This is a genomic window from Pseudomonas sp. CP4, from assembly GCF_047758505.1.
GTDB lineage: Bacteria > Pseudomonadota > Gammaproteobacteria > Pseudomonadales > Pseudomonadaceae > Aquipseudomonas > Aquipseudomonas fluorescens_AO.
On the sequence record NZ_CP180489.1, the window covers coordinates 1,320,517 to 1,434,078 of the forward strand.

The window sequence follows — 113,562 nt, forward strand, 5'->3', positions numbered from 1 at the left end:
CCGCCGTCGCCAGACCGGTGATCGGCAGCGTCGAGGTATTGGAAGCAATGACCGCTTCGCCGCCCACGACCTGTTGCGCGGCGGCGGACACCCTGGCTTTGAGTTGGCGATCTTCGAACACCGCTTCGATGATCAGATCGCAACCGGCCAGATCGGCATCGCTTTCGCTCGCAACGATCCGCGCCAGCACCGCTTCGCGCTGTTCGGCAGTCATTTGGCCACGGGCAACTTTCTTGTCCAGCAGCGCTGCGGAATGCGCTTTGCCCTTCTCGGCAGCGGCAAGGTTGATGTCCTTGAGCACGACGTCGATACCGGCCGAGGCGCTGACAAACGCGATGCCTGCGCCCATCATTCCGGCGCCGAGCACACCGACTTTGCGGGTTTTATAGGGTGCAAAACCTTGCGGCCTGGAACCGCCGGCGTTGATCTCGTTCAGTTGAAACCAGAACGTACCGATCAGATTTTTCGAGATCTGCCCGGTCGTCAGCTCGGTGAAGTAGCGGGTTTCGATCAGGTGCGCGGTGTCGAAATCGACCTGAGCGCCCTCCACCGCCGCGCATAGAATCTTCTCTGGCGCTGGCAACGTGCCTTGGGTTTTCGTGCGCAGGATCGATGGCGCGATCGCCAGCATCTGCGCCACTTTCGGGTTGGATGGCGTGCCGCCAGGAATCTGGTACCCCTTGACGTCCCAGCGTTGCACTGCCGCCGGATTGGCCATAATCCAAGCGCGCGCCTTGGCCAACAATTCGTCTGGATCCGCTGCCAACTCATCGATCAGCCCGGCCTGCAACGCCTGTTGCGGGCGCACCTTCTTGCCTTCAAGCAAGTACGGCAGGGCTTTTTCGATGCCGAGCATGCGCACCATGCGCACCACCCCGCCGCCGCCCGGCAAAAGGCCCAGGGTCACTTCCGGAAGACCGAGTTGCACCGAGGCGTCATTAACAGCAATGCGGTGGTGACAGGCCAGACAGATTTCCCAGCCGCCGCCCAGCGCAGCGCCGTTGATCGCCGCGACCACCGGTTTACCGAGGGTTTCCAGGCTGCGCAATTGCGCCTTGAGGGTCAGCACCATGTCGTAGAAGGCTTTGGCTTCGGGTTTGCCGACCTTGATCAGCTCGTTGAGATCGCCGCCGGCGAAAAAGGTCTTCTTCGCCGAAGTGATGATCACTCCGGCAATGCTGTCTTTCTCGGCCAGCAAGCGGGCGACGCAAGCGGCCATGGACTCGCGGTACACGGCGTTCATGGTGTTGGCGCTCTGGCCCGGCATGTCCATGGTCAGCACGACGACGCCGTCCTGGCCTTTTTCGTAACGAATGGCTTCGCTCATAACAAGATTCCTTGAAGTCGGGGCTCAGAGGCGTTCGATGATGGTGGCGATGCCCATGCCGCCGCCGACACACAGCGTCGCCAGGCCGTAGCGCAGATGCCGCGCCTCCAGTTCATCAAGCAGGGTGCCGAGTATCGCGCAACCGGTGGCGCCCAGCGGGTGACCCATGGCGATCGAGCCGCCGTTGACGTTGACCTTGTCCGGGTCAACCGCCATGTCCTTGATGAACTTCAATACCACCGAGGCGAACGCTTCGTTGACCTCGAACAAATCGATGTCCTCAACACGCAGTCCGGCCTTGGCCAGCGCTTTGCGGGTCGCCGGTGCCGGGCCGGTGAGCATGATGGTCGGGTCGGTACTGGTGACGGCCGTGGCGACGATGCGCGCCCGTGGCTGCAGGCCCAGCGCGCGCCCCTTGGCTTCGGAGCCGATGAGCATCAGCGCCGCACCGTCGACAATGCCGGAACTGTTGCCCGGCGTGTGCACATGGTTGATACGCTCGACGTGGCTGTAAACCCGCAACGCCGTGGCGTCGAAGCCCATCTGGCCGATCATTTCGAAGCTCGGTTTAAGTTTGCCCAAGCCTTCGAGAGTCGATTCGGCGCGGATGAACTCATCGTGATCAAGCAGGATGATGCCGTTCTGATCCTGCACCGGCACCAGCGACTTGTTGAACGAGCCGTCGGCCCGCGCTCGTGCGGCTTTTTGCTGCGAGTGCAGCGCGTAGGCATCGACATCCTGGCGACTGAAGCCTTCGAGGGTGGCGATCAGGTCAGCGCCGACGCCTTGCGGGGTGAAGTGGCTGTGCAGGTTGGTCTGCGGGTCCAGCGCCCAGGCGCCGCCATCGCTACCCATCGGCACCCTCGACATCGATTCGACGCCGCCAACCACCACCAGATCCTCGAAGCCTGAGCGCACTTTCATCGCGCCAAGATTCACGGCTTCCAGACCCGAAGCGCAGAAACGGTTGATCTGTACGCCGGCGACGCTGACATCCCAATCGGCTACTTGCACCGCCGTCTTAGCGATGTCGGAACCTTGATCGCCGATCGGCGTGACGCAGCCGAGGACGACATCATCGACCTGACTGGTATCCAGCGCGGTGCGCACCTGCAAGGCGCTGAGCAAACCCGCCACCAGGTTGACCGGCTTCACGCTGTGCAGCGCGCCATCGGCCTTGCCTTTGCCACGCGGGGTGCGCAACGCATCGAAAATCAACGCTTCAGTCATGACGTCCTCGAACCTGATTTATTGTCACTTCACTTTCGCCCTGCGCCGACTGGCAAGCAATGACCACATTGCTCAAAGCGCTTGACGCACACGCTCAGACGGACGGTCATCCGGCATGAGGTGAACCGGTTCAGGTCGTCGAGTTGTCTAGCCAGCGGGCGGCAAAGAAGCTGGCAATACGCCTCATGCTTTTTTTAAAGCTTTTCTCAAGCTCTCCATATGAAATGGATCTAAGCCAAGACTGACGTGGGCCCTAAGGTGAACATGTACGCTATCGTCGTCGGGTTTTGCCGAGACGGGCGTTCTTCAACAGGAAGTGCAACGCGTGCCGTCATGGATATGCAGTCAGGCATGCATCAGGAAATAACAATAAAGGCGGTCAAGCCATGTTCAAACAACCGAAAGTACGTCAAGCGGGACTCATTCTTTTTGCCACGACGCTGTTGTTGATCTTGCCGAATCTGACCAAGGTCATCGGCTGATTCAAACGTCGCGTGCTGTACATCGCCACCTAAAATGTGACTGGCCCGCTACCCGGGCCAGCGTGGTTGTGCCAACCTTTGCGCACTCCCACGACATGGACGGCGATCATTTGAAAACGCTCATTGCGCTCGGTGCCTTGCTGCTGAGCTTGCCCTTGTCCGCCGCACAACTGGATCTGCAGTTGGGCGCAAACAGCCGCACCTGGCAGACCGAAGAGCTGCTCAAGCATCCTCAGCTGCAAATTCTCACGATCAACAATGATGTTTCCTACAAGAAGGACATGACCTATCAAGCCGTGCCGCTGGCCGCATTGCTGACGGGGGTCAAGCGGGAGGATCACTTGCAGGCGGTGGCGCTGGATGGCTTTGCCGCAGAGTTGGCCGCCGCGCCCTTGCTGAACAAGGACGGCGCACGCGCATGGCTCGCAATCGAGGACCCGGCGCGGCCGTGGCCGCCGCTGTCTGCCGGCAAGCACAGCGCCGGGCCGTTCTATCTGGTCTGGACCGATCCGCAGGCCGGCAATATCAGCCCCGAACAGTGGCCGTTCGAAGTCGCCAGCATCAAGTTGATGGCGCCGGTGGCCGAACGCTTCCCTGCCCTGCTGCCCGATCCCGCCTTGAAGGCCGATGATCCGGTGAACAAGGGTTTTGCCCTGTTTCAGAAGAACTGCCTGGCCTGTCATCGATTGAATGGTGCTGGCGATGCGCAGTTCGGGCCGGATCTGAATATTCCGTATAGCCCGACCGAGTATTTTGGGGCGGATTTCTTGAAGCGTTACATCCGCGATCCGCAGAGTTTGCGCCAATGGCCGCAGGCGAAGATGCCCGGGTTTTCGGCGCAGGTGTTGCCGGATGGAGACCTTGAAATGCTTGTGGGCTATCTCAAGCACATGGCCGGCCGCAAAGTTAAGCCGTAAGCCCTAGGGTGTTATTACTGGCCTCTTCGCTGGCAAGCCAGCTCCCACAGGGTGTGCGCAGAGTTCGAATCAGCGGTCATCCTGTGGGAGCTGGCTTGCCAGCGATAGCGGTATCCCGAATCTATTGTTGCTGCACGGAAATAACCGGCGTCGGCGAGACGAACACCTTCGCATGCATCTGCTCGCAGCCGCCGCCCCGGCGCATGCCGCGTACCGGGCAGGCATCGAGATAATCCAGACCCACCGCCAGCTTCAGATGTCGCTCCGGGCGCGCCAGTTGGTTGGTCACGTCGAAGCTGTACCACGCGTCGTCCAGCCACGCTTCTGCCCAGGCATGACTGGCCAGATGCTCGCAATCTTCGCTGTACAGATAACCCGACACGTAACGCGACGGCACGCCAAGGCTGCGCGCGCAGGCAAGAAAAGCATGCGTATGGTCCTGACAGACGCCGGCGCGACCGGCGAAAGCTTCGGCGGCGCTGGTGTCTACCTCGGTCGAGCCGGGCGTGTAGGTCATGTGCTGATTCAGACCGTGCATCAAGTCGATCAGCGCGGTGCGATCACGCCGTTGCTTGCAGTTCTTCCCGGCAAACTCGCGCAAGGCCTCATCGGCTTCGGTCAGGCGCGTGAAGCGCAGGAACGGCAGCGCCGACTGACTTTCATGTTCAGCTTCGCGCAGTTCATCGATATCGACCTGACCACGGGCGCCAATGATGATCGCTTCGTGCGGCTCGTCCATGGTCAGCACATGCAGGATGTTGCCGAACGGATCGAGCTGCGCACGCACAGGACGCGGTAGGTCGAGTTGCCAACTGAGCACATGCTGGCGCTCGCTGTCGTGGGGCGTCAGGCGCAGGTACTGGATGCTCGCGCGCACCTGATCTTCATAGTGATAGGTGGTCTCGTGGCTTATGGAAAGTCTCATGCAGCCTCCAGGTAGGAACTGTGAATGGCGTTGCCCAACTGGCGCACCAGCGGGATGAATTCGGTCAGCCAGGCGTGCAGGCCTTCTTCGAGGATTTCGTTGATGCCGGTGTAGCGCAGGCGCGCGTCCATTTCCGCCGCCAGGCGTTGTGCCGGTCGGCCGTTGGCGCCGGGCAGTTGCGCGAGGATCTGGTCGATCTCTTCGGTACAGGCACGCAGCGAACGCGGCACATCGGCGCGCAACAGCAGCAGTTCGGCCACATGCCGGGCGCCGGGCGCGTCGCGATAGATTTCCGTGTAGGCCTCGAACGAAGACAAGGCGCGCAGCAGCGCACTCCACTGGTAATAGGCATGCGCGGTGCCATCGCTCACCGCTTCGGCCTGATCGCCGGCCATTTCGTAGCGGGCATCAAGCAGGCGCAGCGTGTTGTCCGCGCGTTCGATGAACGTGCCCAGACGGATAAAACGAAACGCGTCGTTGCGCATGATCGTGCCGTAGGACGCGCCACGGAACAGGTGCGAGCGCTCCTTGATCCATTCGCAGAAACGGCTCATGCCGTAGCGGCTCAGACCCTGTTCGGCGATGCCGCGAATTTCCAGCCAGGTGGCGTTGATGTTTTCCCACATGTCGGCGGTGATCCGCCCGCGCACGGCATGGGCACTGGCTCGCGCCGAGCCGAGGCAGCTGTAAATGCTCGCCGGGTTGGCCGCGTCCAGCGCAAAGAAATGCAGCAGACGCTCGGCGTGCAGATCACCGTGGCGTTCAAGGTAATCATCAAGGGTGCCGGTAATGAGCAACGGCATGGCGAGTTCGTGCAGCCCGTCGCCGCGCCCGTCCTGCGGCATCAGCGACAGCGAATAACTGATGTCGAGCATGCGCGCGAGATTCTCCGCACGCTCCAGGTAACGCGACATCCAGTACAGATCCGAGGCAGTTCTACTTAACATGGCAAGCTTCCTTCAATCCTCGACTACCCAGGTGTCCTTGGTGCCGCCGCCCTGGGAGGAATTCACCACCAGGGAGCCTTCACGCAACGCGACCCGGGTCAAACCGCCAGGCACCACCCGGGTTTCGCGCCCGGACAACACGAACGGACGCAAATCGATATGGCGCGGTGCAATGCCGTTCTCGACAAAGGTCGGACAGGTCGACAGCGACAGCGTCGGCTGCGCGATGTAAGCATGGGGTTTGGCTTTGATGCGCTCACGGAACGCATCGATTTCCGCCGTCGTCGAGGCCGGCCCGACCAGCATGCCGTAACCGCCGGAGCCCTGGGTTTCCTTGACCACCAGTTCCGGAAGATTGGCCAGCACGTGGGACAGCTCGGACGGGTTGCGGCATTGCCAGGTCGGCACGTTTTTCAGAATCGGCTCTTCGTCGAGGTAGAAACGGATCATGTCGGTGACAAACGGATACACCGATTTATCGTCCGCCACGCCGGTGCCGATGGCGTTGGCCAGTACCACGTTGCCGGAACGATAGGACGACAGCAGCCCCGGCACGCCGAGCATCGAGTCCGGGTTGAATGCCAGCGGATCGAGGAAGGCATCGTCGAGGCGGCGATAGATCACGTCCACCGCTTTCGGGCCATCGGTGGTGCGCATGAATACCTTGTCGTCGCGCACGAACAGATCCGCACCTTCGACCAGTTCCACGCCCATTTCCCGCGCCAGAAAGGCATGTTCGAAGAACGCGCTGTTGAAGCGTCCCGGCGTCAGCACCACCACGCTGGGATTGTCGATCGGGCTTGAGCTCTTGAGAGTGTCGAGCAGCAGATTGGGGTAGTGATCGATCGGGGCGATGCGCTGGGCGGAGAACAGTTCGGGAAACAGGCGCATCATCATTTTGCGGTCTTCGAGCATGTAGCTGACGCCGCTGGGTGTGCGCAGGTTGTCCTCGAGGACGTAATAAGTGCCATCGCCGTCGCGCACCAGATCGACGCCGGAGATGTGCGAGTAGATGTCGCGGTGCAGATCCAGGCCCTGCATCGCCAACTGGTATTGCTCGTTGGCCAGCACCTGTTCGGCGGGAATGATCCCGGCCTTGATGATGCGCTGCTCGTGATAGAGGTCGGCGAGAAACATGTTCAACGCCTTGACCCGCTGAATACAGCCGCGCTCGACAATCCGCCATTCACTGGCGGGGATGCTGCGGGGAATGGTATCGAACGGAATCAGGCGCTCGGTGCCCTGCTCGTCGCCATAGAGCGTAAAGGTGATCCCGGCACGGTGGAACAGCAGATCGGCCTCGCGGCGGCGCTGCGCGAGCAGCTCGTCGGGCGTCTCGGCCAGCCAGCGGGCAAATTCCCGGTAATGCGGGCGGACCAGGCCGCCGGCATCGTACATCTCGTCAAAATAGGTGCGGATCATGCCGTACTCCTTGTCACTCCGGACATACAGGCCTTCGCAAGGCCCGTGCCATCGGCATAAACGCTTTTAATTCAATCGGTTGTAGATCTATGCCACAGACCGCGCACCATTCCTGTGCGGCAAATGCCCCGGCCCGATTGCCCCCGCTTCATTGCGACGCACTGCATCGCCTATCACCAGCATAGTCAGAGTTGATTTCACTGCCCGGCCGCGACTGCGGATAATCCGCGCATTCGCTGCAGAACTTCCCCGGCACGCCGCCGCGAAGTAGCCAGCTCAACTGATCTGAACTGCCTTGGCAGCCCCGTCCCGACAGGACTTTATCGCGTACCCGTCTTCCCTTTTAGCCACCCTCTCCGGTGGCTTTTTTTTGCCCGGGATTCTTGTTTCAGGGTTTTGCCACTGCGATGTGCAGAAGCCAGAAACGACAACGGCCGACCCGAAGGTCAGCCGTTGCCCGATACAAAATGCTCAATATCAATTCAGGCGGTAACGATTGCGCACCTCCTGCTTCACGCCCCAACCCTCGATAATGCCGCCCAGCGGTTCGACCACGGCAGAAAAGCCTTGCTCGAAATCGCCGATGTCGTCATAGGTTGCGTACATCACTTTGCTCAATTCCAGCGACCAGGCGCCGTCGTCGCGCGCACTGACCTGGGCATTGATGGATTCACCGCGAAATTTGCCTGCTGCCCTGCGCGCCCGCTCCTCGTCCGGGAAAATCGCGTAGAACTCGATGGGATGGAACCGGGAAAAATCGAAACCGCCTTCTTTCATGCGGCGCAGAACGTTGCTGCTGATGTCTTCTTGATAGGCTGTGCTCATGAATCGTCCCCCTCGATTGATGGATAGACTTTCCGTATTCCCGCCCCGGGCCTTTTGGCCTAAGTACTACGGCAACGTGGTTGCGAGCGGGAAACAAGCATGTAGCTGACAAGACCAGACCTTAGCGATCCATTCGCTGATCTCGCTTGCAGAGTAGCCCCAAGAGAGCGCCGCTGCCAAGGCCTGGTTTACGAGATGACAGGAAGTGTTCAGACAGGTGTGATGCTGCGGATTTCGATGCCGTTCTGGGTCTTGAGGTTTTTCACCTCGGCATCGGTGGTGCGCCCTTGCAGGTCGTTGAGATCCAGCTTGGCGGCAACCGGAAGAAGCCGCTCCTTGATCAGCCGAGCGGCTTCATCATCGGACGGGCATTCCTCACGTTCGAAGACTTCATCAATAATTACGCCGTGATCATCCACGAAAGTGACTTTCCACTTTTGCATCAGTGCCTCCTCGATCAACCCGTAGATGGGCTTACCTCTATCTCGACTTTTTTCCGCGATAGTTGGTTCAAAAGGATTACAGCCGACAACGGTGAAAATAACCATCCGATCGATAGGGCGGACTCTGTGGCGAGGGGATTTATCCCCGTCCGGCTGCGCAGCAGTCGTAATACCATCCATTGCGGTTTAATGGAGACACCGCGCAGGCCGGTTCAGGGATGCTGCGCATCCCAACCGGTAAATCCCCTCGCCACAAAAGCTTTCTTGCAGAGCGACGTCAGGGTGATCAGTCGTTGCTCGGCTTGTTGACCGCTTGCAGCACGTATTGCGGCAAGGCAAACGCGCCGATGTGGATTTCCGGATTGTAGTAACGGGTGACGATGCCGCTGCCGATGAAGCGCTGTTGCAGGGTTTCACGACTGAGCTTGCGGTAGGCCGGGTTGGTCGAGCCCCAAGCGAAGGTCATCGAACCGCCGATGTAGGTCGGCACAGCGGCCTGGTAGAAGTGCCAGTCCGGGAACAGGCTGCGCAGACGACCGGCGGTGGTTTTGACTTCGTCGATCTGCATGAACGGCGTGCCGTTCTGGGTAACGAGAATGCCGCCGTCGTTCAGGCAACGGTGGCAAGCCTGGTAGAAGTTCTCCGAGAACAGCACTTCACCCGGGCCGATCGGGTCGGTGGAGTCGGAGATGATCACGTCGAATTTTTCAGTGGTGGTGGCGACGAAACGCATGCCGTCGTCGATCACCAGGTTCAGGCGCGGATCGTCGTAGGCACCGGCGGAATGGTTCGGCAGGAATTCCTTGCACATGTCGACCACAGTGCCGTCGATTTCAACCATGGTGATGTGCTCGACGCCGGCGTGCTTGGTCACTTCGCGCAGCATGCCGCCGTCACCACCGCCGATGATCAGCACGCGCTTGGCAGTGCCGTGGGCAAGGATCGGCACGTGGGTGAGCATCTCGTGGTAGATGAATTCGTCGGCTTCGGTGGTCTGGATCACGCCGTCCAACGCCATGACCCGGCCCATGCGCGGGTTCTGGAAGATCACCAGATGCTGGTGTTCGGTGCGCACTTCGTGCAGCAGTTTTTCCATGCGAAAGCGCTGGCCGTAGCCTTCGTAGAGGGTTTCCAGGTACTCACTGGTCTTGGTGACGGTCATGGTCAAGTGCTCCGATAAATGCGCGGGCGCCATCGTGGGGACGATAGCCCGGGAAAGGCGCGCATTCTACGTTGCCGAAGATGACAGGTCGAACCTCAGCTTATTTTTTACCAGCGCAAACCAATGTGGGAGCAAGCCTGCTCGCGAAAGCGCAGCACCAGTTGCCGGTGATGGCGACTGACACAACGTCTTCGCGAGCAGGCTCGCTCCCACAGGGATAACAGTGTGATCGAAAATCAGCTCAGATCCGGACGTTGCCCCGTGGCCCGGCAATCGCCCAGATGATCAGGCCCAGCACTGGCAGGAGGATGATCAGCAGCACCCAGACGATTTTCATCCCGGTTGAGGTACCGCTTTTCAGTACGTTGATGATGGCCCAGATGTCGAGGGCAAGGATGATCAGGCCAATCAGACCGTTGAACGTGGAACCCATGGTGTCGCTCCAGAATAGTGGCATGCACTTTTAGGATAGACGGTCGCGCGCAGGGTTCCCTTTTATTGCGTTCAGACGTGAACGGCGACCTTCAAGGCTTCCAGTGCCGGCGCCGCGGCGATGCCGATCTCGGCGCACAACTTCAGCACCCGCGGCACGTCGTTGCCGTAGACCAGGACCATTTGCAGTTCATCGTCGAGCAACTGGCTGAAGTTCATCAACGTGTAACCGCCGTTTTCCTTGTTCAGGCTGCTCATCTGCACCTGAATGCGGTTGAGTGCGGTGAGCGCTTCAGTTTTGGCCAGTTGCTTGGGCTTGAGATTGAAATCCACCCCCGGGCCAAACGAGGCAACGATTTGTGCGAACAGATCGACGTAGGTATCGGCCTGGAACAGCACAGTTTCCGGCAGGCTGCCGACCACTACCCACTCACCCAGCGGAATCGGGAAAGTGTCGTCGTAGTTGATGTCCGGATTGGCTGCCAGAAAAGCATCGGCATCGGCGTAGGCCTGAGCGGCTTCGTCAGCCACTTTCAGAATCTCATCCTCGCCCATGCAGCCGGAGCTGATTTTGCTGATGAGTTCGACGAGTGCGGCTTTCATGAGGGCGGATCCTGTGGCGGAGGTGAATTTTCAGGGCGCGAAGGATAGCGCATTCTGCCCTTCGCCACAGTCCGTGGACTTTACGCCAGCAATTTTTCCAACTGCGCGGTGGTATCGACTGCGCCCATGGTCCGCGCCGCATCCAGCGCGGTCACACCATTGGCGTCCTTGGCCTTCGGATCTGCGCCCTGGCCGATCAGGTAATCGACGATTTCAACGCGGTTGAACATTGCCGCCATCATCAACGCGGTACGGCCGTCGAAGGAAGAACCTTCAATTTCGGCGCCCGCCTCGACCAGCGCTTTGACCACCGCCAGATCGCCCTTGAACGCAGCGCCGGCAATCGGGCTCTGGCCGTTACCGTTGCGCATTTCCGGATCGGCTTTGTGTTTAAGCAGAACCTTCACCGCATCAACATGGCCGTAGTAGCTGGCGAGCATCAACAAGGTGTCGCCCTTGCTGTTTTTCAGGTTCACCGGCAGCCCGGCGGTGACCAGGCGATCGAGCATCTCGGCATCACCGTCGCGCGCCTTGTTGAAAACCTGCTCGGTGAATTCGGCAGCTTCTTCAGGGGTCATCTGGCGGCTTTGGTCGGACATGGGGCACTCCATTTCGGTCTATCGGAAAGCCGACAGTTTCCCGAGCGCGACGGTAGCTGTCACTCGGTTTTTTCCGAGCGCCCCGATAGCCACACTCAATATCGATGTTTGCCCTGTTGAATTTCAGCGAGGATTTGCTCACTGACATGCACATAGGTTTCGCTGCCCGGCAGCCAGGCGAAGATCGGGTCATCGCCCGTGAGCCCGGGGTCAAAGCCTTCCGTTTTCAAGCGGGTCTTCTGGTATTTGAAGGTCCCGGTGGTTTCCATTTTCACTTTCACCCGCAGGAACAACGGCACGGCATAGGCCGGCATGCGTTGCCGGGCGAAACTCAGCAGTTCGGCGAAATCCAGCGTGGCCAAGGATTCGGCGGGAGTGATCGCGGCCATGCCTGCACGACCGTTGGTGTTGGGGATTTCAACGCCGTAGGCCACGGCTTCAGAAATCAGCGGGTGCTGCAGCAACAGGTTCTCGACTTCGGTGGTCGACACGTTTTCGCCCTTCCAGCGGTAAGTGTCGCCGAGGCGATCGACAAATTGCGCATGGCCGAAACCGATGTTGCGCAGCAGGTCGCCGGTGTTGAAAAAGCGATCCCCCTTGTTGAACACATCGTGCAGTACGACGCGGGCGGTTTTCTGCGGATCGGTGTAACCGTCAAGCGGCGCCTTGTCGTCGATCCGCGCCAGCAGCAGACCCTGTTCGCCCTTGCCGACCTTGCGCATGAAACCATCCTCGCCACGCAGCGGCTCGCCACTGTCGTGATCGTAGGCAACCAACTCCCAGGCCATCAGCGAAAAGCCGACGGTGTTATCGAAATTGAGGATGTTGGTGAAACCGATGTTGCCGTCGCTCGCCGCGTACAGCTCACAAATGTGCTCGACGGCAAAACGCGTCTTGAACTCGGCCCAGGCGCCGGGTCGCAAACCATTGCCGATCATCTTGCTGACATTGTGGCGACTGTCATCGGCGCTCGCTGGTTGCTCGACCAGATAGCGGCATAATTCACCGACATAGCCGATGGTGGTCGCGCGATATCGGCGCACATCACCCCAGAACTGGCTGGCGCTGAACTTGCGGCGGATGGCGAAACCCGAGGCGCCATTGATTGCCGATCCCCAGCACACGCACAGACCTGTGGCGTGATACAGCGGCAAGGTGCAGTAAACAACATCATCCGGACACATATCGAGGGCGATCATGCCGAAGCTCGCCGAGCTGCGCATCCAGCGCCCATGCTTGAAGACCCCGGCCTTGGGCAGGCCGGTGGTGCCCGAGGTATAGATGTAGAAACACGGATCGTCGAAGAAGATTTGCGCGCTGCTCGGCGGGTTATCGCTGCTGGCGTCGGCACTGGCGCTGATCAGATTCACGTAACCCTCGGGCGCGATGCCCGGATGGCTGCAAGTGTCCTGATCAGCGACGAACCATGTCCGCGGTGCAGCGATGGAAACCTGATCACGCACGCCGGCATAAGCGGCGGTCAACTCTTCGCCGACCACGATGGCCACAGGCGCAACCAGATTGATGCTGTGGATAAGCGTGTCGCGCATCAGCGAGGTGTTGAGCAGCGCACTGACCGCGCCGAGCTTGGCCAGCGCCAGGATTGTTACGAGCAATTCCGCACGGTTCTCGATGAACACCGCGACCACATCGCCCTTGCCGATGCCTTGCTCGCTCAAATAATGCGCGATGCGATTGGCCCATTGGTTGACCTGCGTGTAAGTCAACGCCACGTCGCCCTGCAGCAACGCCACACCGTCCGGATTGCGCAGCGTCGCTTGCTCGAAGGTCCAGCCGAGGCCACACGTCTGGGTCGGATCCGTGACATTGGCTACCTTCATGCCTTTCACCACCCGCGGGATGGCTTTGGCAATCATCGGCAGTTTGCGGAGCATCATGCCCCAGGTAATCGTGTCGCTTGGTGCATGACGCATGAAAGCTCCCCGTTCGACCCTGACGCGTGGATCGCTATTCTTGTTATCGGGTAATGGCTGCGACCGCCGGGTTGATGTCGGAGGTCGAGAGGGAAAGTACGTCAGCGCTCGCGGGGCTGTACACGCGGTTTTTGCAATGATTTGTATCCCGTCGCGCCGCCGTGCCGAGCGCTGATTCTGGTACGGACGTTTGGTTCCGTTGTCAGGAAAAAATCACGCAAAATGCAGGATGCACGATGGCCATTCATGCAGTTTGCACGACGCCTGCAAAATGCAACGATTTTAACTGTTTGATTTTTAAAGGAATTTAATTCGCATCAATACTGGCACAAACGCTGCAACTACCTCCGCATGCTTGCCATTCAAGTACATACGGAGCTGATGACATGAGCCTGATTCAAGAAAAATTTACATCGCTGTTCTCCAACTACGAAGTCAGCACTGCCCCACGTCCTGACGGTGGCATCCTGCTCACTCTGCGTAGCAGCGACGGCAAAGTGTTCAAACGCGCACTCTCGTATCAGCAATTGCACGCCGGTGACCAACTGTCCTGGGCGATCAGCGCGATCCGCCGTGACCTGGCCGAACAAGCCAGCGAGCTGCCGCAAATTGCAATGCTGCAGAGCCAGCAGCGTTTCGCTCTGCCGACCTATCACTCGCTGTAATTTGCTCAAACAAAAACAGGCCGTGGAGCATGCGCTTCACGGCCTGTTTTTTTGTTCGCATGATTTTTGTAGGAGCTGCGGCACGCTGCGATCTTTTGATCTTGATTTCATGCCTGAATCGAAAGATCGCAGCCTCGTTTCACTCGACAGCTCCTACAGGGATTTGTGCAATGGTCAGAACGCTTCCGGTTCGATTGCGGTAAAGCTGTCTACCGTCACGTGCCCCGCCAACTCCCCGCCTTCACGCGCCAGGCCACAAGTCTTCATGCCGGCCGACTGGGCAGCGTCGAGCTCTTCGACGATGTCTGACAGGAACAGGATTTCATCGGCTCCAACACCGACCGCCTGCTGAATGTTGCGGTAGGACTGTGCCTCGCGCTTCGGCCCTGATGTGGTGTCGAAATAGCCGCTGAACAGCGGCGTCAGATCCCCCGCCTCCGAGCAACCGAAAATCAGTTTCTGCGCCTGGATCGAGCCGGACGAGTAAACAAACAGTTGATAACCTGCCGCATGCCAACGTTGTAGCGCTTCAACGGCATCCGGATAAACATGTCCTTTCAACTGCCCTGCCTGATAGCCCTGCGCCCAGACCATGCCTTGCAACGCCTTCAGCGGCGTGGCTTTGCGGTCTTCGGCGATCCAGCTCAAGAGGATTTCAACAACCCGTTCAACATCGGCCTGCGCCTCGTTGCTCTCCCGGCGCACGGCATCGAGTTGTTCCGCTACGTCAGCCCGGGATGCATTCTCGCGCACGAAATCAGGCAAGTGTTTGGCGGCAAAGGGAAACAACACGTCGAAGACGAAGCTCACCGCGCTGGTGGTGCCTTCAATGTCGGTGAGGATGGCTTTGATCGACACGGTTTCAGTCCTCCAGACGCGGGAAGCGGCCGGCGATGTCTTCGCCGGTGAAATTGGCAACCCAGCCTTCCGGGTTGTTGAACAGACGGATCGCCACGAAGTGCGGATGTTCGCCCATGTCGAACCAGTGCTTGGTGCCGGCCGGAACCGAGATCAGGTCGTTCTTTTCACAGAGCACGGCATAGACGTAATCGTCGATGTGTAGGGTAAACAAGCCACGCCCAGCGACGAAAAATCGTACTTCGTCTTCGCCATGGCGGTGTTCTTCAAGAAACTTGGCGCGCAGTTCGGCTTTTTGCGGATGGTCGCTGTTGAGGCTGATCACGTCGACGGTGATGTAGCCGCGCTCGGTCATCAGTTTGTCGATCTGCTCTTTATAAGCACTGATGACTTCTTCCTGAGTGGCACCAGGCTGGATCTTCACCGCGGCTTGCCAGCGGTCGAAACGCACGCCCTGCTCGGCCAGCGTCGAGGCGATGTCTTCGAAATGGGTCAGCACCTTGTTGGGAATCTCAGGGCTGGAAACGTGATAAACGGACAGGCTGCTCATGGGCAATTCCTCGGTAGCGGCGGCGCCGTCCGGCTCTTCAAGACCGGTCGGGCGCAGCGTGTCATCAGGCAAACGGGCTGTTTCTGGTGAACTCAGCCTTGGCGGTTCATGACGCTGCGGGTTTTCAACTCGCATTCAAACAGGAATTCGAAGGCCTCGATCTGTCGCAGCGCGTCGCTCATCTGCGCGCCCCAGGTATACAGGCCATGGCCGCGAATCAGGTAACCGACGCAGTCGGGATGGGCGTCGAGCCAAGGCTGCACCTTGGCGGCGAGGCGCGCAATGTCCTGATCATTGTCAAAAATCGGCACGCGCACCCGCGATTCGTGGGTGGAAATGCCGCTGAAGGCTTTTTGCAGTTCGTAGTCTTCGAACTCGATGAAGTCTTGCGGAGTCAGACGCGACAACACCGTGGCATTCACCGAATGAGTGTGCAGCACCGCGCCGATTTCCGCGCGCCAGCTGTAGAGCTGGGTGTGCAGTAAGGTTTCGGCGGAAGGTTTCTTGCCCGGTTCCAGGCTATTGCCAGACAGATCGGTGGCGAGTACGTCATCCAGACTCAACTGGCCCTTGTGCTTGCCCGACACCGTCAACAACGCTTCGCTTGGCGACAGGCGTGTCGAATAATTGCTGCTGGTGGCTGGCGACCAGCCCCGGCCATATAAAAAACGCCCGGCGTCAACGATCTGCTGGGCGAGCTGTTCACGGCTAAGGCTCATGGCCTGTCCTCTTGCATACGTGTGGCAATGATAACGGCAGCGGCAAGCGCTGCGAGACTGGCAATACTAAAGGTCAGTGTCGGGCCGAGGGCATTCCAGCTGTAACCGGAATACAGCGCGCCGAGCGCCCCGCCGGTGCCGGCCAGTGCCGCATACAGCGCCTGGCCCTGACCTTGCTGGCGGGCGCCGAAACTACGTTGCACGAATGCGATGGCAGCCGCGTGAAAGCTGCCGAACGTCGCTGCATGCAGCACCTGGGCGAACAGCAGCACCCAGAGAAATTCCGCAAACGAACCGAGCAGCACCCAGCGCAACGCCGCCAGCAGGAAACTTGCCAGCAGCACTCGACGCAAGGAAAAGCGCGCCAGGATGCGGCTCATGGCCATGAACATCAGCACTTCCGCCACCACCCCCACGGCCCAGAGCATGCCGATGACGCCACGGCTGTAACCGAGGCGTTCAAGGTGCAAAGTCAGAAAGGTGTAATACGGCCCGTGGCTCACCTGCATCAGCGCGACGCAGGCATAAAACGCCAACACGCCGGGATGGCGCAATTGCTTGAGAAAGCCCTCGCCCGCCGGCCGATTGCCTTGCGCCGGCTGCGCATTCGGCACCCACAGGCTGCTGAGAACGATGCCGGCCATGATCAGCACCAGCGCCGCCGGGTAGATGTCCAGGCTCAGCCATTCGAACAGCCGCCCCAGCACCACCACGGTAATGATGAAGCCGATCGAACCCCACAGGCGAATCTGGCTGTAGCGCGACGTCTGCCCTTGCAGATGCGCGAGAGTGATGACTTCGAACTGCGGCAATACCGCGTGCCAGAAGAACGCATGCAGGGCCATGACCATCGCCAGCCAGGCGTAAGTCTGACTGACGAAAATCAGCGAAAAGGTCAGCAACGTGCACACCGCGCCAAAACGCACGATGGCCAGACGCCTGCCGGTGTAATCGCCGAGCCAGCCCCAGATGTTCGGCGCCACGCAGCGCATCAGCATCGGAATCGCCACCAGTTCGCCAATGCGTGCGGCGCTGAAGCCGAGGTGATCGAAGTACAGCGCCAGAAACGGCGCTGTCGAACCGAGCAAGGCGAAATAGAACAGATAGAAACTGGACAGCCGCCAGTAAGGAAGCGCCGCCACGCCGGTTATGCCGCGACGGCTTTGAGCGCAGCCATCAGAGCTGGCCCAGCACCGGCGTGCTCACGCGCACATCGGCGTTCTGCCCACGGTGGCGCAGCAGATGATCCATCAGCACGATGGCCATCATCGCTTCGGCGATCGGCGTCGCGCGGATGCCGACGCACGGGTCGTGACGGCCCTTGGTGATCACGTCGACCGGGTTGCCATTCACATCAATCGAACGCCCTGGGGTGGTAATGCTAGACGTCGGTTTCAACGCCAGATGCGCAACGATTGGCTGACCGGACGAGATGCCGCCGAGGATGCCGCCGGCGTTGTTGCTGAGGAAACCCTCCGGCGTCAGTTCATCGCGGTGTTCGGTGCCGCGCTGGGCGACACAGGCGAAACCGGCGCCGATCTCGACACCTTTGACCGCATTGATGCTCATCAGCGCGTGGGCCAGCTCGGCGTCGAGGCGATCGAAAATCGGCTCGCCAAGGCCCGGCATCACGCCTTCGGCGACCACGGTGATCTTCGCCCCGACCGAGTCCTGATCGCGGCGCAACTGGTCCATGTAGGCTTCGAGCTCTGGAACCTTGTCCGGGTCAGGGCTGAAGAAGGCGTTTTCTTCGACCGAATCCCAGGTCTTGAACGGAATTTCAATCGGGCCGAGCTGGCTCATGTAGCCGCGAATGACGATGCCCTGACTGGCCAGATACTTCTTCGCGATCGCCCCGGCCGCCACACGCATGGCGGTTTCCCGCGCCGAACTGCGGCCACCGCCGCGATAATCGCGCTCGCCGTACTTGTGGTGGTAGGTGTAGTCGGCGTGGGCCGGGCGGAACAGGTCCTTGATCGCCGAGTAGTCCTTGGACTTCTGGTCGGTGTTGCGAATCAGCAGGCCGATCGCGCAACCGGTCGTGCGCCCCTCGAACACGCCGGAGAGGATTTCGACTTCATCGGCTTCCTGGCGCTGAGTGGTGTGGCGGCTGGTGCCAGGCTTGCGGCGATCGAGGTCACGCTGCAGATCTTCCAGGGAAATCTCCAGACCCGGCGGGCAGCCGTCGACAATGGCGACCAACGCCGGACCATGGCTCTCGCCAGCGGTGGTGACAGTGAACAACTTGCCATAGGTATTGCCGGACATGCAGGACGCTCCGTGAAATCAAACCCGAATTCTTGATGCGCGCCAGTATACGCAGGCTAACCGAGTAGTTCATCCTCGAACCTTAGTGGTGCTGGCGAGTCCAACCGGCACCTTGACCAATGATGGCGTGATGATGCTGCGAGTTCTGATCTTGAGTCTTACCCTCTTTACCGGCTTTGCCCAGGCGACAGTCCTACAACGCCCGATCACTCTGGACACTGGCAAAGGCGAACTTTTCGGTTCGTTGTTGCTGCCCAAGTCCGACAGCCCGGTGCCGATTGTTCTGATGATTTCTGGCTCAGGTCCTACCGATCGCGACGGAAATAACCCGGACGGCGGACGCAATGACAGCCTCAAGCGCTTGGCGTGGGTGCTGGCCAAACACAACATTGCCAGCGTGCGCTACGACAAACGCGGGGTCGCAGCGAGTCTGGCGGCCGCTCCCGATGAACGTGATCTGTCGGTAGAAGGCTATGCAGCAGACGCGGTGGCGTGGGGGCAGAAGCTCAAGGCCGATCCGCGTTTCGGCAAACTGATTCTGCTCGGCCACAGCGAAGGCGCGCTGATTGCCAGTCTGGCTGCGCCAAAGCTGGACGCAGCGGCGGTGATCTCGCTGTCCGGCAGCGCGCGCCCCGTCGATCAGGTAATCCGCGAACAGCTGGCGCGCAGCCTGCCGCCGCCATTGATGCTGCGCAGCAACGAACTGCTCGACAGCCTCAAGGCCGGCCATACCGATGACAACGTGCCGCAACCGTTGCAGGTGATCTTCCGCCCAAGCGTGCAGCCCTACCTGATTTCGCTGTTCCGTCAGGACCCGGCGCAAGCCTTTGCCCAACTGAAAATGCCGGCACTGATCGTTCAAGGCAGCAACGACATTCAGGTCGGCACCGAGGACGCGAAGCTGCTCAAGGCGGCGAAACCGGACGCGCAACTGACGGTGATCGATGGCATGAACCATGTGCTGCGCATCGTCCATAACGACATGAAACGGCAACTGGCCTCCTACAAGGACCCGAATTTGCCCTTGGCCGCCGAACTCGGCGCTGCTGTCATCGAATTTATTGACGGAATTCGTGCAAGTTAACTGCGTTTTACCCTCCAGCCTCACAGAAAACGGCCGATAAGCCTTTGTCGCCAGCGCAACGTCTGGCGGCAAGCAGGGCTTGGACAGGATCTCGCCGTTATGACTGACACCCAGACTTCACCCGACACCAGCGCTGAAAAAGACGCACCGCCAGCGGTCGAACTGCCGTGGGCGGACGTTCAGGCCGAGCACCACAAGATGCTTCGCCTGGCGCCACTGCAGACCGACCGCAACACCGGCGGCCGGCCGTTGCGTTTTGTCGAATTCGGTTACGCCGAGCGCAACAGCAAAGAGCGCAGCCTGATGCGCATGGCGATCAAGCTGCCCAACCAGCGCGTGCGCAAAGAGCAGAATCATCTTGATGTGTGGGTCGACCACGCAAGCAAACGTGTGAGCTTCGGTCCCGACAGTGGCTTGCAGATCGAACCACTGAATCGCGGTATCGGCCGCTTCATGGCCGCGCAAGCCATCAATTGGGCTAAGAAGCGCTGGCCGGGATACACCGTTGACGGCATGGACCTGAACAACAAGGACGCACTCAACGAAGACACTCGCTTGCGTCGTGATCACTTTCTACGCGTGCACGGTTTCGATGTGGCTTACGCCGACGCCCAGCATTTGAAAGGCAGCATCAAGGCGGTGCAGGTCGGTGATCTGCTGGGTGACTGGAACAGCGAAAAGCTGCAGATCGTTGAAATTCTTGAAGCCGCACAGATGCTGCAGCAGGCCGAGCAGAATCTGGCTGAGCAGGAAGTGAAGCTGAAAAAGCAGGAAGAGAAAGTCAGCAAGTTCAAGCGCGAAGACGCCGGGCTGCGCTTCACCATTACGTGCCTGGTGGCGTTTGCGGTGTTTCAGGCGGGGTTGTTGATCTGGATTGCTACCCACCGGTAGATCTTTTTGTTTTGATCGTTCCCACGCTCTGCGTGGGAATGCAGCCCGGGACGCTCCGCGTCCCTTCCGAAAGCTGGAACGCGGAGCGTCCCTAGAGGCATTCCCACGCAGAGCGTGGGAACAATCAGCATTTCCCTGTGGGAGCGAGCCTGCTCCGGGCGGCGTTCCGACGAAGCTTTTAACCGGTCAGACGCGTGAGGCAAACAGTGCCTGATGCGCGCGGCACTGCTCGGCTGTCAGCATGAACACGCCATGCCCGCCGCGCTGGAAATCCAGCCAGGCGAAATCGACTTCCGGGTACAACGCCTCGACGTGCACCTGGCTGTTGCCCACCTCGACAATCAGCAAACCTTTCTCGGTCAGGTGATCTGCGGCTTCGGCGAGCATGCGCCGGACCAGATTCAGACCATCATCCCCGCAGGCCAGACCGAGTTCCGGCTCGTGCTGATATTCGTCCGGCATGTCGGCGAAATCTTCCGCGTCGACGTAGGGCGGGTTCGATACGATCAGATCGAAACGCTGCCCCGGCAGGCCCTCGAAGCCATCACCCTGCACCGTGTAGACACGCTCATCGACGCCATGGCGCTCGATGTTCTGATTGGCCACTTCCAACGCCTCGAACGACAGATCCGCGAGCACCACTTCGGCGTTCTGAAATTCGTAGGCGCAGGCGATGCCGATGCAACCGGAGCCGGTGCACAGGTCAAGAATCCGCGCCGGCTCATCACCGATCCACGGTGCGAAGCGGTTTTCGATCAGCTCACCGATCGGTGAACGCGGGATCAGTACGCGCGGGTCGACAATGAACGACATGCCACAGAACCACGCCTCGCCGAGCAGATAGGCGGTGGGAACGCGATCTTCGATGCGGCGCTTGAGCAGGCGCTGCAGGTTGACCAGTTCATCGTCCTCCAGCGCGCAATCGAGATAGCTGTCGGCGATTTCCCAAGGCAGGTGCAAAGCGCCCAGTACCAATTGGCGCGCCTCGTCCCAGGCGTTGTCGGTGCCATGGCCGAAAAACAGATCCTCCCCATGGAAGCGGCTGACGGCCCAACGGATATGGTCGCGCAGGGTACGAAGTCGGGAAGTGATCACGGCATAGAACTCCAAAAAAAACGACTGGCGATTCTAGCAGCCAAAACGCCCGCCGACGACGCAGGAAAAACCGCGCGGCAACGGTAGGAGATTTCTTTTTTTTGCATCAGGCATTGAACGGAACGTGTAACTTGACAAGGCTGCAGGCCAAGAACGACGGCGCCTACGATGGTAGCGATTCACAGAACCGCTCAGCCAGAGGACAATGTCGCAAAAGCCCCACCCCGAGGAGCCCCAGAATGTCCGTTCCAAAAACGATGTTTCAACTCAGCGGTCGCGGTTACGCAGCGGCCACACTGAGCCATGCCACCGTGGTCATCATCGATGCCCAGAAGGAATACCTCAGTGGCCCGCTCGCCCTGAGCGGCATGGACGCGGCCGTCGCGAACATCAAACAAGTGGTTGCCGCAGCCCGTGCCGCCGGTCGGCCGATCGTGCACGTGCGTCATCTCGGCACCGTTGGTGGCCTGTTCGACCCGCAGGGCGAACGTGGCGAATTCATCCCTGGCCTCGAACCGCAAGGTGATGAAACCATTATCGGCAAATTGCTGCCGAGCGCATTCCATGGCACCGAGCTGCTCGAACGCCTGCAAAACCTCGGCTCACTGGACCTGATCGTTTGCGGTTTCATGAGCCACTCCAGCGTCAGCACCACCGTGCGCGCGGCGAAGAACCTCGGTTTCCGCTGCACGCTGGTCGAAGACGCCTGCGCGACCCGCGACCTGCCATTCAAGGGCGGCGTGCTCAGCGCCGAACGCGTGCAGGAAGCGGAAATGGCGATCATGGCCGACAACTTCGCCACGCTGGCCAAGACTCAGGACTTGATCTGATCCTGCCCTTGTGAGCGGCGCATTGGCGCCGCTCATCCGCTATATCCGCTGATTTGCCGCAAATGCCATAGCCTCAGGAACAACCCGGTCAACTCCCGGTCGAAGGGCCGATACCATTGAGGAAGGTCGGAATGAAGTTATCCGATGGATTTGACGCACGCCGTTTGCGGCCCAAAGGCCAAAGCAACTGGCGTTTTCGATTTGGCGCGGCGATCTCGGCCATTCTGGCGACGTTCGGCGTGCTGCTGGCGATGGCCGGCGCCGCCAGCCTGCTCGGCCGCCCGCCGGCGCTGGGTGACCTGAACGCATCACCGCTGGGCTCGGCCATCATGCTCGCCGTCGGTTTGCTGTTTCTGTATTTCGGCGTTGCCCTGTGGCGCCGCTGCCGCCGTCGCGCACGGCAATCGCGGGAACTGAACATGTCCCCGCATCTGATGAAAAAACACGACTGACCTAACGGCCTGGCTTTTTGCCGGGCCGTTTTGTGTCGACTTGGGTAAACTGGCCGCCCTTCGCGGAGGCTGACATGCAAGACGACGATTTTTCTCTGTTCAAAAGTGCGATCCAGGGCGTCAAGCCGATCAAGCACGACCGCGCCGACACCGGCAAACCCAAGGCTGACCGCGCGCAGATCGCCAAGCTGCGTCAGTCCGCCACCGTGCGCAGCGACACCACCATCATTGACGGTCTTTCCGACCAGTTCGTGATCGACGTCGGCCCGGAAGACGAGCTGATGTGGTCCCGCGACGGTGTGCAGGAAAGCCAGATGCGCAAGCTCAAGGTCGGGCAGATCCCCTTCGAAGGCAGCCTCGACCTGCACGGCATGAGCGTGGAAAAGGCCCGGGAAACACTTTGGGCCTTTCTCGCCGAAGCGACCAAATTCGAAATCCGCTGCGTGCGCGTGACTCACGGCAAGGCTGTGCGCCTGGATGGCAAGCGGCCGATGATCAAAAGCCACGTCAACACCTGGTTGCGCCAGCATGCCCAAGTGCTGGGTTTCTGCTCGTGCCAGGCCAGACACGGCGGTGCCGGCGCGGTTTATGTGATGCTCAAACGCACCATGATGGAAGGCCGCAACGAATAATCCCGTCACACCGAACTTGCAGGGTTGTGTCCGCCACCGTACCCTTGCCCTTTGCGAAAATCCCCACAGGTAGTTTCATGTCCCTGGAACAGAATTACACCGCGATGCTCAAGGGTGGGCGCCAAGGTGGTTGAACCAATGGAATCAAGAGCTTAGCTCGCAGAACGACCTGTAATAACCCTCGAAAACGTTGCCAATGGTACGGAAATTGGTACGAGATTCCAGATCAAATCTGGGAGCCCTCGCCTCGACGATTTCTAGTGCGTGCAACGAGGTGATTTTCCATTCCCCATACACCTTAAACTCGAGGGAGATGACTGAGATGGCTGAGGCCAAGGAAGCTCAAGCACGAATTAAAATAAATAGATTATTGGAGCGATCCGGTTGGCGATTTTTTGCTGACTCAAAAGGCAAAGCCAACATTTCACTTGAGCTCAATGTCAAACTGACAAAAGCTGACATAAACGATTTAGGTGAGGATTTTGAATCTTCTGCTAACGGTTTCGTAGATTTCCTTCTCTTAGACGAGCACGGTTATCCGCTCGTTGTGCTTGAAGCCAAATCCGAGGACAAAAACCCACTCATAGGTAAGGAGCAGGCTAGGAAATACGCAAAATCGCTCAACTGTCGCTTCGTCATTTTGTCAAATGGTAACTTGCACTATTTTTGGGATTTGCTGCAAGGTAATCCTCACCTCATCACTAGTTATCCAGCTCCAGATTCTCTCAAAAGCTATCGTAAGTTCGAGCCTGATCAAAACAGATTTATTATTGAAAATATAGGGCACGATTATATAGCTCAAACTCAATTACCGGGATATGAGAAGGAAGCTGGCTGGCTAAATTTGGATGAGCGCCCGGAGTTTATTGAGAAAAATAAACTGCGTTTCCTACGCGATTACCAAAAGAAAGCGCTGAGCTCAATTCAGGACGCGGTTGCTGATGGAAATACGCGATTCCTGTTTGAAATGGCGACTGGAACGGGTAAAACGCTGACCTCAGCTGCAGTGATCAAGCTCTTTTTACGAACCGGAAATGCGCGACGTGTATTGTTCTTGGTTGACCGACTCGAACTAGAAGATCAAGCACACAAGGCATTCACTGCTTATTTGAAAAACGATTACAGCACCGTCATTTATAAGGAACGGCGCGGTGACTGGCGAAAGGCGGAGATCGTTGTAACCACGGTTCAGTCACTATTATTCAATAACAAATATCAGCGTTTATTTTCCCCGACCGATTTCGACCTGGTAATTTCGGACGAAGCACATCGCTCTATCGGCGGCAATGCCCGCGCCGTGTTCGAGTATTTTGTTGGCTACAAGTTAGGGCTTACCGCTACGCCCCGCGACTATCTAAAAAACTTTGATATTGCGAAGCCTACGACGAGAGATCCCAGAGAAAAAGAACGGCGGCTATTGCTCGATACATATCGCACTTTTGGTTGTGAATCTGGTGAGCCTACGTACCGCTACTCGCTACTTAGCGGTGTTAAAGATGGCTTTTTGATTAACCCTTTAGTCGTTGATGCGCGCACCGATATAACTACTCGCCTATTGTCTGAGAAAGGTTACGCAGTCGTAGCGCCGATTGATAGCAGTGGTGAACAGGAACAGAATTTCGTTTCAAAGGACTTTGAAAAGAAATTCTTCTCTGAATCTACCAATCGTATTTTTTGCGAAACATTTGTAAAAAATGGTCTTCGGGACGCTATCAGTGGCGAATTCGGTAAAGGGATTGTCTTTGCCGTAAGCCAGAACCATGCGGCCAAGCTCACGCAAATTCTCAACGAAATAGCACATATACTTTGGCCGGGAAAATATCAGTCCGATTTTGCGGTGCAGGTCACCTCAAATATTCCTGAGGCCCAACAACACACGATCAATTTCGCCCACAACAATTTGTTAGGATCCGGAAATTTTCTTGAGCTTTACAAAACAAGCAAGGCGCGAGTTTGCGTAACAGTCGGCATGATGACAACCGGATATGACTGCCCCGACTTATTAAATTTGGCATTGATGCGCCCTATTTACTCGCCTTCGGATTTTGTACAAATAAAAGGCCGCGGCACTCGAAAACACAATTTTTTTGAGCAGTTATTCGATGAGAAAATGAAGTCGCTGATAGCGTCTTCAGACAAGCCGCGATACAAACTTTTCGATTATTTTGCTAATTGTGAATATTTTGAAGAAAAATTTGATTACGACGAAATTCTAAAATTGCCGATTAACGGAATTTCCGAAGGCGAGCAGGTAGCTGAACCGTCAGCAGTCAACGCCTTATACGATCATCAGGGCGAGGACAGGGTTAATTTGGTAGCTGAGCTACAGATCGGCCCTAACGGAATGAAAATCGACCGGATGTTTTTCGAGAGATTTGAAAATCAGGTTAAGGCAGATTTAACACTACAGAAAAAAGTTAAATGCGAGCAATGGCAGCAGGCGATCGATTACGTTGTAACACAGTTATTCGAGAAGCCTAATGATTACTTTAATTTAGAAAAATTGCGACTCGCTGCTGGCGTGGATCGGCGTCTGACTCTAAAAGAAATTCTTCAGAAAATATTCGGAATAATACCTTATTTCAAATCTAGAGATGAACTATTAGAAGACGAATATCAAGAGTTCCTTCTTGCCAATCAAGGCCGAATCACTGAAGAACAGGGAGCAGCCATCGTCGCGATGAAATATTTTTTCAAAGCCTACGCAACTGATGCAAAATTGCGCGCAATCATCGAAGAAAAGCATTACACGAGCCTGAACGTTTATCCAGCATTTGGTATTACTGACTTCAAGGCCGTGCCTAGCGAGTGGCGTGACCGTATACCCGAATATGTCAAAGACTACGTACCTCTCAACCAATTTATGTAACACATTTAGAGACCGTTTCTAATGCTGGACGCCACTACTAAACGACGCATTGATGCATGCCGTGACATCCTGGTTGGTAAAGTTCCTGACCCCAAATCTCAAGTAGAACAGATTACCATCGCTCTGATCTACAAATTCATGGACGACATGGATGCAGAAGCTGAGGAGCTAGGTGGAAAGCGTAGTTTTTTCGTCAATGGCTTCGAGAAATATAGCTGGACCAAACTACTCGCGCCCAACATGGGCGGCCAAGACACGCTAAATTTATACTCTGAAGCAATAGGAAAGATGACCGAGAACACGCATCTTCCTACTCTGTTCCGTGATATTTTCAAGAATGCCTATTTACCGTACAGAGATCCAGAAACGCTACGCAGTTTTCTAAAAGAAATCGACGTATTCGACTACGATCACTCTGAAAAGCTAGGTGATGCCTTCGAATATCTGCTCTCTGTGCTCGGCAGCCAAGGAGATGCAGGGCAGTTTCGTACCCCACGGCATATTATCGACTTTATTGTCGAAGTTATTAAACCGCTTAAGCATGATCGTATTATCGACCCAGCGTGCGGGACCGCTGGATTTCTTATCTCCGCATGGAAACATATACTCGAAACCAACCAAAAAGACCGCCCAGGTGACTTGCTTACCCCGGATGAGCGCAACAAGCTTTCTACGAATATACGCGGGTATGACATCTCCCCCGACATGGTACGGTTATCACTAGTCAATCTTTATCTCCACGGTTTTCCAAATCCACAGATAGACGAGTACGATACTTTAACAAGCGAAGAACGCTGGAACGAATATGCGGATGTCATACTAGCCAACCCACCATTTATGTCTCCAAAGGGTGGAATCAAACCCCATAAGCGCTTTACTATTCAGGCCACTCGATCCGAAGTATTGTTTGTTGACTACATTGCTGAGCACTTATCCCCAAATGGACGCGCTGGTATAATCGTACCAGAGGGAATCATATTCCAGAGCGGAACTGCTTATAAAAATCTGCGGGAAATGCTGGTAAAGAAATCTTTGGTTGCTGTTATTTCATTGCCCGCCGGAGTTTTTAACCCTTATAGTGGTGTTAAAACATCAATTCTCATCCTCGACAAACGCCTTGCAAAAAAAGCAACGAAAGTAGTTTTTGTCAAAATTGAGAATGATGGCTTTAGCTTAAACGCTCAACGGCGGGCTAGCAAAAAGAATGATTTACCAGAGGCTCAACGCGCACTCGATCTTTTTTTCTCCGATCCGGACAACTTTGAGGCAACTGAGTTAACGCATGCTGTGGACCGAACTATTTTATTAGCCAACGCCGATTGCAGCTTCACTGGCGAACGGTATAAAGAAATCGTTGCAATCGCAAGTTCATTCCCCGCGATTGCTATTGGTGACGTAGTAAAAACCATTACCCCGCCTGCCAAGCTACAAAAGCAAGATTGGTCGTCTACAGGACGTCACCCAATTATTGATCAGTCTCAGGATGATATAGCTGGGTGGACAGACGACGAGCGGTTCTTAGTACATTCTCAAAAAAATCTTGTGGTTTTCGGTGATCACACATGTGCGGTGAAACTGGTCTCGCCTCCATTCGCGCAAGGTGCTGATGGCATCAAAATTATTGAAACATCGGACAACCTGCTTCCAGAGTTCTTATATCACTTCCTCAAAGTATACCCACTCGAGGTCGATGGTTATAAGCGGCATTTTGGTGATCTTAAAAGGAAGATAATTCCTTTACCCCCTATTAGTATCCAGCAAGAAATTTTAGCCGAAATAAACGAGTACAAAGTCATAGTCGATGGTGCGCGCCGGGTTGTAGATAATTATCAGCCTCGTATTGACGTGAAAGCTGACTGGCCGATAGAGCAACTAAGCAATGTTACTTTTTTCCAAGAAGGGCCAGGAATACTAGCAAAAGATTTCCACGAATCAGGTGTTCCGCTCATTCGATTGGCTGGCTTGGGCGGGGAGAAAGTATCGCTTACAGGATGCAATTTTCTAGATCCCAAACTTGTAGAAAAAAAATGGTCTCACTTTAAACTGGAAATAGGGGACATTCTCATTCTAACCAGCGCTTCTTTCGGCAGACCAACTGTCGTCGACGAGGCAGCCGAGGGCGCAATTGCTTATACAGGAATCATCCGTTTCAAATCGACAACTCCACGGTTGGAGACGTCGTTTCTTAAGCTATTTCTAGCCTCGCCAAATTTTCTGCAGCAGGCTGCCTCTTTTGCATCCGGCGCGGTTATCAAACATTTTGGCCCAACTCATCTTAAGCAAATGACTATAGTTCTGCCTCCAGTCGACGCCCAGAAACAGATTGTCGCCGAAGTTGAAGCCGAGCAAAACTTAGTTCGCGCCAATGCTGAATTGATTAGCCGCTTCGAGAAAAAGATTAAATTAGCAGTCGACAGAGTTTGGGGTAGCTAATGCGATTTGATGAGTTTGATCAATACTCCGAAGACATGCTTATGGCACAACATGATATTTCAAATATCATCACTCACGAGCTTATGAAGGGTGAGATAAGAGAGGACTTTCTTCTCGAAACCCTTCGAGCGTGTTCCGATCCTGCGCCTGTAATTGTGAAAGGCACCGTCTCCGATGGCACCACTGATGCCGGACAGCTGGATTTAATTCTTTTGAAGCCTTACTCCCATCCAAGGAAGCTAGGCACCCAGTGCTTCGTCGAAAAACGAGATGCTCTGTGCATTATTGAAGTCAAAGGAAATTGTACCGGCAAAGATTTGCGCCTAGCAGAAAAAAAAGCTCAGGTAATTCAGCAGCTCAATGGAGCTAATAAGCCTCTGTATGGTGTGGTTTGCTACCGCGCTATGCTCGAAGAAAAAACGATATTAAACCGATTTGGATTTCAGTACGACCGTGAAACATTCACGTATTTCGACAACTCTTTGATTCCTCACGAGCAAGAAGCAGATTGGCAGACAATCCATTATCCTAATCTAGACTTCTTCGTTTGCTTTGAGGATGAAAAAAAAACATTCCTGCGCAAATACAACTCAGCGCCTGGCATATACCGCTTTCACCGGAGCGTTGAATACCCTCTAATAAAAAACCTGTTCAGTATGATTAGGAGCCTATGGGAGCAATCAAATAAAACGTCCACCTGATGGATTTTATTGTTTTATACTAGCTCAAGCCAAAATTGCCAAACATTAGATTAATCGTCGATTACTGATAGATAGTTATAGTCGTCAATGGTAATTCGATATGTCGACCGCTAATATAAAACTGCTCATTTATCTCAAGGATGAAGACTGTGTCAAAACATCAAGATTACAAGATTGCTACAGCAGATGCTCTGACATTGCTGCTGCACAACCAGCATGCACTAGGTGCGTCGATTGAAGAGATCACCCACTGGATATCCGAATCTGGCGCTGGCAATGTTGCCGATAACGCCGTTGCAGCTTTGGAAACGCTCGACCGGAATGCACAAGCGATCACTGGGGCGATCATGCGATTGAGAAATTTATAAGCGGCCTAACGATGGTCACAACGCCGTTTATGTTCAATCGGCCTCCACACCTGGGTCAGTCGTGGGGCCCTTTTTTTAGGCCATGCGGCAACCGGCCCCGCACAGGCTGGTCTACCATTCACAGACCCTCTGGTTTTCCCTCGACGTCTAATGACTCGCTTAGGAACCCGACTCATGTCTCACGTCTTTGAAGGCTTGGCCACCGTTGCCGTAATTGCGCGGTACGCCGGGCAGCCACCGGCAGAGCTGACGACTCTCGAATGTCCAGTCCGTTTGAAAACGGGCGGCCCGGATCTTACCCGCGTGGAGCTGGCGCGCTACTTGGAAGGCCCCAAGGACGCCAACATGCTGCGGGTGATCCTGCCCGACGGCCAGTTGGTGCAAGGTCCGATCGTAGATGGCTGCAATGCCCCCCTGGGCGGATGGTTGCTGATCGATGTCAAACCCGGCGATCTGGAGTTTGCGCCGCCGGTGGCCGTCGCCGATTCGCAAGAGGACAGCCCGGAGAAAGCATTGGCCGCGCTAGACCTGCCGCATCCGGTGGAGAGAGAAGCCCTGAGACTGCTGCGCCAAGTTGCCCAAGCGCACACGGCGGACGATCTGGTTCGCGCCAGTGACCGCGCCGAGGGTTTTGTCTTGGGCCTAGAAACGGTCAAAGTGCTGAACGAGGCGAGTATTCAAGGCCTGCACAACGCCTTCACCGCAGCGGTCACGGCGCGGCGTCAGGAGCACGAACAGTGATCGGCGAAGGCATTCACGAAGAGGTGTTGCGCGCCCTGGTTGAACAACACGCCGTGCGCGACTGCCTGGTGGCCAGGGTCGATGGCGGCTCCGACTGGGGCCTGTCGATCCGCCTGGGCGGCAGCGGCGCACGATGGGTGCCGGTGCGCTCGCGGCGTGAGCGGCTGCGCACCTGGGCCAGCTTGACGGCGGTGGGCCGTTTCGCCGACAGCATCGGTCTCAAGGGTTTCACCGTGGAGTTATGAGCGGTTTTTGGCTGTGTGAATCGGCCAATCGGTGGCGTGGTGCCAAGTCGGACACCGAGAGCCACAGGCATTAGAACTTCGTCTGTCGACCGCAGACTGACTGCGGCCTTGCTCATCAAGAACACGCGTATGTGTACTACCGATGGCGTGAGTGATCGTCAGACAATTTCTCTGAATTTTCTTCAGCGCGCAAAATCACTTATTCATGAGCAATAGGAGGTCTCATGAAGCAAGCGGATTTGTACGTCATCGATTATCAACTCCACGGCGAGCCGAAGAGCTTCGTCATCAGAACGAAGCTGATGAACAACGCCGAGGCTTGGCAGTGGGCAAGCTGTGACGCCGGCCTTACGCCCATACCCAAGCCGGGCCGTCCTCCACTGAAGCGCTTTTCCAAACCGATGGCTGAACGTTTCGGCGTGACCGACGTGAAATGGCGGGAGTCGGTCTCAGTGGTTTGGGAGGAAGACCACGCATAACAGTCGATACCGAAACTTTACTCGGCAGTGGGGTTGTCCCCGCTTGCCGCTCGGCCGTCGAGCACAGGCATCGGGTCGATTTGAATACCCGTTAGGATGGAAACCCACGCTGCATAGGCTTGCTTCTGACGGGCGACCGCCCCTTCCCACCGACTGCCACTGACTTCGTGTGAGACGACCAGCATCATTAGGTGATTAGTGGTTGCGTCAAGGTCGAGCAACAGGTGGTGGGCATTGAAACGAAAATCATCAGTCGAGGGCATGAGGTCATACTTCGTGGCGTGAGTGGGCAAAGCGCATCCCTGCTACCCGTATGACATCATTATGACAGCACCCAAAGGGCATAGTCGTTCGGTCAGACGATCGGCTATCAGGGTAGTTGACTATCAATCCAGCATTCAGCGGCCGCCATCGCCTCAGCCAGTGCACTGGGATAATCCGGCCATGGGCCTGGCAGTTCCGCAACCGTATCAGCGAGCCCGTGCACCCTGCTCTCTGCCAGCACGTGTGCCGCCGTGGGCGATGGATCGTTGGGCCTGTCCCAATCAAACTTCAAGACCAGCCTATGACCGCGATATTCGTGAACGATGGGAACGTCTAAGCCGTGAGACATGTATCGAACCTACCGCCGCGAATGAATGCCTTCGAGTTTTAACGCAATTGAGCCTGCAGCACTATCGTGGCGCTTCGCTATCGGAGTGGACTGCGCAACCCCGCTCCGGACGGAGTAAGTAAGTCCGAGATTCCTCAAAACAAGCCGCCCAACGATTCTGGCGCCCAGTTCATGATCACCAGCTCACCGCTCACCTCGGCTTTGCCTTGCCGCTGGTTGGATGTGGTGTAGCGGATGTCCAGTGTCTCGAAGTGGAAGCCTTCGAACACACGGCGGATGTCCGGATGGTCATTGATGCTGACCATCACCTTGCCTTTGCAGCGGCGCATGAAGTCGGCCATCCGCTCGTAGTTCTCGAACGGAAAGTCCACCCCATAACCCGCGGTCTGCCAGTAAGGCGGATCCATGTAGTGGAAGGTGTGAGCGCGGTCATAGCGTTCTGCGCATTCAAGCCAGGGGAGGTTTTCGACGTAGGTGCCGGACAAGCGCTGCCACGCAGCCGAGAGGTTTTCCTCGATGCGCAGCAGGTTGATGGCCGGGGCAGTGGTCGCCGTGCCGAATGTTTGACCCGAGACCTTGCCAGCAAAGGCATGGTGCTGCAGGTAAAAGAATCGGGCGGCGCGCTGGATGTCGGTAAGGGTTTCAGGGCGGGTCATTTTCTGCCATTCGAACACCTGTCGCGAACTGAGCGCCCATTTGAACTGGCGCACGAATTCTTCCAGGTGGTTCTGCACGACGCGGTAAAGCGTGACCAAGTCGCCGTTGATGTCGTTGAGGACTTCGACCGGCGATGGCTGGGGCTTCATGACGTAGAGCGCGGCACCGCCGGCAAAGACTTCCACGTAGCATTCGTGTGGCGGAAAAAGCGGAATGAGGCGGTCGGCCAGGCGGCGTTTGCCGCCCATCCAAGGGATGATGGGTGTAGACATTGAGAGCAAGACCTTTACTGTATGGATAAACAGGTGCTAGGCTCGCCGCGCTTTGTGCACGGAGCAAGAGCCTTGGCTGGACTTGCAGGGATCATCTGCAGGGACGGCGGTCGATCCGGATGTTGACGCATCTGGACCGGCCGCTCTTTTTCACTTCGGTGTTGAGACTTCTTTGGCGTATGCCTGACAGGCCGCGAGGGCAATCAGCCCCCGGTCGCCGTCATTGGTGACGCCGATAATTCGTTGAGCATGCGCTGGGTCAAGTTCGGCTCTTTTGGGGCCATGAACCATGCCGCCGGTGGCGGTGGTGGCTGACAGCGATCCGTTGCCGGCGCCGGTGGTGGCGTCGAGTAGGACTGACAGGCGCAGATCAGCAGTGGCAAGACGGTCGCGCAAGCGACCTTGATCACGTTGGGCATCACTCAAGGCTCGGTAATGGGTTTGTTCACTGGTTGCCAGGCGCTGCTCGAGCGCGAGGCGTTTGTCCTGTTCGGCACGCTGCTGCGCAACCGTGGCCAAGGCCAACTGGTTGAGCGTTTCGGTGTGGAGTCGGGCCTGCTCTGCGAGCTGTTTGCCGAAGCGCCAATCCTGGACTTGCCAAGTAATGGCCGTGGAACCACCGACTAAGACGACCAGCAGCACTCCTTTTGCCAGCAGCCGATACGGCGCCGGGATCAGTTCGCCGAGATGCATAGCACCGCCCTCGCCCGCCCCCACAACTCCAGCCGATCCTGCAGGCCATTGAGGCCACCGTTGATCCTGCGGGTGATTGTGTTGAATTCATTTTGATCGGCCAGCGCGTTCAGCCCATTCACTGACCAGAACCACGCGGCCGACTCGGCAGCCCACTGCGGCAGCTCCAGCAGTTCAGGCGTGCGCAGCAATCGCTCGTCACCGAACAGCGCCAAGCTGCAGCGCCGGTAGTTGTCGTGGCCAGTGACCTGGATCAGGCCGCGACCGCGATAGCGCTGGCCATCACCATCCGCTGCCGGCGTGTTGCCCAGTTTCGCAGCCAGGTTGCCGGTGTCGTATTTGCTCAGGTACTGGTCGCCGCCCAGCTCCCGGACGTACTGCAGCTGACCCGACTCGTGACCGACTTGCGCCAGAAACGCGGCTTGGCGTTTCGGCGTGTTGATCTGCCGGTGGGCCATGGCTGCGTTGAGCGCGGATACAAAAACGCCCGCTTGGCGGCGGGCGTTGGGCATGATGCTTTGCAGCTGCTGTTCAGTGATGGACATACAAACTCCAGACGTAAAAAAACCGCACTCAGGCGGCGATGGGATGCGGCTATTGCTTCTCGATGTTCACTACCTTGAGGGGTGGTTTCGGCCCTTTCTTTTTCTTGCCCTTGGATTTACCGGCTTTGCCGGCATTGCATTCGACCGTGGTGGACCAGCCGGACTGGGTGAATACCTGCTCAACCGAATCCGCCAGGTATTCACCATCAAGCCCGACCTTGAAACCCTGAGCAATGATCGGACGCTCGGCGAAGATGTCGGTGCGGCCGGGCATTTCAAGCCGCACATCGGCGGTCGAGCGGTTGAACGCCGACAGACGTGCCTTGGCCGCCGCTTCAGCAGCGCCCTTGTCTGGGTAGATATGGCGGTCGGTATGCACTGCCGGCAATCCGTCTGGCGCGCCATCGTTGTCGATGGTAACCACCGCCAGCTTGCCGTTCTTTTTGTCCTGATGCTTGGTGGCCACCGCCTTGTGCGAATTGCGATCGCCGAGACTGAATTGCCAGCGGCTGAGGTCGCGTCGAGTCAGGGTAATGGCGCCGAACGTCTTCCCGCTGGCCGTCTGGCCACCTTGGCGCGGCATCACCAACAGCTTGCCATCCGCCACCTTGGCCGTGCAGTCGTATTGCTTGGCCAGACGGGTGATGAAATTAAAATCGGACTCGTTGAGCTGGTCGACCCGGGCGACCTTGGTCGACACCGGACACACCGGCGTCCAGCCATTGCGCGCGGCCACGTCGGCCACGATCTTCGACAACGGCACGCCTTCCCAGCTTCCGCTACGGATGGTTTTGCCACTGCCACGCACGTCGCTGGCCTTACCCTTGATCACGATCGTGTCCGGCGGGCCTGACACCTCGACCGTGTCGACGGTGTAACTGCCCATACGCGTCAAGGACGTTTCGGCATAGCCCAGGTAGATCTCGATTGAGCTGCCACGCCGTGGCAATTGCACTTGCCCATCACGGTCGTCGATACGCAACTCAAACTCGTCGGACTCCATGCCCGGCTTGTCAGAGGTACGCAGCAACAACAGCCGATCATTGATCTTGGCCGTGACGTCGGCCCCATCGGCGACGATTCGAAACATCGGTGTCATGGATTTTTTCCATTAAAAAACCCACACAAGGCGGGTCAGAAACACAACGTGTTGTTACGCCTAGGCCGTCTGTGCAGCGGCGCGAGCAGCCTGGGTCAATCCCACAAGCTGACGCCCTCACTGGTCGGGCTCGGCAGATCCGGCAGGACGATAATCACGCCAGACCGGAATGGCTGAGGCTCATCGGCCAGCCCCTGATTCGCATCAAGCACGGCCTCGACGCTGCCATTGAGATGGCCGTAAACGTTGTTGCAAATCACATCGAGCATGTCGCCATCAGACGTCCTGCATATCGTCGCCATAGCGCTCAAACTCCAAAGTAAAACCCTGTTTGCGGGCAATCCCGCCGTGCAGCAGTGCGGACTGTTCCTCGTTGATGTTTTTCAGGCACCACGTCCCGATCACCTCGCCATAGCCCGTGGTCAGGGTCAGCGGCTGCAGCCTGGCCCCGATGGAACGCAGCGTATCGAGCTGCTTTAAACCGCCTTTGAAGCCCGGATAGATGGTGCCCTTGAGCGTCAACTTTTCATCGCCCATACCGATGGCCTGCTTCGCCGGCCGGCGCGTCAGCCGCTCCTGCGAAGCCCAGCGGAATTCGGTCGAACGGCTCAGCTCGTCGAAGGCTGCCGTGTCCAGATTGAAGTAATAAGGCTCAATCTTCGGATCGCGTGGCTGAATGATCATCAGATGCGGGAACGGCTTCACCGCCTCCGGCGCCGGCGTGGCCTCCACGGCAAAGGAACTGGTGGGCACGATATTGGCCAGCGACGGACTGACCTTGCCGGCAACGTTGTTGATCGCCGTGGCCGCCTTGCCCGCCTGCTCCTTCAATGTGCCCAGCCGCTCCTGCACTTCGGCCGCCGCTCGGGTGGCGCGGCCGTACACCGCCGCCACCTGACCGACCTTGGCCTGAGCCGCGTCGACGCCGCGCATCACCCGCTGAAGCTTGGCGCCGATGGCCGGCCCGACGAACGGGATGTTTTCCAGCTCGGACGCGGCGCCGGTCAGTTCGCGGATCGCGCCATTGACCGGGGACAGCATGCCCTCCGCGCCACGCCGCCCGGTTTCCGCTGCATCCACCAGATACTTCAGACTTGATTGCATCTGCTCCATGTAAGCCATGAAACCTCCTTACAGGTGGGGTTCGTCGTACAGCTTGGCGGCGTTACTCTTCGCCGCGTCCGCCATCATTCGCTGCATGTGCGGCATCAGGTCCTGCGCCAAGGCCTGCGGATCCTTGACGTCGCCCTGCACGGTCACCGGCATGCTCAGTGAATACTGAAACTGCTGATCCACCTTCGCAGGCACCGGCTTTTCCGCCTCCTTGGGCTGGATAGCCAGCGCCGCCGACTTGAGCGGCGCCGTCACCGCCATCGAGCGCGCGACATCCCCCAACACCGGGCCTTGCTGCGCCGCTGACGCCATCATGAGCGGCGTGGTCGGCACCGGCGCCTTTGCCGTTTGCTCGGGCTTTTCATCCTCACCGCCGAACAGCGACTTACCCAACGACCCGCCCAGCGCCGCACCGCCCTGACTGCCAAGGTAAGCACCGATCAAGCCGCCGATGGCCGTGCCGATAATGGGCACCACCGAACCAATGGCGGCACCAGCTGCTGCACCGGCCATGGTGCCGGCCAGGTTGCCAGCGGCCGCACCGTAGCCCTCGGCTTTTTCATCCTTGGTTTTAGCGTTTTGAAAGGTTTCAAAAGCCATCGCGCCGGACTCCAGCAGCGTGCCGCCAGGAATTACCTTTGCCGCCTTGCCGACTTTACCAATGGCTCCTGCGACGACGCCGAGCTTGGACAATGCCCCACTTTGAACGGAAGGGACTGATGGCGATGGGATCGAAACAGGTGGCCGTGAAACCGGAACAGGTGGACGAGGCACAGACGGACGAGGAGCTCTCGAACTCGGCAATGACCGGCGCCGAGCGCTGCCCCTTGACCCACGCCCACGTCGGCGCGATTCGCCCGACGCATCCACACCGCCGCCCATAGCGCCGGCATTGACGACGAAAACCTTCTGTACGCCGTCGTGACCTGCATCATTTGCAGCACCAAGGCCACCGCCTGTTGCCGCATCCTTGACCCGCGAAACAACATCCAGGCCAGTCGCTACCAGATCAAGCTCTCCGGGGTTTTTATTTGGGGCTTCGTTCCCATTCCTGCCACCGCGCGACCCACGCGCAAGATTTAGCACCCCCTTGCTGATCTTGATCGTGCTGAAGATACCTTTTAAAGCGATCAGCCCCGCCCCGACCGTGGCGATACCGGCAACTACCCCGGGTGCGCTATCAGTCAGCGACGTAATGCCTTTAGTTACCTTGGTCAACGACTCGGCCACGGTGTCCGTCACCGGGCGCAGCGCATCGCCGATGCTGCGCATGGCGTCATCCATCGACTGGGCCATTTCCGCCCATTTCTGCGATGACGACTCGCGCCGTTCGGCGAGGTTCTTGTCAAGGATCCCGGTGGCGTCACGCGAATCGTTTTTGAGCTGGCTGTACAGCGCCTTGTTCTGCATGTAGGCCGACAGTGCGGCCTTGACTTGCATGTCGGCGAACAGGTCACCGGTGCGCAAGGATTCTTCCAGCGAGGCCATCATGGCCTTGGCCTTTTCAGGATCGGCTTGCTCGCTGATTTTTGCCGTGGCCTCGGCCATTTTCGCCGCACGCGCCGGATCGGTCGCCTGAATGTATTTCTGAGCCAGCGCCATACTGGTTTCGAGCGTCGACATGCCGTTTTGCAAACCGGTCTGCATCGATCCCTTGTAATCAATCCCGGCTTTTTCGTAAGCCTTGACCGTATCGGTCGAACCGATTTTGCCCATCCAGTTTTTCAGGTTGTTGGCCGCTTCGTCCGAACTGCCGGCCTGCTTCATCTGCACCTGCAACATGGCGCCCAATTGCGTCACCGCATCCAAGCCGGTGATGCCGTTGCTGGCCATGTTGGCCAGCAGCTCGGGAAACCACTTGGCCATGTCGGCCGCTTCAAAGCTGCCCGCCTGCCCTTGGTAAGCGATCGCCTCCAGCGCCTGCTGCATCTGCTTGGGATCGGTGATCTTGGCGTTCTGCCCCAGAGCGTTGATCATCTTCGCCGTGTCGACGCCGCTGGATCCCTGCCCCACGACAAACTTGGCTGCGACAGGCGCGTATTCCAGCGCCTTGCTCAGGTCCATACCGGCACCAACCAACTGATTGACCACGTCGGCTACATCGTTGCGCGCCATGCCGGTGTCGCGTGAGGTGTCGATGATCTTGCGCGACATCTCCTGCTCTTGCGGCTTGTTGGCAATGCCGGCCTTGATCGCGATATCCCGCACAATCGCGCCAAAATCAGCGCTGACCTTGGTCGGTACCGCCATGGCGCCGACACCGATCACCGCCGCACCGACGGTGCCCTTCATGCCCTTTACACCAGAATCAATCTGCTGATGCCCTTTGGCTTTCAGCTCGGCTTTGTTGGCCATCTGCCCCATCGAGCGATAGGCTTTTTCCAGCCGGCCGACCTCGACCCCCTGCTTTTTCAAGCTGTCGAGGTTCGAGTTCAGACGGTTGAGCAATTTGGACGCGCCGGCAGCGCCGGTTTCGTGAGCCTTTTTCCATTCTTCGCGCAGGCGGATGGTGTCGCCAATCGTGCGCTGCAGCACGCGCGCTTTGTTGCCTTCTGCCTCGAGGCGCTTGATGCGCCCGGTCACATCCTTGAACGCGGTGCCGACCGTGGAACTGACGGCACCGCCGATCACCAGCCCGAGGGCGATTTTGTTTGCCATGTCATGGACCTCATGTGCCCAGCACTACCGGTGGCGGCTCAATCCGTGAGCCACCACACCATATCCGCGAACGGCATCGACTGGATCTCGGCGGCGGAAAATCCTGTTTCCGCCGCCAGACGTTTCGCCGCCGACTTGATCACGCAGGGGTTAAAGCCCGTCGTCATTGTCCATGCGAAAATAGCCGGCCTGTAAGCGGTTAAAATCCACCAGCTTCAGCCCCTCCAGATCCGCGACAGGCGCACCGGACAACGCAGCAAACAACACCAGCTCGCGCTGCTCATCATCGCCACCCACCTCACGGTTGGCCGCTCGCACGTCGCCCACGGTCGGTGAGCGCAAGACCAACTTGTCGACGGTCACGCCGTTGATTTCGCTCGGGCACGACAGCGTTACCAGCACCTGATCGGTGGTCAGCGACAGCCATGCCGGCATCGAGTCCGAATAATCGGTTTTCGGTACCAGGTGCGAATACGCCGTTTGCACGCGGCGATAATCCGTCAGCTTGAGGCCTTCCAGATCCTTCAGTCCGACTTCGGCGAGACCGGCGAACAGCATCAGTTCGCGCTGTTCATCATCGCCGTTGGCAGCACGATCAGCCGCGCGCACTTCACGCACGGTCGGGTTACGCAGGTTCAGCGTCTCGACGTCGATGCTGTTGGCTTGGCTTGGGCGGGTCAGCGTTACGACGGCACCGACTGCACTGAGCGACAGCCAGGCCGGCAGGTTTTTAGCGATTGCTTGAGTCATCTGAATATATCCTTACAGGCCGAGCGCGTTGCGCACTTCGAGGAGTTGGTCTTTGCCGTCGATCACCTGAATGCCGGCGACCATGTCGATCTCGTACATCAGGCGCCCGTCGATTTCGAGCTTGTAGTACGTGACCGCAACGGCGTGTTTGATCTCGGCCGCATCACCGGCTTTCCAGTCACCGAGATCGACCTCTTTGAGCCGGCCGCGCAGGGTGGCAACGACTGCTGTTACCGCGCCCTTTTGGCCCTTGAAGGCACCACGGAACGTGGCGTTGAACGCCGTGCCGTCAGCCAGACCGAAGTATTTGAGCGACTCGCGGCGCACGCCCTTGGTGACAAATGAGGCTTCCATTTTTTCCAGTCCCTGATCCATCTCGATGGGACCGGCCATGCCGCCTCCACGATATTCGTCGGTCTTGGTGGTCAGCTTGGGCAGCGTCAGGCTCGGCACGTCGCCGGAGAAGTTCACGCCGTCGACGAACAGGTTGGTGTTGAACAAAGTCTGAGGAATCATTTGCTACGCCCCCTTAGGCTGCTTCAAGCACTTCAGTCATCCACTGATCGGTGACTTCAAAAAGGAAATTCGGGTTCTCTGCCGGCGGCACGTCGGTGAAACGGATGCGCCAATACACCTTGCCCTGGGCGATCTGGCTGGCCGTGTTCAGTTCGGTGTCGGGGAACACTTCAAAGTTGATGATTGCGCCCTCGGCTTTCAGGTCGCGCATGAATGCATCCAGACCGTTGGTGACATCGGTCACGTAGGTCTTGGTGATCGAGCGGTCAACCGCCCATTTGTGCCCGGCCTGCACCGCGTCCATGAGGATGAACAGCGTGCGAACGCGGGTCACGAACGCCCACTTCGGATCGCTCGACAGCGTCCGGTTGCCCCACAGACGGTAACCGTCATCGCGAATGATCGTGGTGATATTGGCGTTATTGAGCAGGTTCGCCCGGCAGGTTTCGTCGCCGTCCAGGTACTCGACCGCGCGGCCGGTGCCGGTGATGCCGGTCAACTCTTTGTTCGACGGCGAGGCCCAGAACCCGTATTCAGCATCCGTCCAGGCGAACAGGCCCGCCGCCCAAGCTGAACCCGGCGCGTCGACGGTCTTGCTGGTGATGGTGTCCCAATACTTGACGCCCGGGTCGACCATGAACAGGTTGCGACTGCCGAAGTTATCGGCGTAGGCCATGGCGGCCTCGTCGGTGGTGCCAGGGCCGTCGATGATGCCGATTGCCCGCAGTTTCTGCGCCAAGCTATCGAGCGCTGTGGCGACCGCCTGAGTCGCGGTATGACCCGGTGCAATCAACAATCGCGGCTGCGCATTGAACAGGCTTTTACCGTCGAGCAGCGCCTGCAAACCGGTGCGCTGACCCGAGGCCAGAACGCCGCCGATGATCGCTGAGGTCTGCAGGGCGGCATCTTCCAGCTTGGGCACACCAATGGCGACGATCACCGCCTTGGCTTTGACGTAAATCGCCTGACAGGCCTTGGTGATCGCCGAATCAGCGCCGAAGGCGGCGATGGCTTCGCGCTCGGTGGTGATCAACATCAGCTCGCCTGCCTTGGCCGTACCACCGCCCAGAACGCCAGGGGTGAAGGTGTCGCACAGACCAATGATCGAGGACGACGGCAGCGAGATGGTACGCGCGCCAGTGTCGACCGACGTGGTCGTGACGCCGTGAAAAAAAGTCATAAGGCTCGTTCTCCAGAAACGAAAAAGCCCCGCATGTGCGAGGCTGTGAGGGTGTTCGTGTTACGCGTAACGGAAAAGAAAACGCCCCGTCAGTGCGGGGCGTCTATTGCAGCTCTGCCGGATCAGGCGGCAAGGAATCCGGCCAACCTTGCGACAGCATTTCGTCGTGATACTCGCCGGCCTCGATCGCGCGCAACAGCGCAAACTCGCGGTCAAAGCAGGCTTGAACGTGCGCCCGCACGGACTTGGCAATCGTGATGATTTGCGCCGCGCCGATTTCGACAAAACCGTCTGCTGTCTTGAAGTTGCAGCGGTAGTCAGGATCGAGGACGGCGGACAATCCCGTACTGGCGATCAGCGCCTGGCTGTCGCGAGTTGTCTCGATGGCCAGCCCCTCGACCACGACGCCCGTACTCTCTCGGCGGAAGCGTTCGGCGGCAACCACTTCGGCGAGCGGCAGGGGGGCGACCGCCAAACCCGGCGCCGAGAACTGCCAAGCGCCGTCGACCTCTACCGCCTTCCAACCCGCCGCCGGCATCGGCTCGATGCCGTCAACACACACCCACACCATGGAAGGGTGATACAGCGCCGTGATATCGCCGTCAGTCTCGATCAGCTCAAACACCTGCTCGCCGTAGACCCGCGCATAAATACTCATGCCCACTCCTCAACATCGATCCAACCATCAGCACCGTGACCGCCGCGCAAATGCGCAGGGTATGAAGGAAGCGCAACGGCACCGCCGCCACCCGACCCTGGGTTGACCGCATCAGCACCCTGCGAACTGGTTGAGATTGAATTACCCCCCGGCCCCATTTCACTCGGGCCGCCCTCGCCAGATACGACAAAGTCAGTTTTTGGCCCAATGACGCCACCACCACCCTTGCCCTGGCCATTTTTCACAGTCGCGCCGACTGCCGGTTGTGAATTCGGGGTCTGGCCGAGGTACAGCGGCGGCGCCACGTTCGCCGACAACCCACCACCGATACCGCCCGGCGCGGTGACATGTGATCCGAACGAAGTGGCCCCGCCGTTGTTACCCGGACCAACCAGCACACCGGTGCCGCCCTTGCCGATCGTGGCCATCACACCGTCGAAACCGCTGGTGATCCACGTATCAAATGGCGCCCCCGCACCGCCGCCGCAGCCGGCGGAAACCTGCCCCGCCGCGGTTGATGCTGCACCACCGCCAGCAGCGCCTGCCCCCTGCCCCTTCACTCGGATTTTAATGGTTCCAGGCGTCGACCAGTAAATCTGAGTCGCCCGAATTCGACGCAGGCCGAGAAAACGCCCGGTCGCCTTGCGCACTTCATCGGCCAAAACACCGACGTCAATCACGCCTTGGTTAACCGGCGCACTCCAAGCCTTAATACACCACATCACCGCGACGTTACGCGGACGGGTTACGCCACCGGCAGACGGGAACGGGCTATAACTCACATTCGCCGAGGTGAAAGTGATCCCGACGCCCGGATAATCCGATTCGCGATATAAGTCCGCCTGCGCCTCGACTGGAGAACCTCGCACAACGTCGACCGATTGCCCGCCCGTATAGTTACTGTCGAACACGGCAAGCGTACCGAGCTGGGCGCTGCCAATCGCTCGTCCCGTATCAATTCCCCGGCCATGATCCCAGCCGCGCAGAAATTCAGCGCGCAGATCCGGCAAGCGGAAATTGCCGGCGCCCTCGTTACCCTTGTTGAAGGCCGTCCCGAGGAAGGCCGACAGATCCGGGTAAGCGGTGACACTCTTGACGCTGCCGTCCAGCTCCAGAAACCCGGCCGGCTGCTTGTCGACCGGGAACGACACAATGGCGCCAACCGGCATGGCCGTGGCCTTGGCAATCAGCGCGTCGACCTGTGCCGACGTATAGCTGTCGGTGATGCCCATGCCGGCGAGCGTTTCGGGGTTGTCTCCCGACACTACGATCCCACGGTCGTTAGTCTTGACCCGCGTCCACTGGCCCGGCGTTTTGTTCTTCGGCAGCACCTCCAGGATCGCCGCGTCGACGTAGGACCGCGTGGCCAGCACCACGGCTGGGTCAATCTTGAGCTGAATGTTGCCGGTGCTGGTGACGATGAAGTTCATCCGCACGATTTGCGTACGGCCCGAGCCTTGCGACAGCAACGGCTTGAAGCTGGGCGCGCAGTTGGCCACCGCCACCAGATCGCCGTCAGCATCGTAGAGGCCGATTTCGCGGATCCACTTACCGCCCTCGTCGGCCGGGATGATCTGCTCAGCGATGATCACCGCCGGGTTTTTTGGGTCGACCAGCAATTGATTCAGCGGCTGACGGCGCCACTCGTTGAGCAGTTCGGTTTGCGCGGCCGAGGGCACCGGGTTGGGCGGATCGGCCAGCCCGTTCGGGTTGGCATCCCCCACGCCCATTTGCGTGATCAGCCAGGGAATGCCGAGCGCGTCGGCGTTCGCCTGCTTGGCCATCCCCACATTCGTAAGGATCGCGAAAAACTGCGAATTCGCATCAATCATAATAAACGTCCAGGGTGTCTATGGTGTGTTCGCGGCCGACCACGCCGAAGCTGCCAGTGACCTCGATGTCACGCATGACGGGCGGGTAAACGTCGATTTCGTCGCCTTCGTAGAGGGACACGGCGATGTTCAAATTGCCCTGAGTTTCCAGGCTGATCGCCAGCCCGGTCAGTTGCCGGGTAACAGGTTTGGCATCGTCGATCAGGCGCTCAAGCTCCTGATACATTTCTTCAGTGATGCCGGTATCGAGCACCCCGACCTTCAGCGCGAAAGTGCCCGGCACGCCCTCGGGCACGGTGTTGAACCACTCGATAATCTCGATCAGATAGCCCAGCGGCTCGACCACGCGGCGCAGCGCGCCGATGGTGCCCTTGTGCTTATGGATGTAGTACGACGCCTTGATGGCCGCGCGCTTGGTCGCTTCGCTCCACCGGTAATCCCAGCGATCCACCGACCACGCCCATGCCAGGTGCGGCAGTAGATGCACCGGGCAGGTATCAGCGTTGTAGAGGTCGCGCAGAGGGACAATCGTCTTTTCGAAAAACGCGGCCTCCATGGCCCGTTCCAATTGCGTGCTGTTGAGCGGCAGTAGACTTTTCATATCAGCCCGCCAGCCTCACGTTGTAGCGTGTACAGAACGCCGCTTGCGCCTTGGTCGGGGCCAGGTCCTGCCATCCGACCAACTCAACCCGGGCAACGCCGGCGACGTGCAGCTGGGCGTCAACAGCGGAGCGGGCGACCTCGACGCCCAGCCGCTTGCGTGGATTGATCCAGGCTGCCAAGCGGCTTTTCGCCTCGGCCAAACTGGCATCCGCTTCCGGGCCAGCGCTGGCCATGTGCAAAATGGCGTCAATCTCGTAGCGGATCACCTGCGCACTCTGCACGGTCACCCGATCACCGACCGGCCGAACGTCATCGTCATTGAGCGCAGCGGCCACCGTCGCCAGCAGTTCAGGCGGCGCTTCGCCTTCGCCGTCCAACCCCAGCACCGTGACCGTGACATAACAGGGCGCCGGGCTTTCAGCCGTGGCATCTGCCACCAACCCCGAGGCATTACGCGCGTGCAGGATGTAGCTGTTGCGCGGGCCGGCCGTCGTCAGTCCTTCATAGGCCAACTGGATTCGTTCGCGAAACGGGTCGTCATCTTCCATGACCTTGGGCACCGGCGGCACCGCCAGCAGATCCTCAGCCTGAATGACCAGGCGCTTCAGATTGACGTTGGCCCCCAAGTGATCGAGGTCACCGCGAATGGCATGTGCCAGCAACAGCGCTTTGCCGGCGTCATTGACTCGGGCGCGGTTGCCGACCTTGTTGTAAGCCCCGACCTCAAGCACTTTGACTACGGGATCGCTTTCCAGTGCGGCCGTCCAGTTGCCGCCCATGTACCCGCGAAAGACGCCTAAACCGTCCTGATAAACCTCTTCGAAGTCCAGAGGCTCCAGCACGGTCGGCGCCGGCAGCGACGACAGATCCACGGTACTCATGCGGCCACCTCCAACGTGACGCTGTCGCCCAGGTACTTCCCGACGATTTGCAAATTGATTTGCCCGCCAAAGACGGAAATGACTCGCACCTGATCCAACTTCAAACGCGGCTCCCAGCGCCCCAGAGCGCGAGCAACCTCAGCCTGTACAGCGCTTTTCCAGCCTTCGTTGATGGGCAAATCGACAAACCGCCGCAGCTTGCTACCGTATTCCATACGGTGCCGACGACTGCCCAGCGGCGTGCTCAAGATGTCGGCAATGGATTGCCGCAGATGCTCGATGCCGGATATGGGTAGGCCGGTCTGGCGATCCATTCCGATCATCGATGTCACTCCTTGAACGGCTCGTATTCTTCGCTGGCTTTCAGGAACTTGACCGCTTCGAGGTCGGAGGCCGGCACCACGACCGTTGCCTTCTCGACCGGATAAGAACGGTCAGTACCGGGCACAATCAACAATCGCGACGTGTAGAGCTTGTCGCGGAATTTGAGGAGTTCGGGTGATGAGAACGGTGAGGATGCAATTGCCGGTTCCGAGGACGTTTGAGCCTCGGTTGAGGTCGTATCGATCTTGGCCATCTGTTTCTCCAGGCATGAAAAAGCCCGCACGGGGCGGGCTGTGGTGAATGAATTAATGCGTGTGGTGATTACTGTTGCCAGTGGCGTCAATGATTGCGCCGGCGCTGGTGATGCCCTTGGTGACGTGTAACGCGCCGTCGATCATCACCGCCGCTTTCAGATTGATGTTGCCGGTGGTCACGTTCACGGCGCTATCGGTTACGACCGCTTCGGTGCTGGCCACCTTGATGGTGACTGTGCCGCTCGGCAACGTGATGCTGTAGCTCTTGGCCTGCCAGTCGTAGATCAGCGAGCCGCCATCATCGAAACGCCAGACTTCGACATGGTCGCGGTTATCTGGCGGCGGTCCGGCATTGCCATACAGGCCCGGGACAAACGTACCTTGTGACACGTCACCGCTGGGACTGATCAAACTGCCCTGCTCGCCCAAAGACGGCGCCCGCCAGTGCCTGGCCTTGCCGGCGGCGATGCTGTGCCACCGCACCCAAGCGCTGACCCATTCACTGCCGTCCGACACGCGACATACAGGCGGCGAAGCTGACAGATCCACCGCAACCACGTAGCAAGCCTTTACCGCCCCCGCGATCATGCGGTCATGCTGGGCGCTTGCGTAGCTCACGGCAGATCCTCGGGTTTGAATGGTCCGTCACCCGGATCAAGGTCCAACACCAACGTTCCCGGTGGTTCGTCCGGCCACGGCCATTCCTCAACGCCGAGATAAACCTGCTGAGTCCACTCCACCAGCCACACCGTGTATCCATCCAGGTGCGGCTGGGTCCAGTCCTGCAGCGATTGCACGAACTCGGCGGGTTCAACTGCCAACCCCCACGTCTGCGCGCGCAGCAGCACCGCCAACTGGGTCGCCAATTGCACGGCCTGTTGATGATGGTGCGGTTTGATCGGGTCAACAATGATCCGAGCCTCGAACTTGCAGACGAGCGAGGTTTCGCCGGTACCGATATCGGTGCCCGGCTCGATCTCGGCCACTTCCAGAAACACCGCGGGCAGCAACACGCGATCCTTAATGTCTGGCCAGGTTGTGACTGCCTGCACGCCAGGCAAGTGGGTACGCAGATGCTGTTCTATGGCCCGATAAAGCTGGTCCAGGCTGAACGGTTCCTCAGACATTGCCGATCCTCTTGAGGTATTTCTGCAGCTCAAAGTTGAGCTCCTGCTTGAGGATCTCCAGCAGGCGCTCATCCGCTTTTTTTACCCAGCTGTCGAAGTGCGGCCGGGCTTGCTCGAGCGACACCTTGGCCTTGGCCAGCGGGAAACGACTGCCGTTTTCGGCGACCCAACCCGAGCTCGGCCCGCGACCAGGTAACACCGTGCTGTCGGGGTAGTCGTCCGCGTTGAAATGCTTGCTGGCCGTTCGGATCCAGATGTCGGGCTTGTTGCCGTAGACCTTCTTGAGGAAAGCCCCTTGGTAACGCCGCCCCGCTACTGACACGCCGGTGCCGGTCTGCCGCGCCCGGCCGATCCGGCTGGATTCGATGGCGTTCAAACCGAACCACAGTTTGCCGCTCGCGGCACCGCCGGAAACCGGATAGCTGCGCAAACGCTGACGCACCGCCGCAACAGCAATGCGCTCCGACCGGCTGACCGCTCGGGCAATGTGCGTGCGCAACCAACCCAACGTCTTGTTGATCGCGCGCCGATGCGCCGCAGCGGCCGCTTTCGGTACCACCTTGGCAAAGTCCTGGAACGCCTGAAAGTCTGCGGCCGAGGACTGGATGGAGATCATCCCGCCCCCGGCCGAGGGTTTGAAATAGCTACCGACACTCATGGCCGCAACCTCAGAATCAGGGCGACCAGGCCGTCGCCGCTCGGTTCGAGCTGGATCAAGTCGTAATCACCGCCGCCGTCCAAGGCAGGCAAGTCGACGCTGACCAGCATGCCCTGTTCCAGACCTTGCGAATCGCTGACGCGGATCTCGAAGCGCGGCTCGCGCAACCCGGTGTTGAGCTTGCCGAATTTGGGTTGCAGCCAGGGCGCGGCGAACATGCCGAACACCGGCTCGTCGCGACCCTCGATCCGCGCCGTATCGCCCAGCGTTTCGAACACCACTGCGTCGACTTCGGCGATCAGATCGCGAAAGCCCATGGTCAGAGTTCCAGCAGGACTTGGGCTCGCGGTCGAGTACACAGGTGCAGTGGGTTCGACTGCGCCTCACCGGCCATGCCTTTGTTGAAGGGCAGCGGCTCGATCATGCTGTAGTACGGAATGCCTTGAGTGTTGACCGTTTCCATGTAGTCAGCCGGCGCAAACACCGAGATGTACAGATCCGGCACGCCTTCCGGAACCAGAAGCGCCTTGTCGTCATGCACGAACGAAACGCCAGCGACCTTGCCACGGTAACGCTCCCAGATAATGCCGCCGAACTCGAAGCTTTCCCGGGCATCACCGCGCAGCGCGGCCGCTTGCTGACTGTTGAGGTAGGTCTCTTTGACCGACTTGTGAACAATCAGCTTGTTCCAGAAGTTCTTGCCGCAGAAAGCGCGCGAACCGGTACTGGTCACGCTGCCCAGCGCATCTTCCTGCATGTCCAGCGCCTCACCGCACATGACCCGCAGCTCGGTATCGGCCTTAGTCAGCCCCATGGACATCTTCTGACGCTGCACACCGAAGCGCTCATACAAGTCCAGCAGCACCGTCGAACCATCAGCGTCGAGGATCTGGCCGTTGAGTGCGCCCATGCGCTGGAACTCATGCGTGGCGTCCAACTGACGACGCGCCTTAGCTAGACGCGCATTGACCACGTCCTGCACCGCCTGCAACTCAGTGCGAGTACCGAAGGCACGGATGCCTTGGATCTCGTCAGCCTTGATGGTGAAGCGCTCAGGCAGGTGCACAGTGTTGAACGGGATCAGGTTGCGCTTGCTGGCAGCAACCACCAAGCCAGAACCACCACGTTCACCAGCGGGCACCAGTGCAAGGGTGTCGCCGTCCTTTTCAATCTGCACGGTCAGCGTGGTAATGCCTTCCTCGCGGAACAGGCCCAGAGCGCTGATGCGCCCTGGCAGGTACGGTTGATCATTGAGTGCAGCGGTGAGCGAAGTAACGGTGAACGCTTCGTCGTCAAAAATGGCGATATCAGCCATGGGTACTCTCCAGAAACGAAAAATCCCGCACGCGGCGGGATGCATACAAAAGAAGGATCGCCTTAGCGAACGATCACGAAATGAGTGGCGAGTGCTTTCTCGGCGGCCAGATCCAGACCGGTCAGATGCGCTTCGCTGACTTCGGCCAACCGCACCACGGCGCGACCGCGACGCACCACATCGGATTCGCCCAGCGGGCCGTAGAGAATGGCGACAGCGTTCTCCGTGCCGTCCTCAGCAGTCGGTTCGTACGGTGCGAATTCGCCGGTGGCGGTCACCAGTCCGAGAATTTGGCCCGGCCACAATGCTGGCCCCGCCGCGACATTGATCGCTTCGCGCGAGATCGTGCCGGCGCCCTCGGACAGCAGGAATTCACCTGCGTGCATCGGTTCCTGTTTGATGGTCATGCTCGTGCTCCTTTCGCGCCGTGCGCGGTTCCAGTTTGAGCCGCTTGGCGAGCAGCCCAAATCGAGTTGGGATCAGGTTGTTTGGCCAGCACCTTGGGCGCTGGGTCATCCGCCAGCGGCAGACTGTTGTCGATTTCAAAGCCTTTGCCGCTGGTGACAATCTTGTCGAACAGACGCGCCCGAACCGCCGCCGCATCCAGACCGGCCGCGACATACTCGGCGCTGAATTCCGGCAGACGCGCGGCGACGCAGAGGTCGTTCACCGCCTTGGCGCGAGCCAAGCCGGCGAGAACGATTTCCTCGCTTTCGAGCTGGGTAGAATTGAGCAGCGGCTCGACCAGATTGCTGATGCCCGCTGCCGTGCAACGCTGAGTAATCATCAGTGCCAACTTTGCCGAGTCGACTACAGGCGGCACCAGGGGAGGATCGACAGGTTCAAGTTCGGGATCCGGTTCAGGTGGCTCGTCGAGCTGGGCCACCAACTCAACCGGAGCGTGTTGGAACCGTTGCAACACCGCGCCTTGACCGAGGCATGCTTTGACCTTGATGCCGTCGCCGACTTCGTCTGCAAGACCAAGAGCCACCGCTTCGTTAGCAGTCAGCCAGGTCTCAGCATCAACCATTCGCCGCAGCTCGGCGACATCGATGTCAGGCGCCTTGGCCTTATAGGCCGCGATGATCGCCTCCAAGGTTTGATCCAATACATCAGCGACCCGACGGAAGTCCTCAGCGCCACCGCCTGCATAGGTGTATGGGTTGTGAATCATCAACATGGCGTTCGCCGCGATGACTACGCGGTGTGCACCGCACACGGCGACGCTGGCCGCACTGGCAGCGAGCGCATCGATTCGTCCGGTGCAGCGCTCGCCCAGACGCGACAGCGCGTTATGCATGGCCAGACCGTCAAACAGGTCACCGCCGATACTGTTGAACGCGGCGATCACCGGGGACACACCATCATCCATGGCGCGCAGATCCTGCACGAACTGATTGGCTGTGATGCCCCACGCGCCGATCTCGCCATAGACGAAAACCTCGATCACTCGCTCGGTGGCTTCTCCGCTGGCCTGCAGGGCGTACCAGGTCTTGTCCTGAACCTCGACACGTTTGCCGGCGCGGTTGTAAATGCGCGGTCGCGCTTGTTTGCTCATGGTTGCTCCTTGTCGTCGGTGTCTCCGACGGCATCAAGGGTGTTGTAGTTGAGGCCCAGTTTTGTGGCCCGCGCCAGATCGGCGGCGTTTTCAAGATCGACCGTTTCCGCGTCGTAGCCGGTGCGCAGGACCATCTCACTGCGAGAGGAAAACCCAGCCTGTACTTCCATCCGGCGTGCCTGCACGTCCTGCACTGGCTGGATGTAGGCCCAGCCTTGAGGCACCCAGCGAGTACGCAGGTACCGGCGGCGTTTTTGCGCGTAATCGTCCAGCACCAGGACGCCAGACAACACCGCCATGTCCATCCACGCCGCCCGTACCGGGCGGCAGAGTTGATGCACGTACACGCTGAACTGCAGTTGTTCCAGGCGGCGCCGAAACTCGTTGAGTACCACCCGCAATGCTCGGTCGTTGATGCCGCGCATATCGCCGGTGAGGATTTCGTAAGGCGTACCCGACCCCGCTGCAGCAGCCATCAGTTGCTGCCGCATGAAGTCTGGGTAGTTGTTGCCGGCGTCCGGTGGTTTGGAGAACTCAACCTCTTCGCCCGCGCCCAGTTCCTGCATGGTGCCGGGTTCGAGCGCGACCATCGGGGTGAAGCCGTCGCGATCCAGATCGAGCGGCTGACCGGTCACCGGATCTCTGGGAAGTGGTCCCGAGTCAGGCGCCGGACGCTTGATGAAACCGGCGAACAGATTGGCCACCTCTTGGCGGAACAACACTGCGTCGTCGTAGTTGTCGAGACTGCGCAGGCGCTTGAGCACCGGCGACAATCGCGGCACTCCGCGCAACTGGCCCGGCTCGACCGGTTCGAAGATGTGCAGCACCTGAGTCGCCGGCACGCGGACCAACTGGTTGTAGCCGGCGTTCAGCGAGGCCGCATCACGCGGATGCGACAGGTACATCCAGTACGCCACCCGCTTGCCGCCCGGAGTGAACTCGATGCCGGCGCGGATGACGTTGCCGTTTTTGGTGGTCTCGAATTTGTCGTGCGGCACGAACTCCGGTGCGAGGATCTGCAGCTGCAGCGGGACCGCCAAACCTTCATCCAGACTGCGAGGACGCAACCGGACGAAGCACTCGCCCGAGGTTTCCACCGTTCTTGCCACCAGCGCCTGCTGACCGTAGAAGTCGGTGCGATCATCCGCATCCGACTCATCGACCCAATCCCCCCAAAGCTCCTGCAGTAGCTTGCGCAAGGCATCGTCATCAGTCGTCGGCCGAGGTGTGATTCCAGTGCCGATCAGATTACTGACGCGCTTGTCGATGACGTTGAAGGCATACGGGTCATTGCGAACCGCTGCCCGTGAGCGCGACCGCAGATTGCGCAGGGCGGGAGTGTTGATGCTGTTGATCCCGTTGTCGGGAGCGTCCCAGCCAGTAGAGCGGCGCCCTTCTCCAGCGCCTTCGTAACTGGCCTTGATGTTGGACGGCAGGACAAATCCGTTACGGGTCAACGTTGGAAATTGTCGGGCCATCAGACCCCCTTCCCTGCATGGTAAAGCCGGACCACGCGCGAGCGTGGCCCGGCAGCGCTGGCAAGCGAAGAGCGTATCTCTTCGCGCGCCTTGAGAAGTTCATCGACCGTGCGGTATTCCACGGTGCGGTCGGTGTAGCGCACAGTTTTCTCACCGCGAGCAATGGCCGCCTCAACCGCGTCGAGGTGCTTTTTCGTAAAGGACATATCAGCGTCTCTTCAGGTAGCCGCTGGCTGAGCTGCGGCGTTGAGGGGGGGCTGCCGGTCGCGATTGTGTAACCGGTGCAGCGGGTGGTGGTGCGGGTTGGGCTTGACGTACAGCAGCGGGTGCCGGTGTTTGCTCAGCATCAAGTCGCTCGCCCTGGACAGGCTTGATGCTCAAGGCGTCATCGAACAAGCCGGACTGCGCCAGGGCTTGTCGCACCCTGTCCCAATCGTGTTCCTGGTAGCGGTTGATGCCGAGGTAATGCGCCATCGCAAGGCAGTACACCATCAGGTCGAGCGCTTCGTTACGCTCGGCCTTGCCTTTCACCCATTCGATGCGCTTGTGTCCGCGCACGTAGCGCACGACCTTGCGTTCGGCGACGCACTGGGCGAAAAACTCGTCTGGCAGGTCGTTGGCAAAGTGCAGCGATCCCGGACCGTCCGGGAATGGATAGCGATTGTAGATCCAATCTTTGGCCGTATCGGTGCCGACGAACCACAGCTCGGCACCGTTGCGTTCGGTCTGGCCCTTCCACGTCACGTCAACCATGGACGGGCGCTGTGCAATCACAGGTCGGCCCGGCTTGCTCGCGCCTTTGATGGCGAAGATGTTGCGCCAGCGACGGACGCGGCAGAACTGGTAGACCTCATCGGTGTGATGACCACCAGAGTCGACACCCACGGCGAGAATCGCCAGACCCACACCGCAAGGATGCCGGTAACGAGCCTTGAGTTTCTCATCCAGCACCGCCCAGGTGCGTTCGTCTGCTGGGTCACCCCAGATGATCTGGTGGTCAACAACCCAGCGCTCCATGCCGACGCCGAAGCCCATCACCATCAGTTCCAGACGATTGGCCTGGACGTCGACGGCGCCGGTAAGCATCAGCACACCTGACGGCATCGCGCCGAGAGTGTAGTTCTCCAGCCGCGCCCGAGCGATCAGCACCTCGGCCTTGGTCTGTTCGAGTGCGCTGTCCCATACCTTGGCAAGACGCGTGTTGTAGAACACTTGCATCAGGCTGGTATCACCTTGAGCCTGGGCTTTTTTGGCGTCCTCAAATTCGATTGCAAGCGAAGCCCAGTCCATCCACCCGGTCGGCGAGTACAGCGCGTTGAGATGAAAGCCAACGGTCTTGCCGTCGCCAGCCGCATGGGCGCGCCACTCGCCTCGGGCAAGCATGTCGCTCTTATGGTGTTCCTCGATGAGCACGTCGCACTCAGGCGCTGCACACTCGTAATGCACAGTGCTGAAGTCCTTACTGTAATGCAGCCGCTCCCACTCCAGCACCTGCATGTGACCGCAGTTAGGACACGGCACGTAGTAATGCCGCTGGTCGCTGGACTCAAACAGATCCGAAATCCGCGAGGCGCCCTTGATCGTTGGCGAGCTGGAAAAGTAGATCTTGGCGTTACGACCGAAGTTGGTGGCCCGAGTCTCAGCCAAACGAATGGGATCACCTTCTTGGCCGACGTCGTTCTCCCAACGATCAACCTCATCGCCGTAGATGTAACGTGCCGATAGCTCAGACAGGTTGGCCGCGGAACCAGCGGTGGTGACGTACAGCGAACCACCCTCGAATTCCTTGGTGTCCATCGTGTTGCGCGCGTCCCGCGAACGGGTGGCAGCAACTCTCTCGCGCAGCACTGGTGTGGCCTTGATAGTTTTGCTGATTCGTCCCGAGACCCGTTTGGAAAGGCTCAGGCTCGGCAGCAGCGCCAAGATGTTGGACGGCGCCATGTGAATCAGGCCGCCCATCCAGTTCAGAGCGATCTGGGTTTTCATTAACTGCGAGGCCACCATGGTGACCACGCGTCTGCAAGGATGAGCCGGCGACAGGCAGCGCATTGGCTCGCGGGCATAAGGTGTCCGTGAGGTGCGGTACTGGCCGGGCTCAGGGGCACCGGTGTCTCGCGGGATCCGCATGTACTCGTCGGCCCATTCATCGATCCAGAGATCGGGGTCTGGGCGCAGTCCACGGAAATAAGCCTCACGGTACACCTCTGCACCGTCAGGAAATTCCGTGTGCATGGGTTCAGTCCATAGTCATGGCGTGGTCAAGGTCCGCTGCGGAGAGGCGCTCCGCTTCTTCCAGCGTTCGGCGGAAGGTGGCGGTCAGGTGTTTTTCGATCAGCCAAGGATCGGTCATGGCCGCCAGGTCATGGGACAGTTGCGGTAGCGGACCGAAAAGCTGATCGCGCAACAAGCGGCCGGCGTTGTAGGCACCAGTTTCGACTGCCTCCTTGGAGACCAGCGCGCCTTGGGCTTTGCCGAGCTCGATCTCCGCGAGCTTGGCCATGTTGTGCTCGCGCAGGGCGCGGGCCTTCTGGAAGTCGGGGAGCTTGCCGTCGACGGTAAGCGCCTGCGGCGGCGCAGCCGTGGAAGTCGGCTCGGCCTGGGTGGACAGTTGGCTGTAAACGTCACGCTGAATCCGGCCCTGCTGGTGTCGTTCGGCGATGGCGACCTTGCTCGGGTCGGCAGTGTCACGAATCAGCGCTTCGGTGGCATGCACATCAACCTGTTTGCCGTTGGGCGATAGCACCAGACGGTTGTTGTCTTTCAGCCAGGTGATGTAACTCGGCGACCTGCCGAGCCGGGCCGCGAAGGCGCTCTTCGACAGGTAGGTTGGTTCTGTCATGAGCCCTCCTTTTTCAACGTATTTCAATGAACCCTTTCAAGATTTCAATGACTGAAATTTCAGTAAGCTGGGGAGCCTGCGGCTAACAGTTTCCCGCGGGTTTCCGACCCCGTACCCTCCGAATAACCCCAGGGTCCCCGGCGGTTTCAGGCTGGTCCGCCGCCATTCGGCGGGACATCGCACACGCCAAGCCGCTTGGCAGCCCAGCGTTCGTACAAGCCGATGGCAACATCTGCACCGGCCATTGCCGTGAGACAACCCAAGGCGCCCGCCGTCCAGAGCGACATGCCCGCCGCGATCATCAGCATCATTGCCGATACTCCGCAAACAATGCAGGCACCAGATCGAAGCGCCAGCCGACGCATCAACGCCCAGCCCCGGGCACCATCCTTGTCCGCTCGCCACATCTCACCGGATACGCCGCCGACCAGAGCCAGGACGATCACCAACCAGATCGGCATTTCTGCCAGCGCTTGCTGCTCATTTGTCATGTTGTGCCTCAAGTGAAGGAGCATGCCGGACACAAAAAAGAAAACCCCGCCGGAGGGCAGGGTTTTCAATGTCGCGGCATGCGCCAGGACGAAGTGCACAGCACGTGCTCGGGGAAGCGCCAAGGCGCAGAATCCATATCGTGGGGACTTTTTACCCCCTGAGTACGGAACCGAAAAGGGGACATTTTCGGTTATCCAACTTGACGCAACTTTGACGCAACTTTGAGGAGACTTTGAGGCAAAGCGCCCCGACCAACGGTAAGCCACTTTCGTGCGTCCTTGCGCTCGGCCAGCACCTCAAAGAGTCGCACATGAAGTCGGTGTACAAGATCGTAGTAGGTTTGCTTCGCCTTTGAGACGTAGCCCAGTTCGTGCATCTGCGCTGCCCATGTTGGTGCAGGGTCAAAGCCATAACGCATAACCGCCAACTGTTGCAGCCTTTCACCCCGACCATCTTGCCGGGCTATCTCGGAAAGGGCGGCACCAACTTCCTGCGCAATTGCATCTGGTCCCGCACCACCGCCGAGAAGGATCCGAGAACCGGGTGTGCCTCGCGGCGCGCAACCGCTCCACTCCATGATCGTCGCCATCGGGCTACCCATGCCTCCGGCGTCACCGCCGTGTCGGCATTCCTCGCCCCAATGTTTCAGCAATAACTCCATCGCCTCAATCATTGCCCTGCCCCCGAAACCCAACCCGACACAGAAAAACCCCAACCCGACACAAACCCAACACACATAAATCCCTTTAAATTCAATGCTTCAATCAAACTTGAGTTGAGTGTGTTGGGTTTGTTGGGTTTATCAGTCTTCGCATAAGAAAAAATTCCTTCCGTTGAATTCGTTGCAAAGAACGTCATGTATGCGCGTGCGCGACACAAAACCCAACACACCCCACACAACACCCGCGAAGGCATGTAATTAGGGCACTCAAATTGTGTGGGGTATTCAAAATCAACCCGACACACACTCAACACACCCAACACACTTTTGAAAATAGTCATGCTGCAAGCGCCTTGATGTGATCCCAGCTGTCCACGTGCCAACCCGCCAGCTTGGCCTTCGCCCGCCAGTTCTCTACCTGCTTGCCCAGCTCTGCCGCCTTGAGTGATGGGGGCGGGGAAGCATCCAGATCCACAGGAAAGAAAAACGCGCCGAAGCGACGGTTATTGCCGTCAGTCCAGGGTATCGCCCGCGTTTTATCCACCTCAGAACTGATAAATAGAGAGAACTTGGTCTGACTCATCACGTGCTCTTTGTTGCGCTGGCACCATTCGAGAAACAACGAATAGAGGTCGGTCGATAGACACGGTCCCCAAAGCCCATGCCCCAGCTCGCTGTACTTCCACAGATGCAAGAATGTTTGCCAGCCGGCCCGACTCAACGCCACCAAACGCTCGCGCGCCTCTGTGGATGGCGGCCGCGTGCGCTGGTTGAAGTCCCCTAGATCGACCGACAGTAACCAACCGTAGAGCGCCGCCACTCCACCCTGCTCCAGTTCACGACCAATCGCCTTTTGCCGTGCGACTGGCAGAGTCTCCATAGGCCACATGACTAGCATTCGACGATCACTGTCGCTGATTGGCCAGGGAAGAATCTCGTTGCTGAGAAACACCGCATTCATATGGTTGGCTTCTTCCCAGCCATTAATGAATTTCGACTCCATCCGCACCGTTTTACCAGTGATCAAGTGCTTGATCTTGCCCACCTGGTTGTAACGTTGATCGCGACTGACGACCTCTTCAAAGACCGACCACAATTTGCGGCTTTGCCACGCGTTGAAACTGCTTTCCAACTGCGTCTGACCAACAGTCGCCGCGTATTGGCCATAAAGCATGCCAAGCGCGTCAGCGAACAACAGGCTCTTGCCCGAACCTTCCATAATCGAATGCATCAAAACAGCGGTGTCCATCTTGGCGCCCAAGTGCTGCAGCGGATACGCCAGCCAGCGAGTTAGCCAATCGGTTGCAGCTTCATCATGGTTACAAAGAAATGAGATCAGCCAACGCAGGTTGGCACACGCTGCATCATCTCTGACTGGCTCAAGCGGCAACCCGTCAAAGGTATTGATGTACACCGCAGGATCCTTCGTCATGGTCGGATCAAACACGATGTGTTCAACATCGACGGTGCGGCGCTCGCTGCTGTTCAGCCACAAAGTGTAAGTGTCACCCAGCGCCATCTTCACCGCGCCCTCGGCTATGCGCCGCTTCTTTTCGCGATCCCAAACGTCTTTGGTGCCATCGATGTAAACGTAGCGATCAGTTGGAGACATCCCGAATGCACCGCCTTTCTTCCCAGCCATACGGCGCGCCTGCTCGATCTCGCGAACATGATCGTCAGAAATCAGCCTCTTTCCGGTCTCGTCCAACCAAGCTTTGGCCAGTGGCTTGCCCACACGAGCTTCGAAGGCGGACTTCTTCATTACCTTCGATTGGTCGCAATCCCACACGTGCGTGGTGCCCTCGACCAACGCGAAACGACGCAGAATGTGGTCCAACGTTATGACCTCCCCCGCCCCCCCGTCAGGAGCAGGAGCGGCCTCGCTGGACGGGCATGTTTCGCCGGAGATCGGCCCGCTCAATTCACCGGATGGGGTGGGGGGAAGGTCATTCGGATCTGGACGGGCGGCGTGTTGCATGCCCAACATTCGCGCAGCATCCTTCACAGCCTTCGACTGGTCGCCACCGTGCTCGAGTAAGCAGAACACTTCAAAGGCGTCGTTCTGATGTCCGTTCGCGAGAGGGTCAGCACCGTGGTGCGAATAAACCTTGTCCTCGCTGATCGTCACTCCTGGCAGACCGGTGCTGCTTTGAGGGTACAGCCACTTATTGCCTCGCTTGATGTATCCATGGACACGAAGAAGCTCCGCGACATCGTGACAGCGGTTGAATTCATCAATTACCGAGGGCCGTTTGCCGCCACCGAGTGCAGGACGCTTTTGGGCTTTGACCGGTGGCTTCGGTGGCGCAACCGCCCATGGACACGCAGCTTCAGCATCTCGCTTAAAGAACTCCCAATTCTGCCAAATGGTAAGCAGTTCGTTGGTCAGCGTCGGCAACCCCTCAGTAGCACTTGGAGCAGTTTTCCAGATGTAAGGTTTGCCGGTACCGGGATGAATTGATGGTGGAAATACGTCTTGCACCAATCCCGCACGTAGTTCAAAGACCGTGAAGCGTTTGAACGGTTCTGCTTCGGTTCGTGCAGCAGCTTCTGCGGCAAGATCACCCTGCTCTTTCGCGCACTTGGCCTTGTCCATCAACCCTTTGAAAATCGAACCGTCCGGGTCTTTTTCATTCGGCCATGAAAGTGAATGACGCGTGAGTTCAATGCCTTCCGGCAACTTGAAAACCACCCGGAATCGCAGCGGATTCCCGACGATAGTCGGGAACACCACTGCCATTGCATCAAGGTCAAGGCCCAACAGTTCATACAGAACATGACGCGTCCATTGAACGTCATCAACATCCAATGAACAAACGCGGCTCGGCCCCAGCACGACGCCAAGGTTGTGATTTGGGTTTCGTTGCCAGAACGCCTCGGCCGTGTCGGCGTCGGTGATATAGCCTCCGGGCTTATTCCACCCTAGGCCTTTAGGAGCCTTTTCACCTGGATCAATCGATACGAGTGCCAAGTCAAAAGTACTGATGTAACGCTTTGCCCATGTAGCGATGGCTGTTCCTTTGTCCGACTCACTCATCGCCGGGCCTCCCGCAACTCCTGACAAGAGACGCAGGTCTCGCAACCTTCAACCTTCTGCTGTCGAAGCAACGGGATTGGTTCGTCGCAGTCGTCACAGAACTGCGCGCTAACGCGGCTCGATGGCACGCGGCGACTACGATGAATAGCAACATCAAGCAGGTATTGCGCCTGCTCGTTTGCGCGGTCGATATCATCAGCCATTGATGCGATCCTCCATCGCCTGCCGAGCGCCCGCCATGATTCCAAGGACTTCGCGGATCACATCCATTCCGTGCTTTTCGAGATCCACGACTTCATGAAGCTCCCAGACGTTGTCCGCCGCGCCGTCGTGCATCTTGGCCACGAATTCACCGGTTTCCCCGAGTAGCTTACCAACCGCTTTCAAGGCATCACGGGTTGCCGGTACGGCCACGGGCCGGTACCAAACCGCACCTGCTGGACGCATCAATGCGTCCAGCAAGCGTGGATCAGCGGTTAGCCTGATCACTTCCTCAAGCTCATCTGGATTCAGCCAGCGGCGTTCTTCATCGAGCTTGAGTTTTTTCTGGAGGGTGTCGTTGTCCAACACCATTTCAAAGGCAAGGGCGGTAATTCCGCCCTTGTAGTCACGACCGGCGCGATAAATCGCTTGGCGTAGTGGCAGGACCGGACCAGCGTCCGGCAAAAGATCTGTTCGACTCATAACCGTAAATCCCCTATTTACGGTGTAGCCATAGTCCAGGGTAAACCCTATCCTACGACCACGACCGATGTGCATGTGCTGTGTATCGTCGTAGTCGGGCTGGGGGATTCTTTGGTGAGAGGCCCCAGCTCGACACCTTTTAAGCGGCCCTGACCTTGCGGCGCGATCCGATTGGACGAATCTCTACCGCTGTACAGGCCCCCTTCTCATCAACCCGAACTCGAATATCCCGAGCTGAGTTGAGCATTTGAGAGACAGCGCTTTGCGATACCCCGATCAGTAAAGCTAGCTCTGGTTGAGTCTTACCCTCGGCGAAATCTCCCAAGGGAATTCCTATTTCGTTTGCCATCCACGTTTCCTCGAATGGGCGTTGCGGCACGGATATTAGTGCTACTTCTTTTAAACATCAAGAAAAAAGACGTAGTGCTGTTTTGAAAAAATAAGTCTTCCTTATAAATTGGGATGCATGATTACCTCGATACCCTTTTCTGCCGACGACGAGACCCGAAAAGCCGAAGCCACGCGCTTGAAGGCTATTTATCAGGATCGCAAACGGCATGATCCCTCCCTTACCCAGGACAAAATCGCCGATCTGTGCGAATGGGCTGGGCAAAGCGTTGTCAGCCAATACTTAAATGGCCGAATCCCTCTCAACATCGGAGCGCTGATCAAATTTTCGAATGTCTTGGGCTTTTCGCTTGAAGAGGTAAGTCCACGTCTCGCTGCTCTCGCCGAAATGCCCCGCCTGCGGCATTCGCAGGGCGGCAATGAACGCTCAAGCCCCCCCGACTGGGAAATGCATCAGATTGAAGTGTGGGATGACGAGACCCCGCTCGGGCCTGATGAAGTAGAGCTGCCATTCTTTAAGGAAGTGGAATTGTCTGCGGGTAATGGATCTCAGGTTAGGCTTGAAACAAATGGACGTAAGCTTCGCTTCGGGAAACGTACTCTCAAAAGAAAAAGCATCGATCCTGCTTCTGCTGGTTGCGCTCCAGTAACTGGGAACAGCATGGAGCCAGTGCTTCCGGATGGCAGTACCGTGGGTGTAGACACCGCGAATACAGTCGTTCAGGACGGCAAGATGTACGCCATTGATCATGACGGACAGTTGCGCGTGAAGCTTCTCTATCGATTACCAGGCTCAGGTTTGCGCTTACGGAGCTACAACACAGAGGAACACCCGGACGAACGCTACGATGGCGACTACGTCCAACAGCACATTCGTATCATCGGGAAGGTTTTCTGGTATTCGGTGATGCTTTAAGAGATCCCTCCCCCAAAGGCCCGTAAGGGTCTTTTTTTTCGTCTACTAATTTTATTTACCAAGTTTTATAAGTGATACTGTTGACATATTAAATCAGTAACACTAATTTTGCATCGGAATCTACCTCTCACCAAAGAGATCAAACCATGCAAATCACACAGCAAAGCAACACCCGCTGCCCTGTTTACCTGCACCCCTCCGCATGCAGCAGTCGCGCCGCAGTTGAAGACCTACAGCTTCGCACGGGACTTCTCGTCGTCAGCAACCCCAAGGGCCGTCCCGCCGCTATCAGGCCAGTCATTATCGCTAACACATCCGAAGCCACTGCAGGGCCACTCGGAGACGACGCGGCATGAATAACTACCTCATCCCCCTCACTAAACAAGACCTGCTGCATCACATGCTCCAGGTTGGTGGAGGTGCCGTCTGCCGTCTTCAACGACCAGAGCAAACCATCTATGCAAGGTTTGATGTGGAGCTCACTCAAAACAGCGCAGTCGTCAGCGTTGAATTGGGAGGTCGCACCGGCGAACTGACCCTCAAGCGGTCGGACCGAGCCAATCACCTTCACCTGCGGGATTTCATCCAGGACATTGCGAACGGCCGAATTGAATCAGCTCAACCCGCGCCACCCGAGCAGTCCGGCCGACTGGCGCAAATTGATCGAGCACTTGCGGACTCGGAAGCATTGCTTGCCCGCGTTCGCAAACTGATCGCTGCCTGAGGACTGCGCCATGAATCGCACCCTGGACGAAACAGCCGCATTGCTCGGACTCAAGCCCCGCGCCTTCCGCACCAGGTTGCGCGAGCTGAGCATTCTCAACAGCAGTGGCGATCTAGCCAGCCAGCACCGTGATCGCGGCTATCTGTATTCGGATCCGCGCAGCACCGTGATTCCGTCCCTCAACAAATGCCGTCATTACTCCGTGGTGATGGTGAAGGAAGAAGGGATCGAATGGTTGGCCAAGAAGCTAGGAATCATCATTAACAAAAAGGACGCCGCTGCATGAAAACCAACAACCTTAATGCCTACACGCAAGCCCTCGGCGCCCTGAAGCTGATCCCGATCTACTTGAACTGCCCGGGGGTAGTCAGCCGCGCAACGCTCGTTGGAGCCTCGACGGAAGCCATCCAATTAATGGAAAGCATGCCAGTACTAAGCACCGAGCTGGCCGAAGTATTCCGCTGCGTCAACAACGTGATCCTTGACGGGCAAGTCGCCTACGTTACGCCGACCAACTCGCCTGAGTACCCATTCGGCGCCGTAGTGGCTGACGCCAAGGGCAACATTTGTGCGGCTGCAATGGGCAAAAGTAAGGAAGGCCTGGCCGAGCTGATTCGCCTCAAGTTGCTGCCCCCATCGGAGGGGTACGGGGAGAACGCAGCATGAACAACACACTAGAACAATTGCGACGTCAATTCGCTACTCCATGCCCGACCCTGGCGGCAGTTCGGGAACAGTACTTCGCTCACATTCGCACCGACCGCTACCTACTTGCCGAGATAAAGGCAGGTCGTATCGCGCTGGTCGTGAAGCGTCTACACGGGTCGGCTCGCGCCCAAAGAGTGGTGTACCTGCACGACTTGGCCGAGTTCCTCGACGCCCAAGCGGCTAAGCAAGCAGCTTGATTTGAACTTGGGTTACCACTTACACCCCCGCCGGCTTCTCACCAAGCATCCCGGCGGAGGATTTCACAGAGGCTCACAGCACATGACCACGATCCAAATTTGCGCGCTAATCATCCTAATCGCTTTTACCGGCCTCCTCGTATGGGCCGGCTACAAAATGGGACGTAGCGATGGAAAGCTAGAAGCGGACGATAGTCAGCACGCTGAGTTCGCCAAAACTATCCGTCAGTTGGAAGCTTCCGCCCAGTTCATTCGCACTGATCACCGAAATCTGGCGAGGCAGTGGAGACAACTCAGAGAAAGCCAAACATTCGGATCAAAAGAGCAGCGAGTTCTGCTCGATATTGCAGAGCACCTCCGGGTTGCTGCTGAAACATTCAGTGCATTTCGCACAGGCAAAAAACTTGAGCGAGACACCCGGTTCCTTCGCGAGCAGGCACTGATCATGGCCGGGCTGCTGCAGGTGGTTGTGCAAGGAGAAGGCGTATGAACACCTCATTCTCCTACTTCGGACCAACTCACTATCGCATGTCAGATGAAACCAGCGTGCGCTTACATGTTAGTGACCAAGTTCCGACTGGCAACAACCATTTACCCGCGCTACATGCTGAGAAAAACAAGCGTTGCGATGACACTGCGGAACCATCGCTGCCCTCCTACCACCTGGACAAAATTCCAGAAGACAAGATGGCCGAGTTGGTCGGCACCACACGCCGAGCGCTCCAAGGCAAGCGCGCGAGGGGCGTCATTCCCAAAGGTGTCTGGAACACCATCGATAGCCGCATTTACTACAGCCTGAGGAGATACGAAGCATGGCTCGAGAGCCAATGGGATTGCCCACCGGAGTTGAATTTGCTGGACAGTCCGTCCGCATTCGCTTCACCTGGAACGGGCAACGCCGCTGCGAAACCCTCCCCTATCCCCAAACGCCGAAGGGGATTAAGGCTGCCGCCGACTTACGCGCTAACGTAACCAGTCTGATTAAGCATGGCGTGCTCGATGATCAGCGCTACGCCGAGCTGTTCCCCAATTCCACTTATGCCACCTACTCAGCGACTCCTCGTTTCGGGGAGTACGCCCAGGAATGGCTCAACAGTCGCGAGATCGTGGCCGGGACTCGAAAGAACTACCTTGGCTCGCTCAATCTGTACTGGATGCCCTATCTGGCGATGCTACCCATGGACAGCATCACGTCGGTGATGCTGCGCAAGGTAGTAGCCAATACAGAATGGCCGACGCCGGGTGTAAAGCGCGCGGCGATTCAGCGCCTGACCACGGTGTTCGGTACCGCAGTAAAAGACGGACTGATCAACCGTAACCCGGTGGAGTCCATCGAGCTGCCGGTAAAGGCCAAAAAGCCCATCGATCCGTTCACGGTTGGCGAGGCCAACCAGATCATTGATCACCTATATAAAACGCTGACCCATTCGATGCGGATCTACGCGGCCTACTTCGAGTTCGCCTTCTACACCGGCATGCGCCCCAGCGAGATCGCGGCGCTGCGCTGGGAAGAGGTCGACAAGGAAAAGCGGCTGGTGAACGTGTGTCGGATCGTCGCGGATTACAAGATCGAGGAGCGAACCAAAACCCGCAATGAACGGCAAGTGATGCTCAATAGCCGGGCGATGCACGCCATCGAGGTCGCCGAGCAAATTGCCGAACAACGTGCGAAACAGAGCCGTAGGAAGCAGCCGAAATCGCCCTATGTGTTCCCACCCACGAAGAATTTCGAGTTCATCCAGCAGTCCAGCGTCACCGACAAACACTTCCAGGCGGCACTGACCGAATTGGAGATTCGCGCCCGTCGGCAATACAACTGCCGACACACATACGCCACGATGTGCCTCATGGCGGGTATGAACCCTGCATTTATTGCGAGTCAGCTAGGTCACAACGTCCAGATGTTGCTTTCGACATATGCTAGGTGGGTTAACTCCGACACCGACTGGAGCGAAATCGGGAAACTGGAAAGGAGCATAATTCACTCGCTATGAGCCCAGGCCAGGCCAGGTCAGCTCCAAAGGAAACCCATAAACAACCGATATAAATTAGTCTTAAATATCAATAAGCTAATATTATTTATCGTTATTTTACTAGCGTTTCGCTGAGTTGATCCGGCACTTTCTCATCCATGGTCCACCCCTGGGCACCTCCCAATACGCATGCATTACAGATACACTGTCATCACCTTGCCACCACGCGCCATGCCAAAAAATCGGGGTGAATTTCGTCGAGCCGTCGGACCCGATACAAAATATCAATCAATGCAGTGTCTCTTTTAAGGTACATTTGTGATGTACGAAGTGGAACACGTACTGTCTGCCAATGGAGTGGATATTTACCAAGCTTGGCTCGACACCGTGCGAGACATGCGATGCAAAGCAAGAATCACCACCAGAGTCGACCGAGCCTCCCTTGGTCACTTTGGCGACACCGAGCCGGTAGGTGATGGGGTCTACGAAATGAAGTTGAATTTTGGTCCTGGATTCCGCGTCTATTACGCAATCCAAGATCGAAAGGTTGTCTTCCTTTTGGGCGGAGGCTCAAAGGATAGACAGCAAAACGACATCGAACAGGCCAAGGCTCTTTGGAACTCTTTTAAGGTGAAAAGAAAATGACAACTCGCACTCGTTCTCATGAAGATAGCGTTCTAGAAATGCTTAGAGACGACGAAGCATTTGCCATCGAATATCTTTCCGTAGCGCTTGAAGAAATCGACGAAATCGGTGGAGAGGATGCATTCCTTGTAGCCATTCGCCGACTCGTAGAGGCCAGGGGTGGCATGGGAACCCTCTCGCAGAGTACTGGCCTAGCCCGAGGCAATCTGTACAGATCCATAGCAGTAGGTGGAGACCCAAGACTTTCTACCCTTCTCAAAGTGCTTCAGGCACTAGGTATAGGAATGTCTAAAGTAGTCTCGCATCGAGCGGAAGAAGCTTGCGCCTGAGATAGTCGATACAGCAAAAAAAATGCCTCAGCTATGCTGGGGCATTTTTTTTGCGGCAACGGAAGTAGCGAAATCTGAGGAATCACAACGGCTGAAAATCAATCAGCCGACACATGCAAGGGCTAAAGACCGAAGCAAAGCCGTAACCAGAAAAAAACGCTGTCATCACCATCAAACGAAACAGACCACAAAAACGAGAAGGCCGCGGATCAGATCCGCGGCCTTCTTCTTAACGCTTGCTATCAGGAGTCGTATGGGTTGGAACCCACGTGCTCCCCGGCTTGCTGGTTGGAGGTAACGGCTTACCATCAGGCACAGCCGCGAAATTATCTTTCAAGCCACCACGTGGGCCTTGCTCTTGAAAGATGCCGCCTTCTTTTCCGGTGCTTTGACCGGGTTTTTTACCTTCTGCCATGGAGATTCTCCCAATTGGCAATGATGCCTCGAAGGAGCTACAAACGCTGATACACATCACTACGTTGCGTAAAAACGCACGCGCATATAGAATCAATAAGCTTGTAGCTACTTGTTGGCTATGGTTTCTGATTTGGGAAGGTGTGCAAAATCGTCCCCAATTCAGCCTGGAAGTCCCGCGTGCGAAAGCACTCGGGACTTTTTTCATGGCGCCAAAAAAACGCCGTCAATTGCCGACCCCTACATCTAGAACCGACGAAGAGATAATAACCATCTCTTTTAAGAGAAATCAACTTATTTTTTATGCACATTGCCCTGTTGATAAGTCTGTGGATAAGTCAAAAGAGCTTGATACTTGGATGAACCCGTTAGGCAATGAACAAAGGGGCTAGCTCGTATGCATGGCATGCAAAAAGCGATATCAAAATGCCACCATACTTATACACACGTATCTTGTGTATTTTAACTGGATCCAAATGGAACAACACTACATGTAGTGTTTCACCCTTCTAAAACAGAAAGCTAAATGATAGGAGTCAAATTTTCGGCTCCAGCGCATACCACTTAACGAACTGTCAATCGAGGTGGTAATGCTGCGGCGATTATCAACCGCCCCCTTGAATAAATGACGGCACTGAGAATAGTGATTCGCGCCCGCCGGCAATACAACTGCCGACACACATACGCTACCATGTGCCTCATGGCGGGAATGAACCCTGCATTTATTGCCACTCAGCTGGGTCACAGCGTTCGGATGTTGCTCTCGACCTACGCCCGATGGATCAACCAGCACCGACTGGGCGAACTCGGGAAACTCGAAAACAGCTCGATTGGTACAAAATTGGTACAGACAGAACAAGTACCCTCCTGAAACCCTTATGGAATCAGCCTCTGTGACACTGGAACAGAATTACACCGCGATTCTCGGCCAATTGGGCGAGGACGTGTCCCGCGAGGGCCTGCTCGACACGCCAAAGCGTGCCGCCAAAGCCATGCAGTACCTCTGCCGCGGTTATGCACAGACGCTCGAAGAGGTCACCAATGGTGCCCTGTTCAGCTCAGACAACAGCGAAATGGTGCTGGTCAAGGACATCGAGCTGTACTCGCTGTGCGAACACCACCTGTTGCCGTTCATCGGCAAGGCGCATGTCGCTTACATCCCGAGCGGCAAAGTGCTGGGCCTGTCGAAGGTCGCGCGAATCGTCGATATGTACGCTCGCCGCCTGCAGATTCAGGAAAACCTCAGCCGCCAGATCGCCGATGCGGTGCAGCAAGTCACCGGCGCGCTGGGCGTGGCCGTGGTGATCGAGGCCAAGCACATGTGCATGATGATGCGCGGTGTCGAGAAGCAGAATTCGTCGATGATCACTTCGGTGATGCTCGGTGAATTCCGCGAAAACGCGGCAACCCGCAGCGAATTCCTCAGCCTCATCAAGTAATTCGCAACAGAAAAGAACCGGCGTTGATCGCCGGTTTTTTTTCGTCCGCGAAAAATCGGGTAAGCTGCGCGCCCTTCTTCATTTGCACCGTGAGGCTTTCAACGTGTTCGTCAAAGCGCTTCGTGTCGGCCTCGGCCAACTGGTTATCTTCATCGATTTCATTACCCGTCCGGGCAAGAAAAAACGCCCCGCCGCTGCTCAGGCGCAAGTCGACGCTGCGGCGAGAGATCTGACGCTGTATCAGTTCCACGCCTGCCCGTTCTGCGTGAAAACCCGTCGCGCACTGCATCGTCTGAATGTGCCGGTGGCGCTCAAAGACGCGAAGAACAACGAGCAGGATCGCCAGACCCTGCTGGAACAGGGCGGCCGAATCAAAGTGCCTTGCCTGCGTATTGAAGAGAATGGACAGACCACCTGGATGTATGAATCCAAGGTGATTATTGATTATCTGGATAAGCGGTTTGCTGCTGTCTGATGTTTGTGGGGTGGGCCGGTAGTCGCCTTCGCGAGCAGGCTCGCTCCCACCCTTGAAATGCATTCCACCCTGTGGGAGCGAGCCTGCTCGCGAAGAGACCCGAACTGACGACGCAGGCCCTTGAGCTGGCGATTTTTCTAGGCCGCCCTCTCCAGTTGCGCCCGCCGCACCACCGCCGCCATACGCTTCAGCCCTTCATCCAGGCGCGCCGGATCAATGTGGCTGAAGTTCAAACGCAAATGCCCATGATGCTTGTCCGGCTCAGGGAAAAACGGCTCACCCGGCATAAACGCCACGTCGTTGGCCAACGCCTCGTTGAGTAACGTACGCGTATCCAGCGGGCGTTTGAGCGTCAGCCAGAAGAACAGCCCACCCTGGGGCATATTCCACTCAGCCAGGTCGGCAAAATGCTCTTCCAGCGCCAACTGAAACGCATCGCGCCGCTGCCGATAGAAATCACGCAACTCGCTTAAATGCTGTTGATATTTTTCGGTGCCGATCCATTGCAGCGCCTGCCACTGGCCGATGCGATTGGTGTGAAGATCCGCCGATTGCTTGAGCTTGAGCAGGTGCGGGAACAGATCCGGGCTAGCGATGAGGTACCCGACACGCAATCCCGGGAGCAAGGTTTTCGAGACGGTGCCGGTATAGATCCAACTGGCTTTATTCAAGCGTGCGGCAATCGGCTTGACACTGCCGCCATCGAAGGTCAGCTCGCGGTACGGCTCGTCTTCAATCAGGGTGACGCCGAACTCATCGAGCAACGCGGCGACGGCTGCGCGTTTGGCCTCGCTGTAGCGTACGGCGGATGGATTCTGGAACGTCGGGATCAGGTAGATAAATGCCGGGCGGTGCTGTTGCAGACGGTTGCGCAGTTGCGCCAGGTTGGGACCGTCGGCTTCCTGCGGCACGGTCAGGCAGTCGGCGCCGAACAGCTGGAAGATTTGCAGCGCGGCCAGATAGGTTGGCGCCTCCAGCAGAATTTCCGTGCCCTTGTCGATGTACAGCTTGGCCGCCAGATCCAGGGTTTGCTGCGAGCCGCTGACCACCAGCACCTGACTCGCCTCGCATTCCAGACCAAGCGCCCTCGCCTCTGCCGCCAAGGCTTCACGCAAGGCCGGCTCGCCTTCGCTCATGCCGTACTGACCAAGCGATAACGGCAACTCCGCCCACTCCACTTTCGGCAACATCGCTTCGGCAGGCAAGCCGCCGGCGAATGACATCACTTCTGGACGCTGAGCGGCAGCAAGGATTTCTCGGATCAAAGAACTTTTCAGGCGCGAGACACGTTCGGAAAAAGCCATGGAGGTCACCGTAGCGAGGGATGCGAAAAATGAGTCAAACTGGTTGACTGAAATTACGACAGCTTGAGCGAGTACGTCAACATGCTTGACCTTAAGAACCCCACTAGCCAACAACAGGCGATGGAAGCGTTTTTCTTCGGCTACCAGGCGTTCACTGCCAAGGCAGATGAAATGCTCGAGCGCCGCGGACTCTCGCGGGTGCATCAGCGCATCGTGTTTTTCATCGCACGCTACCCGAACCTCAGCGTGAAGGAGCTGCTGGCCCTGCTCGGCGTGAGCAAACAGGCGCTGAACATGCCGCTGCGCCAGTTGCAGGAGATGCATCTGGTCGACAGCGTCGCTTCACAGACGGACAAACGTAAGCGCCTGCTCGAGCTGACGGCGGAAGGCGCGAAGTTCGAGCAGGCGTTGCGCCGGGAGCAGGTGAAATTGCTCGAGCGGGTGTTTGCCGAGGCTGGGGAAGCGGCGGTGAATGGCTGGTTGGCGGTGAATCTGGCCTTGGGTGGCAGTCTGACAATTCTTGAGTGAATCAACAGGCGCTTTCGCGAGCAGCCTCGCTACCACATGGGAACGCATTACAAAGGTGGAGCGAGCCTGCTCGCGAATGGCTTGATAGCCATATATCCCTATCAACAAAAAAATCGGCGACAAAACCCAAAACAATATTTGCTTTATTTGTACACAAAAGCATAATCCACTGCGTGCGAGTTCCTGACTACACGGTCAACAAATTCGCGTATGCCTCAAAGGGCCGCTGCCACCCCTCATGGGTCCGGCCCTGGAAATAACAATAAAACTCTTGAGGAGTACTCGCTGTGGAAAGCCGCAAATCCGAAGCACCGCCGCTCGAGCTCACGCCGCCATTACGCAATGGCCTGCTGGAGCGTCTGTTCAAACTCAGCTTGCATGGCACCACGGTGAAGACCGAGCTGATTGCCGGTCTGACAACCTTCATCACCATGGCTTACATCATCTTCGTCAACCCGAACATCATGGCCGACGCCGGTATCGATCACGGTGCGGCCTTTGTCGCCACGTGTATTGCCGCGGCATTGGGCTGCCTGTTGATGGGCCTGTACGCCAACTGGCCGGTTGGCCTGGCACCGGGCATGGGCCTCAACGCCTTCTTCACCTACACCGTGGTCGGCACCATGGGCTACAACTGGGAAACCGCGCTCGGCGCGGTGTTTGTTTCGGGTGTGCTGTTCATGTTCCTGACCTTTTCGCGGATTCGCGAGTGGCTGCTCAACAGCATTCCGGTCAGCCTGCGTTTTGCGATGGGCGCCGGTGTCGGTCTGTTCCTCGGCCTGATCGGTCTGAAGACTGCCGGGATCGTCGTCGACAGCCCGGCGACGCTGATCAAACTCGGCTCGCTGCGCGAACCCGGCCCACTGCTGGCCGCGATCTGCTTCCTGATGATCGCGATCCTCAGTTACCACCGCGTGTTCGGGGCGATCCTCATCAGCATCATCACCGTCACCCTCGCCGGCTGGGGTCTGGACCTGGTGCACTACGAGGGCATCATGTCCGCGCCGCCGAGCCTGGCGCCGACCTGGATGGCAATGAACGTCGCCGGTGTGTTCAACGTCAGCATGATCAGCGTGGTGCTGGCCTTCCTCTTTGTGCACATGTTTGACACCGCGGGCACCTTGATGGGCGTGGCCCAGCGCGCCAATCTCGTCGCGGCTGACGGTCGCATCGAAAACCTCTCGCGGGCGATGAAGGCCGACAGCGCATCCAGCGTATTCGGCGCCGTGGTTGGCGTGCCTCCCGTGACAAGTTACGTGGAAAGTGCCGCCGGCGTCGCCGCTGGTGGTCGGACTGGTCTTACCGCGGTCACCGTGGGTGTGCTATTTATAGCGGCCATGTTCTTCGCCCCGTTGGCTGGCATGATTCCCGCTTATGCCACGGCTGGCGCACTGATCTACGTGGCGATGCTGATGATGGGCGGCATGGCCCACATTGAATGGGATGAAGCAACCGACGCGATTCCGGCGATTGTCACGGCGATCATGATGCCGCTGACCTTCTCCGTTGCCGACGGCATCGCATTGGGCTTCATCACGTATGTGGCGCTGAAGGCCGGCACCGGCAAGTACAAGGAAATTTCCGTCAGCCTGTGGGTGCTCTGCGCGATCTTCATCGCCAAGTTCATCTTCCTGTAAGCGCTGCGCGGTTCAGGCTTCAAACCAGCCTCACCCTCACGGGTGGGGCTTTTGCGCATTTCGATAACAACAAAGGAGCAAAACGATGAGTCTGGAAACCTGGCTGCTGTTCAGTGGCGCTGCACTGGTGGTGATCCTGATCCCGGGACCGCTGTCGTTGCTGATGATCAGCAACAGTCTGAATTATGGTTTGCGCCGGTCTTACCCGGCGTTTCTCGGCGGGGTGATTGCCTCGGTCTGCCTGCTCAGCGCTTCGGCGCTTGGCCTCGGTGCTCTTTTGCTGGCATCTGAGCAGCTGTTCAGCGCACTGAAAATCGTCGGCGCGCTGTACCTGTTCTATCTCGCCTGGCAGAGCTGGCAACAATCGCGGCAGCCATCCACGGGCGCCGAAGTTCCTGACGCCGCACCGGTGCCGCGCTTTCGCACACTGTTCGGGCGTGCCTTCGTATTGGGCGCGAGCAATCCGAAGGACATCCTGTTCTTCGCCGCATTTCTGCCGCAGTTCCTCAGCGCCAACCAACCTTTTCTGCCGCAATTGCTGATCATGATCGCGACCTGGGTGGTACTCGACCTGTGCTGCAAGCTGGCCTACGGCCTGGGCGCCCATGGCGCAGCGCGGTATCTGCGCAGCGGTAAAGGCCAGAGCTGGTTCAACCGGATCAGTGCCGGATTGTTTGGCGGCGCCGGCGCGGCATCATTGCTCAGCAGTCATTAAATAATGGCTGTTCATCCCGACTGAACGGATTCAAGTCGGGATGCTGCTGTTTACAATTAACCAGGGCACGCCAACCCTGTAATCATTGACGAGCAATACACCGCAACAACCCCTTTATATACAGCGCTCAAAGGGGCGCCTTAATATCCGCTGCAATTCGAAACGACAGCCTGAACAAGGAAGTTCTCATGGCCACTTTGATACAAAACGCCTCGATTCAAACCGATCCTGCAGTAGAGCCAAACAATCATAAAGTTACCGACACGGTCGTTATCACGGATATGCTTTTCGAGAGCAACGAGCGCACGTCTGCAACGATCGACTTTCCCGAACACCCTTCCAAGCGTAACCAATTGAAGTTCGCGGACGAAATATTCGGCCCTCTGCAAATTGGCGCCATATCAATAACGCGGGTTGCGCTTGACAGTCTGGGAGCGACCGTCGACGGCAAACCATTGAGTGGTCGCAACACCTTCAGTCGAGTGCTGAAGCGTTCTTTTATCGATGCCGTGCAATTGGACCTGGACAAGGTCGAACATGCCATGAAGGCTGTCACCGGCAGTGACAGTTATTTATTGCCAACCCTGCTGTTTGAAATGGCCAGTCATCGCCCCTTGACCGCCCCCGCGCTCTTCAGCGGTCGCGTTACTGATGAGCACGAACCGGGCAACTACCGGCGCAAGCTGGTGAAACTCGCCAATGCGGCACAGGCACTCGACCTGCAGCATGTGCATCTGCCTCAACACCATCCACGCTGGAAAACATTGACCAAAAGCTACGCAACACTCGGCTCCAGCGTAGGTATTCAAGGCTTCGGGATATTCATGGGGCTGCGCGGAGTCTTCGATGCAATCAAGACAAAGAACACCGCAGAGATCGCGATCAACAGCGCAGGCATCGCCTCGGAACTTGGCTCGATCGCCGTCGACATTGGCGTCAGCAAAGCTGCCACCCAAATGCTCACTGTCGGGCAACATGCCTACCGTGACTTCGCCAGGACCCGAATGGCCCTCAGGCTGGGCCGTTCAGGCGGTCTGCTCGGCGGCGCGCTGACGCTGCCTTTCGATATCTACACCGCCGTGCGATCCATGAATGCTGCCGAGAACGCCACGGGCAAGGAAGCAATGGATCATTACGTCAGCGCCAGCCTGAGTATTACCAGCGCCGCCATGACGGTGATTCTCGGCGCCGCGGCGATGGCCGGCTTTTCCTTCGCCGGCCCGGTTGGACTGGCTGCCGGTGCAATGCTAGCCATCGGCTCGCAGGTCTATGGTGCGGTGCGCATTGTCGACGATATCGACGACTACATAGAACTCACTCTGGATGAGCGTTGGCGCACTGGCTGGTTTTCGTTCTGCATGGCGGATATCGATCAGCACGTTCAAGACCGTTATATCAAGGCCAAGACGCTGTTGCAGCATTCCATCAAGTTGAAGACGACGGCGAGAAAATTGCTCGATGGTCCTCTCAAGGACAGTACCGAAGCCATCGTCAATGGCCAATTCGAAGTCCGCCTGCGGCCCACCAGAGTCTGGAAGCGAAACTGGTGGACGAAACGCGACGCCTGGGAATCGGTACATGTTCCTGAAATAGTCGGTCTGGATGACACCATCGATGCCCGTGAAGGCGTCACACAGAACACGCCTGGCGCCGAACTAGGCACCCCTGCAGACAACAAGAGCGTTATGTGGCTGCTGGCCGAAGGTCGAGATTCAATCAAGGGGGTCGAAAAAAAACCGAACGTCTTTCATTACAAATCCGGGAAAAAAGACCTCACCGGTGGCGAGAAAAACGACCAGTTCGTGTTCGACAATGCGGCCGAATTCCTCAAGCAAGATGTGGATGCAACAGAACATTCGATACTGCGAGGTGGCGCAGGCCAGGACATGCTGGTGCTCGGTGGCCGTTACTCCGATTACCGCACCGATAAAACCGGTTATGACGTGGACCTGCTGGCCGGCACGCTGCAGATCATTTCGACCGACAAATCAAGCGAACTGGGCAAAAAGTATGCCTTGTACAGTTTGCTGGACAGCATTGAAAACGTTGAAACCGTCAACGGCGCCGCGAGCGTCGTGACCGGTACGGCGCAAAGCAACCTTATCAAGGCCCGCGGTAGTGACGTGATCGAAGCGGGTGCCGGCGATGATCAGATCTACCTGCTGCACAAGAATGCCAAGGCATCCGGTGAAGCGGGCGCCGATCAATATTTGATTGCGCATGTGGCCGGACGCTTCTCGATCTTCGAAGATGGCAAACAGCCAAGCCATATCGTACTGAACTGGAAAAAAGAGCTTATTGACTCATGGCACATCGAGGGTAACGACCTGGTTATCACTTCGGGGTTCGAGTTTCATGAACAATCAAAAAACATCTTGACCATCCATGATGTCTACGAAACAAAAGCCAACGTCCGACTACTGGTCAATAGGGATCTGACTTTCATCACCAGCGACGGTTTCCATTTCAGATTTGAGCTACCGGAGAAACTCTCAAAGGACGAAACGGCAGACTTTGCTGAAATACTGATCAAACTTGGTCAGTCACAACAACCCATTATCGTTTACGCCGAAGAGTGCTGGATCAGGCATCAGCAGGAAGCGAGCTATTACTTGCCCCGCTCCAGCAACATGACAACTTTTTACTCGGTGCTGCGCGCTGAGACCGTCACCAGAATCTATCTTGATTACAGCAGCGATGAATTGACAAAGGCCGAGGCGCATTTATTCGCATACAAACCCAAGTCCTATCACCTGACAGCAGGGTGTCATCTCGTTTATCACTTTGGCGAAAAGCGGATCAAACTGAATTATTTCGCCGCCGCTCGTGATGAAGGCGAACAAGACAACCTGACAAAAATGTTGCGCACCATGGCTGTCCGGCCGTTTTACCGTTATGTACTGATTTTCAATGACGGTGTCGCCATCAATGCCGGCCTCTCGGATGAAACCGATGTCCTGCCGGCCTTCACCGATTACAGCATACCAAGGGACTGGATCAGGCAAATGAAGCTGCCCTTGCCAGTCCGCTCGCGACGCTACAGTTATGCCCTGCCGGAAAACAGGGCGTACGAAATGGGCAATCGCAACTGCTGTGCCACGCTAACCGCGCAGACCGTGCAAACCGCGATGGAAAGCCTGGTGGGAGAAGGCTCCACGTATCTGATACACCTCGTTGCCAACATGACACTGCGACTTTCTACACCGGGCGCCCTCGCCAGCTCGACCGTGCGCCTGATGCACTCCTCTACGTGGGAGCTCGATGCCACAAAACTCGGGCCCGTCGATATCAGACTCTCGAACAATCAGCTATCCATCGGCACCTGTACTGTTTACCTACCGGTGTACGAAAGCGAGGACTTGATTGATCAGATTCGAGTCATCACTGAGAACGGAGTGGTGCATACAGTCGATCTGGTGTTTGACCGGGTCTACCGCGATGGCCTTGATGCACGATTCTTTGAAGCCTCCGACGCTACCAGACCGCTACCCTCAGCACTGGCCTCGCTGGCCAGCGAGGTGGTGAAGGTCAGAAACGCGGGCTGGATCTTCGATGAGTCAGCGGCAGTGAGTTACAGCTTTGCCGCACACGGCTGGGTATTGCGTGCCGATAACTCGCGAGTTGAAGCATCCGAGTTGCAAGTGGCCAATCGTTGCAGCCATCAGTCCGGGATCTTCCTGCCGACGCCAACCCTCAATGTCCCTGTAGCGTAACGGCAAAACAATTAATCGACAGCACCCTTTGCAACCCTGCGCTTTGCCAGGCGCCCGCGCGCGCCTGCGCATCCACTTCATGAGTAGTTCAGTATGGCCAAACCACCCAAAAAAGTTTCTGTCACGACAAAAACCGACCTCCCCGACGCCTCCGGCTCAGGTTCGCCGACACGCAGCAACACCATCGGTCTGCACATGCCGGATGCCTTGCTGCTGGGCATTCAACCGCCACCCCTCAGCCGGGGCGCCGACACCTCCGCAGCGGTTGATCGCCAGCCTGCGGTGGTCATTCATGAGTTGCCGCCGACAGCGAATCGTATCGGCACCACTCGGAACGCGATCCCCTGGCCGCAGGAGCGCGCTCACGAGCTGATTGCCGTGCCAGACAAGAGCGGTCTGTTCACCGGTCCGGATCAGCGAACGTACGCACAAATCGGTAGTGAAGGACGGTTCGTGGTCGAACAGGATCTGCACGGCAACTACCATTTACCCCTGACTTTCGCCCCCGGCGTCACCGGCCTCGCCCTGGCTCCCAACGAAGGCCAGGCGAGCTGGAGCATCCAGCGCCCTGACAGGCCATCGATCCGGCGCGCCCCGACTACCTTGGCCAGCCCCGACTATCTGGCTCCCTCGGACGTCAACACGCTGACCAAGCCGCAACTGGCCACTGATGGCATTCGCTACAACAAGCTCAAGCAGACCTTTGTCACCACGGTTGACGGAACAGTCATGGTGCGCAAAAACAAGGACGGCGACTATCAGCAGGCGTCAGCGGCAAGCCATGCGGCACCGGAGATATTTTTTGAACAGATCGCGGGAACCGTGTTCTGGCGGCAGAAAGCACCCGGCATCCAGCCCGCAGAGCCCCCATCATCCAGCCGACAGCCGATCGCCCAGGCCGAAGAGCCCATCGCCGGCCCGAGCAAGCGGCCACGGCTGGAGGAGACTGACGAACCGGCAACACGGCAAGCACCCAGCGCCCAGGATCAGCATCCGGCGTATTTCTGGTTGCCCTGGGGCCATTTGAACAAGCCTGCCGGGACGGAATCGGTGCAGCTTGGCTGGTTGCATTATCCCATCGTGCCCGTTGGCTCAAACCCCGCGCCCCGGGTGTTTTTCGTGCTTCATCCCGAGTTCGCGCCAACGCACTTCGAGGCGTTCGAACACATGCTGGCCACCGCCCCCGCCTTGCAGCCGGTGGCCACGTTTCGAATCGGCAACGATCCAGGTGAAATACATCCGGGCAAACACTTTTTCGAAGCGCCAATCACCCAATCCGTTGCTCGTGCATTCCCCGATTTTTCTGACGCCACCGCGCGCGCCGTGGCCCGACGACTATTCGAACTGGCCGACCACTCGCCGACGATCACCGGCACCGGGCTGGTCAACATTGATGCTGCGTTGCAGCAGTGGCAGCACCGGCCGCTGTCTACGACGCCGGCCCAGACCCGCGCCGACCCGATGAGCATGCTGACCGTGGCGCCGGATATTGACCTTGGCGGGAAACGACTGATTCCGATGCCTTCCCAAGTCGACAGTGAGCTGCAACGCCTGACCTTCGATCCGCAGCGTTTTCCAGCGGCCTGGAATCACTACTCAACCTATCCCTCGGACCTGAACCTGAGGCGGCTGATCGGTTCCTTGCTGGTTAACAGCGGCTACGAATTATTCCCGCTGACGTATGAACATCGCATGCCGACGCTGGTATTCAAACGGGCCCACCACGATCAGATTTTCTTCCTCAAACTGGGAGCGATCGACCAGGCAGGCCTCACTCATGTGCCCGGCAATGAACTGACCGAACCGAGCACACCCGCGCGAATCGGCCAGGACGCCTTCAAGGCGCTGACCGAGGCCGCCGCGCAAAACAAAGTGGTCTGGCTGATCGGCGGAGTGTTGAAGGTTGCCGGCAAGCCTGACTCGGTATTCATCATTCGCGAACGCTGAGCATGGCGCTCGGTCGCCGGTTTGGAGGGAAAATTGCGGCCATAAAAAAAGCCCGCAGTGTGGGCGGGCGAAAGACCAAAGAAGCTATATGCGCAGTCGCTTCCCGGTGGGGGCAGCTGCTTGGGGGTCAGCTGCCCCGATACGTGGAATAGCTGTAAGGCGAAATCAGCAGGGGCACGTGATAGTGCTCCTGCTCGGCGGAGATGCCGAAACGCAACACCACCACGTCGAGAAATGCCGGCTCGGGCAGTTGCACACCGCGGGCGCGGTAGTAATCGCCGGCGTGGAACTGCACCTGATAAACGCCAGTGCGATAATCGTCGCCTTGCAGCAACGGTGCGTCGACCCGGCCATCGCTGTTGGTTGTCGCACTGGCGACCAATTCCAGCTGCGATCCTTCAACGCGGTACAGCTCGACCTTGATCGAGCTGCCCGGGCAACCGTGTGCAGCGTCCAAAACGTGTGTTGTCAAACGTCCCATTGATTCTGCGCGCCTGGCCGCAACAAGCGGTCAGACCTCGCGCCTCCCGAAGTCAGTTGAAAAGGAGACCGCACCGATTCGGAGCACGAAACGCTGCGGCGAGCGACTGATTAAGACACTTTTCAAAAAAATTGTACACAATAAAAACGACATTTTTCGCCTCACCCCCGCCATCCGGGCCTTTATCGCCAATCTACAGACAATGCGCCTGATCATTGAACCTTCTATTCATTAGCTGACTGGTCAGGCAGGTTTCTTGCAGGCTCGAACCGCTAGCAGCAAAAGATGACAGCCGGTGAAAAATGCGAAAATTCAGGCTTACAAAATGTAAATAAAGTTGTATACAATCAGCCCATCGCTGTGACGCCAGCCTGCCAGGCCGCCACACCAATCTGTCAACGTACAAGAAGGAAGACTGCAGTGAGCGCTGACTACCCACGCGACCTGATCGGTTACGGCAGTAACCCTCCTCACCCACACTGGCCGGGCAATGCCCGGATCGCCCTGTCCTTCGTGCTCAATTACGAAGAAGGTGGCGAGCGCAATATTCTGCACGGCGACAAGGAATCCGAAGCCTTCCTCTCCGAAATGGTCGCTGCCCAGCCGCTGCAAGGCGCGCGCAACATGAGCATGGAATCGCTTTACGAGTATGGCAGCCGCGCCGGCGTCTGGCGGATTCTGAAACTGTTCAAGGAATTCGACATTCCGCTGACCATCTTCGCCGTGGCCATGGCCGCCCAACGTCACCCGGACGTGATCCGCGCGATGGTCGATGCCGGCCACGAAATCTGCAGCCACGGCTACCGCTGGATCGACTATCAGTACATGGATGAAGCGCAGGAACGCGAGCACATGCTCGAAGCGATCCGCATCCTCACCGAACTGACCGGTGAGCGTCCGCTGGGCTGGTACACCGGTCGCACCGGGCCGAATACCCGTCGCCTGGTGATGGAAGAAGGCGGTTTCCTCTACGACTGCGACACCTACGACGACGACCTGCCCTACTGGGAACCGAACAACCCGACCGGCAAGCCGCATCTGGTGATTCCGTACACCCTCGACACCAACGACATGCGCTTCACGCAAGTGCAGGGTTTCAACAAGGGTGACGATTTCTTTGAATATCTCAAAGACGCCTTCGATGTGCTTTACGCCGAAGGTGCCGAAGCGCCGAAAATGCTCTCGATCGGTCTGCACTGCCGCCTGATCGGCCGTCCCGGTCGCCTCGCTTCGCTCAAGCGCTTTATCGAATACGCCAAAAGTCATGAACAGGTGTGGTTCAGCCGTCGCGTCGACATCGCGCGCCACTGGCAAGATACCCACCCGTACCAAGGGACTGCAAAATGAGCCGCTTTCAAACCCTGCAACCGTCGACCCTGAGCCGCGACGCTTTCGTCAAAGCCTTCGCCGACATCTACGAACATTCGCCATGGGTGGCCGAAAAGGCCTACGACCTCGGTGCGGACGCTTCGATCGACGAGATCGAAACCCTGCACCAGCGCATGAGCGATATCCTGTTGAGCGCCGATCATGCCAGCCAGCTGGCCCTGATCAACGCTCACCCGGACCTGGCCGGCAAAGCCGCCGTCCAGGGCCAACTGACCGAAGCCAGCACCAATGAACAGGCTGGCGCCGGTATTCACCAATGCACGGCCGAAGAGTTCCAGCGCTTCACCGAGCTGAACGACGCCTACAAAGCCAAGTTCAAGTTTCCCTTCATCATGGCGGTAAAAGGCAGCAACCGGCATCAGATCCTCGCGGCGTTCGAAACGCGCATCAACAATTCGGTGGAAGCCGAGTTCAAATGCGCGCTGGCGGAGATCAACAAGATTGCCCTGTTCCGTTTACTGACTCTTTAGCAAGCCTGGCCCGAGCGTGAATGAACGCGCAAACGCCCAGGGCCCTGCGAGCATCCCCAGCCAACTTATCAAAGGCAGACAAGAAGAATGAAAGCTTACGCCGTACCTTTCGAAAAATACGTCAACCTGGCCGACGCCCGCCTGGGCACCAAGATCATTTCGGTCACCGATGACTGGTTCGCAGACGCCAATCGTCTGTTCCAACCGACCCCGGCCGTATGGAAGGAGGGCGTGTTCGATGACAACGGCAAGTGGATGGACGGCTGGGAGTCGCGCCGCAAGCGCTTCGAAGGTTACGACAGCGCGGTGATCCGTCTGGGCGTACCGGGCTCGATCAAAGGCGTGGACATCGACACTTCATTCTTCACCGGCAACTATCCGCCGTCGGCCTCGCTGGAAGCGTGCTTCCTGGCCTCGGGCGAGCCGGATGAAAACACCCAGTGGACTGAAGTGCTGTCGGCCGTCGAGCTGCAGGGCAACAGCCACCATTACCACGAAATCAGCAACGACCAGGCGTTCAGCCACCTGCGCTTCAACATCTACCCGGACGGCGGTGTTGCCCGTCTGCGCGTGTACGGCATTCCGTTCCGCGACTGGTCCGCTGTTGGCGACAACGAGCAAGTCGATCTGGCCGCAGCCCTTAACGGTGGCCGCGCCCTCGCCTGCTCCGACGAACACTTCGGCCGCATGAGCAACATCCTCAACCCGGGCCGTGGCATCAACATGGGCGACGGCTGGGAAACCGCACGTCGTCGTACGCCGGGCAATGACTGGGTGATCGTCGCCCTGGGTCATCCGGGCGAGATCGAGAAAATCGTCGTCGACACCCTGCACTTCAAAGGCAACTACCCGGACACCTGCTCGATCCAGGGCGCGTTCGTCAAGGGCGGCACCGACAGCCAGATCGAAACCCAGTCGCTGTTCTGGCGCGAACTGCTGCCAAGCCAGAAGCTGGAAATGCACGCCGAACACACCTTCGTCGAGCAGATCAAGGCACTCGGCCCGATCACCCACATCCGCCTGAACGTGTTCCCGGATGGTGGCGTGAGTCGCCTGCGTGTATTGGGCAAGGTCGCTAAACAAGGTTGAACCCAATCGCTGGCAAGCCAGCTCCCACAGGTTTTGTGAACGCCACAGTCCACTGTGGGAGCGGGCTTGCCCGCGATGGCGATAGATCTAACAACACAGAATCCGGATAAGAAGAACAGCATGCGCACATTGACGATTGAACCGCTGACCAAAGAAGCCTTCGCCCCTTTCGGTGACGTGATCGAAACCGACGGCAGCGATCACTTCATGATCAACAACGGTTCGACCATGCGCTTCCACAAACTGGCGACGGTCGAAACCGCTACGCCTGAGGACAACGCAATCATCAGCATTTTCCGCGCCGACGCGCAGGACATGCCGCTGACCGTTTGCATGCTGGAACGCCATCCGCTGGGCAGCCAGGCTTTCATTCCGCTGCTCGGCAACCCCTTTCTGATCGTGGTCGCGCCAGTTGGCGATGCACCTGTATCAGGCTTGGTCCGCGCCTTCGTCACCAACGGCAGGCAGGGCATCAATTACCATCGCGGCGTCTGGCACCACCCGGTGCTGACGATCGAAAAGCGGGATGACTTCCTGGTGGTTGATCGCAGTGGCACAGGCAATAACTGCGATGAGCATTTTTTCAAAGAGGATGAGCGGTTGATCCTCGCCCCCCACCAATAAGAGAAGGTCTGATCACTCGACAACAAGAGTGACAGGCGAGAGGTAAAGACTGTGGAAGCACATCTGTTGGAATGGCTGAACCTGAGCGTGCGCTGGGTTCACATGATCACTGGCGTGGCCTGGATCGGCGCGTCGTTCTACTTCGTCTGGCTGGAGAACAACCTCAACCGCGTCAACCCGAAAACCGGCCTGGCCGGTGATCTGTGGGCGATCCACGGCGGCGGCATCTACCACCTGGAAAAATACAAACTGGCCCCACCGTCCATGCCGGACAACCTGCACTGGTTCAAGTGGGAAGCCTACTTCACCTGGATGTCGGGGATCGCGCTGCTGTGCGTGGTGTTCTACTCCAATCCGGTGCTCTACCTCGTCGCACCCGGCAGCGGCCTCAGCGGTCCTGAAGGCGTGGCCATCGGTATCGGCTCGCTGATCGTCGGCTGGTTCGTCTACGACTTCCTCTGCGATTCGGCCCTAGGCAAGAAACCCGCCCTGCTCGGCTTCATCCTGTTCGTCCTGATCATCGCCGCGGCCTATGGCTTCAGCAAAGTGTTCAGCGGGCGTGGTGCGTACCTGCACGTCGGCGCGATCATCGGCACCATCATGGTCGGCAACGTGTTCCGCATCATCATGCCGGCGCAACGCGCACTGGTGGCGGCGATCGCCGAGAACCGCACGCCGGATCCGGCGCTGCCGGCCAAGGGTCTGCTGCGTTCGCGACACAACAACTATTTCACCCTGCCAGTGCTGTTCATCATGATCAGCAACCACTTCCCGAGCACTTATGGCAGCCAGTACAACTGGTTGATCCTGGCCGGGATCGCGGTGTTGGCGGTATTGGTGCGTCACTACTTCAACACCCGTCACGACAGCCACAAGTTTGCCTGGACCCTGCCAGTGGCAGCGGTGGGCATGATCTGCTTGGCCTACGTCACCGGTCCGATGCCGATGTCGAACGCACCCGAAGTGGCCAAGGCACCGGCGAAAATCGAGTACCAACCGCTGCCGGAGACGGCATTGGGCGGTGGCGCGAAACCGGCCGAACCGGCGCAACCTGCGGCACCCGCAGCCCCTGCGGCGGCACCTGCGCAAGCCTCGAATGCCGGCCCCGGTTTCGACAAAGTGCACAACGTGATTCAAGAGCGTTGCACGGTGTGCCATTCGTCCAAGCCGACCAGCCCGTTGTTCAGCGCAGCCCCGGCCGGTGTGATGTTCGACACCCCCGAGCAGATTCGCCAGAACGCCGCGCGCATTCAGGCGCAAGCCATCACCACACAGATCATGCCACTGGGCAACATCACCCAGATGACCCAGCAGGAACGTGACCTGATCGGTGCCTGGATTGCCCAGGGAGCGCAGACCAACTAATCGTTAAAAGCATCGCTGGCAAGCCAGCTCCCACAGGGTTTTGCATAGCCTGTGTGGGAGCGGGCTTGCCCGCGAATGGCCGCTCCGCGGTCTGCCTGATGCAAAGAAACAGCTGCAAGCAACCCGGCAGCTGTTAATCACAAGAATAAAAAAGATCCGAGGTGTTGCATGTCCGAGCTGTCCAAAGCGCGCATCCCCGACGCACCCGCCATTCAGCGTTTGCCCCTTTTGCAACTGATCCTGGTCGGTCTGCAACATGTTCTGCTGATGTACGGCGGTGCCATCGCGGTGCCGCTGATCATCGGACAGGCCGCTGGCCTGAGTCGTGAAGAAATCGCCTTCCTGATCAACGCCGACCTGCTCGTCGCCGGCATCGCCACTATCATGCAGTCGCTCGGCATTGGCCCGATGGGCATTCGCATGCCGGTGATGATGGGCGCCAGTTTCGCTGCGGTCGGCAGCATGGTCGCCATGGCGGGCATGCCCGGCATCGGCCTGCAAGGCATCTTCGGCGCGACGATTGCCGCCGGTTTCTTCGGCATGCTGATCGCACCGTTCATGTCCAAGGTCGTGCGTTTCTTCCCGCCGCTGGTCACCGGCACGGTCATCACCTCGATCGGTTTATCGCTGTTCCCCGTGGCCGTCAACTGGGCCGGTGGCGGGGTCGACGCCGCGCAATTCGGATCGCCGATTTATCTGGCCATCGCCGCGCTGGTGCTGGCCACCATCCTCTTGGTTCACCGCTTCATGCGCGGATTCTGGGTCAACATTTCCGTGCTGATCGGCATGTGCCTGGGCTATGTACTCTGCGGCGTGATCGGCATGGTCGACCTCAGCGGCATGGCCAGCGCACCGTGGATTCAGTTCGTCACCCCGCTGCATTTCGGCATGCCCAAGTTCGAGCTCGCGCCGATTCTGTCGATGTGTCTGGTGGTGGTGATCATCTTCGTCGAGTCCACCGGGATGTTCCTCGCGCTGGGCAAGATCACCGGCCAGGAAGTCTGCCCGCGCATGCTCCGTCGCGGCTTGCTGTGCGATGCCGGCGCGTCGTTCTTTGCCGGTTTCTTCAACACCTTCACTCACTCCTCGTTCGCGCAGAACATCGGCCTGGTGCAGATGACCGGCGTGCGTTGCCGCTCGGTGACCATCGTTGCCGGTGGTCTTCTGATCGTCCTCAGCCTGCTGCCGAAAGCGGCGTTTCTGGTGGCGTCGATTCCACCGGCGGTGCTGGGCGGTGCGGCGATTGCGATGTTCGGCATGGTCGCCGCGACTGGGATCAAGATCCTCCAGGAAGCTGACATCGGTGACCGCCGCAACCAGTTGCTGGTCGCGGTGAGCATCGGCATGGGCCTGATCCCGGTGGTGCGTCCGGAATTCTTCGCCCACCTGCCGCTGTGGATGAGCCCGATCACCCACAGCGGCATCGCCATGGCCACCCTCAGCGCGCTGACCCTGAACCTGCTGTTCAACATCCTCGGCGGCAAGGAGCGTGCGGCGATCAATGATTGCCATGCGCACTGATTGAAACCACCACACCACCTGTGGGAGCGAGCCTGCTCGCGAAAGCGCTGTGTCATTCAACATTGATGGCGACTGACACAACCGCTTCGCGAGCAGGCTCGCTCCCACAGGGACTACGCAACTGCTTGTGCCTCAAACAATAAAAACAAGAGGGAGCAACAGATGATCCGCACGCAAAGCAACGTTCTGTTGAGTGGCGGCCTGCTGGCCGCGAGTCAGGCCATGGCCGGCGATCTGCTGCTGTGGCAGAGCAACAGCCTCAGCTATCTGTACGGCAAGAACTTCGCGATCAACCCGTCGTATCAGCAGACGGTCACCTTCGAGCACGCCGACAAGTGGAAGTACGGCGACAATTTTCTGTTCGTCGACAAGATCTTCTACAACGGCAAGGAAGATCCGAACAAAGGTCCGCACACCTTCTACGGCGAATTCACCCCGCGCCTGTCCTTCGGCAAGATCCTTGATCGCAAGATCGAGTTCGGCCCGATCAAGGATGTGCTGTTGGCAATGACCTACGAGTACGGCGAAGGCGAAAGCGAGGCTTACCTGATCGGTCCCGGTTTCGATCTGAAAGTGCCCGGTTTCAATTACGTCACCCTGAACATTTTCCGTCGCCAGACCGAAGGCCCGCGCCCCGGTGATGGCGTCTGGCAAATCACCCCCGCGTGGTCCTACAGCTTCCCGCTGGGCAATTCCGATGTGCTGATCGACGGCTACCTCGACTGGGTCGTCGACAACGACGAGAACTCGCGCGGCACCTACCACGCCAACCTGCACATCAATCCGCAGATCAAATATGACCTCGGCAAAGCCATGGGCTGGAGCCAGAAGCAGGTGTACGTCGGCACCGAGTACAGCTACTGGAAGAACAAATACGGCATTGAAAACAGCCACTCCTTCGATACCAACCAGAACACCGCCAGCCTGCTGCTGAAGGTGCACTTCTGAGATGGCCCGCAACCGTGCGCCATACCTGCCGTCGGTGCTCTGTTGCGGGGCACTTGAGCCTTGGCCGTGGAGTCAGTATTCTCCGCCGCCTTCCGAATTCGCTCTAAAAAAAAGCCTGAATTCAATTTCTGACCGAAAAGCCAACTTATCCCGGCTGCGGTCAGTCCTGAGGCCTCCCGAAAACACGCTCGTCGACTGTTTTTCAGCAGCCGAACGGGCGTTTTTTGGTTTTTCGAAAGCCTTGGCGCAGCTTTTGCTACCAGCAATGAAAGCTGACCGATCGGATGAAATTTGCGGTACGAAAAAAGGCGCCACATCAGAGCGCCGATCTTAAAAAAATAACGTGGAACACCTACTTTGGGAGCAACCGAATGAAACGTATGTGCACCAGCCTGATGCTGGCCGGATCGATGTTCGCCGGCGGCCAGGCGATGGCCGAAGGCCTGCTGCAGTGGCAGAACAACAGCCTGACCTACCTGTATGGCAAGGACTTCCAGGTTAACCCGCGCATTCAGCAGACCGTGACCTTCGAGCACGCCGATGCCTGGAAGTATGGGGACAACTTCCTGTTCATCGACAAGATCTTCTACAACGGCAAGGATGATGGCGGCGTCGGCTCCAACACCTACTACGGCGAGCTCAGCCCGCGCCTGTCGTTCGGCAAGATCTTCGATCAGAAACTGGCCTTTGGTCCGGTGACTGACGTGTTGCTGGCCATGACCTACGAGTTCGGTGAAGGCGATACCGAGGCGTACCTCATCGGTCCGGGCTTCGACCTGGCGATTCCAGGCTTCGACTACTTCCAGCTGAACTTCTATCAGCGTCACACCCAGGGCGCACGCGCCGGTGACAACGTCTGGCAGATCACCCCGGTGTGGTCCTACACCATCCCGGTGGGCAAATCGAACATCCTCATCGACGGCTTCATGGACTGGGTAGTCGACAACGACTCCAATTCCAAGGGCGACTACCACGCCAACCTGCACTTCAATCCGCAGGTCAAATACGACCTGGGCAAGGCGCTGAATTTCGGCGAGAAGCAGTTGTATGTCGGTGTCGAGTACGACTACTGGTCGGACAAGTACGGGATCAAGGACAGCCAGTACTTCAAGACCGATCAGAGCACCACCAGCTTCTTGGTCAAGTTCCACTTCTGACCCGGCGGCGTCCTCTCCGACGCCTTCGCTGGCAAGCCAGCTCCCACAGGTTTCCATGTGTATTCAAAAATTGTGAACGACACATGCCCTTGTGGGAGCTGGCTTGCCAGCGACAGCCGCGCCGCAAATGTCAGGCTGAAACCGCCTCGGATATCCGCAAAAACCGGCAAAGCTCCTCGCGTTTGGCCAACGCATCCCGCCGCCCCAACTCGATCAACTCGCTGCAATACCCCGCCTCGAACAGCAGATAACTGAGCACACCCGCCCCGCTCGTCTTGGTCGCCCCTGGCCCGCGCAGAAACAGGCGCAACGCTGCCGGCAGTTCCTGGCGATGGCGCGCGGCGATTTCGTCGATCGGCTGACTCGGCGCAATCACCAGCACTTCCACCGGCGCCACACCCAGCGCGCGGGTCGGCGTGCCGGCCGGGAGCAAATGGCTGAACTGATTCAGACGCTGCAGCAACTCGATATCGCTCTCCAGACTGTCGATAAATGTGCTGTTGAGCATGTGCCCGCCGATTTGCGCGAGCGTCGGTTGCTGGCCGCTGTAGGCGCGCTCCAGCGGCTGCTGCAGATCGACGCCGCGTGGGTTGCCGCTGACGCCCACCACCAACACGCGACTGGCCCCCAGATGCAGCGCCGGGCTGATCGGCGCCGACTGGCGCACTGCGCCGTCACCGAAATACTCCTCGCCGATTTTCACCGGCGCGAACAACAGCGGAATCGCCGAACTCGCCAACAGATGATCAACCGACAGCTGCGTCGGCACACCAATGCGTCGATGCCGCAGCCAGGCGTCAATCGTGCCGCCGCCCTGATAGAACGTCACCGCTTGCCCCGATTCGTAGCCGAACGCGGTCACCGCCACCGCATGCAATTGCTTGCGTGCGATGGATTCGGCGATGCCGGGCAAGTGCAGTTTTTCCTCAAGCAGTTCGCGCAGCGGCGAACTGTTGAGCAGCGCCACCGGCATCTGCCGACCGAGGCCGAGCAGGCTGTGGCTGACGAAGCGGCTGGCTTGATGGATGACTCCGGGCCAGTCGCTGCGCAACACGCGGTGGCTGCGAAAGCCCTGCCAGAACAGGGTCAAGCGTTCGATGGCGGCGCGAAAGTCCGTGGCGCCACTGGCCAGGCTAACCGCATTGATCGCCCCGGCCGAGGTGCCGACGATCACCGGAAACGGATTGTCCGCGCCGACCGGCAGCAACTCGGCAATCGCCGCCAGCACCCCGACCTGATAAGCCGCCCGAGCCCCGCCGCCGGAAAGTATCAAACCTGTAACCGGTTCAGCAGGACTCATCGCAACACTCCAGGGTGCTTGTCAGATCGGCTAATCAACGACGCTTGGGATAAAGTTTCGGCTCACCCGGCGGGCGACTCTTGAAGCGCCGATGCGCCCACAGGTATTGCTCGGGGCAGGCACGCAAAGCGCTCTCGACCCATTGATTGATGCGGATGCAATCGGCCTCTTCGCTCTCGCCGGGAAAATCTTCCAGCGGCGGATGAATCACCAGGCGATAACCACTGCCGTCGGCCAGACGTTCCTGCGTGAATGGCACCACCAGCGCTTTGCCCAGCCGTGCAAACTTGGTCGTCGCGGTGACGGTGGCGGCCTGAATGCCGAACAGCGGCACAAAGATGCTCTGCTTGGCGCCGTAGTCCTGATCCGGCGCGTACCAGATCGCCCGACCCGAGCGCAGCAGCTTGAGCATGCCGCGCACATCGTCGCGCTCCACCGCCAGCGAATCGAGATTGTGCCGCTCGCGGCCACGGCGCTGGACGAAGTCGAACAACGGATTTTTGTGTTCGCGGTACATGCCGTCGATGGTGTGCTGCTGGCCGAGCAGCGCCGCGCCGATTTCCAGCGTGGTGAAATGCGCGGCCATGAGGATCACGCCCTTGCCTTCGCGCTGGGCTTTTTGCAAATGCTCCAGGCCTTCGACGTGGGCCAGTTTCGCCAGACGTTCGCGCGACCACCACCAGCTCATCGCCATTTCGAAGAAGGCGATGCCGGTGGAGGCGAAGTTTTCCTTGAGCAGGCGTTTGCGCTCGGCGGCGGATTTTTCCGGGAAGCACAATTCCAGATTGCGCCGGGCGATGGTTCGCCGGTCGCTGGCGACGCGATACATCAACGCGCCCAAAACTCGACCGATGGTCAACAGCGCCGGATACGGCAGCTGCACGATCAGCCACAAAAGCCCCAGGCCGCACCAGAGCGGCCAGAAGCGCGGAGCAAGATATGCTTTTCGAAAACGCGGGCGATCCATTAAAGCTTCCGTAAATACAGTGGCCGCGCATTCTACATCGTTCGACCCGGCTTGCGGCTCGCGGGCGTTCTCGTTATAAGTCTCGGCACTTTTAGTGACAAGCCGTTGTATGCCGACATGAGCCAAACCGACCCGTTAGACCAAGATCCCGTATTCCAGCTCAAGGGCAGCATGCTGGCCATCACTGTGCTGGAACTGGCCCGTAACGACCTCGAAAGCCTCGATCGGCAATTGGCCGCCAAAGTCGCCCAGGCGCCGAATTTTTTCAGCAATGCACCGCTGGTTCTGGCACTCGACAAACTGCCGCCGAACCAGGGCGCGGTTGACCTGCCGGGGCTGATGCGCGTCTGCCGCCAGCATGGCCTGCGTACCCTGGCCATCCGCGCCAGCCGCATCGAAGACATCGCCGCTGCCATCGCCATCGACATCCCCGTGCTACCGCCCTCCGGTGCCCGCGAGCGTCCACTGGAAACACCGGAAGCCGAAGTCAAAAAGAAGCCGGAAAAGCCACCTGAGCCGACCGTCAAACCGACCCGCGTAATCACCACGCCAGTACGTGGTGGCCAACAGATATATGCCCAGGGTGGCGATCTGGTAGTGGTCTCATCGGTCAGTCCGGGGGCGGAACTTCTTGCCGATGGCAACATCCATGTATACGGCCCGATGCGCGGCCGTGCGCTGGCCGGCGTCAAAGGTGACACCAAGGCACGGATTTTCTGTCAGCAATTGAGCGCTGAACTGATTTCCATCGCCGGTCATTACAAGGTTTCCGAGGATTTGCGTCGTGATCCGATGTGGGGCTCGGGCGTCCAGGTCAGCCTGTCAGGCGACGTGTTGAACATCATTCGGCTTTAACGGATACTGCCGCATTTTCCAAGCATCTCTAAAACGTAGCGAAAACGGCTCAAACGAAGTAGGAAAAAGGCCTAAAGCCAAATTCCAGCCAAGGCTGTCCGACTGCAGTAGTTTTCAAGAGATGTTTTTCAGGGGCTGAACAGTCCTTCTTCCTTAGGGGTGAAACACCTTGGCCAAGATTCTCGTGGTTACATCCGGCAAGGGTGGTGTGGGTAAGACCACCACCAGCGCCGCTATCGGTACCGGTCTCGCTCTGCGCGGCCACAAAACAGTGATCGTCGACTTCGACGTGGGCTTGCGTAACCTCGACCTGATCATGGGTTGCGAGCGCCGCGTGGTGTATGACTTCGTCAACGTGGTAAACGGCGAAGCCAACCTGCAACAGGCACTGATCAAAGACAAGCGCCTGGAAAACCTCTACGTACTGGCGGCCAGCCAGACCCGCGACAAAGACGCGCTGACCGTCGAAGGCGTGGAAAAAGTCCTGATGGAGCTCAAGGAACAATTCGAGTTCGTCGTCTGCGATTCCCCGGCGGGCATCGAGAAAGGTGCGCACCTGGCCATGTACTTCGCCGATGAAGCGATCGTCGTGACCAACCCGGAAGTGTCCTCGGTACGTGACTCGGACCGCATGCTCGGCCTGCTGGCGAGCAAATCGCGCCGCGCCGAACGTGGCGAAGACCCGATCAAGGAACACCTGCTGATCACCCGCTACCACCCGGAGCGTGTTGAAAAGGGCGAGATGCTCGGCGTTGAAGACGTCAAGGAAATCCTTTCGGTGACCCTGCTCGGCGTCATCCCGGAATCCCAGGCGGTGCTCAAGGCTTCCAACCAGGGCGTGCCGGTGATTCTCGACGACCAGAGCGATGCCGGTCAGGCTTACAGCGATACCGTCGACCGCTTGCTGGGCAAAGAAAAAGCCCACCGATTCCTCGATGTCGAGAAGAAGGGATTCTTCGAGCGCCTGTTTGGAGGTAGGTAATGAACCTTTTTGACTTCTTTCGTGCCAACAAAAAGCCAAGTACCGCCTCGGTAGCGAAAGAGCGTCTACAGATCATCGTGGCGCATGAGCGCGGCCAGCGCAGCACGCCGGATTACCTGCCAGCCTTGCAGAAGGAGCTGGTCGACGTGATCCGCAAGTACGTCAACATCGGCAACGATGACGTACATGTTGCACTGGAAAGCCAGGGCAGTTGCTCGATTCTGGAACTCAACATCACCCTGCCCGATCGCTGAGTCGATCCGGCAGGTATGACGGCGGTTCAGGGCCATTCCCCGGTGGAATGGTCCTGAACCGCCGTTGGCATTTGTTACGAGGCTGTTTTAATGCCGCTGTCCAACATCCGCATCATCCATCAGGACGCCGCCGTGCTGGTGGTCGACAAACCGACCCTGCTGCTCTCGGTGCCCGGTCGCGCTGACGACAACAAGGACTGCCTGATCACCCGCCTGCAGGAAAACGGCTACCCGGAAGCGCGCATCGTCCATCGCCTGGACTGGGAAACCTCCGGCATCATCCTGCTGGCCCGGGATGCCGACACCCATCGTGAGCTGTCGCGGCAGTTTCATGACCGCGAAACCGAAAAGGCCTACACCGCTTTGGCCTGGGGTCAGCCGGAACTGGACAGCGGCAGCATCGATCTGCCCCTGCGCTACGACCCACCGACCAAGCCCCGGCACGTGGTCGATCACGAATTCGGCAAGCATGCGCTGACCTTCTGGAAGGTGCTGGAACGTTGCGGCGATTGGTGCCGGGTTGAGTTGACGCCCATCACCGGCCGCTCGCATCAACTGCGCGTGCACATGTTGTCGATCGGCCACCCGCTGCTCGGCGACGGGCTCTATGCCCATGAACAGGCGCTGGCAGCCTGGCCACGTCTGTGCCTGCACGCCAGCATGCTCAGCTTCACTCATCCGCAAACCGGGGAGCGCCTGCGCTTCGAGTGCCCGGCCCCGTTCTGACAGCCAGCACCGGCCCCATGTGGGAGCGAGCATGCTCGCGAAAGCGGTTTCACATTCAGCGTCGATGTTGACTGATCAATCGCCTTCGCGAGCAGGCTCGCTCCCACAGGGGATCCGTTCGGATTCAATTGTTCGGCCAATACGTTAAACTCCCGTCCATTGCTGTCTGGAGTTTCTTATGCGCGCAGAGTTGAACCAGGGCCTGATCGATTTCCTCAAGGCCTCCCCTACCCCGTTCCACGCCACCGCCAGCCTCGTTCAGCGTCTGGAGGCCGCCGGTTATGTGCGCCTCGACGAGCGTGAGCCATGGTCCACCGAGGCCAACGGCCGCTATTACGTCACCCGCAACGACTCCTCGATCGTCGCGATCAAAATGGGCCGCAACTCTCCCCTGCACGACGGTATCCGCCTGGTCGGCGCCCATACCGACAGCCCATGCCTGCGGGTCAAGCCACAACCGGAACTGCAGCGTCAGGGCTTCTGGCAACTGGGCGTCGAAGTCTACGGCGGCGCGCTGCTGGCGCCGTGGTTCGACCGCGATCTGTCGCTGGCCGGCCGCGTGACCTTCCGCCGTGACGGCAAGGTCGAGAGCCAGTTGATCGACTTCAAGGCACCGATCGCGATCATTCCCAACCTGGCCATTCACCTCAACCGTGAAGCCAATCAGGGCTGGGCGATCAACGCGCAGACCGAACTGCCGCCGATCCTCGCCCAGTTCGCCGGCGACGAGCGCGTCGATTTCCGCGCCGTGCTCACCGATCAACTGGCCCGCGAGCACGGCTTGAATGCCGACGTGGTGCTGGATTACGAGCTGAGCTTCTACGATACGCAAAGCGCTGCGGTGATCGGTTTGAACGGTGATTTCATTGCCGGTGCGCGGCTGGATAACCTGCTGTCGTGCTACGCCGGCCTGCAAGCGTTGCTCACCGCCGAGACCGACGAAACCTGCTTGCTGGTCTGTAATGACCACGAAGAAGTCGGCTCCTGCTCGGCATGCGGTGCCGACGGACCGATGCTAGAACAGACCCTGCGGCGCCTACTGCCGGAAGGTGACGAGTTCGTCCGCACCATTCAGAAATCCCTGCTCGTGTCGGCCGATAACGCCCACGGCGTGCACCCCAACTACGCGGAAAAGCACGACGCCAACCACGGCCCGAAACTCAATGCCGGCCCGGTGATCAAGGTCAACAGCAACCAGCGCTACGCCACCAACAGCGAAACCGCCGGTTTCTTCCGCCATTTGTGCATGGCCGAAGAAGTCCCGGTGCAAAGTTTCGTGGTGCGCAGCGACATGGGCTGCGGCTCGACCATCGGCCCGATCACCGCCAGCCATCTGGGTGTGCGCACCGTCGACATTGGCCTGCCGACCTTTGCCATGCACTCGATTCGCGAACTGTGCGGCAGCCATGACCTGGCGCATCTGGTCAAAGTGCTCAGTGCGTTCTATGCCAGCCGTGAATTGCCATAAAGGCTGAAAAGCTTCGCGAGCAGGCTCGCTCCCGCAGTTGAACTGCATTTCAAATGTGGGAGCGAGCCATCTGCCCTTGGAATGCCAATCAACCTGTGGGAGCGAGCCTGCTCACGAAAGCGCCTGTGCAGCCAGCAGAATCCTCTCTGGCCAGATGCATTCCTGAGCCACATCACACCCTGCCTCGAAAACCCGCCTAGACTGCAAGCATCCCCACAGACAAGGCAGTCTTCATGATCTCGATGTCGTCCTTCCATGCCATGCTCATTCCCATCCTCAGCGGGATGATCCTGCTCGCCATCGGCTTCAACTTCCGTGACAAGAACGCCGGGGTCTTGGCCATGTGGATCGGCATGCTGATGATCCTTGCCACGGTGGTCTACAAGATCCTCGCCAAGCTCAACGAATGACCGCGCCCGGCTCGCATTGCGCCAGAGGGCCTCGTACACTCCAGCGCATCCGCCTATCCCGAGGTCGTCCCCTGGTGTTTGCTCGTCTTTTTGCTTTGCCCGGTCTGCTGCTTGTCTGCCTGATGACGCTGCTGCCCCTTGCACCCGCGCAAGCGGTCGGTCTGCCCGGCCTGCTCAACACTTCCAAACCGCAGCCTGAAGCCGTGGAACCCCTCGGCCAGTCGCTGGACGAAGTGATCAAGTCGCTGGAAAACGACAAGCAACGCGCGCAGCTGCTCAGTGATCTGAAGAAGCTGCGCGACGCCACGAAAAAAGCGCAGGCCACCCCGGAAGAAGGCGTGCTGGGCCTGATCGGCGGCACCCTCGCCAACTTTGAAAAACAGTTTTCCGGCGCCGACAGCCCGATCACTCGCTGGTCCAACGAATTCGATCTGGCCAAGGACGAACTCACCAGCAAGCTGCTCCCGGCCAACGAATGGCTGCCGATCATCTTCGGCTTCGCCGTGATTCTGATGGTCTGGAGCCTGCTCGCCGCCGCGCTGATCTGGCTCGGCCACCGCGTGCGCATGCGCTTTGGCCTCACCGAAGAACTGCCGCAACACCCCAAGGCCCTCGACATGCTGCGCTTTGCCCTGCGCAAGCTCGGGCCGTGGCTGATTGCCCTGGTGATGACGGTGTACATGAGCTACGCGCTGCCGTCGTCGCTGGGCAAAAGCCTGGCGATGGTGCTGGCTTATGCCTTGGTGGTCGGCACCTGTTTCTCGGCGATCTGCGTGATTGCTTTCTCCCTACTCGACGGCCCGCACCGCCATCGCGCGTTGTACATCCTGCGTCATCAGGCGTTTCGGCCGCTGTGGCTGATCGGCAGCTTCGCCGCATTCGGTGAAGCGCTGAGCGATCCGCGTCTGGTCGAGAGCCTCGGCGTGCATCTGGCCCACACCGCCGCAACCACCGCCAATGTCCTCGCGGCACTGTCGACCGGCCTGTTCATTCTGCGATTCCGCCGACCGATCGCGCACCTGATCCGCAACCAACCGCTGTCACGCCGCCTGACCCGCCGCGCCCTCAGCGACACCATCGAAATCCTCGGTACCTTCTGGTACGTGCCGGCACTGGTGCTGGTCGGCATCTCGCTGTTCGCCACATTTGTCTCTGCCGGCGATACCAGCACCGCGCTGCGGCAGTCGCTGATCTGCACGGTGCTGCTGGTGTTGTGCATGGTCATCAACGGCCTCGTGCGCCGCCATTCGCTGAAACCGCAACGCGGGCCGAAACGCCATGCGCTGTACTCGGAGCGCCTGAAAAACTTCTTCTACACCCTGACGCATTTGCTGGTGTGGCTGTTCTTCATCGAACTGGGCCTGCGCGTGTGGGGCCATTCGCTGATCGCATTTGCCGAAGGTGATGGCCATGACATCAGCGTCAAACTGTTCAGCCTGATCGGCACGCTGATTTTCTCCTGGCTGATCTGGATTCTCGCCGATACCGCGGTGCACCACGCCCTCACCCGCTCGCGCAAGGGTTTGGCCAACGCCCGCGCGCAGACGATGATGCCGCTGATCCGCAACGTGCTGTTCGTGGCGATTTTCATCATCGCGCTGATCGTCGCGTTGGCGAACATGGGCATGAACGTCACGCCGCTGCTGGCCGGTGCCGGTGTGATCGGTCTGGCCATCGGTTTCGGCGCGCAGTCGCTGGTCGCTGACCTGATCACCGGCCTCTTCATCATCATCGAAGACTCCCTGGCCATCGATGATTACGTCGACGTCGGCGGCCACCTCGGCACCGTCGAAGGCCTGACCATCCGCACCGTACGCCTGCGCGACATCGACGGCATCGTCCACACCATCCCGTTCAGCGAAATCAAAAGCATCAAGAACTACTCGCGGGAATTCGGCTACGCCATTTTCCGCGTCGCCGTGCCGTACAACATGGAGATCGACGACGCGATCAAACTGATGCGCGACGTCGGCCAGAAGATGCGCAGCGATCCGCTGCAACGCCGCAACATCTGGTCGCCGCTGGAGATTCAGGGCGTGGAAAGTTTCGAGTCCGGCAGCGCGATTTTGCGCGCACGGTTCAAGACTGCGCCGATCAAGCAGTGGGAGGTTTCCCGGGCGTTCAATTTGTCGCTGAAGCGGCAACTGGATGAGGCGGGGCTGGATCTGGCGACGCCAAGGATGAGTGTGCAGGTGATTACTGCCGGCGGCGGTCAACCGAAGTAATAGCACTCAAGCGCGCGGATGCAGTCACAGGCAAGGAAGCCAACAACAATAATCAAGGAGAAGCCCATGCAACTGACGCGCATTGCCCAGACCCTTTTGCTCACCCTGGTCGCCAGCCACGCCAGCGCCGCGACGATGGACAGCGCCCGCACACAGATCGCCGAGCAGGCGCAGAAGCTCGAGCCGGAGCTGCTGGAAACCCGCCGCGACCTTCACGCTCATCCAGAACTTGGCAACACTGAAAAACGCACCGCTGAACTGGTCGCCAAACAGCTGCAAGCCATGGGCCTGGAAGTGAAAACCGGCGTCGCCCGCACCGGCGTTGTCGCCATTCTCAAAGGCGCCCTGCCCGGCCCGACCGTGGCCCTGCGCGCCGACATGGACGCGCTGCCGGTCAAGGAAGTCTCCGACCTGCCATTCGCCTCGAAAGCCAAAGGCACGTATCTCGACAAGGAAGTCGACGTCATGCACGCCTGCGGCCACGACGCCCACACCGCGATCCTGCTCAGCGCTGCGAAAATTCTGACAGGGATGCGCGACACCTTGCCCGGCACCGTAGTGTTCTACTTCCAGCCCGCCGAAGAAGGCCCGAGCGATTTCATTCCCGATGGCAAAAATACCTGGGGCGCGAAGATGATGGTCGAGGAAGGCGTAATGAAATCGCCGAAACCAGACGCAGTATTCGGGCTGCACGTCTGGGCCGGCGTCCCCGCCGGCCAGATCGCCTACCGCCCCGGCCCGACCCTGGCCAGCTCCGACGACCTGCGCATCAAGATCCACGGCAAACAAACCCATGCCGGCCGCCCTTGGGACGGCATCGATCCGATCACCGTCGGCGCGCAAACCATCGTCGGCCTGCAAACCGTGGTCAGCCGCCGCACCGACATTTCCTCTTACCCGTCAGTGGTCAGCATCGGCACCATCAACGGCGGCACCCGCTACAACATCATCCCCGAATCCGTCGACATGACCGGCACCATCCGTTCCTACGACTACGGCATCCGCCAGAAACTGCACAGCGATGTACGCCAGACCATCGAGAAAATCGCCGAAAGCGGCGGCGCCAAAGCTGATGTCACCATCATCGAAAAATACGACCCGACGATTAACAACCCGGCATTGACTGAGAAAATGCTGCCGACGTTGAAGTGGGCCGCCAAGGACGATGTGGTGCAGGGACCGCTGGTGGGTGGGGCGGAAGATTTCTCGTTCTTTGCCAAAGAGGCGCCGGGATTGTTTGTGTTTCTCGGGGTGACCCCGCGGGATCAGGACATGAGCAAGGCTGCGCCGAATCACAATCCGGGGTTCTTTGTGGATGAATCGGCGTTGGTGGTTGGAGTGAGGACATTAGCGTCGTTGGCGACGGATTATTTGTATGGGAATGCGGCGGTGGGCAAGTAGAGAGGGGGTGACTGTGGGGGCGCTTTCGCGAGCAGGCTCGCTCCCACAGAACAGCAAAATCAAAACATCGTCCGATCGCGGCCCGAGCCTTCGGCAGCTCCTACACACAATGAGCGCAAGCTCGAGTTCCGCTTTTGATCCTAGAGCCCGTCGACAGGCTGAGCGGAGGGATTGATCCGGGCGTGGGAGCGCAGCGACCAGAAGATCAAACCACATCAACCCCAACGTGAATCGCATCATGCCGCCAAAACTCCAGATCACAATCAATCAACCGCCCATGCTGATCATAATTGACCCGCGCAATCCGCAACCCCGGGCTCCCCACCGACACCCGTAACGCCGCCGCTGCATCCACCGACAATGCCGTCGGCACCATCTCGAACCGCACCCGCCCATAGTGCAAATCGTAATGCCGCGCATACAGCTCGGTGATCGACTGATTCAAATCGAACTTGAGGATCCCCGGAAAAAACTGCGGATTCAGATAGTGCTCCACGTACAACACCAGCCGCCCATCAATGCGCCGCGAGCGACAGATCTGAATCACGCTCGACAACGCCGGCAGCTGCAACCATGCACACACCGCCGCCGAAGCCGGCTGCAAACGCGCCGAAATCACCTCGGTCGACGGCTCACGCCCCTGCGCACTGACCATCGCGTGAAAGTGACTGCGCTGCATCAGGTTGTACGCCAGGCGCGGCGGCGACACGAACCAGCCGCGCCGTTCCTCGCGATAAATCTGCCCCTGCGCCTCAAGCTGCAACAGCGCTTCACGCACAGTGATCCGCGTCGTCCCGAATAACTCGCTGAGCTTGCGTTCAGCTGGCAACTTGCTCCCGGCCGCCAGCAAACCATGATCGATTTGCTCCTGCAGCACCTGGCCAATCGCTGTCACCGCTTTCGTTGCCTCATCGCGCATCAACGTTACCTATCTGGACTAGACCAGCACTGTTTCGGGGCAAATCCGAACGCCGATCAAAGCGCCTTCGTATGTTGCAAGCCTAGGCAGTGCAGATGACCGACAGATGACAAAACTACCGAACGGTCGCTTTCACGGCTTGCAATACATCGGCCAAGTCCCCTGCCCTACGGGCCTTTGGGTTTGGTCTACGCTGATCTGGCACCTTCCTGACAATGGTTGATAAAAGATCAGCCAAGAGGCCATCGACATCAAAATGTCATCCAGCCGACCTAAATTGGCTCAGGTATTGCTGACCTAGACCAACACCAACCGCAATCGCAGCGTTGAACACGACCAAGGAGCTTCGGAATGAAACAGCTTTTCCTGGCAACACTGTTAGGCTCGACCATTGCTATGTGCAGCGCCGCCATGGCGGCCGACACCGATCTGAAAACCCTCGAAGCCGCTGCGAAGGCGGAAGGCGCCGTCAACAGCGTCGGCATGCCGGACAACTGGGCCAACTGGAAAGGCACCTGGGATGACCTGGCTGCGAATTATGGCTTGAAGCACATCGACACCGACATGAGCTCGGCCCAGGAAATCGCCAAGTTCGCCGCTGAAAAAGACAATGCCACCGCTGACATCGGCGACGTCGGTGCTGCCTTCGGCCCGATCGCGGTCAAGCAAGGCGTGGTGCAACCCTACAAGCCAAGCACTTGGGATCAGATTCCGGACTGGGCCAAGGACAAGGACGGCAACTGGGCACTGGCCTACACCGGCACCATCGCCTTCATCGTCAACAAGAAGCTGCTGAACGGCTCCGACGTGCCGACCAAATGGGCTGACCTGAAAACCGGCAAATACAAAGTCTCCATCGGCGACGTGAGCACTGCTGCCCAGGCCGCCAACGGTGTCCTCGCTGCCGCACTGGCCAACGGTGGTGACGAGAAAAACATCAAGCCTGCCCTGCTGTTGTTCGCCGACCTCGCCAAACAGGGTCGTCTGTCGATGGCCAACCCAACGATCGCCACCATGGAAAAAGGCGAGATCGAAGTCGGCGTGGTCTGGGACTTCAATGGCCTGAGCTACAAAGCCAAGATGGCCAACCCGGATGATTACGTAGTGCTGATTCCATCCGACGGCTCGGTGATTTCCGGCTACACCACGATCATCAACAAGTACGCAAAAAACCCCAACGCCGCCAAGCTGACCCGCGAATACATCTTCAGCGACGCCGGCCAGACCAACCTCGCCCGAGGCAACGCCCGGCCGATCCGCGCCGAACACCTGCAACTGCCGGAAGACGTGAAAGCCAAACTGCTGCCAAACGAGCAGTACAAGAAGGTCACGCCGGTCAAGGACGCCGAAGCGTGGGAAAAGACCTCCAAAGCCCTGCCACAGCAGTGGAACGAAGAAGTCATCGTAGAAATGAAGTGATGGCTTGACCCACTGCTTGATCCGACAAAGATCCCTGTGGGAGCGAGCTTGCTCGCGAATGCGGTTATTCATTCAACATTGATGTTGGCTGATCTGACGCCTTCGCGAGCAAGCTCGCTCCCACAAGGGATTGAGTTGATTTCGGAATATCTGAATTTCGCGGAGTTCTTGCCCCTATGAAGCACACCGTCATCCTTGTCGTGCTCGACGGCCTCAACTACGAGGTTGCGTGTCACGCCATGGGGCATCTGCAGGCTTATGTTGGCGCAGGACGCGCGGCGCTCTATCAACTGGAGTGCGAACTGCCGGCCCTGTCCCGACCGCTTTACGAATGTATTCTCACCGGCGTGCCGCCGATCGACAGCGGCATCGTCCACAACAATGTCTCGCGCTTGTCCAACCAGCGCAGCATCTATCACTACGCCCGCGATGCCGGATTGAAAACCGCCGCTGCGGCGTATCACTGGGTCAGCGAGTTGTATAACCGCTCACCGTTCGTGGTGGCGCGCGACCGCCACACCAACGATCCGACGCTGCCGATCCAGTACGGCCACTTCTACTGGAACGATCATTATCCGGATTCGCACCTGTTCGCCGACGCCGAAAGCCTGCGCCTGCGCCACGCGCCGGATTTCCTCCTGATCCACCCGATGAATATCGACGACGCTGGGCACAGGCACGGCCTCGACAGCTCGCAATACCGCAACAGCGCGCGCTCGGCTGACGTCATTCTCGCCGACTATCTGCAAAGCTGGCTCGACGCTGGCTATCAGGTAATGGTGACCGCCGACCACGGCATGAACAACGATCGCTCGCACAACGGCCTGCTGGCGGAAGAACGTCAGGTGCCGCTATTCGTCCTCGGCGAGGCGTTCAGCCTCAACCCTGATGTCACACCGAAGCAGACCGAGCTCTGCGGCACAGTTTGCGAGCTGCTCGGCGTGCCCCACGACAAACCTGTGTGCCGGGAGCTGCTCAAGTGAATGCCATGAATCGCGGCAAATGGCTCGCGGCGCTGTGTCTGGTGCCCTTCGCGCTGTTCTTTATCGTCTTCGAAATCGCCCCGCTGGTCTGGGTGATGATCAACAGCCTGCAATCGGAAGAGTCCGGCTGGGGCCTGGCCAACTTCAGCAAGATCTTCGGTTCGAAGTTCTATCGGCAGGCAATCCAGTACAGCCTGGAGATCAGTTTCTGGTCGAGCGTATTCGGCATCATCATCGCCGTGCTGGGTGCGTATTCACTACGCCGCGTCGATTCGAAGCTGCGCAACTTCGTGAATGCCTTCGCCAACATGACCAGCAATTTTGCCGGCGTGCCGCTGGCGTTCGCCTTCATCATCCTGCTCGGTTTCAACGGCAGCATTACCATCATGCTCAAGCAGTCGGGGATCATTCAGGACTTCAACCTGTACTCGAAAACCGGCCTGATCATCCTCTACACCTACTTCCAGATTCCCCTCGGCGTGCTGCTCCTCTACCCGGCTTTCGACGCTCTGCGGGAGGACTGGCGCGAGTCCGCCGCACTGCTCGGCGCCAACGGCTGGCAGTTCTGGCGGCACATCGGCCTGCCGGTGCTGACCCCGGCGTTGCTCGGCACGTTCGTGATCCTGCTGGCCAACGCCCTCGGTGCCTACGCCACGGTTTACGCCCTGACCACCGGGAATTTCAACGTACTGCCGATCCGTATTGCGGCGATGGTCTCCGGCGACATCTCCCTTGATCCGAACCTGGCCAGTGCCCTGGCCGTAGTGCTCGTGGCGCTGATGACCATTGTCACCGTCGTGCATCAACTGCTGTTGAAGAGGAGCTACCATGTCTCGCGCTGAATCCGGCCCGGCCGGCCTCTACCACCGCGTCGTGGTCTATCTGCTGTTCGCCATTCTGCTGTTGCCGCTGCTGGGCACGCTGGTCTATTCGATCGCCAGCAGCTGGTCGGCGACGATTCTGCCCAGCGGCTTCACCTTCAAGTGGTACATAGAGCTGTGGAGCGATCCGCGTTTTCTCCACGCCTTCGGCCAGTCGTTGATCGTCTGTGTTGGCGCGCTGGTGCTGTCGGTGGTGCTGATCCTGCCGTTGCTGTTTGTCGTGCATTACTACTTTCCAAAGCTCGATGCGCTGATGAACATCCTCATCCTGCTGCCCTTCGCGGTACCGCCGGTGGTGTCCTCGGTGGGGCTGTTGCAGCTCTACGGTTCCGGGCCGATGGCGATGGTCGGTACGCCGTGGATTCTGATCGGCTGCTACTTCACCGTGGCGCTGCCGTTCATGTACCGGGCGATCACCAACAACCTGCAAGCGATCAACCTGCGCGACCTGATGGACGCCGCGCAGCTGCTTGGCGCCAGCACGTTTCAAGCGGCATTTCTGGTGGTACTGCCGAATCTGCGCAAGGGCCTGATGGTGGCGCTGCTGCTGTCGTTCTCGTTCCTGTTCGGTGAGTTCGTGTTCGCCAACATCCTCGTCGGCACGCGCTACGAAACCCTGCAGGTCTATCTGAACAACATGCGCAACAGCAGCGGTCACTTCACCAGTGCGCTGGTCATTTCGTATTTCTTCTTCGTGCTGGTCCTGACCTGGATCGCCAACATCTTGAACAAGGACAAAAGCGAATGAGCTACGTCAGCGTCCAACACCTGCAGAAAAGTTACGCTGGCACTACGGTGTTCAGCGACATCGATTGCGAAATCAACAAAGGCGAGTTCGTCACCCTGCTCGGCCCGTCCGGGTGCGGCAAGTCGACCTTGCTCCGTTGCATCGCCGGGCTGACACCGGTGGATGGCGGCAAAATTTTGCTCGACGGCGTCGATATCGTCCCGTTGAGTCCGCAGAAACGCGGCATCGGCATGGTCTTTCAAAGCTATGCGCTATTTCCAAATATGACCGTCGAACAGAACGTCGCCTTCGGCCTGCGCATGCAAAAGGTCAACGCCGATGACAGCCACAAGCGCGTGGCGGAAGTGTTGAAACTGGTTGAACTGCACGACTTCGCCAGCCGCTATCCGCATCAACTGTCCGGTGGTCAGTGCCAGCGCGTCGCCCTCGCCCGCTCATTGGTAACCCGCCCGCGCTTGTTGCTGCTGGATGAGCCGCTGTCGGCGCTCGATGCTCGGATTCGCAAGCACTTGCGCGAACAGATCCGTCAGATCCAGCGCGAACTCGGCCTGACCACGATCTTCGTCACCCACGATCAGGAAGAAGCGCTGACCATGTCGGACCGGATTTTCCTGATGAATCAGGGAAAGATCGTCCAGAGCGGCGATGCCGAAACACTCTACACCGCGCCGGTCGATGTCTTTGCCGCCGGCTTCATCGGCAATTACAACTTGCTCAACGCCGAGGACGCGTCGAAGCTGCTGCAACGACCGATCACCCATCGCATCGCCATCCGCCCGGAAGCCATCGAACTGAGCTTGAACGGCGAACTCGACGCGCAGATTCGCAGCCACAGCCTGCTCGGCAACGTCATTCGCTATCGCGTCGAAGCGCGCGGCGTGGAACTGGTGGTCGATGTGCTTAACCGCTCGGCCGCCGATCTGCATCCCGATGGGCAGCGCCTGGCACTTTCCATCGATCCAACGGCCTTGTGCGAAGTAGCTTAAAAGCAGCTGCAAGCTTCGAGCTACAAGCTTCAAGTTGTAGACTGCGGCCTACTTGATTCCAATTCTTGCAGCTTGAAGCCTCATGGCTTGAAGCTGTTCTCGGAGAGAACCGATGGCTTTGGCAATTTTTGATCTGGACGAAACGTTGATCCACGGCGACTGCTCCTCGCTATGGAGTGAGCAGATGGCCCGCCTCGGCTGGGTCGATGGCGAGTCGTTCATGCAGCGCGACAAGGAACTGATGGATGCCTACGGCCGCGGACATCTGGCGATGGAAGACTATATGGCCTTCAGTCTCGAACCATTGATAGGCCGCACCCCTGAGGAAATCGAGCACTTGGTTGGCCCGTGGGTGGAAGATTTCATTGAGCCGATCATCTTCAGCGACGCGACCAAAACCATTGCCGCACACCGCAAGGCTGGCGACCGGATTCTGGTGATCTCGGCGTCGGGCACGCACCTCGTGCGGCCGATCGCCGATCGTCTGGGCATCGACGAGATATTGGCCATCGAACTGGAAGTCGCCCATGGCGTGTACAGCGGCAACACCGTCGGCACTCTGACTTACCGCGAAGGCAAGATCACCCGTTTGCTGGAATGGCTGGACGCTGAAGAAGAAAACCTCGAAGGCGCGAGTTTCTATTCCGACTCACGCAATGATCTGCCGCTGCTGCTGAAGGTGGATTTCCCGCATGTGGTCAATCCGGATCCGGTATTGCTTGAGCACGCTGAAAAGGCCGGCTGGCCGATCCATCTCTGGAAATGACGAAGATTTAATGTAGGAGTGAGCCTGCTCGCGATGGCGGCGTTCCAGTCAACATTGATGCTGGCTGACACGCCGCCATCGCGAGCATGCTCACTCCTGCAGGAACCTGTTGTGTCAGCTAAGACTGTCGTCAATCACCAACACCAACTTGCCCGCCACCGTATTGCTCGCCAGTTCGGCAAATGCCGCTTCAGCATCCTTCACCGCAAACGCTTTGGCCAGTTGCGGACGCAAGCGGCCCTCGGCAAACAGTGGCCACACATGCTGGCCCAAGTCACTCAGCAGATCCGCTTTGAACTGATCGCTACGGCTGCGCAAAGTCGAACCGAGCAACTGCACGCGCTTGCCGAGCACCTGCGCCAGATCCAGCTTCGCCTCGCGCCCGCCCATCAAACCGATCAACACCCAACGGCCGTCCAGCGCCATCAGCCTGAGATTGAGCGCCGAATAATCGCCACCCACCGGATCGAGGATCACATCGAACGGCCCGAAGTCGCGCAGGCTCTCCAGATCATCGGTACGCACCACGCCGCCCTGGGCACCCAGCGCTTCGCAGTAAGCCAGGCGCTCGGCGGAACCGACGCTGACCCAGCACGGGTTACCGAAGGCTTTACACAGCTGAATGGCGGCTGAACCGATTCCACTTGCGCCGGCGTGCAGGAGAATTTTCTCACCGGGTTTCAGCGCTGCAAGTTGAAACACATTCAGCCAGACGGTGGCGTACACCTCGGGCAATGCCGCCGCCTCGATCAGCGAAACGCCCTCCGGCACCGGCAGCACGTGCCGTCCGTCGACGACCACCTCTTCAGCCATGCCGCCCCCGGCCAGCAGGGCGCAAACCCGATCTCCGACTTGCCAGGACGAGCCCGCGCCGACCTCGCTGATCACGCCGGAACACTCAAGACCGAGCACTGGGCTGGCGCCTGGCGGCGGCGGATAAAGCCCTGCCTTCTGTAATAAATCGGCGCGATTGAGGCCCGCGGCCGCTACACGGATGCGTACTTGTCCTACATCACATGTAGGACTCGGCTCTTCAACCCATGCCACTTGACCTTCAACGCCTTGCAATGCCTTCACACTGCCTCCATAGTGAGTCTGGACTGAGCCCGAAGCTGTAGCGCCGGGCTTTTTGCATTATGCGACCGGCTCTCAAAGAACCGGCGACTTCAAAGACGGCCTAATATGCGTTATCAATTGTCCCCGCGTCGAATCAGCATGAAGCATCTGCTCCCCAGCACCGCCCTCGCTCTTTTCATCGGTATCGGTCTGTTGCCGGTGTCGGGCACCACATTCGCAGCCAACAGCTGGGACAAGTTGCAGCCTGATCGCGATGAAGTCATCGCCAGCCTGAACGTCGTCGAGTTGCTCAAGCGTCACCACTACAGCAAGCCGCCGCTCGACGATGCGCGCTCGGTGATCATCTACGACAGCTACATCAAGCTGCTCGACCCGTCGCGCAGCTATTTCATGGCCAGCGACATCGCCGAATTCGACAAGTGGAAGACGCAGTTCGACGACTTCCTCAAGAGCGGCGACCTCAACGCCGGGTTCACCATCTACAAGCGCTATCTGGACCGCGTCAAAGCGCGTCTGGACTTCGCCCTCGCCGAGCTGAACAAAGGCGTGGACAAGATGGACTTCAACACCAAGGAGACCTTGCTGATCGACCGCAAGGACGCGCCTTGGCTCAAGTCCACCGCAGAACTCGACGACCTGTGGCGCAAACGCGTCAAGGACGAAGTGCTGCGCCAGAAGATCGCCGGCAAAGAGCCGAAGCAGATCCAGGAAACACTGACCAAGCGCTACAAGAATCAGTTGGCACGTCTGGACCAGACCCGTGCCGAGGATATCTTCCAGGCGTACATCAACACCTTTGCCATGTCCTATGACCCGCACACCAATTATCTGTCGCCAGATAACGCGGAAAACTTCGACATCAACATGAGCCTGTCCCTCGAAGGTATCGGCGCCGTGTTGCAGAGCGACAACGATCAAGTGAAAGTCGTGCGTCTGGTGCCAGCAGGCCCGGCTGACAAGACCAAGCAAGTGGCCCCGGCCGACAAGATCATCGGCGTTGCCCAAGGCAACAAAGAGATGGTCGACGTGGTCGGCTGGCGTCTGGACGAAGTGGTCAAACTGATTCGCGGTCCGAAAGGCACCGTGGTGCGCCTGGAAGTCATTCCGGCGAGCAATGCGCCGAATGACCAGACCACCAAGATCGTGCCGATCACCCGTGAAGCAGTGAAGCTCGAAGATCAGGCCGTGAAGAAGTCGATCCTCAGCCTGAAACAGGACGGCAAGGACTACAAACTTGGCGTGATCGAGATCCCGGCCTTCTACCTCGACTTCAAGGCCTTCCGTGCCGGCGATCCGGACTACAAGAGCACCACTCGCGACGTCAAGAAGCTGCTCACCGAGCTGCAGAAGGACAAAGTCGACGGCGTGGTCATCGACCTGCGCAACAACGGCGGCGGCTCCCTGCAGGAAGCCACCGAACTGACCAGCCTGTTTATCGACAAAGGTCCGACCGTGCTGGTGCGTAATGCCGATGGCCGTGTCGACGTCCTCGAGGACGAAAACCCGGGCGCGTTCTACAAAGGCCCGATGGCGCTGCTGGTCAACCGCCTGTCCGCCTCGGCCTCGGAAATCTTCGCCGGCGCCATGCAGGACTACCACCGCGCGCTGATCATCGGTGGTCAGACCTTCGGCAAAGGCACCGTGCAGACTATTCAGCCGCTGAACCATGGCGAACTGAAACTGACCCTGGCCAAGTTCTACCGTGTCTCCGGGCAGAGCACCCAGCATCAGGGCGTACTGCCGGACATCGACTACCCGTCGCTGATCGACACCAAGGAAATCGGTGAAAGCGCCCTGCCGGAAGCCATGCCGTGGGACACCATCCGCGCGGCGATCAAACCAGCGGCCGATCCGTTCAAGCCGTTCCTCGCCCAGCTGAAGTCCGAACATGACGCGCGCACCAACAAGGATGCCGAGTTCGTGTTCATCCGCGACAAGCTGGCCCTGGCGCAGAAACTGATGGAAGAAAAAACCGTCAGCCTCAACGAAGCCGATCGTCGTGCCCAGCACGCCGACATCGACGCCAAGCAGCTGGCGATGGAGAACATCCGTCGCAAGGCCAAAGGCGAAGAACCGCTCAAAGAGCTGAAGAAAGAAGACGAAGACGCACTGGCCGCTGCCGAGCCGGACAAAGTCAAACCGGAAGACGATGCCTACCTGAGCGAAACCGGGCGCGTGCTGCTGGATTACCTGAAACTGAGCAATCAGGTGGCCAAGAAGTAAGTGATGGCAATTTAGTGCTGACGATCCCCGGATCGTCATCAAACAGTCATCATTCTGTCGTGCAATAAAGGACCGGGAGCAAGCGCTCCCGGTCCTTTTTTTATCGCCAGAGACTGCCATGACCACGACCGAACAGCTGAGCGCGTTGAGCTCGATCCTGACTCAAAGCGGTTTACACAGCCTGTTCCAGCCGATCATCTGTCTTTCCGAACGCCGCATTCTCGGTTACGAAGCCCTGACCCGTGGCCCGTCCAACAGCCCTCTTCACTCGCCGATTGCCCTGTTCGCCGTGGCGCGACAGGCTGGCCGATTGAGCGAACTGGAGATCGCCTGCCGGCAAAGCGCCTGTCGCCGCTTCAATGAGCAGCAACTGCCCGGCAAGCTGTTCCTCAACGTCTCGCCGGAATCCTTGCTCGAAGCCGCGCACCAACCCGGACGAACGTTGCAACTGCTGCAGGACTTGGGCATTGCGCCGAGCCAGGTGGTCATCGAGCTCACCGAGCAGACCCCGATCGATGACTTTCAGTTGCTGCAAACCGCTCTGCATCACTATCGGGCGATGGGTTTTTCCATTGCGCTGGACGACTTGGGTGCAGGGTATTCGAGCCTGCGCCTGTGGTCGGAATTGCGTCCGGATTACGTGAAGATCGACCGGCATTTCATTGATGGCATTCATCAGGATGCATTGAAAAGAGAGTTTGTCGGCTCGATTCTGCAAATCGCCAAAGCCTCGCGCGCGCAGGTGATTGCCGAGGGGATCGAGTTGCCGGAAGAACTCGCGGTGCTGACTGAAATGGGCGTCGACCTGGTGCAGGGCTACCTGCTCGGCCGCCCTCAGGAACATCCATCCCGCGACGCTCGCGCGATGATGCCCAAACACGACAGCAGCGCCGTCGCGCTGAATGACGAAGGCAGCGACCTCAGCGCCCTGCTCAACGACCAGCCCGCCGTGCAACGCGATACGCCCACCGCGACGGTACTGGAAGCCTTCCGCCGCCAGGCCAATCTCAATTCACTCGCTGTGCTCGACGAACAAGGCCAGCCCTGCGGCATCGTCCATCGCCACTCGCTGTCGGACGCACTGCTCAAACCGTTTGCCACCGATCTGTTCGCGCGCAAACCGATCAGCCGCCTGATGAACGATGATTTCCTCGCCGTGGAAATCAGCCAGTCGCTGCAGCAAGTCAGCCGCCTGATCACCAGCCGCGCCCGCCAGCGCATCGAAGAAGACTTCATCATCACCCTCAACGGCAGTTACCTCGGCCTCGGCCGGGTGATCGACGTGCTGAAACTGATCACCGAACTGAAAATCCAGCAGGCACGCTACGCCAATCCCCTCACCCTGCTCCCGGGCAACGTACCGATCCAGCAATGCCTCACGCGCCTGCTGCAACAGGCCCGCGAGTCAATCATCTGCTACGTCGACATCGACAGCTTCAAACCCTTCAACGACATCTACGGCTACGGCCGTGGCGACGAAGTCCTGCTCTGCCTGGCCCAATGCCTCAACGAACGCATCGACCCGACCCGCGACTTCGTCGGCCACATCGGCGGCGACGACTTCCTCCTCGTCCTCGGCCCCGAAGACTGGCGCAAACGCCTAAATCAACTGCTCGACGACTTCCAAAACCAATGCCGCCGGTTCTACCGGCCTGAGCATTTGGAAGCCGGTTGTTTTGTAGCGCCAAACCGACAGGGTGTGCGGCAGGAGTTTGCGTTGTTGTCGTTATCGATTGGGGTAGTGCATCTGCGACCTGAGGCTTGCGCAGCGCTTGATGCCAGCCAGCTTGCGGAGATGGCTTCGCAGGCTAAGCATCATGCTAAGGGGGTTGTGGGGTTTAGTGTTTATTTGTTGGACGTTGTAGAGTCCCCGGTCTACATGCACCGTAGCTAATCGGCCGTCGTTTACTTATTACCAAACCGAAATCTCTATCAGAGCAAGCCTGTTCGCGAAAAATCACAGACGAAAAATTATCGCTTTAGCTTTTTCCTGTATGTTCTTGAGGATCTTCAAAAAGTGTAAAATCGACTCGTGCTCTACAGTCAAGATAAAACTCGCTCACCAGACTAGTTTTGTCATGTCGAAAACCCATAATCTGATTGTATAACGACTTTATGGCAGGATCAGGTGAACTACTCATAGAGTTAATCACTTCACACTTTTCATACCTTCGCTTCGCCGCACTAATTGCTGCCGAAAAATATGTTTCACGACTTTCAATTCCAAGAAACCTTGAAAACCGAAACGGCAAATCTCCCCCCCGATCGAAAAATGTTACAGAGACTCAGAACCAATAGATCAGCAAAATACCGACGTTCCCTGCAGCTTGGATTGGAGATCAATTCCAGCATGCCAGAATCTCCTCACGCGCTTAAAATGTTTAGATCCACGGCATCGGGATCCTCGTAGTACTGGTCACCAAAAAGTCCAGCATTTGATTCCCCATTTGTCCACCGCTTAAAATCGTTAAATGACCATCTACCTTCAATAACCTCAGTCATCAACTTTTAAATCCTTTGAAACTTCCAGTTGGTACTTCACCAAGCATTCAAGCAAAACCTGCATGAATTGACGCTGATCCGCTACATCCTCATCGAAGTATGTTGTAATTTTTGTGAACACCGCATCAAAATCATCACCAACCTCCAAATAATATTTCAAAGTATCGATACACCACTGACGTTCAGGCTCCGTATAGGAAAGAAACTCCGGCCTCATAAGAACTTCAAACAGCTCACTAAGCTCTTCTTTGTTATTAACGTTTTTCGAGACGATGATTTTCTCACGTTCATCGTCGCGAGTGTTTTCTATATCAAATATAAACAATAGACCACGTAGAACAAAATATTCGGGTTTACGTTTCATTCCATAAATTCCGTGTAAGACGTTATCGGTTTGCCCGCGCTGTTAAGAATTACTATTGCATGAGTCTGCTGCCCATAAACTACTCCGCCTCTTCTGTATCCCTCCCCCACGATCTTCCCCATATTCATCGGTTCAGTCGACGCGATTTGCCCATTTCGCCTAAAAATGAGCTGAGCGCGATGTATGGCGTTAAGTTGGTCTCGATAGCTAAAAAAATGAGTCGCTGCACTCGGTATTTTGGGCTGGCCAGCCCGCCTTCCGTAGGTATAAACCTCAATGACTCCCGTGGTTGGGTTTCGTCCCGTTAATGAACGCTCCTGCTGAGAAGCTAGTGTCGTCTGTTTGCCATGCTTCTCTACAAAGTGCGCGCCTCGTGTGGACTTCTCCATTTCATCCAAACGCCTATAAGCATTTTCCTCCGCCAACTCATCAATCCTCGCCCGACGCTCCTGAGCCGTCATCTTCGGCAGCGCAGGTTCACCATCATCCACGTTAGCCCCGCCAATCCCACCCGGCACCTCACACCCAGGCTTATTCGGCGGCGGGCAATTGGACGTCAACCCCAACGGATCCACCCACCCCGTCGGATTCGGCGCGTACTGGTACTGATTCAACCCACCCGCGAGCTTCACCGGGTCCGGCGTCAGATACCGTCCCAATCTCGGGTCGTAATACCGATGGCGGTTGTAATGCAGCCCACTTTCAACATCGAAATACTGCCCCTGAAAGCGCAGCGGTTGGTCCAGATAGTCTTCGCCGGCCAGGGTGACGGCGGCGACTTTGCCGTAGGCGTCGTATTGCGCGGACCAGACGATTTCGCCGCTGTAGTCGGTGAGTTCCTGCGGGGTGCCGAGGTGGTCGAGTTGGTAGTAGAACGGGCAGGCCTTTTTCGGGCCTTTGCCATCCAGCATCGCGAGTGGGCGGAAGGTGCCGGGTTCGTAGAGAAAGCTGCGGTATTGGCTGGCGCTGCTTTCGGCGACGAGGTGTTCGCCTTGCCAGAAGAATTCGGTGACGGCGCCGTCAACAGTTTTGCGGATGCGCCGGCCGAAGGCGTCGTATTGATACGTGGCGGTCTGGCCGTCGGGGCGGGTCAGGCCGATCAGGCGGTGCTGGCAGTCGTAGCGGTATTCGGTGATGAGGGTCTGACCGTGGCCTCGGCGTTCGCGGATCAGGTTGCCGAAGGCGTCGTAGTCGTAATGGCGATCACCCTGCATCAGCAGGCGGTTGCCTTTGATCTGCGCAGCACCGGGGCGGTCCTGCATCAGCAGGTTGCCGGCCGGGTCGTGGGCGAAGGATTCGGGCAGTTCGTCGCGTGAGTGACGTACGCGGATCAACCGGTCGAGGGCGTCGTAGCCGTAAGTGCGCTGGCCGTGGCGGCTGTCGGCGATGTGCTCGAGATTGCCGTTGGCGCTGTAGGCATAATCGCGGCGGTACAGCGAGGAATGGCGATGGCCTACGGCGTGGGCGAGCAAGCGGCCCTGGTCGTCGTAGGCATATTCGCTGAGCAGCAAACCTTGCTGACGCTGCTGCTCGCGACCGGATTGATAGACGTGGCGTGTGAGCGGCGTGCCGTTGAGGTCGATGGCGCTCAGCGCACCGCCCTTGGCGTAGTGATAGTCGAGCTTGCTGTTGTCCGGCAGGCGCAGACGCTTGAGCTGACCGCAGGCGTCGTAGGCATAACGCAAGGTGCCCCAGCCCTGATGCTCGGTGATCAAGCGGTCCTGACGGTCGTACTCGAAGGCCAGCGGATGGTTCTGGCCGTCATTGACAGCGATCAACCGACCGAGGCGATCGTAGTCGTAGCGAACTTTGCTCCCATCGGGCAGGGTTTTGACGAGTAAACGGCCGGCCCTGTCTCGCTCGTAGCGGGTGACCAGACTGGGACCGAAATCACCAAACTCGGTCTTCTCCAGCAGGTGCCCGTTGAGATCGTAGGCGTAGGCCGTGCGCCGCCCATCAAACCCGGTTTCCTGTCGGATCAATCCGGTCGGCGTGTAATCCAGGCGGTATTTTTCGCCCGATTCGTTTTCAATCTCGGTCAGCAACAACCGCGCATGGTCGTAGCGATACTGCAGGCGGGTGCTGTCGGGATTGATTCGTCGCGAGACCAGGTGCAGGTCGTCGTCATATTCGTAACGGGTGATACGACCGAGCTCGTCGCGCTCAGCAGTGACTTGCCCGTAGGCGCCGTAGCTGTAGGCACGGGTGCTGCCCGTAGGAGAAGTCGTCAGGATCAGTCGGCCGGCCGCGTCCCACTGCTGCCGGCTGACAACACCAAATTCGTCCTGGGTGGTAATCCGCCGTCCCAGCGCGTCGTAGGAAAAACGCCGCACGCCGCCATCAGGCAGCGTCTCTTCAATGAGCTGGCCGAGCTCGTTCCACACCCAGCGGTGGCGGCTGCTGTCCGGGTAGCGCAGCGACAACAACTGCCCGCGCAGGTTGTAGTAGCAATGGGTGACCTGGCCGTCGGGGTCGACCGCTTCGGTGACGGCGCCTTCAGCGTTGCGCCGGTAGATCCACACCGCATCACCACGGCAACGCTTGTAGAGAAAACCGTTGCGGTACTCGTAGGACGTTGGCGCATCGTCTGGTGGAATCAGCGCGATCAGCCGTCCGACTTCGTCGTAGCGGTATTCGGTGACCGCGCCCAAAGCGTCCTGCTCAGCGATCAACCGGCCTTGCCCGTCATAGGCCTTGAGCTGCTCGCCGCCATCGGCCGCGACCTGGCGCACCAGCCGCGCGCGCTCGTCGTGGACGTAGACTTCTTCGGTGCCGTCGACGTAATGCACGGTCACGCTGGCGTCGTCATCGTTCCAGACGTAACGGGTGTTCATCTGCGAGAACGACGCCCAGTGCCGCACGCAGCGCGCCGCTTTGCCCTCGCGTTGCCACTCCCAGAAGAAGCTCGCGCCGCCGGTTAGCTGGCGCTGGAGGATGACGTGGTGGTCGTCGTAGTCGTAGCGCTCGCTGTCGCCAACCGCGTTGGTCGCGACCAGCAGCCGTTGCCGGGCATCGAAGCTGTAGGTGGCGAGGTTTTGCTCGGTGGCCCACTCGCCCTGAGCGAACACCTGATAGTCGACTGCCACCAGTTGCGTGCGGTCATAACGCAACAGCAGGGCGCGACCGGCGCCGTTGTCCAGGCGCTGAATGCGGTCGAAGCGATCGCGTTGCAGGGTCAGACGATTGCCGTAGACATCGCTGATCGCCGTCAGTCGGCCGGCGCGAAAGTGATAGAACCGCGCGGTTTCCCCGGCCAGAGCCAGAATCAGCTCTTCCGGCTCATCGCCGAGAAAGATCGCCGCCCGCGACAGGCTGTTGTGAATCGCCGGACGCGCGACATTGGGCGAGGGAAAGCGGGTGCGGCGGTTCTCGTGGTCGATCCAAATCACGCCATCGCCATCGAAGGCCAGCCGATGCGCGAGCGT

The 113,562-nt window shown here is 58.4% G+C and carries 115 protein-coding genes and 1 pseudogene (2 of these 116 cut by a window edge); 55 read left to right on the top strand and 61 right to left on the bottom strand.

Features of this window, described 5'->3' with window-relative positions; translation table 11 throughout:
• Together ACMYUN_RS05705 and ACMYUN_RS05710 are read right to left on the bottom strand one after the other, a co-directional pair.
• Window positions 1-1,327 carry the 5' portion of a 3-hydroxyacyl-CoA dehydrogenase NAD-binding domain-containing protein gene (locus ACMYUN_RS05705; protein WP_415763198.1) on the bottom strand. 818 nt of this gene lie to the left of the window's left edge, so only the first 1,327 of its 2,145 coding nucleotides appear in the window; the start codon lies at window positions 1,325-1,327; the stop codon falls past the left edge of the window.
• A 24-nt stretch (window positions 1,328-1,351) separates the two neighbouring features.
• Window positions 1,352-2,557: an acetyl-CoA C-acetyltransferase gene (locus ACMYUN_RS05710; protein WP_415763199.1), complete on the bottom strand. Its 1,206-nt coding sequence runs from the start codon at window positions 2,555-2,557 to the stop codon at window positions 1,352-1,354.
• 577 nt (window positions 2,558-3,134) lie between these two features.
• Between ACMYUN_RS05710 and ACMYUN_RS05715 the strand changes: the two genes are divergently transcribed.
• Window positions 3,135-3,956 (top strand): c-type cytochrome, encoded by an 822-nt coding sequence (locus ACMYUN_RS05715; RefSeq protein ID WP_415763958.1) that lies wholly within the window; start codon window positions 3,135-3,137, stop codon window positions 3,954-3,956.
• A gap of 121 nt (window positions 3,957-4,077) precedes the next feature.
• Here ACMYUN_RS05715 and ACMYUN_RS05720 read toward each other — a convergent pair whose 3' ends face one another.
• The 10 genes from ACMYUN_RS05720 to ACMYUN_RS05765 form a co-directional block, all read right to left on the bottom strand.
• A complete protein-coding gene (locus ACMYUN_RS05720; protein ID WP_415763200.1) occupies window positions 4,078-4,881 on the bottom strand; it encodes a transglutaminase family protein in 804 nt (267 codons plus the stop codon).
• Window positions 4,878-5,828: an alpha-E domain-containing protein gene (locus ACMYUN_RS05725; RefSeq protein ID WP_039763849.1), complete on the bottom strand. Its 951-nt coding sequence runs from the start codon at window positions 5,826-5,828 to the stop codon at window positions 4,878-4,880. The genes ACMYUN_RS05720 and ACMYUN_RS05725 overlap by 4 nt, the downstream gene beginning before the upstream one ends.
• A gap of 12 nt (window positions 5,829-5,840) precedes the next feature.
• On the bottom strand, window positions 5,841-7,250 hold the full coding sequence (locus tag ACMYUN_RS05730) for a circularly permuted type 2 ATP-grasp protein (RefSeq protein ID WP_415763201.1): 1,410 nt from the start codon (window positions 7,248-7,250) through the stop codon (window positions 5,841-5,843).
• 477 nt (window positions 7,251-7,727) lie between these two features.
• Entirely contained in the window at window positions 7,728-8,075 is a 348-nt protein-coding gene (locus tag ACMYUN_RS05735; protein ID WP_003223226.1) for a ribonuclease E inhibitor RraB, read from the bottom strand.
• Window positions 8,076-8,284: 209 nt separating this feature from the next.
• Complete coding sequence (locus tag ACMYUN_RS05740) at window positions 8,285-8,518, bottom strand: hypothetical protein (protein WP_122506536.1); 234 nt, start codon at window positions 8,516-8,518, stop codon at window positions 8,285-8,287.
• 286 nt (window positions 8,519-8,804) lie between these two features.
• On the bottom strand, window positions 8,805-9,680 hold the full coding sequence (speE, locus tag ACMYUN_RS05745; protein ID WP_039763843.1) for a polyamine aminopropyltransferase: 876 nt from the start codon (window positions 9,678-9,680) through the stop codon (window positions 8,805-8,807).
• 241 nt (window positions 9,681-9,921) lie between these two features.
• On the bottom strand, window positions 9,922-10,113 hold the full coding sequence (locus tag ACMYUN_RS05750; RefSeq protein ID WP_039763840.1) for a PLDc N-terminal domain-containing protein: 192 nt from the start codon (window positions 10,111-10,113) through the stop codon (window positions 9,922-9,924).
• Window positions 10,114-10,184: 71 nt separating this feature from the next.
• Window positions 10,185-10,715, bottom strand: coding sequence for a hypothetical protein (locus ACMYUN_RS05755; RefSeq protein WP_415763202.1), 531 nt, complete (start codon window positions 10,713-10,715; stop codon window positions 10,185-10,187).
• Window positions 10,716-10,795: 80 nt separating this feature from the next.
• Entirely contained in the window at window positions 10,796-11,314 is a 519-nt protein-coding gene (locus tag ACMYUN_RS05760; RefSeq protein WP_039763836.1) for an ankyrin repeat domain-containing protein, read from the bottom strand.
• Between the two features lie 95 nt (window positions 11,315-11,409).
• Window positions 11,410-13,248, bottom strand: a complete 1,839-nt coding sequence (locus tag ACMYUN_RS05765) for a long-chain-acyl-CoA synthetase (RefSeq protein WP_415763203.1) — start codon at window positions 13,246-13,248, stop codon at window positions 11,410-11,412.
• 386 nt (window positions 13,249-13,634) lie between these two features.
• On the opposite strand from ACMYUN_RS05765, the gene ACMYUN_RS05770 reads away from it, so the two are divergent.
• Complete coding sequence (locus ACMYUN_RS05770) at window positions 13,635-13,913, top strand: DUF3509 domain-containing protein (RefSeq protein ID WP_016773780.1); 279 nt, start codon at window positions 13,635-13,637, stop codon at window positions 13,911-13,913.
• A 174-nt stretch (window positions 13,914-14,087) separates the two neighbouring features.
• Here ACMYUN_RS05770 and mtnC read toward each other — a convergent pair whose 3' ends face one another.
• The 5 genes from mtnC to aroC all read right to left on the bottom strand — a co-directional run bounded on the left by mtnC (window position 14,088) and on the right by aroC (window position 18,308).
• Window positions 14,088-14,771, bottom strand: a complete 684-nt coding sequence (mtnC, locus tag ACMYUN_RS05775; RefSeq protein WP_415763204.1) for an acireductone synthase — start codon at window positions 14,769-14,771, stop codon at window positions 14,088-14,090.
• A 4-nt stretch (window positions 14,772-14,775) separates the two neighbouring features.
• Window positions 14,776-15,321 (bottom strand): 1,2-dihydroxy-3-keto-5-methylthiopentene dioxygenase, encoded by a 546-nt coding sequence (locus ACMYUN_RS05780; protein ID WP_415763959.1) that lies wholly within the window; start codon window positions 15,319-15,321, stop codon window positions 14,776-14,778.
• A 92-nt stretch (window positions 15,322-15,413) separates the two neighbouring features.
• Entirely contained in the window at window positions 15,414-16,040 is a 627-nt protein-coding gene (locus tag ACMYUN_RS05785; protein ID WP_129999225.1) for a methylthioribulose 1-phosphate dehydratase, read from the bottom strand.
• Entirely contained in the window at window positions 16,037-17,182 is a 1,146-nt protein-coding gene (locus tag ACMYUN_RS05790) for an MFS transporter (protein ID WP_039763826.1), read from the bottom strand. Before ACMYUN_RS05790 ends, ACMYUN_RS05785 begins: the two co-directional genes overlap by 4 nt.
• 34 nt (window positions 17,183-17,216) lie before the next feature.
• A complete protein-coding gene (gene aroC / locus ACMYUN_RS05795) occupies window positions 17,217-18,308 on the bottom strand; it encodes a chorismate synthase (protein WP_042608494.1) in 1,092 nt (363 codons plus the stop codon).
• 130 nt (window positions 18,309-18,438) lie between these two features.
• Between aroC and ACMYUN_RS05800 the strand changes: the two genes are divergently transcribed.
• Both ACMYUN_RS05800 and ACMYUN_RS05805 read left to right on the top strand, forming a co-directional pair.
• Window positions 18,439-19,392: an alpha/beta hydrolase gene (locus tag ACMYUN_RS05800; protein WP_415763205.1), complete on the top strand. Its 954-nt coding sequence runs from the start codon at window positions 18,439-18,441 to the stop codon at window positions 19,390-19,392.
• Between the two features lie 99 nt (window positions 19,393-19,491).
• Window positions 19,492-20,283, top strand: a complete 792-nt coding sequence (locus ACMYUN_RS05805; protein ID WP_415763206.1) for a hypothetical protein — start codon at window positions 19,492-19,494, stop codon at window positions 20,281-20,283.
• A 186-nt stretch (window positions 20,284-20,469) separates the two neighbouring features.
• Here the strand turns inward: ACMYUN_RS05805 and prmB are convergent, their stop codons facing one another.
• The gene (gene prmB, locus ACMYUN_RS05810) at window positions 20,470-21,378 is read right to left on the bottom strand and encodes a 50S ribosomal protein L3 N(5)-glutamine methyltransferase (protein ID WP_039763818.1); all 909 of its coding nucleotides are present in this window, start codon (window positions 21,376-21,378) and stop codon (window positions 20,470-20,472) included.
• Window positions 21,379-21,617: 239 nt separating this feature from the next.
• Here prmB and ACMYUN_RS05815 point away from each other — a divergent pair, with 239 nt between their 5' ends.
• The 10 genes from ACMYUN_RS05815 (at window position 21,618) to ACMYUN_RS05860 (ending at window position 31,128) form a co-directional block, all read left to right on the top strand.
• Window positions 21,618-22,208, top strand: coding sequence for a cysteine hydrolase family protein (locus tag ACMYUN_RS05815; protein WP_016773772.1), 591 nt, complete (start codon window positions 21,618-21,620; stop codon window positions 22,206-22,208).
• A gap of 131 nt (window positions 22,209-22,339) precedes the next feature.
• Complete coding sequence (locus ACMYUN_RS05820; RefSeq protein WP_016773771.1) at window positions 22,340-22,660, top strand: hypothetical protein; 321 nt, start codon at window positions 22,340-22,342, stop codon at window positions 22,658-22,660.
• Between the two features lie 74 nt (window positions 22,661-22,734).
• On the top strand, window positions 22,735-23,292 hold the full coding sequence (locus ACMYUN_RS05825; RefSeq protein WP_415763207.1) for a Smr/MutS family protein: 558 nt from the start codon (window positions 22,735-22,737) through the stop codon (window positions 23,290-23,292).
• Between the two features lie 322 nt (window positions 23,293-23,614).
• Window positions 23,615-26,161, top strand: a complete 2,547-nt coding sequence (locus ACMYUN_RS05830; protein WP_415763208.1) for a DEAD/DEAH box helicase family protein — start codon at window positions 23,615-23,617, stop codon at window positions 26,159-26,161.
• Window positions 26,162-26,182: 21 nt separating this feature from the next.
• Complete coding sequence (locus ACMYUN_RS05835; RefSeq protein ID WP_415763209.1) at window positions 26,183-28,594, top strand: N-6 DNA methylase; 2,412 nt, start codon at window positions 26,183-26,185, stop codon at window positions 28,592-28,594.
• A gap of 41 nt (window positions 28,595-28,635) precedes the next feature.
• Window positions 28,636-29,295 (top strand): hypothetical protein, encoded by a 660-nt coding sequence (locus ACMYUN_RS05840; protein WP_415763210.1) that lies wholly within the window; start codon window positions 28,636-28,638, stop codon window positions 29,293-29,295.
• A gap of 149 nt (window positions 29,296-29,444) precedes the next feature.
• The gene (locus ACMYUN_RS05845) at window positions 29,445-29,663 is read left to right on the top strand and encodes a hypothetical protein (RefSeq protein WP_415763211.1); all 219 of its coding nucleotides are present in this window, start codon (window positions 29,445-29,447) and stop codon (window positions 29,661-29,663) included.
• Between the two features lie 174 nt (window positions 29,664-29,837).
• Window positions 29,838-30,404: a hypothetical protein gene (locus tag ACMYUN_RS05850; RefSeq protein ID WP_415763212.1), complete on the top strand. Its 567-nt coding sequence runs from the start codon at window positions 29,838-29,840 to the stop codon at window positions 30,402-30,404.
• On the top strand, window positions 30,401-30,649 hold the full coding sequence (locus ACMYUN_RS05855; protein WP_415763213.1) for a hypothetical protein: 249 nt from the start codon (window positions 30,401-30,403) through the stop codon (window positions 30,647-30,649). The genes ACMYUN_RS05850 and ACMYUN_RS05855 overlap by 4 nt, the downstream gene beginning before the upstream one ends.
• 224 nt (window positions 30,650-30,873) lie before the next feature.
• Window positions 30,874-31,128: a DUF6555 family protein gene (locus ACMYUN_RS05860; RefSeq protein WP_415763214.1), complete on the top strand. Its 255-nt coding sequence runs from the start codon at window positions 30,874-30,876 to the stop codon at window positions 31,126-31,128.
• A gap of 747 nt (window positions 31,129-31,875) precedes the next feature.
• Here ACMYUN_RS05860 and ACMYUN_RS05865 read toward each other — a convergent pair.
• The 34 genes from ACMYUN_RS05865 to ACMYUN_RS06030 all read right to left on the bottom strand — a co-directional run bounded on the left by ACMYUN_RS05865 (window position 31,876) and on the right by ACMYUN_RS06030 (window position 59,974).
• A complete protein-coding gene (locus ACMYUN_RS05865) occupies window positions 31,876-32,670 on the bottom strand; it encodes a DNA adenine methylase (protein WP_415763215.1) in 795 nt (264 codons plus the stop codon).
• Window positions 32,671-32,820: 150 nt separating this feature from the next.
• The gene (locus tag ACMYUN_RS05870) at window positions 32,821-33,363 is read right to left on the bottom strand and encodes a lysis protein (protein ID WP_415763216.1); all 543 of its coding nucleotides are present in this window, start codon (window positions 33,361-33,363) and stop codon (window positions 32,821-32,823) included.
• Entirely contained in the window at window positions 33,345-33,908 is a 564-nt protein-coding gene (locus ACMYUN_RS05875; RefSeq protein ID WP_415763217.1) for a glycoside hydrolase family 19 protein, read from the bottom strand. The genes ACMYUN_RS05870 and ACMYUN_RS05875 overlap by 19 nt, the downstream gene beginning before the upstream one ends.
• 49 nt (window positions 33,909-33,957) lie before the next feature.
• Window positions 33,958-35,007, bottom strand: a complete 1,050-nt coding sequence (locus ACMYUN_RS05880) for a phage late control D family protein (RefSeq protein WP_415763218.1) — start codon at window positions 35,005-35,007, stop codon at window positions 33,958-33,960.
• 95 nt (window positions 35,008-35,102) lie between these two features.
• Window positions 35,103-35,309, bottom strand: a complete 207-nt coding sequence (locus ACMYUN_RS05885; RefSeq protein WP_415763219.1) for a tail protein X — start codon at window positions 35,307-35,309, stop codon at window positions 35,103-35,105.
• Window positions 35,284-36,129: a phage tail protein gene (locus tag ACMYUN_RS05890; protein WP_415763220.1), complete on the bottom strand. Its 846-nt coding sequence runs from the start codon at window positions 36,127-36,129 to the stop codon at window positions 35,284-35,286. Before ACMYUN_RS05890 ends, ACMYUN_RS05885 begins: the two co-directional genes overlap by 26 nt.
• Before the next feature lie 9 nt (window positions 36,130-36,138).
• Window positions 36,139-38,778 (bottom strand): phage tail tape measure protein, encoded by a 2,640-nt coding sequence (locus ACMYUN_RS05895; RefSeq protein WP_415763221.1) that lies wholly within the window; start codon window positions 38,776-38,778, stop codon window positions 36,139-36,141.
• Between the two features lie 150 nt (window positions 38,779-38,928).
• The gene (locus ACMYUN_RS05900) at window positions 38,929-39,528 is read right to left on the bottom strand and encodes a phage tail assembly protein (protein ID WP_415763222.1); all 600 of its coding nucleotides are present in this window, start codon (window positions 39,526-39,528) and stop codon (window positions 38,929-38,931) included.
• 12 nt (window positions 39,529-39,540) lie between these two features.
• The gene (locus tag ACMYUN_RS05905) at window positions 39,541-40,044 is read right to left on the bottom strand and encodes a phage major tail tube protein (protein ID WP_415763223.1); all 504 of its coding nucleotides are present in this window, start codon (window positions 40,042-40,044) and stop codon (window positions 39,541-39,543) included.
• A 13-nt stretch (window positions 40,045-40,057) separates the two neighbouring features.
• Window positions 40,058-41,224 (bottom strand): phage tail sheath subtilisin-like domain-containing protein, encoded by a 1,167-nt coding sequence (locus ACMYUN_RS05910; RefSeq protein WP_415763224.1) that lies wholly within the window; start codon window positions 41,222-41,224, stop codon window positions 40,058-40,060.
• A gap of 103 nt (window positions 41,225-41,327) precedes the next feature.
• Window positions 41,328-41,882 carry a DUF4376 domain-containing protein gene (locus tag ACMYUN_RS05915; RefSeq protein ID WP_415763225.1) on the bottom strand — a complete coding sequence of 185 codons (555 nt, stop codon included), beginning with the start codon at window positions 41,880-41,882 and terminating at the stop codon, window positions 41,328-41,330.
• Window positions 41,879-43,714 (bottom strand): phage tail protein, encoded by a 1,836-nt coding sequence (locus ACMYUN_RS05920; protein WP_415763226.1) that lies wholly within the window; start codon window positions 43,712-43,714, stop codon window positions 41,879-41,881. The genes ACMYUN_RS05915 and ACMYUN_RS05920 overlap by 4 nt, the downstream gene beginning before the upstream one ends.
• A complete protein-coding gene (locus tag ACMYUN_RS05925; protein ID WP_415763227.1) occupies window positions 43,707-44,315 on the bottom strand; it encodes a phage tail protein I in 609 nt (202 codons plus the stop codon). The genes ACMYUN_RS05920 and ACMYUN_RS05925 overlap by 8 nt, the downstream gene beginning before the upstream one ends.
• Before the next feature lies 1 nt (window position 44,316).
• Window positions 44,317-45,198, bottom strand: coding sequence for a baseplate J/gp47 family protein (locus ACMYUN_RS05930; RefSeq protein WP_415763228.1), 882 nt, complete (start codon window positions 45,196-45,198; stop codon window positions 44,317-44,319).
• Window positions 45,195-45,521: a GPW/gp25 family protein gene (locus ACMYUN_RS05935; RefSeq protein ID WP_415763229.1), complete on the bottom strand. Its 327-nt coding sequence runs from the start codon at window positions 45,519-45,521 to the stop codon at window positions 45,195-45,197. Before ACMYUN_RS05935 ends, ACMYUN_RS05930 begins: the two co-directional genes overlap by 4 nt.
• Before the next feature lie 5 nt (window positions 45,522-45,526).
• Window positions 45,527-45,775: a hypothetical protein gene (locus ACMYUN_RS05940; protein ID WP_415763230.1), complete on the bottom strand. Its 249-nt coding sequence runs from the start codon at window positions 45,773-45,775 to the stop codon at window positions 45,527-45,529.
• 52 nt (window positions 45,776-45,827) lie between these two features.
• Window positions 45,828-46,394 carry a phage baseplate assembly protein V gene (locus ACMYUN_RS05945; protein WP_034156286.1) on the bottom strand — a complete coding sequence of 189 codons (567 nt, stop codon included), beginning with the start codon at window positions 46,392-46,394 and terminating at the stop codon, window positions 45,828-45,830.
• Window positions 46,391-46,903, bottom strand: coding sequence for a hypothetical protein (locus ACMYUN_RS05950; RefSeq protein WP_415763231.1), 513 nt, complete (start codon window positions 46,901-46,903; stop codon window positions 46,391-46,393). The genes ACMYUN_RS05945 and ACMYUN_RS05950 overlap by 4 nt, the downstream gene beginning before the upstream one ends.
• Window positions 46,896-47,561 carry a hypothetical protein gene (locus ACMYUN_RS05955; protein WP_415763232.1) on the bottom strand — a complete coding sequence of 222 codons (666 nt, stop codon included), beginning with the start codon at window positions 47,559-47,561 and terminating at the stop codon, window positions 46,896-46,898. Before ACMYUN_RS05955 ends, ACMYUN_RS05950 begins: the two co-directional genes overlap by 8 nt.
• Entirely contained in the window at window positions 47,558-47,878 is a 321-nt protein-coding gene (locus tag ACMYUN_RS05960) for a hypothetical protein (protein ID WP_116254767.1), read from the bottom strand. Before ACMYUN_RS05960 ends, ACMYUN_RS05955 begins: the two co-directional genes overlap by 4 nt.
• A gap of 2 nt (window positions 47,879-47,880) precedes the next feature.
• Window positions 47,881-48,876, bottom strand: a complete 996-nt coding sequence (locus ACMYUN_RS05965) for a major capsid protein (protein ID WP_415763233.1) — start codon at window positions 48,874-48,876, stop codon at window positions 47,881-47,883.
• Between the two features lie 62 nt (window positions 48,877-48,938).
• Window positions 48,939-49,283 carry a head decoration protein gene (locus tag ACMYUN_RS05970; protein ID WP_064364584.1) on the bottom strand — a complete coding sequence of 115 codons (345 nt, stop codon included), beginning with the start codon at window positions 49,281-49,283 and terminating at the stop codon, window positions 48,939-48,941.
• Window positions 49,280-50,434 (bottom strand): head maturation protease, ClpP-related, encoded by a 1,155-nt coding sequence (locus ACMYUN_RS05975; protein WP_415763234.1) that lies wholly within the window; start codon window positions 50,432-50,434, stop codon window positions 49,280-49,282. The genes ACMYUN_RS05970 and ACMYUN_RS05975 overlap by 4 nt, the downstream gene beginning before the upstream one ends.
• Window positions 50,431-51,912, bottom strand: a complete 1,482-nt coding sequence (locus tag ACMYUN_RS05980; RefSeq protein ID WP_415763235.1) for a phage portal protein — start codon at window positions 51,910-51,912, stop codon at window positions 50,431-50,433. The genes ACMYUN_RS05975 and ACMYUN_RS05980 overlap by 4 nt, the downstream gene beginning before the upstream one ends.
• Entirely contained in the window at window positions 51,912-52,118 is a 207-nt protein-coding gene (locus ACMYUN_RS05985; RefSeq protein WP_008087653.1) for a phage head-tail joining protein, read from the bottom strand. The genes ACMYUN_RS05980 and ACMYUN_RS05985 overlap by 1 nt, the downstream gene beginning before the upstream one ends.
• 1 nt (window position 52,119) lies before the next feature.
• Entirely contained in the window at window positions 52,120-54,144 is a 2,025-nt protein-coding gene (locus ACMYUN_RS05990) for a phage terminase large subunit family protein (protein WP_415763236.1), read from the bottom strand.
• Window positions 54,145-54,148: 4 nt separating this feature from the next.
• Window positions 54,149-54,751: a terminase small subunit gene (locus ACMYUN_RS05995; RefSeq protein WP_415763237.1), complete on the bottom strand. Its 603-nt coding sequence runs from the start codon at window positions 54,749-54,751 to the stop codon at window positions 54,149-54,151.
• 146 nt (window positions 54,752-54,897) lie between these two features.
• The gene (locus ACMYUN_RS06000; RefSeq protein WP_034156347.1) at window positions 54,898-55,242 is read right to left on the bottom strand and encodes a phage holin family protein; all 345 of its coding nucleotides are present in this window, start codon (window positions 55,240-55,242) and stop codon (window positions 54,898-54,900) included.
• Window positions 55,243-55,433: 191 nt separating this feature from the next.
• The gene (locus ACMYUN_RS06005) at window positions 55,434-55,916 is read right to left on the bottom strand and encodes a hypothetical protein (RefSeq protein WP_415763238.1); all 483 of its coding nucleotides are present in this window, start codon (window positions 55,914-55,916) and stop codon (window positions 55,434-55,436) included.
• Window positions 55,913-56,245, bottom strand: a complete 333-nt coding sequence (locus tag ACMYUN_RS06010; RefSeq protein WP_415763239.1) for a hypothetical protein — start codon at window positions 56,243-56,245, stop codon at window positions 55,913-55,915. The genes ACMYUN_RS06005 and ACMYUN_RS06010 overlap by 4 nt, the downstream gene beginning before the upstream one ends.
• Window positions 56,242-58,941, bottom strand: a complete 2,700-nt coding sequence (locus tag ACMYUN_RS06015; RefSeq protein ID WP_415763240.1) for a DUF5906 domain-containing protein — start codon at window positions 58,939-58,941, stop codon at window positions 56,242-56,244. The genes ACMYUN_RS06010 and ACMYUN_RS06015 overlap by 4 nt, the downstream gene beginning before the upstream one ends.
• Window positions 58,938-59,144 carry a TraR/DksA C4-type zinc finger protein gene (locus ACMYUN_RS06020; protein ID WP_101158491.1) on the bottom strand — a complete coding sequence of 69 codons (207 nt, stop codon included), beginning with the start codon at window positions 59,142-59,144 and terminating at the stop codon, window positions 58,938-58,940. The genes ACMYUN_RS06015 and ACMYUN_RS06020 overlap by 4 nt, the downstream gene beginning before the upstream one ends.
• A complete protein-coding gene (locus tag ACMYUN_RS06025) occupies window positions 59,137-59,625 on the bottom strand; it encodes a phage regulatory CII family protein (RefSeq protein WP_034156300.1) in 489 nt (162 codons plus the stop codon). Before ACMYUN_RS06025 ends, ACMYUN_RS06020 begins: the two co-directional genes overlap by 8 nt.
• Window positions 59,626-59,764: 139 nt before the next feature.
• Window positions 59,765-59,974: a Cro/CI family transcriptional regulator gene (locus ACMYUN_RS06030; RefSeq protein WP_073473042.1), complete on the bottom strand. Its 210-nt coding sequence runs from the start codon at window positions 59,972-59,974 to the stop codon at window positions 59,765-59,767.
• Between the two features lie 117 nt (window positions 59,975-60,091).
• Between ACMYUN_RS06030 and ACMYUN_RS06035 the strand changes: the two genes are divergently transcribed.
• The 9 genes from ACMYUN_RS06035 (at window position 60,092) to ACMYUN_RS06075 (ending at window position 65,465) form a co-directional block, all read left to right on the top strand.
• Complete coding sequence (locus ACMYUN_RS06035; protein WP_415763241.1) at window positions 60,092-60,889, top strand: LexA family transcriptional regulator; 798 nt, start codon at window positions 60,092-60,094, stop codon at window positions 60,887-60,889.
• Window positions 60,890-61,241: 352 nt separating this feature from the next.
• Window positions 61,242-61,613, top strand: coding sequence for a hypothetical protein (locus tag ACMYUN_RS06040; protein WP_415763242.1), 372 nt, complete (start codon window positions 61,242-61,244; stop codon window positions 61,611-61,613).
• A 10-nt stretch (window positions 61,614-61,623) separates the two neighbouring features.
• Window positions 61,624-61,899: a hypothetical protein gene (locus ACMYUN_RS06045; protein WP_201192734.1), complete on the top strand. Its 276-nt coding sequence runs from the start codon at window positions 61,624-61,626 to the stop codon at window positions 61,897-61,899.
• The gene (locus tag ACMYUN_RS06050; RefSeq protein WP_415763243.1) at window positions 61,896-62,279 is read left to right on the top strand and encodes a hypothetical protein; all 384 of its coding nucleotides are present in this window, start codon (window positions 61,896-61,898) and stop codon (window positions 62,277-62,279) included. Before ACMYUN_RS06045 ends, ACMYUN_RS06050 begins: the two co-directional genes overlap by 4 nt.
• Entirely contained in the window at window positions 62,276-62,518 is a 243-nt protein-coding gene (locus tag ACMYUN_RS06055; RefSeq protein WP_415763244.1) for a pyocin activator PrtN family protein, read from the top strand. The genes ACMYUN_RS06050 and ACMYUN_RS06055 overlap by 4 nt, the downstream gene beginning before the upstream one ends.
• An 82-nt stretch (window positions 62,519-62,600) precedes the next feature.
• On the top strand, window positions 62,601-63,008 hold the full coding sequence (locus ACMYUN_RS06060) for a hypothetical protein (RefSeq protein WP_415763245.1): 408 nt from the start codon (window positions 62,601-62,603) through the stop codon (window positions 63,006-63,008).
• 322 nt (window positions 63,009-63,330) lie between these two features.
• Entirely contained in the window at window positions 63,331-64,512 is a 1,182-nt protein-coding gene (locus ACMYUN_RS06065; protein ID WP_415763246.1) for a tyrosine-type recombinase/integrase, read from the top strand.
• Window positions 64,513-64,812: 300 nt separating this feature from the next.
• Window positions 64,813-65,136, top strand: a complete 324-nt coding sequence (locus ACMYUN_RS06070) for a type II toxin-antitoxin system RelE/ParE family toxin (RefSeq protein ID WP_415763247.1) — start codon at window positions 64,813-64,815, stop codon at window positions 65,134-65,136.
• Window positions 65,133-65,465, top strand: a complete 333-nt coding sequence (locus tag ACMYUN_RS06075) for a DNA-binding protein (protein ID WP_415763248.1) — start codon at window positions 65,133-65,135, stop codon at window positions 65,463-65,465. The genes ACMYUN_RS06070 and ACMYUN_RS06075 overlap by 4 nt, the downstream gene beginning before the upstream one ends.
• Before the next feature lie 229 nt (window positions 65,466-65,694).
• Here the strand turns inward: ACMYUN_RS06075 and ACMYUN_RS06080 are convergent, their stop codons facing one another.
• Window positions 65,695-65,880 carry a YjzC family protein gene (locus ACMYUN_RS06080; RefSeq protein ID WP_415763249.1) on the bottom strand — a complete coding sequence of 62 codons (186 nt, stop codon included), beginning with the start codon at window positions 65,878-65,880 and terminating at the stop codon, window positions 65,695-65,697.
• Between the two features lie 624 nt (window positions 65,881-66,504).
• Here ACMYUN_RS06080 and ACMYUN_RS06085 point away from each other — a divergent pair.
• From ACMYUN_RS06085 to ACMYUN_RS06095, 3 genes and pseudogenes are all read left to right on the top strand, one after another.
• Window positions 66,505-66,750: pseudogene (locus tag ACMYUN_RS06085) on the top strand (site-specific integrase); the annotation flags it as partial.
• Between the two features lie 22 nt (window positions 66,751-66,772).
• Entirely contained in the window at window positions 66,773-67,318 is a 546-nt protein-coding gene (gene folE, locus ACMYUN_RS06090) for a GTP cyclohydrolase I FolE (RefSeq protein ID WP_205970537.1), read from the top strand.
• 103 nt (window positions 67,319-67,421) lie between these two features.
• Window positions 67,422-67,793, top strand: coding sequence for a glutathione S-transferase N-terminal domain-containing protein (locus ACMYUN_RS06095; protein WP_415763250.1), 372 nt, complete (start codon window positions 67,422-67,424; stop codon window positions 67,791-67,793).
• 137 nt (window positions 67,794-67,930) lie between these two features.
• Here the strand turns inward: ACMYUN_RS06095 and ACMYUN_RS06100 are convergent, their stop codons facing one another.
• The gene (locus ACMYUN_RS06100) at window positions 67,931-69,097 is read right to left on the bottom strand and encodes a PLP-dependent aminotransferase family protein (protein WP_415763251.1); all 1,167 of its coding nucleotides are present in this window, start codon (window positions 69,095-69,097) and stop codon (window positions 67,931-67,933) included.
• An 81-nt stretch (window positions 69,098-69,178) separates the two neighbouring features.
• Here ACMYUN_RS06100 and ACMYUN_RS06105 point away from each other — a divergent pair, with 81 nt between their 5' ends.
• From ACMYUN_RS06105 to ACMYUN_RS06125, 5 genes are all read left to right on the top strand, one after another.
• On the top strand, window positions 69,179-69,625 hold the full coding sequence (locus tag ACMYUN_RS06105) for a MarR family winged helix-turn-helix transcriptional regulator (RefSeq protein WP_039763874.1): 447 nt from the start codon (window positions 69,179-69,181) through the stop codon (window positions 69,623-69,625).
• Between the two features lie 287 nt (window positions 69,626-69,912).
• Window positions 69,913-71,262, top strand: a complete 1,350-nt coding sequence (locus ACMYUN_RS06110) for an NCS2 family permease (protein ID WP_039763812.1) — start codon at window positions 69,913-69,915, stop codon at window positions 71,260-71,262.
• 85 nt (window positions 71,263-71,347) lie between these two features.
• Window positions 71,348-71,977, top strand: a complete 630-nt coding sequence (locus tag ACMYUN_RS06115) for a LysE family translocator (protein WP_039763810.1) — start codon at window positions 71,348-71,350, stop codon at window positions 71,975-71,977.
• A 188-nt stretch (window positions 71,978-72,165) separates the two neighbouring features.
• A complete protein-coding gene (locus ACMYUN_RS06120) occupies window positions 72,166-75,690 on the top strand; it encodes a calcium-binding protein (RefSeq protein ID WP_415763252.1) in 3,525 nt (1,174 codons plus the stop codon).
• Between the two features lie 93 nt (window positions 75,691-75,783).
• Window positions 75,784-77,637: a hypothetical protein gene (locus ACMYUN_RS06125; protein WP_415763253.1), complete on the top strand. Its 1,854-nt coding sequence runs from the start codon at window positions 75,784-75,786 to the stop codon at window positions 77,635-77,637.
• 127 nt (window positions 77,638-77,764) lie between these two features.
• On the opposite strand, the gene uraH is transcribed toward ACMYUN_RS06125, so the two are convergent.
• The gene (gene uraH, locus ACMYUN_RS06130) at window positions 77,765-78,118 is read right to left on the bottom strand and encodes a hydroxyisourate hydrolase (RefSeq protein ID WP_024012214.1); all 354 of its coding nucleotides are present in this window, start codon (window positions 78,116-78,118) and stop codon (window positions 77,765-77,767) included.
• Between the two features lie 420 nt (window positions 78,119-78,538).
• On the opposite strand from uraH, the gene puuE reads away from it, so the two are divergent.
• The 8 genes from puuE (at window position 78,539) to ACMYUN_RS06170 (ending at window position 86,681) form a co-directional block, all read left to right on the top strand.
• Window positions 78,539-79,465, top strand: a complete 927-nt coding sequence (gene puuE, locus ACMYUN_RS06135; protein WP_415763254.1) for an allantoinase PuuE — start codon at window positions 78,539-78,541, stop codon at window positions 79,463-79,465.
• Window positions 79,462-79,977, top strand: a complete 516-nt coding sequence (uraD, locus tag ACMYUN_RS06140; RefSeq protein WP_016773760.1) for a 2-oxo-4-hydroxy-4-carboxy-5-ureidoimidazoline decarboxylase — start codon at window positions 79,462-79,464, stop codon at window positions 79,975-79,977. Before puuE ends, uraD begins: the two co-directional genes overlap by 4 nt.
• Before the next feature lie 87 nt (window positions 79,978-80,064).
• The gene (gene alc / locus ACMYUN_RS06145) at window positions 80,065-81,066 is read left to right on the top strand and encodes an allantoicase (protein ID WP_039763802.1); all 1,002 of its coding nucleotides are present in this window, start codon (window positions 80,065-80,067) and stop codon (window positions 81,064-81,066) included.
• A 120-nt stretch (window positions 81,067-81,186) separates the two neighbouring features.
• Window positions 81,187-81,690, top strand: a complete 504-nt coding sequence (locus tag ACMYUN_RS06150; protein WP_039763801.1) for an ureidoglycolate lyase — start codon at window positions 81,187-81,189, stop codon at window positions 81,688-81,690.
• A 51-nt stretch (window positions 81,691-81,741) separates the two neighbouring features.
• A complete protein-coding gene (locus ACMYUN_RS06155; protein ID WP_415763255.1) occupies window positions 81,742-83,055 on the top strand; it encodes a urate hydroxylase PuuD in 1,314 nt (437 codons plus the stop codon).
• Window positions 83,056-83,223: 168 nt separating this feature from the next.
• Window positions 83,224-84,576, top strand: a complete 1,353-nt coding sequence (locus ACMYUN_RS06160) for a nucleobase:cation symporter-2 family protein (RefSeq protein WP_415763256.1) — start codon at window positions 83,224-83,226, stop codon at window positions 84,574-84,576.
• Window positions 84,577-84,738: 162 nt separating this feature from the next.
• Window positions 84,739-85,524 (top strand): outer membrane protein OmpK, encoded by a 786-nt coding sequence (locus ACMYUN_RS06165; RefSeq protein ID WP_039763797.1) that lies wholly within the window; start codon window positions 84,739-84,741, stop codon window positions 85,522-85,524.
• A 371-nt stretch (window positions 85,525-85,895) separates the two neighbouring features.
• Entirely contained in the window at window positions 85,896-86,681 is a 786-nt protein-coding gene (locus tag ACMYUN_RS06170; RefSeq protein ID WP_039763795.1) for an outer membrane protein OmpK, read from the top strand.
• Window positions 86,682-86,811: 130 nt separating this feature from the next.
• Here ACMYUN_RS06170 and ACMYUN_RS06175 read toward each other — a convergent pair whose 3' ends face one another.
• Together ACMYUN_RS06175 and ACMYUN_RS06180 are read right to left on the bottom strand one after the other, a co-directional pair.
• Complete coding sequence (locus ACMYUN_RS06175; protein ID WP_415763257.1) at window positions 86,812-87,981, bottom strand: patatin-like phospholipase family protein; 1,170 nt, start codon at window positions 87,979-87,981, stop codon at window positions 86,812-86,814.
• Window positions 87,982-88,015: 34 nt separating this feature from the next.
• On the bottom strand, window positions 88,016-88,948 hold the full coding sequence (locus ACMYUN_RS06180) for a lipid A biosynthesis lauroyl acyltransferase (RefSeq protein WP_041479319.1): 933 nt from the start codon (window positions 88,946-88,948) through the stop codon (window positions 88,016-88,018).
• A gap of 117 nt (window positions 88,949-89,065) precedes the next feature.
• Between ACMYUN_RS06180 and minC the strand changes: the two genes are divergently transcribed.
• The 8 genes from minC (at window position 89,066) to ACMYUN_RS06220 (ending at window position 97,269) form a co-directional block, all read left to right on the top strand.
• Window positions 89,066-89,803, top strand: coding sequence for a septum site-determining protein MinC (gene minC, locus ACMYUN_RS06185; RefSeq protein ID WP_041479318.1), 738 nt, complete (start codon window positions 89,066-89,068; stop codon window positions 89,801-89,803).
• A 169-nt stretch (window positions 89,804-89,972) separates the two neighbouring features.
• A complete protein-coding gene (gene minD / locus ACMYUN_RS06190; RefSeq protein ID WP_007913953.1) occupies window positions 89,973-90,785 on the top strand; it encodes a septum site-determining protein MinD in 813 nt (270 codons plus the stop codon).
• A complete protein-coding gene (minE, locus tag ACMYUN_RS06195) occupies window positions 90,785-91,039 on the top strand; it encodes a cell division topological specificity factor MinE (protein ID WP_003223146.1) in 255 nt (84 codons plus the stop codon). The genes minD and minE overlap by 1 nt, the downstream gene beginning before the upstream one ends.
• 90 nt (window positions 91,040-91,129) lie before the next feature.
• On the top strand, window positions 91,130-91,765 hold the full coding sequence (locus ACMYUN_RS06200) for an RluA family pseudouridine synthase (protein ID WP_039763788.1): 636 nt from the start codon (window positions 91,130-91,132) through the stop codon (window positions 91,763-91,765).
• 178 nt (window positions 91,766-91,943) lie between these two features.
• A complete protein-coding gene (locus ACMYUN_RS06205; RefSeq protein WP_415763258.1) occupies window positions 91,944-93,233 on the top strand; it encodes a M18 family aminopeptidase in 1,290 nt (429 codons plus the stop codon).
• Window positions 93,234-93,466: 233 nt separating this feature from the next.
• Window positions 93,467-93,643 carry a hypothetical protein gene (locus ACMYUN_RS06210; RefSeq protein WP_165839208.1) on the top strand — a complete coding sequence of 59 codons (177 nt, stop codon included), beginning with the start codon at window positions 93,467-93,469 and terminating at the stop codon, window positions 93,641-93,643.
• Between the two features lie 74 nt (window positions 93,644-93,717).
• Window positions 93,718-95,868: a mechanosensitive ion channel family protein gene (locus ACMYUN_RS06215; protein WP_415763259.1), complete on the top strand. Its 2,151-nt coding sequence runs from the start codon at window positions 93,718-93,720 to the stop codon at window positions 95,866-95,868.
• 66 nt (window positions 95,869-95,934) lie between these two features.
• A complete protein-coding gene (locus ACMYUN_RS06220) occupies window positions 95,935-97,269 on the top strand; it encodes an amidohydrolase (RefSeq protein WP_415763260.1) in 1,335 nt (444 codons plus the stop codon).
• Window positions 97,270-97,474: 205 nt separating this feature from the next.
• Here the strand turns inward: ACMYUN_RS06220 and phnR are convergent, their stop codons facing one another.
• Window positions 97,475-98,188 carry a phosphonate utilization transcriptional regulator PhnR gene (phnR, locus tag ACMYUN_RS06225; RefSeq protein WP_415763261.1) on the bottom strand — a complete coding sequence of 238 codons (714 nt, stop codon included), beginning with the start codon at window positions 98,186-98,188 and terminating at the stop codon, window positions 97,475-97,477.
• Window positions 98,189-98,539: 351 nt separating this feature from the next.
• Between phnR and ACMYUN_RS06230 the strand changes: the two genes are divergently transcribed.
• The 6 genes from ACMYUN_RS06230 (at window position 98,540) to ACMYUN_RS06255 (ending at window position 103,971) form a co-directional block, all read left to right on the top strand.
• Window positions 98,540-99,607: an ABC transporter substrate-binding protein gene (locus ACMYUN_RS06230; protein WP_122747059.1), complete on the top strand. Its 1,068-nt coding sequence runs from the start codon at window positions 98,540-98,542 to the stop codon at window positions 99,605-99,607.
• Window positions 99,608-99,783: 176 nt separating this feature from the next.
• Window positions 99,784-100,590 carry an alkaline phosphatase family protein gene (locus ACMYUN_RS06235; RefSeq protein WP_415763262.1) on the top strand — a complete coding sequence of 269 codons (807 nt, stop codon included), beginning with the start codon at window positions 99,784-99,786 and terminating at the stop codon, window positions 100,588-100,590.
• 5 nt (window positions 100,591-100,595) lie between these two features.
• Complete coding sequence (locus tag ACMYUN_RS06240; protein WP_161984092.1) at window positions 100,596-101,432, top strand: ABC transporter permease; 837 nt, start codon at window positions 100,596-100,598, stop codon at window positions 101,430-101,432.
• Window positions 101,419-102,219, top strand: a complete 801-nt coding sequence (locus ACMYUN_RS06245; protein WP_039763773.1) for an ABC transporter permease — start codon at window positions 101,419-101,421, stop codon at window positions 102,217-102,219. Before ACMYUN_RS06240 ends, ACMYUN_RS06245 begins: the two co-directional genes overlap by 14 nt.
• On the top strand, window positions 102,216-103,205 hold the full coding sequence (locus ACMYUN_RS06250) for an ABC transporter ATP-binding protein (protein WP_415763263.1): 990 nt from the start codon (window positions 102,216-102,218) through the stop codon (window positions 103,203-103,205). The genes ACMYUN_RS06245 and ACMYUN_RS06250 overlap by 4 nt, the downstream gene beginning before the upstream one ends.
• 112 nt (window positions 103,206-103,317) lie before the next feature.
• Window positions 103,318-103,971, top strand: a complete 654-nt coding sequence (locus ACMYUN_RS06255) for an HAD family hydrolase (RefSeq protein WP_415763264.1) — start codon at window positions 103,318-103,320, stop codon at window positions 103,969-103,971.
• 114 nt (window positions 103,972-104,085) lie between these two features.
• Here ACMYUN_RS06255 and ACMYUN_RS06260 read toward each other — a convergent pair whose 3' ends face one another.
• Entirely contained in the window at window positions 104,086-105,048 is a 963-nt protein-coding gene (locus ACMYUN_RS06260; RefSeq protein WP_415763265.1) for a zinc-binding dehydrogenase, read from the bottom strand.
• Between the two features lie 138 nt (window positions 105,049-105,186).
• Between ACMYUN_RS06260 and ACMYUN_RS06265 the strand changes: the two genes are divergently transcribed.
• Complete coding sequence (locus ACMYUN_RS06265; protein WP_161806099.1) at window positions 105,187-107,271, top strand: carboxy terminal-processing peptidase; 2,085 nt, start codon at window positions 105,187-105,189, stop codon at window positions 107,269-107,271.
• A gap of 118 nt (window positions 107,272-107,389) precedes the next feature.
• Complete coding sequence (locus tag ACMYUN_RS06270; protein WP_415763266.1) at window positions 107,390-109,165, top strand: bifunctional diguanylate cyclase/phosphodiesterase; 1,776 nt, start codon at window positions 107,390-107,392, stop codon at window positions 109,163-109,165.
• A gap of 600 nt (window positions 109,166-109,765) precedes the next feature.
• Here the strand turns inward: ACMYUN_RS06270 and ACMYUN_RS06275 are convergent.
• Window positions 109,766-110,137, bottom strand: a complete 372-nt coding sequence (locus ACMYUN_RS06275) for a hypothetical protein (RefSeq protein ID WP_415763267.1) — start codon at window positions 110,135-110,137, stop codon at window positions 109,766-109,768.
• Window positions 110,134-113,562: the 3' portion of an RHS repeat-associated core domain-containing protein gene (locus ACMYUN_RS06280; protein WP_415763268.1), read on the bottom strand. The gene runs 1,344 nt beyond the window's last position; the window shows 3,429 of its 4,773 coding nt (coding positions 1,345-4,773); the start codon falls outside the window, past its right edge — the gene reads right to left on this strand; it ends in the stop codon at window positions 110,134-110,136. Before ACMYUN_RS06280 ends, ACMYUN_RS06275 begins: the two co-directional genes overlap by 4 nt.

Coding starts and splice junctions, on each gene's coding strand:
- ACMYUN_RS06210 (WP_165839208.1), top strand. CDS start 93,467: ATGATCTCGATGTCGTCCTTCCATGCCATGCTCATTCCCATCCTCAGC.
- ACMYUN_RS06230 (WP_122747059.1), top strand. CDS start 98,540: ATGAAACAGCTTTTCCTGGCAACACTGTTAGGCTCGACCATTGCTATG.
- ACMYUN_RS05930 (WP_415763228.1), bottom strand. CDS start 45,198: ATGAGTACCGTGGATCTGTCGTCGCTGCCGGCGCCGACCGTGCTGGAG.
- ACMYUN_RS05740 (WP_122506536.1), bottom strand. CDS start 8,518: ATGCAAAAGTGGAAAGTCACTTTCGTGGATGATCACGGCGTAATTATT.
- uraD (WP_016773760.1), top strand. CDS start 79,462: ATGAGCCGCTTTCAAACCCTGCAACCGTCGACCCTGAGCCGCGACGCT.
- ACMYUN_RS05895 (WP_415763221.1), bottom strand. CDS start 38,778: ATGGCAAACAAAATCGCCCTCGGGCTGGTGATCGGCGGTGCCGTCAGT.
- ACMYUN_RS05830 (WP_415763208.1), top strand. CDS start 23,615: ATGGCTGAGGCCAAGGAAGCTCAAGCACGAATTAAAATAAATAGATTA.
- ACMYUN_RS06265 (WP_161806099.1), top strand. CDS start 105,187: ATGAAGCATCTGCTCCCCAGCACCGCCCTCGCTCTTTTCATCGGTATC.
- ACMYUN_RS05725 (WP_039763849.1), bottom strand. CDS start 5,828: ATGTTAAGTAGAACTGCCTCGGATCTGTACTGGATGTCGCGTTACCTG.
- ACMYUN_RS05730 (WP_415763201.1), bottom strand. CDS start 7,250: ATGATCCGCACCTATTTTGACGAGATGTACGATGCCGGCGGCCTGGTC.
- ACMYUN_RS05880 (WP_415763218.1), bottom strand. CDS start 35,007: ATGACACCGATGTTTCGAATCGTCGCCGATGGGGCCGACGTCACGGCC.
- ACMYUN_RS06010 (WP_415763239.1), bottom strand. CDS start 56,245: ATGACTATTTTCAAAAGTGTGTTGGGTGTGTTGAGTGTGTGTCGGGTT.
- ACMYUN_RS06100 (WP_415763251.1), bottom strand. CDS start 69,097: ATGGCTTTTTCCGAACGTGTCTCGCGCCTGAAAAGTTCTTTGATCCGA.
- ACMYUN_RS05815 (WP_016773772.1), top strand. CDS start 21,618: ATGTCCGTTCCAAAAACGATGTTTCAACTCAGCGGTCGCGGTTACGCA.
- ACMYUN_RS05865 (WP_415763215.1), bottom strand. CDS start 32,670: ATGTCTACACCCATCATCCCTTGGATGGGCGGCAAACGCCGCCTGGCC.
- ACMYUN_RS06250 (WP_415763263.1), top strand. CDS start 102,216: ATGAGCTACGTCAGCGTCCAACACCTGCAGAAAAGTTACGCTGGCACT.
- ACMYUN_RS05750 (WP_039763840.1), bottom strand. CDS start 10,113: ATGGGTTCCACGTTCAACGGTCTGATTGGCCTGATCATCCTTGCCCTC.
- ACMYUN_RS06015 (WP_415763240.1), bottom strand. CDS start 58,941: ATGAGTGAGTCGGACAAAGGAACAGCCATCGCTACATGGGCAAAGCGT.
- ACMYUN_RS06105 (WP_039763874.1), top strand. CDS start 69,179: ATGCTTGACCTTAAGAACCCCACTAGCCAACAACAGGCGATGGAAGCG.
- ACMYUN_RS06205 (WP_415763258.1), top strand. CDS start 91,944: ATGCGCGCAGAGTTGAACCAGGGCCTGATCGATTTCCTCAAGGCCTCC.
- ACMYUN_RS05875 (WP_415763217.1), bottom strand. CDS start 33,908: ATGTCCATCACTGAACAGCAGCTGCAAAGCATCATGCCCAACGCCCGC.
- ACMYUN_RS05965 (WP_415763233.1), bottom strand. CDS start 48,876: ATGGCTGATATCGCCATTTTTGACGACGAAGCGTTCACCGTTACTTCG.
- ACMYUN_RS06220 (WP_415763260.1), top strand. CDS start 95,935: ATGCAACTGACGCGCATTGCCCAGACCCTTTTGCTCACCCTGGTCGCC.
- ACMYUN_RS05785 (WP_129999225.1), bottom strand. CDS start 16,040: ATGAGCCTTAGCCGTGAACAGCTCGCCCAGCAGATCGTTGACGCCGGG.
- ACMYUN_RS05970 (WP_064364584.1), bottom strand. CDS start 49,283: ATGACCATCAAACAGGAACCGATGCACGCAGGTGAATTCCTGCTGTCC.
- ACMYUN_RS05850 (WP_415763212.1), top strand. CDS start 29,838: ATGTCTCACGTCTTTGAAGGCTTGGCCACCGTTGCCGTAATTGCGCGG.
- ACMYUN_RS06000 (WP_034156347.1), bottom strand. CDS start 55,242: ATGACAAATGAGCAGCAAGCGCTGGCAGAAATGCCGATCTGGTTGGTG.
- ACMYUN_RS06200 (WP_039763788.1), top strand. CDS start 91,130: ATGCCGCTGTCCAACATCCGCATCATCCATCAGGACGCCGCCGTGCTG.
- ACMYUN_RS05990 (WP_415763236.1), bottom strand. CDS start 54,144: ATGCACACGGAATTTCCTGACGGTGCAGAGGTGTACCGTGAGGCTTAT.
- ACMYUN_RS05710 (WP_415763199.1), bottom strand. CDS start 2,557: ATGACTGAAGCGTTGATTTTCGATGCGTTGCGCACCCCGCGTGGCAAA.
- ACMYUN_RS05890 (WP_415763220.1), bottom strand. CDS start 36,129: ATGGCTTACATGGAGCAGATGCAATCAAGTCTGAAGTATCTGGTGGAT.
- ACMYUN_RS05910 (WP_415763224.1), bottom strand. CDS start 41,224: ATGACTTTTTTTCACGGCGTCACGACCACGTCGGTCGACACTGGCGCG.
- alc (WP_039763802.1), top strand. CDS start 80,065: ATGAAAGCTTACGCCGTACCTTTCGAAAAATACGTCAACCTGGCCGAC.
- ACMYUN_RS05860 (WP_415763214.1), top strand. CDS start 30,874: ATGAAGCAAGCGGATTTGTACGTCATCGATTATCAACTCCACGGCGAG.
- speE (WP_039763843.1), bottom strand. CDS start 9,680: ATGACCGTCACCAAGACCAGTGAGTACCTGGAAACCCTCTACGAAGGC.
- ACMYUN_RS05735 (WP_003223226.1), bottom strand. CDS start 8,075: ATGAGCACAGCCTATCAAGAAGACATCAGCAGCAACGTTCTGCGCCGC.
- ACMYUN_RS06165 (WP_039763797.1), top strand. CDS start 84,739: ATGATCCGCACGCAAAGCAACGTTCTGTTGAGTGGCGGCCTGCTGGCC.
- ACMYUN_RS05885 (WP_415763219.1), bottom strand. CDS start 35,309: ATGGCGACGATATGCAGGACGTCTGATGGCGACATGCTCGATGTGATT.
- ACMYUN_RS05925 (WP_415763227.1), bottom strand. CDS start 44,315: ATGAAAAGTCTACTGCCGCTCAACAGCACGCAATTGGAACGGGCCATG.
- ACMYUN_RS05900 (WP_415763222.1), bottom strand. CDS start 39,528: ATGACTCAAGCAATCGCTAAAAACCTGCCGGCCTGGCTGTCGCTCAGT.
- ACMYUN_RS05800 (WP_415763205.1), top strand. CDS start 18,439: ATGATGCTGCGAGTTCTGATCTTGAGTCTTACCCTCTTTACCGGCTTT.
- ACMYUN_RS05760 (WP_039763836.1), bottom strand. CDS start 11,314: ATGTCCGACCAAAGCCGCCAGATGACCCCTGAAGAAGCTGCCGAATTC.
- ACMYUN_RS06255 (WP_415763264.1), top strand. CDS start 103,318: ATGGCTTTGGCAATTTTTGATCTGGACGAAACGTTGATCCACGGCGAC.
- ACMYUN_RS06235 (WP_415763262.1), top strand. CDS start 99,784: ATGAAGCACACCGTCATCCTTGTCGTGCTCGACGGCCTCAACTACGAG.
- ACMYUN_RS05805 (WP_415763206.1), top strand. CDS start 19,492: ATGACTGACACCCAGACTTCACCCGACACCAGCGCTGAAAAAGACGCA.
- ACMYUN_RS05915 (WP_415763225.1), bottom strand. CDS start 41,882: ATGAGTATTTATGCGCGGGTCTACGGCGAGCAGGTGTTTGAGCTGATC.
- ACMYUN_RS06030 (WP_073473042.1), bottom strand. CDS start 59,974: ATGGCAAACGAAATAGGAATTCCCTTGGGAGATTTCGCCGAGGGTAAG.
- ACMYUN_RS05835 (WP_415763209.1), top strand. CDS start 26,183: ATGCTGGACGCCACTACTAAACGACGCATTGATGCATGCCGTGACATC.
- ACMYUN_RS05995 (WP_415763237.1), bottom strand. CDS start 54,751: ATGACAGAACCAACCTACCTGTCGAAGAGCGCCTTCGCGGCCCGGCTC.
- ACMYUN_RS05950 (WP_415763231.1), bottom strand. CDS start 46,903: ATGTCTGAGGAACCGTTCAGCCTGGACCAGCTTTATCGGGCCATAGAA.
- ACMYUN_RS05955 (WP_415763232.1), bottom strand. CDS start 47,561: ATGAGTGTCGGTAGCTATTTCAAACCCTCGGCCGGGGGCGGGATGATC.
- ACMYUN_RS06070 (WP_415763247.1), top strand. CDS start 64,813: ATGTACGAAGTGGAACACGTACTGTCTGCCAATGGAGTGGATATTTAC.
- ACMYUN_RS06065 (WP_415763246.1), top strand. CDS start 63,331: ATGGCTCGAGAGCCAATGGGATTGCCCACCGGAGTTGAATTTGCTGGA.
- ACMYUN_RS06060 (WP_415763245.1), top strand. CDS start 62,601: ATGACCACGATCCAAATTTGCGCGCTAATCATCCTAATCGCTTTTACC.
- ACMYUN_RS06055 (WP_415763244.1), top strand. CDS start 62,276: ATGAACAACACACTAGAACAATTGCGACGTCAATTCGCTACTCCATGC.
- aroC (WP_042608494.1), bottom strand. CDS start 18,308: ATGTCCGGCAATACCTATGGCAAGTTGTTCACTGTCACCACCGCTGGC.
- ACMYUN_RS05840 (WP_415763210.1), top strand. CDS start 28,636: ATGGCACAACATGATATTTCAAATATCATCACTCACGAGCTTATGAAG.
- ACMYUN_RS06080 (WP_415763249.1), bottom strand. CDS start 65,880: ATGGCAGAAGGTAAAAAACCCGGTCAAAGCACCGGAAAAGAAGGCGGC.
- ACMYUN_RS05960 (WP_116254767.1), bottom strand. CDS start 47,878: ATGGGCTTTCGCGATCTGATCGCCGAAGTCGACGCAGTGGTGTTCGAA.
- ACMYUN_RS06050 (WP_415763243.1), top strand. CDS start 61,896: ATGAAAACCAACAACCTTAATGCCTACACGCAAGCCCTCGGCGCCCTG.
- ACMYUN_RS05780 (WP_415763959.1), bottom strand. CDS start 15,321: ATGAGCAGCCTGTCCGTTTATCACGTTTCCAGCCCTGAGATTCCCAAC.
- ACMYUN_RS06005 (WP_415763238.1), bottom strand. CDS start 55,916: ATGATTGAGGCGATGGAGTTATTGCTGAAACATTGGGGCGAGGAATGC.
- ACMYUN_RS06245 (WP_039763773.1), top strand. CDS start 101,419: ATGTCTCGCGCTGAATCCGGCCCGGCCGGCCTCTACCACCGCGTCGTG.
- ACMYUN_RS05980 (WP_415763235.1), bottom strand. CDS start 51,912: ATGGCCCGACAATTTCCAACGTTGACCCGTAACGGATTTGTCCTGCCG.
- ACMYUN_RS06240 (WP_161984092.1), top strand. CDS start 100,596: ATGAATCGCGGCAAATGGCTCGCGGCGCTGTGTCTGGTGCCCTTCGCG.
- ACMYUN_RS05975 (WP_415763234.1), bottom strand. CDS start 50,434: ATGAGCAAACAAGCGCGACCGCGCATTTACAACCGCGCCGGCAAACGT.
- ACMYUN_RS05905 (WP_415763223.1), bottom strand. CDS start 40,044: ATGATTCCTCAGACTTTGTTCAACACCAACCTGTTCGTCGACGGCGTG.
- ACMYUN_RS05765 (WP_415763203.1), bottom strand. CDS start 13,248: ATGCGTCATGCACCAAGCGACACGATTACCTGGGGCATGATGCTCCGC.
- minE (WP_003223146.1), top strand. CDS start 90,785: ATGAACCTTTTTGACTTCTTTCGTGCCAACAAAAAGCCAAGTACCGCC.
- ACMYUN_RS06275 (WP_415763267.1), bottom strand. CDS start 110,137: ATGAAACGTAAACCCGAATATTTTGTTCTACGTGGTCTATTGTTTATA.
- ACMYUN_RS05770 (WP_016773780.1), top strand. CDS start 13,635: ATGAGCCTGATTCAAGAAAAATTTACATCGCTGTTCTCCAACTACGAA.
- minC (WP_041479318.1), top strand. CDS start 89,066: ATGAGCCAAACCGACCCGTTAGACCAAGATCCCGTATTCCAGCTCAAG.
- uraH (WP_024012214.1), bottom strand. CDS start 78,118: ATGGGACGTTTGACAACACACGTTTTGGACGCTGCACACGGTTGCCCG.
- ACMYUN_RS06125 (WP_415763253.1), top strand. CDS start 75,784: ATGGCCAAACCACCCAAAAAAGTTTCTGTCACGACAAAAACCGACCTC.
- ACMYUN_RS06075 (WP_415763248.1), top strand. CDS start 65,133: ATGACAACTCGCACTCGTTCTCATGAAGATAGCGTTCTAGAAATGCTT.
- ACMYUN_RS05825 (WP_415763207.1), top strand. CDS start 22,735: ATGCAAGACGACGATTTTTCTCTGTTCAAAAGTGCGATCCAGGGCGTC.
- ACMYUN_RS05755 (WP_415763202.1), bottom strand. CDS start 10,715: ATGAAAGCCGCACTCGTCGAACTCATCAGCAAAATCAGCTCCGGCTGC.
- ACMYUN_RS06035 (WP_415763241.1), top strand. CDS start 60,092: ATGATTACCTCGATACCCTTTTCTGCCGACGACGAGACCCGAAAAGCC.
- ACMYUN_RS06020 (WP_101158491.1), bottom strand. CDS start 59,144: ATGGCTGATGATATCGACCGCGCAAACGAGCAGGCGCAATACCTGCTT.
- ACMYUN_RS06115 (WP_039763810.1), top strand. CDS start 71,348: ATGAGTCTGGAAACCTGGCTGCTGTTCAGTGGCGCTGCACTGGTGGTG.
- ACMYUN_RS06175 (WP_415763257.1), bottom strand. CDS start 87,981: ATGAGTCCTGCTGAACCGGTTACAGGTTTGATACTTTCCGGCGGCGGG.
- phnR (WP_415763261.1), bottom strand. CDS start 98,188: ATGCGCGATGAGGCAACGAAAGCGGTGACAGCGATTGGCCAGGTGCTG.
- ACMYUN_RS06150 (WP_039763801.1), top strand. CDS start 81,187: ATGCGCACATTGACGATTGAACCGCTGACCAAAGAAGCCTTCGCCCCT.
- ACMYUN_RS06040 (WP_415763242.1), top strand. CDS start 61,242: ATGAATAACTACCTCATCCCCCTCACTAAACAAGACCTGCTGCATCAC.
- ACMYUN_RS05935 (WP_415763229.1), bottom strand. CDS start 45,521: ATGATCGGAATGGATCGCCAGACCGGCCTACCCATATCCGGCATCGAG.
- ACMYUN_RS06025 (WP_034156300.1), bottom strand. CDS start 59,625: ATGAGTCGAACAGATCTTTTGCCGGACGCTGGTCCGGTCCTGCCACTA.
- ACMYUN_RS06270 (WP_415763266.1), top strand. CDS start 107,390: ATGACCACGACCGAACAGCTGAGCGCGTTGAGCTCGATCCTGACTCAA.
- ACMYUN_RS06180 (WP_041479319.1), bottom strand. CDS start 88,948: ATGGATCGCCCGCGTTTTCGAAAAGCATATCTTGCTCCGCGCTTCTGG.
- ACMYUN_RS05720 (WP_415763200.1), bottom strand. CDS start 4,881: ATGAGACTTTCCATAAGCCACGAGACCACCTATCACTATGAAGATCAG.
- ACMYUN_RS06120 (WP_415763252.1), top strand. CDS start 72,166: ATGGCCACTTTGATACAAAACGCCTCGATTCAAACCGATCCTGCAGTA.
- ACMYUN_RS06170 (WP_039763795.1), top strand. CDS start 85,896: ATGAAACGTATGTGCACCAGCCTGATGCTGGCCGGATCGATGTTCGCC.
- ACMYUN_RS06160 (WP_415763256.1), top strand. CDS start 83,224: ATGTCCGAGCTGTCCAAAGCGCGCATCCCCGACGCACCCGCCATTCAG.
- ACMYUN_RS05940 (WP_415763230.1), bottom strand. CDS start 45,775: ATGGCCAAGATCGATACGACCTCAACCGAGGCTCAAACGTCCTCGGAA.
- ACMYUN_RS05920 (WP_415763226.1), bottom strand. CDS start 43,714: ATGATTGATGCGAATTCGCAGTTTTTCGCGATCCTTACGAATGTGGGG.
- ACMYUN_RS05820 (WP_016773771.1), top strand. CDS start 22,340: ATGAAGTTATCCGATGGATTTGACGCACGCCGTTTGCGGCCCAAAGGC.
- ACMYUN_RS05985 (WP_008087653.1), bottom strand. CDS start 52,118: ATGTCCTTTACGAAAAAGCACCTCGACGCGGTTGAGGCGGCCATTGCT.
- ACMYUN_RS05870 (WP_415763216.1), bottom strand. CDS start 33,363: ATGCATCTCGGCGAACTGATCCCGGCGCCGTATCGGCTGCTGGCAAAA.
- ACMYUN_RS06045 (WP_201192734.1), top strand. CDS start 61,624: ATGAATCGCACCCTGGACGAAACAGCCGCATTGCTCGGACTCAAGCCC.
- ACMYUN_RS05715 (WP_415763958.1), top strand. CDS start 3,135: ATGGACGGCGATCATTTGAAAACGCTCATTGCGCTCGGTGCCTTGCTG.